We start from the raw sequence: 115343 nt of genomic DNA, 5'->3' as shown, positions 1-115343 counted from the left end.
TGATGCAAGCCATGCGTGCATCCGGTGTGGTGCCTATGGTCCGTGTGCCGTGGAGGGAACCCGGCATTATCATGAAAATGCTTGATGCTGGCGCGTATGGTGTCATTTGCCCGATGGTCAACACGGCAGAACAGGCCGCCGAATTTGTAAGTTACATGCGCTATCCTCCTCATGGGCAACGTAGCTTTGGTCCCACGCGGGTCTCGTTTGCTGCGGGCAGTAACTATGCCGGCGGAGCAAATGACGAAATTCTTGCCTTTGCCATGATCGAGACGCAGCAAGGCATGGATAATCTTGCCGAAATTGCTGCAACACCGGGCCTTGATGGCATTTATGTTGGCCCTGCAGATCTGACGTTCAGTCTGGCTGCCGGACGGCTACCTCCCGGTTTTGACCGTGAGGAGCCGGAGATTATTGAAAGTCTGCATGAAATCCTTGCTGCCTGTCAGGACAGTGGCATTCGCGCAGCCTTGCATTGCGGGACGCCCGAATATGCGGCTCGAGCCATAGGCTGGGGATTCAACATGACGACCGTGTCAGGGGATTCCCGGCTGCTTGCTGCTGCCGCAGGAGCCAGTGTCGCGCAGTTTCGCAAGCTGCTTAGCCGCGAGAGCGTGCGAGTTGTCGAGGGAGGCGTGTACTGATGCCACATATCCTTGTTGCGGGGCACCTCCATTCAGCCGGTCTGGCTCTGCTCGATCGTACTTCGGGTATAACTTATGATTATATCGAGGACATATCGGAAGACAGTTACGCTCCCTTCATCGCGAATGCCGACGCGCTGGTCCTGCGAACCCAGCCTCTTTCTGCCGCAACAGTGGCAAGGGCGTCGAAGCTGAAAATCGTTTCCCGGCACGGTGTTGGGTATGACGCCGTTGATCTGCCCGCGCTCGATGTCCGGGGTATTACCCTCTGTATTGCGGGCGACGTCAATTCTGTCTCCGTTGCTGAACATGCGATGACGCTCATTCTGGCCTGCGCCAAGTACCTTGTCCGTGCAGATCAGGCGGTGCGTGATGGGCAGTGGGAATGGCGCAACAAGCTTATGGCAGGGGAGGTGGGGGGCAGGCGGCTTCTGATACTCGGCTATGGCCGCACGGGACGTCATCTCGCCACCATGGCAGCCGGATTTGACATGGAGATCCGGGCCTATGACCCGTATCTTGCCGCTCAGGGGAAATGGCCGCCCGGTATGGTGGGCAACGTTGAAACGCTGCAGGACGGGCTTGAATGGGCGGATATCATTTCCGTCAACGTGCCCAAGGGGGACCATCCGCTTTTAGGGGCGGCAGAACTCCAGCGCGTCCGGCCGGGAGCCATTCTTGTCAACACCGCGCGCGGCGGTGTGGTGGATGAGGTTGCCCTGGCGGAAGCCTTGTCTACCGGCCGCATTGCTGCCGCCGGGCTGGATGTGTTCGACCCCGAACCTCCTTCCACCCATAACCCGTTGCTGGAGATGGAGCAGGTTATCCTGACTCCCCATATTGCGGGGCTGACCACGCAGGCGGCTGAACGCATGGCTGTCTATTCTGTCAAAAATGTTCTGGATTTTTTTACAGGGGCGCTTGATCCCGCTCTTATTGTGAACAGGGAGTTTGTGAAATGAGCAAACGTAAACTGCGCATTGGCCTGATTGGCAGTGGCTTTATGGGCCGCACTCACGCCTTTGGCTATTCAACCGCGTCCCGTGTGTTTGATCTTCCGTTTCAGCCGGAACTGACGTGTCTGGCTGATATTTCCGATGAAGCCGCTGCGAAGGCGGCAGATGCTCTGGGATTTGCCCGCTCTACCAGTGACTGGCGCACGCTTGTCAACGATCCTGAAATCGACGTGGTCAACATCACCGCTCCTAATGCGTTTCATAAGGAAATGGCGTTGGCAGCGATTGCCGCGGGCAAGCACGTCTATTGTGAAAAACCTCTCGCGCCACTTGCAGCAGATGCCCGTGAAATGGCCGAAGCGGCAGAGGCAAAGGGCGTAAAAACACAGGTCGGCTTTAACTACCTGTGCAACCCCATGCTCGCACTGGCACGAGACATGATTGCCGCAGGTGAACTGGGTGAAATCCGGGGATATCGCGGCCTGCATGCGGAAGATTATATGGCGGACGCATCGTCCCCCTTTACGTTCCGTCTTGACCCGGCGGGAGGAGGGGCTCTTGCTGATATTGGTAGTCACGCCCTTGCAACAGCTGAATTTCTTATGGGGCCAGCCGCAGGCGCGATTACGCAGGTAATGGGGGACTGCGTGACGGTTATCAAGACGCGGCCTGACGGCAAAGGCGGCACGCGTGCCGTGGAGGTGGATGATATTGGCCGCGCACTCCTGCGCTTTGAGAACGGAGCGACGGGATCGGTTGAAGGAAACTGGATTGCGACTGGCCGCACCATGCAGCATGACTTCGAGATATACGGCACGAAAGGCGCACTGGCCTTTACCCAGCAGCGATTCAATGAACTGCACTTCTTCTCTAGTGCCGATGCGCGGGGGCGCAAAGGATTCCGCCGTATTGAGGCGGGCCCAGAGCATGCACCCTATGGTCTGTTCTGCGTAGCACCGGGCCATCAGCTGGGTTTCAATGACCTCAAGGCGATAGAAGTTGCCCGGTATCTGGAAGCACTGGCCGGCCATCAGCCGGAACCGTTCAATTTCCGGGCGGGACTGCGCATCCAGATACTGGTGGAAGCCATTCATGCTTCAAGCAAATCTGCAGCCTGGCGGGACGTGCCGACGGACAAGGTGCAGCATCAGGCGAAATCCCGGCAGCACGAAAAGGCATAACGCCATCCATCCCATGACTTCATGGAGGAACGACCATGAACCAGCCTGTCTATGACAAAAAAATTCGCTATGCCGTGATCGGCTGCGGGCAAATCTCCCAGCAGTCCTTTATCCCCGGTATCGCGCGCGCTGCCAATTCCACTCTGGCGGCTCTGGTGACCGGTGATATGAAAAAGGCCGAAGCCCTTGAAGCCCGCTACGGTGTCCGCGTCTGGCATTATGATGATCTGCCCGAGCTTCTGACATCGGGGGAGATTGATGCCGTTTATCTGGCAACGCCGAACGGGCTGCACAGGCAATATGCCGTGCCAGTGCTGGAGGCCGGGTTGCATCTTCTGCTTGAAAAACCCATGGCAACCAGCCTGGAAGATTGTGAAGCCATTTTGCAGGCCCAGCGTAACGGCGGCGGCAAACTTATGATCGCCTACCGTCTGCATTGTGAACCTTCAACAGTGGAGCTGGTAACACGTTGCCGTAATGGGGATTTCGGAACTCTGCTCGGTTTCAGCTCAGTATTTGGGCAGGATGTGCCGCAATCAAACCATCGTGCCCGTGGCGGATACTGGTCCGGTCCGGTGCCGGACCTTGGTAATTATCCTATTAACGCGGTGCGTCATCTCTTTGGGGCTGAACCCGTGGAAGTCACGGCTGTTGGCACACGCACGCCGGGTCGGGACTTCAATTTTGATGATACGGTTTCAGTCGTGCTGCGGTTTGCTGATGGCCAGATTGCAGATTTCATGGTCAGCTATGCCTGCGCTACGGTTGAAGGTCTTACGCTGTTTGGCAGCAAGGGCAGCGTCAAGGTTGACCCTTGCTATACTTTCGGCCCATCCGTCGCCATTACGTACACCACGCTGATTGACGGGAAGAAGGACCGGCAGAGTTATGGTCCTGTTGAGCATTTTGGTGGAGAAACCTTCTATTTTTCTGAATGTATCCTGAATGATCGGGATCCCGAGCCCGATGGCGAGGACGGGGTGCGGGATGTGCGGGTTCTGGTTGCAGTAGAAGAAGCTCTGCGCACGGGGAAACCACAATCTCTGCCACCCCTTGCTGCGCGGGAGGGGATACAGCAGGACCAGATGGTCAGTCTGCCCCCGGTCGAGCAACCATTGGAAAGCGATCTGATTGGCGTCATGGCGCAGGCTGCTTCATGACCCGGAACCCTATGGCCTTACTCATGCAAGGGCAGAAATCATGACAGCCACCACCTGTCCCCGGCCGCTAAATCATATCGGTATCAGTGTGCCGGATATTGACCGTGCCATTGCATGGTATGGGGAAGTTCTGGGCTACCGGCTGTTCAGCGGACCATTTGATCTGGTCACCAGCCCGCCGGGAGTAGCTCAGTTTCAGGATGCGCTGGGTGAGCGCTGCAAGCATGTGCGTATCGCGCATCTTTCCACGGGTGGGGGAGTAGGCATTGAGCTGTTTCAGCCAGTCTTGCCAGCTGCGTTGCCCCACACGACCGATATCCGGTTTGATCAGCCCGGCCCGTTCCACATATGCGTAACGGACCCGGACATAGAAGGGCTGATCAGCAAGATTGTCGAAACCGGAGGGAGCCAGATTTCAGAGATATGGGATGACCGTCCCCCGTCAGGAATTTACCGGATGGTGTACTGTCGTGACCCGTTTGGCACCATTATCGAAATTCACACGCATTCTTATGAAATTGTTCAGGGATGGCGTGTGGTGGGTGAAACACAGTCCTCATAATACAGACCGTCGGTGTGATTTCCGGAAAAAAACCGGCATCGCGTAGCATATTCTACAGTTGCGTTCACTAAAAGGCGCAGGAGTTATTTCCGCGTCACTCTGCTGAAACAGAACAACAAGAACAAAGAGCTGCTGGAGTAGTGAAAAATGAAAAGATCCATAAAGGATATTATGTTTGTCCAATCGGACAAGCATGATGTAGGCTACGTGCTGCGGATATGTGCGATCGCAGCACTTGGTGGCATTCTGTTTGGTTATGATACCGCCGTTATTTCGGGGGCGGTTGGGTCGTTGCAGTCCTATTTCCACCTCTCACCAGCAGAAATTGGCTGGGCTGTTTCCAACGTGCTGCTTGGTTGTATTCTGGGTGCTGCGGTTTCGGGCTGGCTGGCAGATCGCTTTGGCCGCCGCCCGACATTGGCGGTCTCCGCTGTGCTGTTTACGGCATCAGCCGTTGGGGCGGCGCTGGCAACTGGTTTTGCATGGTTCGTGATCTATCGCTTTATTGGCGGGGTTGCGGTGGGTGTGGCTTCTTCAGTTTCTCCTATGTATATGTCGGAAGTTTCGCCAAAAGACATGCGTGGGAGAGCGCTTTATATGGAATCCTTTGCCATCGTCGGCGGCCAGCTGGCCGTCTTCATTGTCAATTATCTGATCGCTCGGAGTGCTACCGAGACATGGCTCACAAATGTGGGCTGGCGTTGGATGCTGGGCTCCGAAGTTATACCCTGCGTTGTATTCTGCATCGCAATTTTCTTCATGCCGGAATCTCCACGCTGGCACGTCCTGCGCGGACGGGATGATGATGCGATGCGGACCCTGACCCGTATTTCCAACGAAAACCATGCGCGATCTGTCCTGACAGAAATCAAGGACTCACTGGAGCATAAGATCGAGACGTCTGAGCTGGGCCGGGCTGTTGCCTCAAAGGGGGCGCGGTGGATTATCTTTGTAGGCGCAGCGGTTGCCATGTTGCAGCAGCTAACGGGCGTGAACAGCATGATGTACTATGCACCGCTGGTATTGGGTTCGGTGAGTGGCAGTGTGCAGAATGCCTTGTTCCAGACCATATGGATCGGGGTGGCATCCGTATCGGGTGCGGTGCTGGGCAGTTGGGTTATTGACCACAAAGGACGGTTGCCGCTGTTTCGGTTCGGCTCAATCGGCATGATTATTGGCCTTCTGGCAACGTCCTGGGCACTTTATACCCAGACGCAGGGGTATTCCGCTCTGGCGGGCATGCTGGTCTACATGCTGCTATTTGGTCTGTCCTGGGGGCCGCTCACATGGGTTCTGATTGCTGAAATTTTTCCAAACCGGATCCGCGGCGTGGGCATGAGTATTGCAGTATCGGCCAACTGGGTGATGAACTTCATCGTCAGCCAGCTTTTCCCGATGATTGCACAGAACGAGAGGCTTGATTCGCTTTTTCACGGTGCGCTGCCAATGTGGCTTTTCGCGCTCTTTACTCTTTTTTCATGGTGGTTTGTGGAACGGTATGTGCCGGAAACCAAAGGTATCGCGCTTGAGAAAATTGAAAGCGTTATGCTGGCCCCAAAGCGCCGACGTGGCGATAATACGCCGACGGTTGCGAAAGAGAAAGCCTGACTGATCTGCCAGGTCAGAAGTGAAACGGCTGGAGAAAAAGGCATGTGGCAAAAAGTGCCTCATGCCTGTTTAGGGGGCAGGGTGGGCGGTGAGGATGTCGCGCATAGTCCAGTGATTGGTAAGAAAGAATTGATACCAATTATTCGGTGTTGGTCATTGTGGCCTCGGATAGAACAAGAGCCGTCCAGAAAAATTTCGTAACCCTATGCCATAGATAACGAGTATATGGACCAGCAGCGGGGGCAGTAAAAATAGACGGCCAGTTGAAGAACCTGAAAGGCTGAAACTTCAGAATGGCAGAATTGGCCATGCAGTTTCAGCCGCATGGCCTGAACGTTGATGTTACCCGATTTCACTTACGTCCACGATACGTCCTTCCTGCAGAGATTTCAGCGCGGCTTCGGCAAGGACGAGTGCCTGCCTTCCGTCATTGTAGCTTACGGCAACAGGGGTGCTATTTTCCACGGCATCTACAAAAGCATCAATCTCCGCATCAAACGCCTCGCGATAGCGTTCTATGAAAAAATTCAGCAAAGGAGCCGCGTGGTCGGTAAACGTGCTGCCAGACAACACCATATGATGGGGGCGTCGGTTTTCAGAAATCGCCATTCCCAGGCTGCCAAAGGCTTCAACACGCTGGTCATAGCCATAGGTGGCTTCACGTGAATTAATAAGAATGGCCTGCTTGCCTGAGGAGGTTGTCATGACAACTGTGATCGTATCCTCATCATTCAGCGCATTCATAAGAACAGGGTCAGCAAGGCGCGACCCCACAGCAAATACGCGCGTAGGCTCTTCACCCAGAATGAAGCGAGCCATATCAAAATCGTGGATCGTCATATCGCGCAGGATCCCGCCAGATTTTTCCAGATAAGCTTCTGGTGGAAAGCCGGGGTCACGTGAGGTAACGATAAGCTGATGCAGCTCTCCTATGGTGCCGTTACGAACGGCTTCAAACACTGCCCTATGGCCGGGGTCAAAACGCCGCACGAACCCGATCTGGACAGGCAAGGTCGTGTGTGCGATGGCAGCAGCACAGCGGTCTACCCGCTCAAGGCTGAGGTCAATCGGTTTTTCGCACAGCACGGGCTTACCTGCCGCCAGTGCCTGCTCCAGCAAATCGGCGTGGGTATCGGTTGCTGTTGCTATCAGCACAGCATCGACATCGGGTGAGGCAAAGACTTCCTCCGCTGATGCCATCACAGGGGCGCCGGTTGCGTCAGATACAGCCTGTGCGGCCGCACGGTTGATGTCATACACTGCCGCTACACGCGCTCTGGTATGGGCAGCAATATTGGCGGCGTGCATGGCACCGATACGGCCACAGCCCAGAACTCCAATTCCAAGCATAAGAAATTTTCCTGTTTTGATAGATGATGGATAAAAGACAATGCTTATCCAGCTGTTTTTCAGCATAGGAAAGAACAGCCGAGACTATTTGTTGGTTCCCTTTTGTCCAGAGGAAGGTCACTGTCCAATAATCTGACAGAATCCCTGTAGGGAAGGAGTTGAAGAATGAAGAACATTCGATCAGGCCAACGGCCTGCTCTCTACCTGTTGCTGGCAGCAGCGTCCCTGCTTTGCAGTTCAGAAGCACGGGCTGCGCCACAGGATATTCCTGTTTACGGTTCTGAATTACAGGGTTTTTCCTATCCGTGGCCTGTATTGAAATTTTCCTTTCAGTCCCAGCGACAGACGTTGCATATGGCTTACATGGATATCCGGCCGGACCATCCTAACGGGCGGGTCGCTGTGCTTCTGCACGGAAAAAACTTCTGTGCTGCCACATGGGACAATACGATTCATGTTCTGGCTAACCGCGGCTACCGGGTGATAGCCCCAGACCAGATTGGCTTTTGCAAATCCAGCAAGCCGCAGGCCTATCAGTTCAGTTTCGGTCAGCTTGCCAGCAATACTCATGAGCTTCTAAAGCACCTGAATATCTCACGGGTCTCTTTGGTGGGGCACTCCACTGGCGGAATGCTGGCTATTCGTTATGCTCTTATGTTTCCAAAGGATATTTCCAGACTGGTTCTGGTTGACCCTGTGGGGCTGGAGGACTGGCAAGCTAAGGGTGTGCCATATCGGACAGTTGATGCATGGTATGCCCGTGAACGGGGCAAGACGGCTGAGCAGATCCGGGCTTACGAACAAAAAGTCTATTATGCAGATGAATGGCGACCGGACTACGAACCGTGGGTCCAGATGCTTGCAGGCATGTATCGGGGGCCAGATGCCGATAGTGTCGCATGGAATTCCGCCTTGCTATACGACATGATTGCCACACAGCCTGTGATCTATGACTTGCCACGGCTCACTCCTCCGACAACATTGATGATCGGGGATAAAGATGTGACCGCAATTGGCAGTGATGGCGCTCCCCCTGATGTGCGCGCAAAGTTGGGACACTACCCCGAACTCGGCAAAGCCGCAGCGGCAGCCATTCCCGGTGCAAAGCTGGTTGAATTTCCCAATGTGGGGCACACGCCGCAGTTACAGGCTCCAGAGGCTTTTCATAAAGCGTTGCTTCAGGCTCTGAATTAAAAACGAGATTGTCCGTCATGACGTCCCGTCCGCATGCGGGGTGACGGAGGTTTCTCTGTGAAACACCTGCGCAGAATGGCTCAGGCTCTCACAAACAATGGTGAGAGTATGACATGACCACCCCTGTAACGCAGGAGCATACAGAGGGTGGTCACGGAAATCAGATTGTTATGAGGCTAGGTAATCAGTTTTTAGAGGGCACCGACGTTCGGGATAATGTGCCGGCCATGGGCGGTGTCGGTGCGGCTGTTGTCAGATTCTCGTACTGTTCAGGATTGGGCGTAATATCAATACCACCAACGGGAGCAGGGTGATGCAATCCTTCATACTGAAAGCCTGTGAACGTCATGGTCTGATCAGGCGAGGGGAGGAGTTTGTCGTTCCAGCCACCACCCAAGGCACGAACCATGCCGACGGTGGCCTGAAGGGCACGGGCTTGCACCTGTGCCTGTTCAATACGGGCATCAAGCGTGTTGACCTGAGCAATCAAGGCATCCAGATAGCCGTCAGCGCCACCTTTATACAGTGTCATGGTTAAAGTCTGTGACTGCATTGCGGCCTCAACAGCCTGTTTCAGGCGGTTATTTTCTGCCCGAAGGCGTGCCGTCATGGACAGGCCGTTTTCGACATCTTTAAAGGCAGACAGAACCGCCATACGATAATGGTCGCGTGTTTCCCGGTAGTTTGACCATGTGCGTTGAAGCTGGGCTCTGCGCAGCCCCCCTTCAAACAGCGGCATAGTAACAGAGGCGCCGTAAGACCACATGCTGTTTGCCAGATTGGCCAGATCAAACCCGTTTGCGTCAAAGCCGCCATTCGCGTTGAAAGACACATGCGGGTAAAATGCGGCACGCGCAATCCCAATGGCCCGGTTGGCCTGCGCCATTTCACGCTCGGCGACGGCAATGTCCGGACGGCGCTGCAGCAGTTCGGACGGCATACCCAGCGGAAAAACAGGTTCCGCCGTATCCTGATCGGCAATTTCAGGGATATGAAAGGATGAAGGCGACGCATTGACCAGAACAGCCAGAGCATGTTCCAGCACTTCACGTTGTGCCTGCACATCCAGCTGGCGTGCCTGCGTCATGAAAAGCTGGTTTTTGGCGCGTGCTACATCAATGCCTGTTGCATCCTGATTATCAAGGCGTGTCTGCGTCACACGGAGTGCCTGCTGATAATAGCTGATGGATTGCTCATAAATAGCATTCTGTGCATCAAGCCCGCGGAGCGCAAAAAAATCGGTTGCCAGTTCGGCCTGAAGGCTAAGCCGGGCAGAGGCATACTGTGCTGCCTGTGCCTGTGCGTAATACTTCTGCGCCCGCACGCGGTTGCGAATAGAAGACCAGATGTCCGGCTCCCAACTGGCCATGCCTCCATAAAACTCATCCGTGGCGGTAATCGGCCCTTTGTAGCGGAACAGCCTGTCTGAAGAGCTTTTGTTGTTACTGGACCCAAATGCCAGTGCAAAGTGCGGTAGCAGGTCAGACCGGGCTTCCATAACAATGGATCTCGCCTGAACAAAACGTTCCGCTGCGGCTTGCAGGTCTGCATTGCCGTCCATCGCCTGAGCTTCAAGCGTATTCAGCGTTGGGTCATTGAACAGTGTCCACCAGTCAGACCGTATGACAGTATCCTGCGGCTGTGCCTCACGGAACAAGCCTTGCCCGTGCCAGGAGGCAGGCACAATGAAGTGAGGAGCCTGATAGGTTGGAGCCAAATCACACGCGCTAAGTGCCATCAGTGCCGCAAGAGTGGCACCTTTTGAAATCTGATGACGCAAGAAGGTTTTTCCGAGAAGAGATTTGGCTTTGTTAGCCACGAGCATATTCTTGTCGGGAGATGTCTGGGGGCCTGTAAGGATCATGCTCATTCGTCATCCTCCTCGTCACTGTTGCTGCTGGAAGCCAGATATCCTTTTTCTGGTACACTCAGGCGCACGGTCTGCCCCTCGAGAAGATCCGCCGGAGGGTTGTTGATAATATGGTCGCTCGGGCTCAATCCGGCATCCACTTCCGTATAGGCATCTGACATCCGGCCTACGGTTATATTTTTATAGTGGGCCTTGTTCTGCGGATCGACAGTGACAACCTGCATGCCTTTTTCCTGAAATACTAATGCTCCAGTTGGAATTGTATAAATTCCGCCTTCAGCAGGAGCGGAGAGCGAGACGCTGGCAAACGTGCCCGGCCACAATTTCTGGTCAGCATTATCGATTGTGAATTCTGTAACGGCAGTGCGGGTGTTCGGGTCATAGCCCTTGGCAATTGTCAGAAAATTGGCCGTAAAAACTTGGTTGGGATATTGGGGAACTATCACATGGGCTTTCAATCCCGGTTTCAGAACATAAGAGAAAACTTCTGGCACGGAGACGAAAAGACGCATCTCATGGGTATCAGCTACGGTAAACAGTTCACTGGCCGTGCCATTGGCGTTCAGATTGCCGCCCCCTGCGGCAACATAATCTCCCACACTGATGTTTCGGGCCGTTACAACGCCGTCAAACGGGGCTTCAATGGTTTTGAAGCGTTCAAGCGCGTCATAATGGTCCACATTGTGCTGGGCTGCCTCAAGCGCAGCACGGGCCGACTGTTCATTCGCATTCTGAACAGAAACAGACTGCCCCGATACCGCTTGTGATTTTCCCATTGAACGCCAACGGTTGGCCGTCACAGTGGCCAGTCCGTATTTCGCCTGCGCTACCTGAAGGTCAGCCTTGGCCTGTGCATATTGCGCGTCCAGCCCTGGCGCATTGATTTCCGCCAGGGTATCTCCTTTTTTTACTGGCGCGCCGTAATCCTTGTGCCACATTTTTACATAACCGGAGACCTGCGCATAAATGGGGGCTTCGTACCAGGCGTTAATATTTCCGGGCAGCGTCATTGCCAGTGTCGATGGCGCTGGTTTGGGTTGAACTACAGCAACATCGGGGACACTGGCATGGGTTGCATCAGCCTGGATCGTGACCTGATTACGGAGGTGCTGGAGTTCCAGATAAGCCACATATCCCACAAGCACACACAGCAGGGCGCCCATAAACAGACGGTTTTTTGTAAGTGCGGACATCAGACGGCCTCCTGCCCATTGTCATGGCCCGTTTCAGACGGACTGCGGTTTTTTGTATGAGAGGTATTGTGGAAAATTGCGTAAACACACGGCACAAACAGAAGCGTTGAAATCGTTGCGACAATAAGGCCGCCGATAACAGCCTTACCTAACGGTGCATTTTGCGAATTACTGGTCGCCATTGGCACCATACCGATCACCATGGCAGAGGCTGTCATAATAACCGGGCGGATACGTCCAAACCCGGCTTCTACAGCTGCAACAAGGGCGTTGCCGTGCAGGGAGAAACGCTCTTTCGCAAAAGAGACAACCAGAATGGAATTGGCCGTTGCTGTTCCCATGCACATAATGGCTCCCGTCAAGGCCGGAACAGAAAGGCGAGTTTGGGTCAGGAACAGGCTCCAGGCGATTCCGGCTAGTGCTCCCGGCAGTGCGGAAATAATGATGAAAGGATCAATCCATGACTGGAAGTTGATAACAATCAGCATGTAGATCAGCACAATAGAGACAACCAGCCCCGCAATGAGTTCTCCATACGCCCCATGCATTGTGACTGCCTGACCACGGATATCGACAGCGGCTGTTTGTGGAAGGTCTTTTTGCGTGCTGGCTACGGTTTGCTTCACTTTTGCCAGAACTGACCCCAAATCCGTGCCTTCAGCGGAAACATAGACATCAATTTCCGGCATGGAATTGTAGTGGGATACCTGGCCGGGTGTTCCGGTTGGCGTCACAGTGCTGATGCTGCCCAGAAGCTGCATATCTGTGCCTTTAGGGTCATTATCGCCTTTATCGACAGGGATAGTTAGCAAATCATTGTAATGGGTCAGCTGATCTTGTGAGACATAGACGTTAAGCGGAAACGTGATACCTGTTTTCGGGTCAAGCCAGTATTGGGGATCAACCGTCTGACTGCCAGAGAGTGTCATCAGTTCGTTATTGGCAATATCCGCTTCTGTCATGCCTGTGGCCTGACCAAATGTACGGTTGCCATGCACAAACAAGGTCGGTGTTTTCATGGTTTGCTGGATCACCACATCCGCCGTGCCGGGAATGGTGCGCAGTTTGTTCACCAAAAGGCGGGCATACTGATAATTGTCACGGATATCCGGACCAGAAACCTGAATATCAATAGGCGCGGGTGATCCGAAGTTGAGTATTTTTTCTGTCAGGTCAGCAGGTTGAAACGTAAAGACGCTGCCTGGGAACCTGGCCGATAAATCGCTTCGGAGCAGTTTACGATACGTCCAGACCGGAGATTCCTCATCCTTGAGCGAGATTGTCAGGTCACAATCCTGCGTGCCGATAGAAGGGGTTGGGATGAAAGCCTGATTATGAGGCCCTTCGGGCAAGCCACAGTTGTTGATGATGCCGGAGACTTTCCCCGGAAGGAGTTTCTGAATCCGGTCATCAACCAGAGAGACGATGCGGCCTGTTGTTTCAATACGCATACCCAGCGGCGTACGCATGTGCATCTGCATCATGCCTGATTTTACTTCCGGGAAAAAATCCTGGCCGGATATCAGGAACAATCCCATAGAAAGAACGGATAGTCCCAGAAAGCTCAAAGCGAAAATGCCACGTCGCGCAATGATACGTTCGAGCAATCGACCGTAGCCAGACCGAAAATTATGGAATGCGTGTTCAAACCGATTCTGAAAACGCCCCAGAAAACCTTTGGGGAGAGCAAGATGCTCATCACTGTGCAGACCCGGATGGACCTGCCCGGCCAGAAGATATTTGGCCATGGTCGGCACTAAGGTGCGTGACAGAATGAAGGATGCCAGCATGGCATAGACAATGGCTTCTGCCATAGGCATGAACAGCCAGCCGGCAACACCGCTTAACCGGAAGAGCGGTGTCCAGACAATGCAGATACACAAGGTTGATACCAGTGTCGGGACCACAATCTGGTTGGCTGCGTCAATAATCGCAGGCTCCAGCTCTTTGCCTTCTTCAAGGTGGGTATCAATGTTTTCAATCATGACGGTGGCGTCGTCCACCAGAATACCGACAGCCAGCGCCAACCCGCCCAGTGTCATGACATTGATAGTCTGACCGGACAGCAGAAGGCAGATAATAGCGGTGAGAATGGCCAGTGGAATGGATGTGGCGATAATAAGGGTGGAGCGCCATGACCCCAGAAATAGCAGAACCACAAGGCCTGTCAGAATGGCAGCCGTTACCATCTCACGCACAACATCCTTGATGGCATCTTTCACAAAAACTGATGCGTCACTAAGGAGAGAAATATGCACGTCAGGTGGAACAAGTTTCTGGAGGCGCGGGAGAAGTGCCTTGGTGCGTGCCACAACATCCAGTGTCGAAGCGTCACCACTTTTCATCACGACCACTTCAACGCCCTGACGGCCCTGAACCAGAACAAGGTTGGTCTGTGGGTGGCCGCCACGGTAAACCTGCGCCACGTCATGCACGTAAATAACGGCATTTCCAACGCGTTTGACCGGAATGTCGCCGAGTTCCTTCATGGAACGCGGGGTGGCGTTGGTCTGGACCATCCAGTCTGTTGTGGCGATTTTCTGATCGCCTGCCGGTAGCACAATGTTCTGTTTGCGCAGGGCATTCTGCACATCCATTGCTGAAAGATGATGTGCCTGTAACTGCTTCTGGTTCAGGGCAACCATAATAAAGCTGTCCATGCCCCCATAAGGATGAGGCAGAACTGCACCCGGAACTGTTACCAGAATGGGCCGAATACGCGTCATGGCGATTTTATATAGATCAGACGGGGTCTGTTTTTCAGAGGTGATCTGAAGGGCCAGAACGGGAACGGATGATGCTTCCAGCCGCATGACCATGGGGGCAGGGATATTGTCGGGTAACTGTTTGATAACAGTTTGAGAAATGGCCGTGACTTCAGCCTCAGCTTCCCCAATATCTGTGCCGGGCTGGAAATAGATGTTGACGATGCTCCTGCCATAATAGGAGCTGCTTTCCATATGTTCGATACCCTCTACCGTGGAGGTTACGGCCAGTTCGTAATTATAGGTGATACGGCCAGCAAATTCCTCAGGCAGCATGCCGCCGTATGTCCATACCACAGACACAACGGGAATCCGGATATTTGGAAACACATCGGTCGGAGCATTGAAAAGGGACAGCACACCAAAAGCGAGAATGAGCAGCGACAGGACAATAAATGTGTAAGGTCGCTTCAGCGCCGTCACAACGATGGCATTCATGCGTTTCCTTCCTTGCTGGGATCAGTGGAATTCACCGCACGATAGAATTGGAGTTATTCGAAAATCTTTTAAAAAAAATATTATTGAGATATATAAATTTTTAATAAATAAAATTTCAAAATGAATTTTCTTAGAGTTTTTACGATAGAAAATAATTTGGTGATTGTAGGTCTGTCGTCAGTCAATAATTCTCTAGTTTTGGGGCAAGACCGTTTTGGGGAATATTGCTGCGATAGCGATACCACACGACTGTGCTCAATAGAGGATATTGGCTGTCATGTTATAAATGGCGGCCTTATGGTCGGGCAGAAAATCCTTTATCGCCCCCCAACAGATCATCTTGTAATATCCCCTTTCTTCTCTGGTAAACAGGACGGCACACATTAGGGATAAGCAATGAGGGGAAAGCTAGTGACGCTACCGTAATTTAAATGAAAGGATCAATAATATTTCGATATAAGAAGAAAAACGTAAATTTTTATTTTAATCCTATGACATTTATTTATGAAATATTTGTAATTATCTTTTTGGTTTGGAACTTCATTTGCTCCACGGGGTTTGCCATGTGATGGCCAGACGAAGAAGGCCGTCTCTTCTCAGAAAAAAGGAATGGTAAAATGGCTAACCAAGGCGGTAACCATGACCAGCACAGCAAAGCTGGCGAGCAGAGCCACAAAAACACCGGTGGCACCCATACCGAAAAGAGCACAGGTGAGCATGGCTCCGGAACCCGGGGCGGCACGCATGAACAGCACGTTAAGGCTGGGGAGCAAAGCCATAAAAATACCACTGGGTCTCAGACTGAAAAGGGCACCGGTGAGCATAGCTCTGGCACCCGTGGCGGCACGCATGAGCAGCACGTCAAAGCTGGTCAGCAGAGCCACAAAAAAATCTGACGTTACGTCAGGTGCCGGGGGGAGCGGCAATGCTGCTGGTGCCCCCGGAGCCTCCATATTCCAAGCAGTCTGCCAAATGTTTTATATCCGCCAAACGGTAGATATATTTTTGGAAAGGAACTGAGAAAATGGGATTCTTTTCGAAACCTATAAACACTCTTGATGATTTGTTCGTGCATACTCTGCAGGATATTTACTATGCCGAAAACCAGATCGTTAAGAACTTGCCCATTATGGCCGAAGAGGCTTCCGACCCGGAGTTGAAGGCTGCCTTCCGACGTCATTTGACGGAAACAGAAGGGCAGGTGCGGAGATTGGAGCAGGTGTTTGAGCTCCACGGCCAGCCTGTTAAAGGTGTAACATGTCAGGCTATGGATGGTATCATCGCTGAGGCAAAGGATATCATTAGTGACTGTGATGATCCGGAAGTTCGTGATGCTGCTATGCTCTCGGCTGCTCAGGCCGTAGAGCATTATGAAATTACTCGTTATGGCAGCCTGATCGCCTATGCAACACAGCTTGGCCGCGCAGAGTGTGCAGCTCTTTTGCGACAGACGTTGGAAGAAGAAAAATCTGCCGATCAAAAACTGACCCGCATTGCTGAGAAAAGTGTGAATCAGCACGCTGTCTGACGGGGAAGTATTGTTTACAGCGGTTTGAGACGGAAAAAGTGGCGATATTGTTCTCTGTAAAATTTTCTGCCTAAATAAAGAAAATGAGTGAGGCAGATTAATGAAACGCGCCCAAAAGATCCTTCAACAAGGATGCTCAGAGACTATATCGCTACCTCACCGAGAAAAACAAAAAATCCTCTTCAATATGAAAAGGTTACTTGCTTTTCCGGGGTTTATCGCCTTTTTGTGTTGAAGCAGGAGGTCCCTCTGTCGGGCGATGAGCCGATGCATCGGCATTTTTCTTCCTGCTTTTTGGAGAGTGTTCAGGCGTCACGTCATGACCTCTGCCTGAACCGCTTTTTTTACCACCCCCTGTTTCCTTGTTAACGGTAGCCCATGCACGGCGCTCGGCCTCTTTTTCATTGACGCCTCGCTGCTCATAACTTTGTTCGATATGCTGTGCTTGTCTCTTCTGCTTGTCCGTATAGGAAGATTTGTCACCTCGAGGCATGATTTGTGCTCCTGTTGGTTTTTGTTAGATCATAAGAGACCATCCAGAGAAAAGTTTCCCAATAGAGACAATGAAAAATTCCCAGACCGTGCTAGATACTTAGTGCTGTCACTCTACGGGACGGTCGATCGTGAGGGATAGGAATGCCCCGCAATGTGGCTCTCAGGTTCCAAGAAGTTCAAAAACTAAAAGAGAGTATCCGGTTACGGTGAATAATGCTTTTTGCTGGAAAGTATTCTTCTCTATTTCTGCTCCATCATCCGGGCGATTAGTGTCGAGAAGCATCTTCCATGCGCCGCCTTCTGCTTCAGGAAGGGTAAATTCCACAACGTCATTCCAGCTGTTGAGGATGAGTAGGAGGGTGGCATCTGCACCGCGTTGGATGATACCGCTTGGCTGGGCGCGGCCATCCAGCATCAGGCCAAAACATTGCGCATGATCCCATTCTTCCTGCTGCATTTCCTGACCGCTGGCGCTAACCCACGTCAACTCCTTAACGTCGAGATCCTTATTGTAGGCTTCCGTCAGAAAACGACTGCGTCTTAAAATAGGAAAGCGTTTTCTGAGACTGATAACGCGTTGCGTAAAAGATTGAAGGCTCTTTCCTTCTTTTTCAATGGCCCAGTTCAACCAGGAAATCGCATTATCCTGACAGTAGGCATTGTTATTGCCATTTTGGGTGCGACCAAACTCATCGCCAGCCAGTAGCATGGGAGTGCCTTGGGAGAGCAGCAGGGTGGCCAGCATGTTGCGGCATTGTCTCCAACGCAGCGTGTTAATGGCGTCATCATCTGTAGGGCCTTCGGCGCCGTAGTTACAGGAGCGGTTGACGTTGGAACCGTCCTCACCATTTTCGCCGTTTTCCTGATTATGTTTATGCTCGTAAGAAACACAATCTTTAAGCGTGAAACCGTCATGCGCCGCAATGAAGTTGACACTAGACCATGCCTGACGTCCGCTATGGTTGAACAGGTCCGGACTGCCAAGAAGGCGTGTAGCTAAAGCGGAAGCACGCTCTTCAGTGCGCCAGAAATCTCTAACCGTATCACGAAATTTATCATTCCACTCTGCCCAGCTGGGAGGGAATTTCCCAACCTGATAGCCGCCAGGGCCGATATCCCACGGTTCTGCAATCAGCTTCAGGTGCGCTAAAGTCGGGTCTTGTCGGCAAACACGTAAAAAACCAGCTTCAGGATCGAAGCCCTCTTTTTCTCGTGCTAAAATGGTGCCTAGGTCGAACCGGAAACCATCCACCCCCATATCTTCGGCCCAGTAACGCAGGCTGTCTGCTACAAACTGTATGGCGCGCAAGTTCGTCAGGTTAAATGTGTTTCCCGTCCCGGTGTCATTAATATAATAGCGCAAATTATCAGGAATAAGGCGGTAGTATGAGGCATTGTCCAGGCCTTTAAAGGACAGCGTAGGGCCCAGCTCATTTCCTTCCGCTGTGTGATTATAGACAACATCCATAATGACTTCGAGACCCGCAGCATGGCAACTGGCCACCATATGCCTGAATTCTGTCGCCGGGTCCGCATGGTTGGCTGCGTAGCGTGTATCGGGGGAGAAAAAACCGATCGTATTATAGCCCCAGTAATTTGTGAGGCCCTTTTCTATAAGATACTGGTCATTGACAAAACTTTGAACGGGAAGAAGCTCAACGGAGGTTATCCCCAGCGACTTCAGGTAATCCAGCATTGAGCGATGGCAGAGACCGGCATAGGTGCCTCGCAGACGTTTAGGGACAAGCGGATTGGTTTGTGTGAAACCTTTGACGTGGGTCTCGTAAATAATGCTATCAGACCATCGTGTTTTCAGAGGTTTGTTTCTGCGGCGGGATGGTGTGGAAATAATACATTTTGGGATAAAGGGCGCGCTGTCCCGCTCATCAAAACTCAAATCAAGATCGGGATGACCTAACTGATAGCCAAACAGGGCAGGGTCCCATTGCAGACTGCCAGAATGTCCTTTGGCATAGGGGTCCAGCAGGAGTTTGTTGGGGTTGAAGCGGTGTCCGGCATCTGGCTCATAAGGGCCGTGGACGCGCAGACCATAAAGCTGACCCGGGTGCAGGTCCGGTATCCAGCCATGAAAGACCTGGTCTGTGTATTCAGGCAGGCGAATGCGGTCTGTTTCAGTTTTGCCATCCGTATCAAAGAGACAGATGTCGACGGCCTTAGCGTTCGCGGAAAACACTGCAAAATTGACGCCTGATCCATCATACGTGGCGCCTCGCTCCACGGGGTTCCCTTCACGTAAGCCTTGACGACGCGGAAAGCTCATGGGTGGCGGTCCAACTTAGCTCAGAATGCTCTGCCAGCTTCTCGCCCCATGGCGAAACCGTGGCATTCTTGAGGTGGTAACGCACTTTCAATGAAGAGATTTGATAACATAATCGTGTGCCGGGGACGTTCCGCCATAGCCAGCGTTTTTTGTTTGACCGTCTCTGACACCCAGCATCATGTCCGTCGGTGAACAGCGATACGACCAAGACACTCAAGAGGCATGAGCCATGACGCAGATCCCTGTTGCAATGCCGCCTGCTACTCTGAACGTCCTTTCCGTCGCTTCAGAAATGTATCCACTGATAAAAACCGGTGGGTTAGGGGACGTTGTCGGGTCTCTGCCGGCGGCGTTGATGCCTTATGGAATAAGAACCCATACCTTGCTGCCGGGCTATCCGTCCGTCATGAAAGGTCTGACAGAGCGGCGGATTGTAAAACAGTTTGAAAACGTCCTTGGGTATGCCGTGACCTTATGGGAAGGTGTCGCCAGAGGACGGTCACTTTTCGTAGTTGATGTTGCTGCGCTTTATGACCGGCCGGGGAACCCTTACGGAAGCCCGACGGGGCAGGACTGGCCCGACAATGGCATACGGTATGCCGTTCTGGCGCGCGTCGGCGCTTTTATTGCGCAGGGATGCCTGGAACATTGGCGGCCCGCTGTCGTGCAAACGCATGACTGGCAGGGAGCGCTCGTGGCGGCCTACCTGCATTATGATGGCGTAGAGGCTCCGCCTGTTTCCCACGTCATTCATAACCTCGCGTTTCAGGGCATTTTTCCGCGAGAGACTCTTGAAACATACGGCCTGCCATCAACGGCTTTTGCTCTGGAAGGTCTGGAATTTCATGGGCAGATCAGCTTTCTGAAAGCAGGACTTTTGTTTGCAAATAGTCTTACCGCGGTCTCTCCTACCTATGCGGAAGAAATTCAGACGCCCGAATATGGGATGGGGCTTGATGGTTTGTTGCGGACGCGCTCCGCTGCGTTGAGCGGTATTCTAAATGGTCTGGATCTCAAAGAGTGGGACCCTCTGACAGACCCGGCCGTGACCTTTCCTTATGCTGTGGGTGATACTGTTGGACGGCGTGCCAATAAAAGAGTTTTTCAGGCAGAGTTTGGTTTGCCGCAAAAGGCAGAGACCTTTTTACTAGGGCTTGTCAGCCGTCTGACAACCCAGAAAGGCGTCGATATTTTGGCTGAAATTGTGCCTCGCCTGTTTGAATGGGATGTGCAGCTTGCCATTGTCGGTGTGGGTGACCGAGAGATCATGCACTCTCTTGCGGAATTGCAAAGCCGATATCCGCATCAGTTAGCCTGCCACCTGAACTATAGTGAAATTTTGGGGCATAAACTGCATTCTGCGGTTGATGCGTCTCTTATTCCCTCTCGGTTTGAACCGTGTGGCCTGACCCAGATGCATGCTTTGCGCTATGGGTCTGTCCCGATTGCAGCGCGGGTCGGTGGTTTGTCCGACACGATTGTCGATGCCAACTCCGCAGCCATTTCTGAAGGTGTGGCAAACGGCATTTTGTTCGCACCGACCAATAGTGAAACACTTCTGGGCGCTGTGCGGCGGGCTTATACGCTGTTCCAGCAGAAGTCTGTTTGGGCACGCTTGCAGCGCAATGGGGCTCTTCACGATGTTTCGTGGGAAGGGAAGGCCGCTGACTATGCCAAACTCTTCAGAGAACTGGCTGGCTGCTCGTCCTCTTATAAAGCGCCACACGATGAAATTGCACCACGGCGCGGAGATGTTCTGAAACGCCCAGTGCGTACGCTGCGCAGAGTTCAGCCCGCGCGCATGCCGCCCGGTGGTTCGAGAAGTACAGGGCCCGAGAGCCTGAAGCGTACAGGCACCCACGCCTGACGTTACGATAAGCAGTCCTCTTATTGGCAGGATAAAGCGGTATGTATTGCAATGCTTTCTAATTCTACACCCAAAAACAGAAAAACAGCCGATATTGCTCTTCAGCAGCAGATTGAGGATCTGGCACACGGCGTTAGCTCCAATCCATTTGCCGTGCTGGGCCGCCATCCTGATGGGCGGGGCGATATTGTGCGCGTCTTTTTTCCGGATGCTCTTGAAGTCATGGTGGTCTCCACTCCGGCAAAAGGTCTCCCGCTTGAGCAGAAGATGTATCGTATTCATCCTCATGGTGTGTACAGCGCAACAATTCCCAAAAGGAGCCTGCGTTATTTTGTAAGGGTCAGATGGGCTGATGGCTGGCAGGATGTTGTTGATCCTTACAGTTTTGGAAAATTGCTGGGGGATCTGGATCTGCATCTGTTTTCAGAAGGGCGGCATCATTCACCCGATGAGATGATGGGCGCGCATTGTCTGGAAATAAACGGTGTGAAGGGTGTGCGTTTTACTGTCTGGGCCCCTAACGCACGCAGGGTTGCCGTTATTGGTGATTTCAACATATGGGATGGGCGACGTCACCCCATGCGCGTGCGGCATGGAGCAGGTGTCTGGGAGCTTTTTATTCCCGGCCTTAATGCAGGAGAGCGTTATAAATATGAAATTCTTTCTGCTGAAGGCAAGATTTTACCAGCAAAGGCGGACCCTTATGCGCGGTTTGCCGAAAAGCCGCCTGCAACAGCGTCACGGGTCGCAGGACCGCTGGCTTATGAATGGCATGATGCTGACTGGATGCAGAAAAGAGGTCAACGACAAGCGGTAAACTCTCCTATTTCTATTTACGAACTGCACGCGCCGTCCTGGAGGCTTCCGGATAGTGGAGAGCGGTTTATCTCATGGAGCAGTCTCGCAGATGCCCTTATTCCGTATATTCAGGAGCTTGGTTTTACACACATAGAATTGCTTCCGGTCACTGAATATCCTTTTGCGGGATCCTGGGGGTATCAGCCTGTCAGTTTATATGCCCCTACAGCCCGGCATGGTTCTCCGGATGACTTTGCAGCGTTTGTAGACCGATGCCATCAGGCAGGGATTGGGGTAATTATGGACTGGGTGCCTGCCCATTTCCCTTCTGACCCGCATGGACTGGCATGTTTTGATGGAACCCATCTGTATGAACATGCTGACCCGCAGGAGGGGTTTCATCAGGACTGGCACACTCTGATTTTCAATTTTGGCCGAAACGAAGTCCGCGGCTTCCTGCTGGGCAGCGCATTTTACTGGCTGCGACGTTTTCATATTGATGGCCTGCGGGTCGATGCCGTCGCATCCATGCTGTATCGCGATTACAGCCGTAAAGAAGGGGAGTGGAAGCCCAACATTTATGGGGGGCGTGAAAATCTGGAGGCCGTTTCCTTTTTTCATGAACTCTCAACGTTGATACGGGACCAGCATGAGGATGTGATGCTCATCGCGGAGGAATCGACAGCCTGGCCGGGAGTAACGGCACCGCCGGAAACAGGCGGGCTGGGGTTTCGGTTCAAGTGGAATATGGGCTGGATGCACGATACGCTCCGCTATATGCAAATGGACCCGCTCTGGCGCGGATATCATGCGCATGATCTGACGTTCGGCATGGTCTATGCCTATTCTGAACGATTTATTCTTCCTCTTTCTCACGATGAAGTTGTGCACGGCAAAGGCTCTCTTCTATCTCGTATGCCCGGAGATGAATGGCAGAAGCACGCTAATCTCAGATGTCTGTATGGGCTCATGTGGGCGTATCCCGGTAAGCAATTGCTTTTTATGGGCGGAGAGCTGGCGCAAAGAGAGGAATGGAACCATGACGGGCAGATTGCCTGGCACCGGCTGGAGGATGCCACTGGCAAAGGAATGCACGAGACTGTTGCAGCTCTTAATCGACTCTATCGTGCTTATCCCGCTTTATACGCAGGTGATTACAGCGATCACGGCTTTCAGTGGCTTATTACTGACGATACGCAGAACTGTGTTTTTGCCTGGGTGCGGCATGCGCCTGACGCTGCCCCTGTTCTGATTGTCTGCAATATGACGCCCGTGCCGCGCTATAATTACCGCATTGGCGTGCCACACACCGGATACTGGTACGAAATCCTCAATACTGATGCCTCGTGTTTTGGCGGTTCCAATGTTGGGAATGCCGGAGGGCTGCAAGCGCAGGATGTGCCTGCTCATGGAATGCCAGCCTGTGTCGTGGCAACGCTTCCGCCTCTTTCGGTTCTTTATTTTAGTCCGGTTGCCCCATAGGCATTTGCCCTCATTCAAAAGGCTTCTGACCATGCAGACATTTCGTTTTAGAAAAACGTTTGGTGCGGAACTGCTCGCAGATGAGCAGACAGTGTTCACGCTCTGGGCGCCGTCAAGTGACGAGGTGTTTTTGGAGATTGAAGGGATGGCCGCTCAGAAAATGAGGTCTGACGGGCAAGGGCACTTCAGTCTGAAGGCAGCGTGCGGAGCAGGGGCGCGTTATCTGTTTCGTGTTTCCGGAGGCCAGTCCGTTCCCGATCCCGCAAGCCGTAGTCAACCAGAGGGGGTGTTGGGACCCAGTGTTGTGACTGATCCTGATGCTTATCAGTGGCAATGCCCTGAATGGCAGGGAAGGCCGTGGAATGAAGCTGTAATTTACGAACTCCATGCAGGTTTGCTTGGGGGATACAGCGGCATCAGTCAGAGGCTGGATGAACTGGCATCACTGGGCATAACCGCTATTGAGTTGATGCCTATCAACAGTTTCGGAGGGACCAGAAACTGGGGGTATGATGGGGTGTTACCCTATACCCCGGCGGCTCCTTACGGTTCTCCGGACGAACTGAAAAGCCTGATTGACGCAGCGCATGCGCGCGGGCTTATGGTTATTTTGGACGTTGTCTATAATCATTTTGGTCCTGAAGGAAATTTTCTGCCCGTCTATGCCGACGCGTTTTTTGACCATGAAAAGAATTCGACCTGGGGCACAGGAATTGCCTTTGATAAACCGGAAGTCGCCAAGTTTTTTATTGAGAATGTGCTGTACTGGCTGATGGAATATCGGTTTGATGGTGTGCGGATTGATGCCGTATCGGCCATTTCAGACCATACATGGTTCGGTGCTTTACGAGAGAGAGTCAAGGCAACTGTTGAGCCGGGGCGCCATGTTCATTTGATTCTGGAAAACGAGAATAATGATGCCGGTTTGCTCCGGGACGGCTTTACAGCCCAATGGAATGATGATGGGCATAATGCCCTTCATGTTCTGCTAACCGGAGAACATGAAGGCTATTATAAAATGTTTTCTAAAGATCCCACGCAGGATCTGGCGCGGGTTTTGGCGGAAGGCTTTGTGTATCAAGGGCAGTTCAACCCTTATTCCGGTAAAAACCGGGGGATGGCGAGTGGAGATCTCCCTGCTACGAAATTTATTCTCTTTTTGCAAAATCATGACCAGACGGGAAACCGAGCGCTAGGAGAACGGTTGCTGGCTTTGGCAAAGCCAGAGGCGGTCAAAGCAGCTTACGCGCTGCTTCTTTTAAGCCCGATGATTCCTATGATTTTTATGGGAGAAGAATGGGGCTGCCTGACGCCCTTTTATTTTTTCTGTGATTTTCATGGTGAACTGGCCGAACAGGTCAGGGAAGGGCGGCGGAAAGAATTTTCCCAGTTTGCAGCTTTTCAGGATAAGAAAAATCGGAACCGTATTCCTGACCCGAATGCGCTGGAGACCTTTGAAGCCTCGCGGCCAGAGAGAGCTGCGCGAGAGACGGAGACTGGAACGACCTGGCTTGCCCTGACCCGGCAGCTTTTGACTTTGCGTAGGGAATGGATTGTCCCGTATTTGCACAATGTTCAGAGTGCTGGCGTCCACGTATTAGGTGTCGGTGCTCTTTATGCCCGATGGCGACTGGATGCCGGAAAAATTCTTACTATTTTTATGAATTTTTCTGAAAATCAGTACGATATCCTGGAGACGTATCATCTCATTTATGAATCTTCTGAAAACAGACGGGTAGGGCTATTACCGCCTTTCTCGCTGGTCGCTTGTATGGAGGATGTGGCATGACACTATCATTGCGGGCGACTTACCGGATTCAGTTCCATAAAGATTATACTTTGTATGATGCTATTCTGCTGGTCCCATATCTTAAAAAACTAGGTATTAGCCATATTTATGCGTCTCCGCTTTTGGCATCAGCCTCAGGTTCTCTCCATGGGTATGATACAATAAGCTGGGATTTTATTGACCGGGAGCGAGGCGGGGAAGAGGGGCTTCTGGCTCTGGTCGCAACGCTGCGCACGCACGATATGGGCCTTATTCTTGATATTGTGCCTAATCACATGACGACAAACCCGCAAAACGCCTGGTGGCAGGATGTTTTGCAATACGGTCGACAGAGTCACTATGCGCATTATTTCGATATCGACTGGAGTGTTTCCACTGAGCGGGAGACACATAAAGTTATTCTTCCGTTCCTCGAAAAACCATTGGAAGAAATTTTAGAAGACCAAAAAATCCGTGTCTCTTATCAGGAAGATACACGCTCTTTTGTCATCACTTACGAAGATAAAATTTTTCCTCTCGCACCGGAAAGTCTGTCCCACGCTCAAAAAGGGTGTTTTGCAGAGTTTTTCAATCCTGAGACCCTGGAGGGGAAATCCAATCTTCTGGCTCTTTTGCAAAAGCAACATTATCAACTTGTCTGGTGGCAGACTGCGGGTGATCTGATTAACTGGCGACGGTTTTTTGATGTGACGGCGCTTATTGCTCTGCGGATGGAACGACCTGACGTTTTTGCGCGTACGCATGCCTATGTGTTTGATCTTTACCGGCGAGGCCTGATTGATGGCCTGCGCATTGATCATGTGGATGGATTGCTTCAGCCTGCGCGGTATTGTCAGGAGTTAAAGCAGGCATTGAACGCTCTGACGCATGAGAGACCAGAAAACCTGCGCAATGAGCCCTTCATTTTTGTAGAGAAAATCCTCTCAACCGGCGAACTTCTGCCGGAAGAATGGTGCGTAAGCGGCACAACGGGTTACGATTTTCTGGAACAGGCCTCTCTGCTCCAGCATCATCCGGCGGGCGAAGAAAAGCTGAGTGCCCTATGGGCGCAGTTGGGGCCGCACCCTTATGAAAAAGTCGTGAGGGTCGCTCGAGATGAAAAACTGAACTCTTCATTCTATAAGATGTTTCAGGATTTAATCGTATCACTTGCCGAATTCTTCTCTCCGGAACAGGACGTTACGCCCCACGCCGTTGCCTGTGTATTAAAAGAGATACTGTTGGCTTTCCCTGTGTATCGTGTTTATTTTTCCGGGACGGGATTGAGTGAGCAGAGCCGTTCGTATTTATGCGCAGCCTGTGAACGTGCGAAGAAAAAGCTGCCAGCGCACGCCACGCCTTTGCTGATGACCTTGCAAAAGCTTTTAAGCCAGACGTCTTCTCAGAGTTTTGAGAGAAAAGACTTTCAGGATATGTTTGTACATTTGACGGCGCCTCTTGTTGCCAAGTCAGGTGAGGATACGGCTTTCTACCGTTATGCCCGACTACTCTCCCGAAATGAAGTCGGGACAGACCCGGCTCTTTTTTCCAAAAACAGAGAGGCGTTTCATCAGACAAATCTGGCGCGCCTTACGTCTCACCCTCAATCTTTGCTGTGCACCGCTACACACGATCACAAAAGAGGTGAAGACGGCAGGGCACGCCTTATGGTTCTCAGTGAACCTGAGGCGAACTGGGCGGAGGTGGTAGCTGTCTGGTTTGCAAACAATAAATTCTTACGCGATGTCGGAAACGCAGATACTTCTGTGAGTAAAGCCGATGAATTTTTTTTCTACCAGACCCTTATTTCGGCATGGCCACTCGATGCACGGGAGTTTTCTGATTTGCCCGACAGGCTGGAGTTGTATCTGACCAAAGCTATGCGTGAGAGAGGAATAAGAACAAGCTGGGCTGACCCGGATATGGGTTATGAAGACAATTGCCAGAATTTTGTAAGACAGCTTTTGCATACCTCGTTTGTCAAAGATCTCTCCGCATTTGTGGATCATATTTCTCCGGCTGCTGCTCTGAACAGCCTTACCCAGGTCATATTACGGTCTACAGTTCCCGGCGTGCCAGATTTATATCAGGGGCGGGAAGGGTGGGATTTTAGTCTTGTTGATCCGGATAACAGACGGGCTGTAGACTATTCCACGCTCAGAAAAAATCTTGAAGATGACGACAATCTGGCGACATTGGCGTCCAGTTGGCGGGATGGGCGGATCAAGCAGAACCTTATTTGTAAGCTTCTCAAGCTCCGAGAAGATTATCCCGAACTCTTTATAAACCCTCGATACCACGCTGTTTCAGTTCAAGGTGTGCTGTCTGATAATGTCGTGGCATTTCAATGTTTTTCGGAAGATATGAAAATGCTTGTTATTGTGACGCGCTTCGCTCTGTCTCTTTCCTTGGATGAAATTTTGCGAAGTCAGCAGAATGGATGGAAGACAACACAGCTCTCTCTAAACGAGGGGGAGAGGAGTGGGGAGTGGAAAAGCATTTTATGGGGACATTCTTTTAGAAATTCATCTACCTTTGATCTGAATAATTTTTATGGATCTGTGCCCTTGGATGTTCTTATTGCGTCCCGTTAGGCACGCTGTGCGTGCCGGGAAAAGAGGCTGGTTTTGCAAGTATTTGTGATGGGGAAATGAGCGGCGTGGTGGAGATGTAACGACTTTCGTTTTCGCACCCACCGGTAAGAAGGAGGTATTTTCAACATAAAGTGACCAGAAGTCACTCATCAATGCAGCATCCGGAAACACTGGCCATACGTTACAGAATGGACGGTAATGGGGATGGGTGCTGAAATATGCGGACTTCAGATGAAAAGACGTCCCTGAAGGATCTTTCTCGTTTCCGAGCAGATATAAAAACTTTTTTCGATAAATGGAAAGCAGCATCCTGCATCCCGGGAGAAAATGTTTTTCCCATAGAATTTCTTAAGGCCCTGCGTGAAGTTGGCGCGTTAGAAGCTCTTTTATCGCAGGACGAGGGTGGGCTTGATCTTTGTCGGTTACCTGAGGGAGGACTTGTTCTTTTAACCCTCTTGCGGCGAACGGGTTACGTAAGCTTGTCCTTGGGACGTTGTCTGGAAGGACACGTTAATGTTGTGCGTCTTGTAGAGCTTTACGGGACAGCAGAGCAGCGGTGTGCATTTGCTCTGCGTCTGCGTGGCGGAATATTGGCAGGGATATGGGTGACTGACGGCGTGCCCCCTGTCACGATCAGACAAGAGAATGGGGGGTACAGACTGGCTGGTAGTAAGGGGTTTGCCAGCGGCATCAGGCAGGTCAGTCTGGCTTTGATAACAGCGACGACTTCGCAAGGGCACTCCATCATGCTTCTGGTGCCCACAACTGAGGCTGATCGCAGGAGGCCGGGGCCGGGAGCCTTAATGGGAATGCAGGCGAGTGGCACGGGCGCCTATGATTTTACAGATGTTATGATCTCTCCAGATCATATTCTCGGATCATCAGGAGATTATTTGCGGCAGCCCGAATTCTCTGCAGGAGCCTGGAGAGGGTCCGCTGTTGCTCTGGGAGGAATGGACCGGTTGATTGATCTTTTCAGGCAAGAACTGGTGGAACGAGGGCGAGCGGAAAACCTACATCAACTCTGCCGGATTGGGGAGGCGCTCATCCTGCAAAAAACGGCTGCCATGTGGGTGGAGCAGGCTGCAAAAGCCGCTTATTCGACCCGGATGAGTTCGGAAGAGGTGGTCGCAACTGTTAATCTTGCTCGCCTTGCTGTTGAACGGGCCGCTTTGGAGCTGATAACGCTTGTTCAAAGAGGCCTGGGGTTGTCTGCGTTTGTGAAAGGCAAAGCGGTTGAGCTGGTCATGAGAGATTTGATGACCTACCTGCGACAGCCAGCCCCGGACGAGACCCTGACAGACGCCGCCAGATGGTTTGTCAATCATGACTGGCCGGAAGAAAGTCTATGAAGGTTCACGAAATACTTGAGCGTTTTAGCCGGTTTCCGGTCGCTTCTTTTGATGACATTGCGCCGGGAACGTCCCTGATACTGGCCCCCCACCCGGATGATGAAAGTCTGGGATGTGGGGGCTTTATCGCGAAGGCCGTCATGCAGGGGCGTCCACCTGTGGTGGTGTTTGTGTCAGACGGAGCAGCGTCACATCCCGGTTCGCGCCTCTGGCCACCTGAACGACTGGCTCTCCGCCGGCAGGAAGAGAGCAGGAATGCGGCCCATGCGCTGGGGCTTGTTTCCGATCGCCTTTTTTTCCTGGGGCTTCAGGATTCCGCTGTTCCACAGGCAGGAGGCATTTTCGAGAAGACTGTGGAGCATTTGCTCGATCTTGCGGAACGGTATCATTGCCAGAATATCCTTGTTCCGTGGCTTCATGATCCTCATTGCGATCATGAAGCAGTCTGGGTCATGGCGCAGAGATTAAGAGCTTTACGACCAGACCTCAGGCTCCTGGCTTATCCCGTCTGGGGGCTGACACTTCCTCCTGACAAAGAACTCAATGAGAGGCAGCCTACGGGGTGGCGTCTCAATGTCGAAGCTTTTCTACATACAAAACGGCGCGCCATTGAGGCTCATCGGAGCCAGATGGGTCTTGTTGTGGAAGATGATCCAAACGGTTTTGTTTTGCCTGAGCACTTACTGGAAAAAATGCTCCAGCCGTATGAGATTTTTATCGCGTCATGAGCAAGGAAACATGGAGACCAGACGTTTTTGAAAATCTCTTCCAGAAAAGGCATGACCCCTGGGATTTTGAAAACAGTCTTTACGAACAGAAGAAACTAGCCAGGGTTCTGGAATGTCTCCCCGCTCGTCCTGTGTCTTTCGCTCTGGAATTGGGATGTGCAATAGGGGTTAGTACTCTGGCTCTTGCTCAGTACTGCAAACGGATAGTGAGCGTGGATGCCTCAGAGACAGCTCTTCACAAAGCTAGGAACCGGTGTGAGGGGCTGGGACATGTTACTTTTATAAAGGCGTTCTTGCCGGAGGACTATCCTGTTCTGGCAGCATCTGGATGCGATTTCGTCCTGATTTCCGAAATTCTTTATTTTCTCAGTGCCTGTGATATTCAGCGCCTTGCAGTTAGGGTGACACAAAGCCTGACAGAAACGGGGTGCATTCTGATTGTAAACTGGACTGGTCCGACGGATACCCCATGCACGGGCGATCAGGCTTCTGAGTGTTTCATTCAGGCTTGTCGCGACTTGCAGTGGGAACCAGATCTTAGCGTGCGGGAGAGCAGCTATCGCATTGATCGGCTGTCTTACGTTCCAAACTCTCAGGAAGGAGAGAGCGAGCCTGGCGCAGAAAGCTAAGCACGCGTCGCGCGCGTTTTACGTGATTTTCCAAATCATCCCGACGGATACGTAAAGGAGGAAGTTCAGTAAGAACTGGTGTGGAGTGGTTTTTGTTTTTGTCTGCCAGCTCTTTGCGAACGCGGAGTAATCTGCTCGAGACTGTTTCAAAAATGTCGTCAATATAATCATCCTGCGCACGTATCCTGCGCGCCAGGGTTTCCGCCATGCCGCCTTGTGCACGGCCAGATAGGCGCGCAGAAACGTAAACGACCACGTCTGGTGCATGACGCACACGAATGCTGTGTTGTCTTAATGTTTTATAAAATTGCCGATCTTCTCCTGTTGCAACATCCGGAATTCCGCCCACCAGCGCCCACGCCTGACGTGTTACGGCGATGCTGGCTCCCGAATGTTCGATATGACGAGGCCAGGGGTCGTGGGGTTCCGGGCACAATTCCAGACTAATCTGTTCCAGGAGTGCGCCGTAGGCCTGCTCAGCTCTTTCATCCTGATGCAGGTGAAAGGGAATTTTCTCAGCTTCCGACGGTAAGAGAAGGGCCCGCCCAAAAATGGCGTCGACCGGGTAATGAGCAAACGCTTCAAGCGTGCGATATATCCAGTCTTTTGCGGCCTCTCCGTCTGCATCGGTCGTAAAGAGCAGCGCATTGGAGGGAGCATGTCTGGCGGCATGCGCCAGAGCGTCTCTGCGCGCTAGTCCGGCACTTGCCAGATGAGATGGATAAACCGTCTGGATAATCTCCAGCGTAAAGGGGAGCGTATCCTGGAGGGAGTGTGCCAGATCGTAAGTTTTGTCTGTGGTATTGTTGATCCACAGAATAACCTTATCCGGAAAAGTATATGATTGCTTTGCAAGTGCCATAAGGCAGGGAATAATGTGGTCTTCTTCATTACAGGCAGGAATAGCAACAATTCTTTGTTTTTTCCAAAAAGGGCTTCTTTTGAGAGCGAGAGCAGCCGTGTCACTAATCCTATTGTCCGGGTACCGAGAAGACATAATGACAAGCCTCATCGCAAGAAGAGATATTTTCTTCCTGAGACGCCTCAGCCTGTAAAAAAGTTCACTGTTGTAACCGTAAAGAATATTAATATTAGTTTATAATGATGCTGAGGGGGTTGGTTGTTTGTGGTAAAGTATAAGTGATGCAGAAATGATCTTTTTATGAATAAGCATATTCATTTTGTGTTTAGCAGAAAGAAAAAATACCAGTTCATGTGTGGTATGACGAGTTTCCATGAAACTTTCACTCAAGCCTCTCGCTAACACTAAATGTTTCCGCATGGAAAAGTTTTTAGGAGCAGGTTAATGACATTTACCATCCCCCCCCAAAGCCAGGACCATCAGCCGGGCGTTGAAAAACTCATGAAGCCTTTGGCGGTCCATATCCGTCCTGATTATAAAGGAAGCGGTAAGCTTGATGGGAAAAAGGCGCTGATTACCGGGGGTGATAGCGGCATTGGTCGTGCAGCAGCACTTCATTTTGCCCGGGAGGGAGCGGATGTCTCCATCCTCTATTTCGATGAACATGAAGATGCGCAGGAAACGGTGCGGCTCATTGAAGCTGAAGGACGCAAAGCTCTTGCGATTGCGGGTGATGTTGCGAGCAGTGCTTTCTGTAATGATGCTGTGGCCGAAACGGTGAAGATTCTGGGCGGTCTTGATATCATCGTGAACAATGCCGGGGTACAATACGTCAGTGAAGATCTGACAGACATTACCGATGAAGTCTGGCAGCATCATATGGATGTCAATATCAACGGGTATTTCTATATAACCCGCGCGGCTCTCCCCCATTTAAAAAAGGGTGCCGCAATCATATCGACGTCCTCCATTAACGCTTTTGCAGGCAATAAATCTCTGGTTGCGTATACGACCACCAAAGCTGCTGAGATGGGCTTTACGCGCGCCCTTGCGCTACAGCTTGCGGACAAAGGCATCCGTGTTAATGCTGTGGCACCGGGGCCGGTCTGGACACCCCTCCAGCCTGCCAGCTGGGGGCCGGTTGATCCTGAGGCTGTGGCTGATCTGGGAGCCGATACACCAATGGGCCGCTGTGGTGAGCCTGCGGAGCTGGGGCCGGCTTACGTGTATCTGGCTTCCGCAGATTCAAGCTTCGTGACAGGGCAGACCTTGCATGTAAATGGCGGGAAAATCGTCAATGGCTGAAATGCTGCCTTCCCTGATGGTGCCTGCGTCAAGCTGGCTACGCTCTACACCGCACCGCTACTGGCTGGAACATCAGGGGCTAAGGTTGCTTGATTTTTCCAAGGCCTCTCGCTTGAGCGTGGGCTTTGGACCTTTGGATAACAAAGGCGCCCTCGTGCCCAACGCGCAGCCGGACACGACGCTCACAGCGCGGATGACGCATTCTTATGCGATTGGCGGCCTGCGCGGTGTGCCGGGGTGTCTGGCTTTGGCGACGCACGGCGTGCGGTCTCTTCTGGGACCTTTGCGTGACGCAGAACATGAAGGATGGTTTGGCGGTCTGACTAATGGCTGCCCGACAAGCGAGCAGACCCGTAAGCAGAACTATTTGCACGCTTTTGTATGTCTCGTGGGGTCCACAGCAGTCGTGGCGCGTATTTCTGGCGCTGAGCAGCTTTTAGAGCTGGCAACATCAGTGTGGGAAAAGCATTTCTGGAGTGAAGAAGAAGGCGTTTTCCGCGAGAGTTTTTCTGCATGCTGGACTGATGAGGAAGATTATCGGGGCGCAAACTCCAACATGCACTCAGTAGAAGCCTGTATGGCTCTTGCTGATGTTACGGGTGATTCTGTCTGGCGACATCGCGCCTTGCGCATAGTCCAACGCTTTATTCATGATTTGGCTCGTAAGGCGAACTATGTGGTGCGTGAGCACTATGATCGCCAGTGGCAATACCTGTCACACTATCATGAGGATCAGCCCGCTGATGACTTGCGCCCCTATGGGTTAACACCGGGGCACTTTGTGGAATGGTCTCATTTGTTGCTTAAGCTGGAGGCTGCTTTCCTGCGTGAAGAAGGTGCTGCTCCGGAATGGTTGCTGACAGACAGCACTGCGCTGTTTGAAAGTGGCATGTCGGCTGGGTGGAGCAGGAACGGGAAGGGAGGCCTTCTTTACACGGTCGATAATGATCTGGTTCCCGTGATTGAAAATCGACCCACTGGGTTCAGGCCGAAGCGCTGACCGCAGCTGCGGCACTTTTAAAACGGACTGGCCATGCACGATATGAGACATGGTATCGGACAATCTGGGATTATATTGATCTTTGCATGATTGATCGCGAGCAGGGTGGCTGGATTCAGGAAGTTGATGCCGATAACCAGCCCTCTGAGGTTGTTTATCCCGGCAAGGCTGATCTTTATCACGCGTGGCAGTCTACGCTGACACCTCTTTTGCCGTTATCTCCCAGCTTTGCGACAGCGGCGCGTGATCTGTTTTGAGGGAAAGTTCTGGCAGCAGGTTATTTGCCAGATAACCTGCCAGCCAGACGATCAAATGCCGGCTGGTAAATCTGGGTGGGCATGCGCGTCTGCATGGCAGAAGCATGCTCGGGATCCGCTTCAAACTGTCCTTTCCAGCGGATAAAGGTGCGGTCGCCATTTGTTACGGGCAACAGCATGAGTGTCGAACGATAATTCCAGATGGGCAGTGCTGATTCAATAATCGAGAATGTCACCGCATGATCGGTGTCGGACAGGGCGAGAAGCTGTTCACGGATAAGACCGACGTCACCCATCTCAAGGCACCGAATAGCGCCGACGCGATCGCCCGGATCATTCCCTTCGATATGGCAGCTTTTAACACCCGGCAGCCATGTCCCGATGGCGCCAAAATCCCGGATAAGGGGCCAGACGGCGGCAAGAGGGGCATTGAGAACGCTGCTGGCCATAACGTCTATCATCGTATTTTCCTTAATCAATTCTGGCTCGTGTTACAGTGACTGGCCACCAGTGACTTCGATCCTCTGCCCATTAACCCACTGCATGTTGTCAGAGAGAAGAGCTGCCACGGCCGCGCCAATGTCATCCGGTTGCCCGACACGACCAAGAGGGGTGATTTCTGCCAGACTATTGTTCACCTCAGCGTTGTCACGCACCAGCCCACCACCAAAGTCAGACGCAATAGCCCCGGGTGCTACGGCATTGACGGTAATGCGACGTTCACCAAGTTCTTTTGCCATATAAAGCGAGATCACTTCGGTTGCCCCTTTCATGGCTGAATAAGGACCATGATCAGGCAGATAAAAACGTGTGGCCGCCGAGGTAATGTTCAGAATATGGCCGCCATTACAGAGGAACGGCAGAAGGGCTACGGTCAGCAGATACGGGCCCTTGAAGTGAATGGTGTACTGATTATCGAGCTGTTCGGGTGTCGCCATATCAAAACACGTGTGAATGATATTCCCTGCATTCTGGACAATGTATTTTAACGTAGTCTGGGTAAGGTCTTCCTCAAGGAGCTTTCTGACATGTGCTGTGAATGTCGGAAAAGTAGTGTGGTCTGAAATATCCAGAGGTAGCATACGTAATTTTGCGGCGTCAGTGCTGAGAGCTTCCTCCGCGGATTTCGCTTCAGCTTCATTCGTGTGATAGGTGCCAATCACATCAACACCTGCTGCAATAAGATGCTTTGCGATACTATAACCGATCCCGCGATTAGCGCCCGTGACAAGAGCTGCATACTTCTGGGTCATGACCAATTTCCTTTGAGGGTGTTTGTGAGGCGCAGGCTGTCGGGTTGAGATGACTTATTTAAAGACTGATCGATACATAAGTTGGGTGAGAGGGTCCGTCAATAAATTTAAGACTGATCGGTATAGATATTATGTTAACAGAATGACGGTCTATAGGACCGTCAGGAGAGCTTTAGGGCGGCAGACATGCCTTTTGGGTGCACGGCAAGGCTGTCCCAGACCTGCATAAGTGTTGTAATGGCTGCGTCCAGTTTCTTTGGCCTGTCGCCATCCCGAGCTTCACAGGCCATGCCGTGGAGAAAGGTTGAGAATAAAGTGGGCAGGGCTTCGGTGAGTGGTGTGTCGGGGAGTTCACCCTGTTCCACGGCCCGTGTCACACAGGCCTGAAATCCTTTTCGGCTCCGCTTCCTCTCGGCTGCCAGAAGGGTCTGCACAGGCTGGTTTTCAGGCGAGCAGTTGGACGCGCCCAGCACAATCAGGCAGCCGGTCGGGTGGGAACGGGTTGTCTGCATGCGGGCAGAGCGCCGGAGTGTTTGTTCGATGGCATCCCGCGGTGGGAGTGTTTCATCCCACAGTGGGGCCATCACCTGCCCGTAAGTTTCCACATAACGCTGCACGACTTCACGGAACAGAGCTTCCTTCGAACCAAACGCAGCATAAAAACTTGCTGGCGAAATATTGCCCATACAGGCTTTGAGCTGGTTCAGAGAGGTTGGTTCATAACCCTGCGTCCAGAACAGCGTGAGCGCGGCATCCAGCGCCTTGTCCCGGTCAAACTCGCGGGGCCGTCCTGTCCGGGCCATGTCTTGTCTCCGTCTGTGTGAAGAATTTTCTATACTAAGCGGTCCGGAACTGGATTTCCAGCGTTATGCGCTAAAGCCTCCATCAATGGTCTGCATTGCCCCGGTAATGCCGCGCGCCGCATGTCCGGCCAGAAACGACACATAAGCCGCAACATCCTCTGCCGAGCCATGTTCCTTGATGGCCATAACGCTGTGCATGAGGTCAGCCTCCGGACCATTTGCCGGGTTCATGTCCGTATCGGTTGGGCCGGGCTGGATGACGTTGACCGTGATGTGTCGCTCTCCAAAGTCTCGCGCCAGACCGCGCACCATGCTTTGCAGGGCAGATTTTGTCATGCTGTAAGCGGCCAGTCCCTTGAAGGGGACACGGTTGGCGTTTGTAGAGCCGATCAGGATAATTCGACCACCGTCCGGCATGGAACGGGCGGCTTCAATTGCACAATGATAGGCTGCTCGAATGTTGATATCGATCATGCGGTCAACGTCATCAGGGTTGAGCGTTAGCGGGTCTCCCGCAATGCAGATTCCGGCATTGAAGACGAAAATGTCGATGGGGCCTGCATCCCGTGTGGCGGTGACAATGGCTGAACGGTCAGTAGCATCCGCCTGAATGGCTTCTGTGCCGGTCTGGCGGGCGAGGTCCTCGGCTTTTGTGCGTGATCCGGCCCATGTGAAACGCACTGATGCACCTTCACTTGCCAGACGTCGCACGATAGCGGCACCAATCCCGCGGCTACCGCCAATGATGAAGGCTTTTTTGCCTGCAAAATCTTCCATGTCGTGTTTCCCTTATTCTGTACCGTTCAATACAGAATAAGGTTGGGGTGAAATGCAAGTTAATTTTGTATCGAATGATATAGAAATCGTGTTTTCTGCCTTTTCATAGAGAAAGCCGTTGCCTGCACGGTCGATATTCATATATCTGTATCGACCGATCTATTTATGTGAGTCCCAGATGGCCGAAAATCTCCTCTCAACGTCTGACAACCGCTTGCCGGTTGCTAGTCTTCTGGCACTCGCGATGACCGGGTTTCTTTGCATCATGACGGAAACGCTGCCTGCAGGCCTGTTGCCTGAGATTAGCTCCGGCCTGCATGTGTCTGCTGCCTATGCCGGTCAGATGGTTACGGCTTATGCAGTGGGTTCCCTGAGTGCGGCCATTCCACTTACCCTCGCTACTCAAAGATGGCGACGGCGCGCCGTGTTGCTTCTGGCGATTATCGGCTTTCTGATATTCAATTCTGTCACGGCGTTTTCATCCAATTACTGGCTGACACTTGTCGCCCGCTACTGTGCAGGAGCTGCTGCTGGTCTGGCATGGGCTCTACTGGCCGGTTATGCGCGGCGGATGGTAACGCGGGCCCAGCAGGGGCAGGCGCTGGCTATTGCCATGGTGGGTACACCTGTTGCGTTGTCTCTTGGGGTTCCAGCAGGCACATGGCTGGGTGCTGCGTTGGGATGGCGACTGGCATTTGGCGTGATGTCGGCCTTCACTTTGCTGCTGGTTGGCTGGGTGCTGGCCACGGTGCCGGATTTTCCGGGAACACCCCACACGGAGCGTCTTCCATTCCGGCATGTTCTGATGATGCCCGGGGTCAGATCAGTTTTGGCGGTGGTGCTGACGTGGATGTTCGCGCACAACATTCTCTACACCTACATCGTGCCTTTCCTTGTGCCATCAGGTCTGGCGGGGAAAGCGGATCTTGTGCTGCTGGTTTTCGGTGTTGCGGCCCTTGGGGGGATCGGTCTGACCGGACGACTGGTAGACCATGCGTTGCGTAAAGCGGTTTTGGTCAGTCTGGCTGTTTTCGCAATGGTCTGCGCTGCGTTTACTATTGGAGCGAACTCTCCGGTGGCAATCTGGGCAGGTGTCACGGTATGGGGACTCACCTTCGGTGGGGCGGCGACATTGCTGCAAACTGCGCTGGCTGATGCGGCAGGAGACGGAGCCGATGTGGCATTGTCCATGAATGTCGTTGCCTGGAACAGTGCTATTGCCGGAGGTGGTCTGTTGGGAGGGGCTCTGCTTGATCTGTGGGGAGCGTCCTCTTTCCCGTGGGCGATGCTAAGCCTTCTGGCCTGTGGTTTCGGGATCGCTTGGCAAGCGTGTTCTCATGGATTTCCGGCGGGTCACCGTCTCGCGTCCCGACACTCGGAAAATCCATAATATTCTGGTTTTGCTATGAAGCGGCTTATCTTAATTTTGTCTCCATCCACGCACTGATTTTGGTAATGACATCGTCTTCAATACCAAAGTAACCATGCGGACTAAGAGAGCCACACGTCTTTTTCGAGAGGGTTGATCCTCCAGTAACTCTTAATATCTGCACGTCTGAACTGCCTGTCATAGAAGCAGCAATAGGACTTGCTTCTTGTGGAGGAGCCACATTGCAGCGGTCAGTATGATTGGCAACTATGAGGACCGGGGCATGAATGTCCTGCGGGGTGGCACTAAAAACAGTTTCTTTGCTGCCGCCCATAACGGAGACTGCTTCACTCAGCACAACGCCAGCAAGAGCAGTAGGCGGTGCATGAGCTGCACCGTTGGCAGCAGCGATTGCACCCTGACTTGTGCCAAGAAGAAAAACAGGACCGGTTTTTTCTTGCTGCGCAAAGGTCAGGAGATCTTCAATAATACGCTCATAGGATGCGGAGCTGCGGTGTCCCCTCAGATTTAGAGAGTTAACTGTATCTGGAATAAGGATTGCGTAGTGGCGCTGGTTCCATAGTTCTCGCGTCCGGACAACAAAATTTTCCCCGTGCCGGATGCTGCCATCCAGCCCCAGACCAATGTCGCCAGAGCCACCGGGAAACATGATAATTGTCGCCTTTGGCTGTGTGGGGGCGGAAAAAAGAGCTCTTATAGAGCTACCGTCACTCAGGGGGATGTTAACAACTTTTTCGTTCCCCCCGGGATTTATAGAGCGGACAGGCAGTCCCGGTTCAGGGAGGCTGTGGGCATACGTGGTGATTGGTGAGAGTGCCAAAAAAGGAACCAGAGCAACCACGTTATATAAATATTTCCACATGGGCTTTACGGGTATGGGGTTTCGTTAGGACGAATGAAGCATGGTTCAGGTCGTCCTCACAAGGCGAGAGGCCCATGTAATGGTCAGCAGAGAGGGGGCTGCGTGTATTGTTTTCACAAATGAACAGAGTATTTCCAGTCACGCATTCAGGGATTGCGGACTGAAAATGCTCTGAGGTCTGACGATTGTGGTGGTCAGCGTGGGACGGCTGGCTGGGCGTTGATTGCGGCGCGTGCCTTGCTGACATCTGCTGCGGAAAGAGCCGGAGCGGCATTGCCCCAGCTATTGCGGATGTAAGTCAGAACGTTAGCAATCTGCTCATCCTGCAATTTCCAGCCGAAGCCAGGCATTGCGGCACCGGTGGGATTGGCGAGAGTGGCCGGCCCTTCTGTTCCTTTCAGCACGATATTAAGCAGGCTATCCGGGTTTTGAGCTTTGACGGCAGGGTTGTTCCGGAGGTCCGGGATCATGTTCGAGATACCCGCGCCACTGCTCCGATGGCAGGCGCTACATTCTACCATAAAGTCGCGCTGTCCCGCTGTGACCTGTGCATTGGAGGCTGGCAGGGGCTGGGGTGGGGAGACCGTTCGGGGCGGTAAGGATTTGAAATAGGCGGCAATAGCCTGCAAATCTGCGTCCGTCAGGTGCTGTGTGGAATTTACGATGGCTTCCGTCATGGGGCCGGAGGCTGCGGTATAGCGATTGGTACCGCTGCGCAGATACGTCACGATGTCGTCCGCAGTCCATTGTCCGAGGCCGGTATGGGCATTGTTGGTGAGGTCGGGCGCAAACCACCCCTGAAGGGATGCTCCCTGGAACGTATCCTTTGTATCCCCGCCAAGGGCATTCTTGGGGGTGTGGCATGTGCCACAATGTCCGAGGCTTTGGACCAGATAGGCGCCACGATTGATTTCGGCGCTCTTTGAATTATCGGGCACAAAAGCGGCATCCTTAAAGAACAAAAGGTTCCAGAACACGAGCAGCGTGCGGATATTGTAAGGGAAGGGGAGCTTATTACTCTCCACCTTGTGGTTTACTGGGGGAAGAGTGCGGATATATTCCCACAGATCGGCAATGTCGGCATCGGTAATCTGGCTGTAAGCCGTGTAGGGCATGGCAGGGTAAAGGTGCCCATTCGGTCCTTTGCCGTGGCGCACAGCATCATCAAACTGCTGGAATGTCCAGTTGCCAATGCCCGTCTCTTTGTCAGAGGTAATATTGCTGGTGGTGATGATGCCAAAAGGTGTTTTCAGATCAAGACCACCGGCAAAAGGCTTACCATCCGCAGCTGTATGGCAAGCAAGGCAGTCCCCCGCAACGGCGAGGTAACGGCCATGTTCCATGCGCGCATTGACTGGTGCATTTTGCGCGTGGACCACGTTGACCGGAAGAGCCGCAAGAGAGAGCATAAAGCCACTGTGAAAACTGATGCGCAGAGCACGCTGAAACAGATTTCGTGTCATGATTATAATCTCACCAGTGGGCCAGGGTTTTTGAGGTAAAGGTCCTTAATGGCCTTTGCCGTCCATAGGGTCGTTGCGCCCACAGCAACCGTAGGATTATATCCGGCATTGTTGGGGAAAGAGGATGCGCCGATGACGAACAGATTGGGCACGTCCCAGTTCTGCTGATAGCGGTTTTGCACACTGGTTCTCGGGTCTTCTCCCATGACCACACCGCCCTGAACATGAGAGGAATCCCATGGGGTGTAGCCTGAATAGGGATCGTCAGCCAGAGAAACGCCTTTGATTTCGCGCGCTCCCATTTCTTTGGCGATTTCCACACATTTATCGCGAATAAACCGGCCTGAGCGGCGGTCATTTTCATTATAGTCGTAGGTAATACGCAGGAGGGGCTGCCCAAACCGATCCTTGTAGGTTGGGTCCAGATCCATAAACTGCTCACGATGCGCAAAATTGGTGCCCTGACCCTGAATTTGCGCGTAATTCTGGTAGCTTTTCTGAAAAGCCTTTTTCCAGCCTTTACCCCATCGTGGACTGCCTTCCGGCACAAGGCCGGACATGCCAATGGGAAGCCCTTGATTACACAGGGACTGAATGCCAGCCCCGCCGATAAATCCCAGCCCGGTATGGTCAAAGTTATCGCCGTTGAAATCGTCAATCTGGGTTGCAAGCGCACCCGTGTTCATGAACGGATTGAGATATTCATTTTCAAAAAACATGAAGGCCCAGGAAAGGGTCTGAAACGTGAAGGCACGGCCCACAACGCCTTGCCCCGTATTGACATCGTAAGGCGTGCTGATCCCCGACAGGAGCAGGAGCCGCGTGTTATCAAGCGTGAAGGTCGCGGTAATGACAATATCGGCTGGCTGTTCCCCAATGTTGCCATCTGAATCCACAAACGTGACGCCGGTGGCCATTTTTTTATCAGCCGTCGTGTTAATCCGCACAACTTCGGACTCTGTGACCACTGTAAAATTGGGACGCTGCATGAGGACAGGCAGAATGCAGATGTTCGGGCTGGATTTGGACCAGTTGCCACATCCGTAAAGCTGGCAATAGCCACAGTAGGTGCAGGGAGCCAGATTGATGCCGAGTGCGTTGGTGTAGGGGCCGCCGATCATGGCGGAGGGAACGGGGAAAGGTGAGTAGCCCATCCGTGTTGTGGCTTCTGAAAACAGAATATTGGCGCGTGTGCGTTCCAGAGCGGGAGTGGGGTAGGGGCTTGTCCGGGAATCTTCAAAAGGATTGCCGCCGGGCTGCTTTACGCCATTGATGACGCCAGCTGTGCCGGATGTGCCCGCAATTTTCTCAAAGCGATCATAGAACGGTTCCAGATCATGATATGACGCCCCCCAATCCTGCAGGATCAGGCCGTCTACTAGTTGCTTGGCACCATAACGCTCCATAACACGGCTATAAGGCTGGTGGTCAAAGGACTGCCAGCGCCAGCTGGCACCCGCCCAGTGGGTTCCGGCCCCGCCAACGTTATTGCCCAGAGTGAGATTATGGTATTTGCGGAGCGGGAGCGCTGTCTCGCCCGGCCGGTTCCGGACCGTATAGGTTTCCGTGACAGGGGCCTGAAGAATGTCCTTGCGGATAGAGCCACTTAACTCATCCGGGTTACGCGTTGTAGGAAAACTTGTTGAAGTATCGCGCCATGCTCCGCGTTCAATGGCCACAACATTCAGGCCTGCGCGGGTCAGCTCTTCGGCCATGGTGGAACCAGCCCACCCCAGCCCGACAATAACAACATCGGCTTTTGGTCTTTTATAATGCATTGAACTGCACCTTGTTTTTATACTGTGTCCTGGAGCGTCAAATCGTCTTTTCCAGTGGTCAGACGGACGCGGCCTCTGTCAGGTCGTTCTCAGAAGGCTGACGGGTTGCACATCAATCTTTTTCCCGCGTTTGGAAACAATCCAGTCACGGTAATCATAAACAGCGCCGGGAAACCCGACGAGCTTCCACCCGACCATATCGCGGTTGCCCCCATACATTGGGTCCGCCAGATATCCTTCACGCACGTTCTGAAGCAGGAGGGTGAAGAAGTCTTTGGCTTTCACGGTTTCAAACTGGATTGTTCCGGCTTCCATGCCCTCAAGGAAGGCGACCTTCTGATCTTCGCTCAGATCCGGAAATGCTTTGTCGAATTTTTTCCGGGTGACAGTGTTTAGCTCAGCCAGCCCTTTGCGGTAAATTTCCGCAGGTGTTGCAATGCTTTGTGGACCCTGCTGTGGCGTTCCTTCCACCACCGGGCCCAGCTTGTAGTCTTTTGCTGCTGAGCCAAAGGGGCCGGCAAGCTGATGATCAAGGAAGGTTACGCATCCAGCTTCGGTCGCACCCATACCAAGTTCGTCGGCAGGAATGAGCACGTCAAAGACTGTGCCCACCAGTTTTGCCTCATCCTGTGTCAGATAAACCAGTCGACTGGAATCAACGACCGACAAAGGCGGTGGAGGCTGCGCTTTCCATGCGCCGCTTCCACCAACAAGTGTTTTTGAATAAGCAGGTTTATAAATGGAGGCCAGCGTGCTGGTTGCTAACAGAACCAGCCCTCCTTTTAAGGCGTCACGGCGTCTCATAAGTGTCGTCCTCTCGGGTTTCTGTGGAAAAAGAGCCAGAAATGCCAAGTATTTTGATGATTTTGAGATCGGCTTTCAGAGACTGCTGACAACGTTCCCCAGACGGTGGCCATGCAGGGTTTCCGGCAGCGGGAAAGAAAGACTGATGAATGGCGGTTTCAGGGCGTTTACACCGCCGTTGTTGGCTGGCAGGCGCTCTGTCTGCGGAATTGGCACCAGCATGTGGCGATCAGCCGTAATAAACAGCGCATCGCCATCAACCAGTCGCGGGTCTTCAAACAGAACGAGCTTCTTTTTCTCTGGTGTCAGCACCATAATCCGGCCGCGTTCTGCATCGGCAAAGTAGAAATTGTCCAGTGTATCAATCGCCGTTCCCATCATGGTGGGCATGTCTGTCACGGTTTCAATTTTCTCAGCAAGTTGGGCATCTGTCAGACTGTTGTCCAGCAGAGCAGAAGTGGGCAGGCGACGCAGCGGGCCGATGGGGGTGGAGAAATAAAACCATTTTCGGTCAGCCGTGATTTCCAGCATGTCCGAGTGGACAAGGGGGCGTTTGCCATCCTTATCCCGGAACGTGTGTCCGTCACGCCCGATCATGGGCTTGGCGTATGTGGCCCGTAGAAGCGGATGCTCGGAGAGGCGTCGCACAGTGTTCCCGCTGCGCATATTGTGAACAATAATGCCGCCCAGTCCGGAATCTGTGATGAACATGAGATCCCCGGCAATGCGCAGATCATTCATGGTCGCACCCGGGGGCAGGATATCGTCACCCCAGCGCAGAACTTGCAGAACCTTGCCGCTTTGCGGATCAAGCTGAACCAGCTTCTGGCCACCGGGGACAGCGGTATTTGTGGAGGGATCTATACCCTGATCCACAACCCATAAGGTATCATCACTGAAAATGTGCAGACCGTTGACCATTAGAAACGCCGTGGCAGGGTCTGCGCTGTGTGTCCACTGGTTCCACGTGCCACCGGGGAAGGGCTGAAGCGCGCCATCCGAAGAGACACGGAAAACGCCGGGAGTATCGTCCATGGTTTCCCAGCGGGGGGAGCCGAGAAAGAGCGTGCCATTCCGTGTTGCTGCAATGGCGTTACACAGGAAACGGGGAGAAGACGCAATGACCTTTGCCGGGAGATGCGGGAGCTGGTCCGCAGCCAGTGCGCGTGAGGTACCGGCTACACCAAGGGCACCCAGCGCAACACCACCAGCAAGGCCCTTGAGAGCGGAACGCCGTGAGAGAGCGTGACTTAACAGAGGGAGATTATTGAACATGGTCGTCTCTTCTTTTTTATTATTTTTACAATTTTATGAGAGAACAGCGCTTTAGGTCGGAAGGGAAAGTCTCCGTATTTTGCCGACAACAAAGAGATAGAGGGCAATCGCCACGATGCAGTGTGCGGCGACGAAAATGAGCGCTCCATCATAGGATTTTGTCAAGGCGACGATATAGCCAATGACGATGGGCGTGACGATCCCGGCAATATTCCCAACCCCGTTAAAAATGCCAGCCGCAAGGCCGGGTGTTTCTTTTGGGGCAATATCGGAAATGACAGCCCAGCCAATGGCCGCAATCCCTTTCCCGAAGAAGGCGAAGGACATGACAGCAACAATCAGCCATCCGGACTGGATGAAGTTGCACAGACAAATGGAGGACGCTACCGCCATGCCCAGCACGTAGGGCGTCTTACGGGCGATGTTTTCAGAACGACCGGCCCGCAGCAGCTTGTCCGACAGTGCCCCGCCAAAGATTGCCCCCGCAAGGCCGCACAAAGCCGGAATGCTGGCCGCAAACCCTGTTGCCGTGAGTGAAAACCCGCGTGACTGGTGGAGGTAAAGCGGAAACCAGGTCAGGAAGAAATACAGCAGCGCCGTAATGCAGTACTGGCCACCATACACACCAAGCAGAGTTCTGTTGGTCAGCATGAAGCGGATCTGTTTGCGAGTGAGCGTCTGTTTGACCTGCAAGGCACGGTCATCAATATCCACCAGCGCCCCGCCATCGCGCATATAGGCCAGCTCTGCGGCATTCACGCCGGGATGCCGGGCGGGGGGATACATTTTGGCCAGCCAGATAATGGCCAGCACCATGCCCAGCGCACCCATCAGGCTGAAAATGTATTTCCAGCCGAATGTCTGGGTGACCCAGCCCATCAGCGGGGCAAAGAAAGCGACCGCTACATACTGCGCAGAATTGAAAATGGACGTGGCCAGACCACGCTCTGATGTTGGAAACCAGCTTGAGACAATGCGGCTGTTAGCGGGGAAGGTTGGTGCTTCCACAAGCCCCAGAGCGGCCCAGAGCAGAAAGAGGGTCGAGAAAATCAGGGCATGAGGAACATGGGAAATGCCTGCAATGGCCAGTGTACAGACAGACCACGCAAAGAGACTGACGCCGTAAACGCGAATGGAGCCATACCGGTCCAGCAGCCAGCCGCCGGGCACCTGATTCAGTACATAGGCCCATCCGAAAGCGGAAAAGATGTAGCCCATGGAAATGGGGGTAAGGCCAAGATCTTGTGAGATGTTGGTGCCTGCAATCCCCAGTGTAGCGCGATCTCCGTAGTTGATAGCGGTGATCGTGAACAGCAACGCAAGGACACTATAGCGGACGGCGCTCCGCTGCCCCACGCGCGCGGGTTCGGACGTTCCTGTAGCATGTGTGACGGTGGAGCTTGTCGGCCCTCTTGTTCTGGTCACCCTGTTTTCTCCTTTGTGCGTGTTGTGCCGGAGCGTCACGCGATCTTTCAGAAAACAGGGAACGCATGCGATCTGATTACGTCAAAATTAAACTTCGTATGGATCGATGCAGGATGAGTATTGCTGGCGTGGAAAAGGCGAGGCGCGTTGCTGCGCTGTTATAACGGAAGGGCGGGAACAGGTGTGGTCTCTTTCGTAATCTGGCTGACAACAGCCATCACACTGCGCAGGAGGGGGCTGGTGTCCTGCGCGCGATGGGCCATGTAAAGCTCGGCCAGAATGTCATCCCCAAAGGCCAGCGGACGGCAGATAACATTTCCGATATCAAGCCGCGATGCGGATTCGGGAATCAGCGCCATGCCCACGCCGCTTCTAACGAGGGAGAGAAGGGCATGGATTTGCGTGAGGTGATGGATCAGCCGCGGCTGGATGTTTGCGCTGACGAGGAGCCGCTGCACAAGATCGTGAAAATAGCCGCCCCCCAGCACGGAATACATAATGAGATCCTGCCCTTCCAGATCCATAGGGGTGAGGGCTTCATGGCTTGCCAGCGGGTGATGGGATGGCAACGCCGCCACAATACGTTCGGACCGGACGGGCTGGAAAGTGACGTCTGTTGCGCCAAAGGGGGGCCGTACAAAGGCCAGATCAAGCCGGTTTGACGTGAGAGCGGTAATCTGATCCCGCGTGATCATCTCTTCCAGAATGAGTTCAATATCCGGATACTCGGTCTGAAGAGCGGAAATCAGCCGCGGCAGGAAGTCGTAGCTGCTGGAAGGGGTGAACCCGATGGCAATCTGCCCCAGAGCGCCGCGCCCGGCGCGACGAGCGGCCAGAACGGCATCCTCAGCGCCCCGGAGCAGGCGTCGGGCTTCCGGCAGGAAGACAATCCCGGCCTGTGTCAGGCGCACATGCCGACTGGTGCGTTCCAGCAGTGCGACGCCCAGCGCATGCTCAAGGAGCTGGATCTGCCGGCTGAGGGGCGGTTGCGTCATATTCAGGCGGGTAGCAGCGCGCCCAAAATGAAGTTCTTCTGCAACGGCGACAAAACAACGCACCTGGGTGAGCTGAAGCATCGATATCAATCCTATCTTGATCAATGCTGTATCTAAGTTGGACACCCTTCGTCTGTCACGTCCTAACTTGCCGCACAAACACCCGCCCCCTGTTTTGGAGAAGGCGGGGCAAGGAGAGTGAGAGCATGACGAAAGATGCCGGAGCTCAGCCAGGTGCGGCTGCGAATGCTCCCGAAAAGCGCAAGCTTCGGAGTGAGAGATGGTTTGGCCCGGCCGATTTACGTAGCTTCGGGCATCGTTCCCGCGCAATGCAGATGGGGTATGACCCGCAAGACTGGGCGGGGAAACCCGTTATTGCCATCCTTAATACCTGGTCGGACATCAACCCTTGCCACATGCATTTCAGGCAGCGGGCAGAAGATGTAAAACGCGGAATACTGGAGGCTGGCGGCTTTCCGCTGGAACTCCCGGCCATTTCACTTTCCGAAAACTTCATGAAACCCACAACCATGTTGTATCGCAACATGCTGGCAATGGAAGCTGAGGAACTGCTGCGGGCCTACCCGGTGGATGGGGCGGTGCTGATGGGCGGGTGTGACAAAACCACACCCGGCCTTCTGCTTGGCGCCACCAGCATGGACATTCCCGCAATCTACGTGCCCGCAGGGCCAATGCTGCGGGGCAACTGGCATGGAAAAACCCTCGGTTCTGGCGCCGATTCCTGGAAATACTGGGACGAACTGCGGGCAGGGAAAATCACGCAGGAAGACTGGGCAGGTGTGGAAGCGGGGATTGCCCGGAGTGCCGGCACCTGCATGACAATGGGCACGGCCAGCACCATGACGGCGATTGCTGAAGCAATTGGCCTCTCATTACCCGGCGCCAGCTCGATCCCCGCCGTTGATTCCAATCACATCCGGATGGCAAAAAGCTCAGGCCGGCGTATTGTTGAGATGGTTTGGGAAGATCTGAAGCCATCAAAAATTCAGACAAAACCAGCATTTTTTAATGCTATTGCTGTGGCCATGGCTATGGGCTGTTCAACAAACGCCATTATCCATGTGATTGCCATGGCGCGGCGTGCAGGGGTTGATATCGGTCTTGATGATTTCGACCGGGCCAGCAGGGTGGTGCCGGTTATCGCCAATGTGCGCCCCACCGGTCAGACCTACCTGATGGAAGATTTCTATTACGCGGGCGGCATTGCCGCGTTGATGAACCGGATTTCCGATTTCCTGAACCTGACCTGCCTGACGGTAACGGGCAAAACGGTTGGTGAAAATATCGGGAAGGCTGAGGTTTATAACGATGATGTGATCCGCCCGCTCGATAAACCGATGTTTACCGGAAAAGATGGCGGCGCGCTGACAGTACTGCGCGGAAACCTTGCGCCTGATGGCTGTGTGATGAAGCCCGCCTGTTGTGATCCAAAGTTTCATAAACATAGCGGACCTGCTCTGGTTTTTGATGACTATCCCAGCCTGAAGAAAGCGGTTGAGGACGAAACGCTGGATGTCACGCCTGATCACGTTCTCGTGCTGCGTAATGCAGGACCGTTGGGTGGCCCCGGCATGCCGGAGTGGGGCATGCTGCCGATCCCCAAAAAGCTGATCAAGCAAGGGGTGCGCGACATGCTGCGCCTTTCGGACGCCCGCATGAGCGGGACCAGTTATGGGGCCTGCGTGCTGCATGTGGCTCCGGAGAGTTATGTCGGCGGTCCATTGGCGCTTTTGAAAACAGGAGACATCATTTCCATTGATGTTGAAAATCGCTCCATTTCGATGGATGTTCCGCAGGACGAACTGGAACGGCGTCGTGCCGCGTGGGTACCCCCAAAACCCCGTTATGAGCGCGGTTATGGCTGGATGGCTGCCCACCATATGCGGCAGGCCAATGAAGGCTGCGATTTTGATTTTCTCCAGACAGATTTTGGCGCGCCTGTGCCGGAACCGGTCATTTATTAAGCCTCTCCGGCCGAACAGGCAGGCACAGGGTGACGACAATGCAGAGAAATCCGATACGTAAAATCTGGGCGGAGGGAAGAGGGGCCATCAACGGCTGGCTCTCTATCGCAAGCTCTTTTTCTGCCGAGATCATGGCGTCCTGCGGATATGATTCAGTGACGATTGACACGCAGCATGGCGCCGTTGGCTATGAGACCATGCTGCTCATGCTTCAGGCGCTGCGGGCTTCTGGCGTAGCCCCTATGGTGCGTGCCCCCTGGCTTGAGCCGGGCGCTATCATGAAGGCGCTTGATGCCGGGGCATGGGGCGTCATCTGCCCTATGGTTAATACCCGTGCCGATGCGGAGCGACTGGTGTCCTATGTTCGCTATCCCCCGCACGGTTGCCGAAGTTTCGGGCCCACGCGGGCAAATTTTGCACTTGGAAGCGATTATGCGGCTGTCGCTGATGATGAAGTGCTGTGCTTTGCGATGATCGAAACAGCCGAGGCGATGAGCAATCTGGAAGAGATTGTCCGCACACCCGGTCTGGATGGCGTTTATGTCGGCCCGGCAGATCTCACGCTGGGGCTGACAGGACGGCGCTACCGCACCGGTTTTGATCGTGAAGAACCTGAGATGCTTGAAGCAATCCATCATATCAGGACAACGGCGCACGCGGCTGGTCTCCGCATGGGATTGCATAACGGTTCGGCAGCTTATGCTGCCAAAGCGCTCTCATGGGGGTGTGATCTGGTTACGGTTTCCAATGATGTGCGTCTGCTTGCGCAGGCCGCTCAGGAAAGCGTTGCGGAGGTGCGGCGGCTGATCGGGCCAGGTGAGCGCACGCCGGAAAAAGAAGCAGCCATCCGGCACGAAGTCCCGGCCTCTTACTAACCTTCCTTTTCTATTCGATTTTTTTAGACAGCAGGAGCAAAAAAATGGTGACAATACCGCACGTTATTGGTGGACAGCATACGGAGGGTCACGGCACGCGGCGCTCTGATGTTTTTAACCCGGCAACGGGTGAGGTCGCGCATCAGGTGGCATTGGGCGATGCGAACGATCTGGAAGCAGCGATTGCAGCGGCAGAGAAGGCTTTTCCGGACTGGGCCGAGACACCCCCGCTAACGCGTGCACGTATCCTGTTTAAAGCGCGCGATTTGATCGAAGCGCATCGTGATGAACTGGCTGCCATTATTACCGCTGAACACGGTAAGGTGCTCTCAGATGCCAAAGGCGAAGTGACACGCGGTCTGGAAGTGGTGGAGTTCGCCACGGGAGCTCCGGAGCTTCTCAAAGGTGAATATACCGAGCAGGTTAGCCGTGGCATTGATGCGTGGACCATGCGCCAGCCGCTGGGCATTGCCGCAGGGATTACGCCCTTTAACTTCCCGGTTATGGTGCCCTTATGGATGGCCCCCATGGCTATTTCGACGGGGAACTGCTTCATTTTGAAGCCTTCTGAGCGTGACCCTTCAGCCTCTGTTCTGCTGGCGGATCTCTTCAGGGAAGCCGGGCTGCCGGACGGTGTGTTCCAGGTGGTGCATGGTGACAAGGATATGGTCAATGCCATCCTTGAGCATCCAGCCATCTCGGCCGTCAGCTTTGTTGGCTCAACCCCTATTGCAAAACATGTGTATGCAACAGGCACGGCAGCCGGCAAGCGTGTGCAGGCCCTTGGCGGGGCGAAAAACCATGCAATCGTTATGCCGGATTGCGACCTTGAAAAGACCGTCGATGCCCTGATTGGCGCAGCGTATGGATCCGCAGGGGAGCGCTGTATGGCCATTTCCGTTGCTGTAGCCGTCGGGCCGGTGGCGGACCCGCTTGTCGAGATGATTGCAGAGCGGGCCCGGGCGCTCCGGATTGGTGCTGGCACCGATGACAGCAGCGAGATGGGGCCGGTTGTCACTGCGCAGCACCGGGCAAAAATCAAGCAGCTGATTGATACCGGTGTGGAACAGGGAGCCACGTTGGTTGTCGATGGGCGTGAACTTGTGGTGACAGGGCATGAAAAGGGCTTTTTCCTCGGCGGTACGCTCTTTGATAATGTGACACCGGAAATGGAGATCTACCGGGAGGAGATTTTTGGCCCGGTTCTGTGTGTGATGCGTGCGCCGGATTTTGAAACGGCGCTCGAGCTTGTAAATGGCAGCCCATATGGAAATGGCACTGCGATCTTTACGCGGGATGGTGATAGTGCACGCACCTTTACGCACCGTGTCACGGCAGGAATGGTCGGGATTAACGTGCCGATCCCGGTACCGATGGCGTTTCATTCTTTTGGAGGATGGAAGGATTCTCTGTTTGGGGATCATCATATGCACGGCCCAGAGGGGATACGCTTCTTCACACGCATGAAGGCTGTTACGCAGCGCTGGCCGGCTGGTATTCGGACCGGGGCTGAGTTTTCTATGCCGACGCACGGCTAAATCGGCAGCAGGTTAAAAAGGAGCGCGTAAGCCATCAGCAAGATGGCAGCGTTCCGGCTCTTACAAAAACAACAAAGAAATCGAGAACAAAAAAAATAAAAGAGGTTTCAGAATGTTTTACTTCCGTTCATCTCTGTAGTGGCCGCGTGTCATGCGGTATTTTCCATTCATCGTGGCTTTGCTGGTTGCGATGCTGGTTCCTGCTGGCGAAGCCTGGGCACAGGCAACAGTGACGGGTCCGGGCGCCCGGCCAGAAATTCTTAACGCGATACCGCCTGATTCCGACTATCCTCCTCCACCGCCCGTCACGCACCTTCTTGAAGGCGAAGTTGGACGCTGGCGCTCATCGCTTTCAAAAAAAGGCATTGATATTCTGCTGGATGACTGGTCGGAATTTGCAGGCAATCTTACCGGAGGCACGCGCAAGGCACAGGTTTTTGCAGGGCAGGTTGCGATGGAGGTGGATCTGGATTGGGGGAAGATCTTCAATATTCCGGATTTCACAACCACAATTACCGTTGTTCAGCGTCATGGCAGACGGCTTTCGACGGATGCCCTGCAGGATGGGGTGGTCAACCCGGAGCAGATCTATGGCGGAGGCGGGAACGTGGTCATACATCTTGTGTATTTCTATGCACAAAAGAAATGGCTTCATGGCCGGATTATTCTGACGGCAGGACGGTATGCGCCGGGACCGGATTTTGATTCCAGCCCGCTGCAATGTCTGGTGATGGGGCAGGCGACCTGTAGCCAGCCTCGAGCAACGACATTGACAGATGGCTATTCGTCATGGCCCGGCACGGCCTGGTCCGCAGTTTTGCGTGTGCGGCCCACCAAGCCGACCTACATCACGTTTGGTGCGTATGAGACCAGTCCGCTCAAAGGCGGCACAGCCGGGACGGACTGGGGTGGTGACCATATAACGGGTGTCACGCTGGCTCTGGGTGGGGGGTATGAACCTGTTTTTGGGCGGCACAGACTTAATGGTCACTATAAAGCCGGTCTGTTGTGGGATTCTTCACCGCATGCCTACAACGATGCGACGACAGACAACCCAACACGGTGGCGACACGGGCAGATGATCAGTTACGTCGCATTCGATCAGATGCTGATGCGGAACGGGCATTATTCAGATAGCGGGCTTATTGTTCTGGGGGGCTATACGCATGTGACGTCCGGGATATCCATTATCTCGGATCAGGCTTATGTGGGGGTTGAAAATGTCGGGATGTTTGCAGGCCGCCCGCGTGATGCGCTGGGCCTGACGTGGTCCGTGTTGCGGTATGGCCCGAATGTGAAATCAATCTGGCAACCGGGACAGGGGACTATTCTGCTGGATCCACTCTCACCCAACAAACCTCTCCTGGCAAGCCGGGAGTCCATCTTTGATGCGACTTACAATGTCCATGTCAGCAACGGGATCGATATTGCTCCGGATTTTCAGTATTTCTGGCGTCCGGGCGGCTCTGGGCGCGTTAAAAATGCTGCGGTATTGGGGGTGAATGCCCATGTGACGTTATGAGAATGCAGCAGGAAGAATTAACGATAGGATCACGCATTTTGCATGACCAGAAACAGCTTGCCATTCATGGTCATGGGGTTTGGCATCTTTCACAAGAAGAAAAACAATGTTTATGAAGCCAAATGTTTTGGTTCCGTCTTTTGCAGCCTTGAGCCCGCGTTATGTGCCCTTCTGGCTCCTGTGGGTGGCTCTGGCTGTTTCTGTCAGCACAATGGTCTATTCGTCTTTTATCGTGCCGGTTATTCCCGATTTTGCACGTTTTTCCACCATCGGGCTGGATATCCTTGCGCTGATCATCGCAGTTTTTGTCATGCCAAAAAGCTTTGTGGTTGGGTTTTTGGGAGCACTTCTGCCTTTCATTATCAGTTGGCGGGTTGCGGCTATCCATGGTTCATTTCCTGGTATGGCAAGTTCCAGCCTCACATTTCTGATTTATCTCGCCCTTTATGCTGACTGCATGGTTCATGACTGGACGCATTTTCGGTCGTCTGGCTGGAATGGACATTTGCAGTGGCAGATGGCGACAATCCGTATCTACTTTGGATTTGATATGGTCGGGCATTTTGCAGAAAAACTTTTTGCAGGTGCGGACTCCTTCCATCATATGGCGCAGGTGTTTGTGGGTTTCGGGCTCTCATCCGGTGGTCCTGCCGTTATTGTCGCAGGCCTGTGTGAACTGGCAATCGCGATTGGTGTCGGTATGGGGTTTCTGACCCGGCTGGCTGGGGTTGGGGCAGCGCTTTATTATGTGATTGCCAATCAATATGGCCGTCATTTTGAGGATGGCTTTACGTGGAATAATGCCCCGGTCGGGGGGTGGGAATATCCGATGCTGATGATTGTGCTTTTCGCCAGTTTTGCCATTGCCGGTGCAGGAAAATTCTCACTGGATGGCTGGCTTATTGCGCATGGCTGGATGCCCCGCATCCTGTTGCCGGTCTGTGTTTCAACGCAACCCGATTATGTGAAGACGGAAGACTGAAGTGTTGATGTGTTCGTAGGGGCATGCTGAGTGAACAGACGGATGGCGGCCTTCTGTGTTGTGTATTGGAATTGAAATAAAAAGTTTATTTAGGAACAATTTAAAGAAATAATAATCACAGAAGCGTGATATTTAAAATATTGATTTGATTTATACTGTTCTGATTGTAAGTTGTTTTTCGATGCGGTGGTCGTTATATCGCATTTTCTACTGTGTGACGTTTACGATTTTGCAATCTTGGCGGAGGGAAAGAGTAAACGTCACGACTGGGTCAATAATAACATCTCCCATAAGGTACCCTTTGCAATGAAAAAAATACTTGCAGCGTTTGCGTCCACACTCTTGTGTGCGTCACCCGCGTTTGCGCAGTCTGCATCCACAGCACCTCAGCTCAACATTACGACAGAGGCGGCGATGGATATGGCGCATTATGCGGTTGGTCTGGCTGAAAGCCGCCACCTTAAGCTGTGCATTGCTGTTGAAGACACAGATGGAAATCTCGTTGCTTTCATCCGGATGCAGGGTGCTTACGCAGGGTGCGTAGAGGCTTCCATTGCCAAAGCCAAATCTGCAGCACGATTTGCCCGTAACACGATTGAGTTTTTTGACGCAGCGCGCGCGCAGAACCTTCCTATCGGCTTTGTGCCCGGTATCCTTCCGTCAGCAGGCGGCGCAGTTTTCAAGCAGGGTGAGACTGTCGTCGGGAGCATTGGCACCAGCGGGGACACGAACGAAGCGGAACAGGCGCTTGTTGTGGATACGGCAAAGCATTTCCACTGAACTCTCACGACAGGGAAAATGCTTTTCATAAAAGAGTTAGTAAAACCTCTTCAGGTCAGGACGTCACATGAAACTTAAATTTCTCGGGCCTTTGGCTCTTCTGGCGGGATTATCTACAATGACTGCGGCGCACGCTGATGATAGCAAGGTGTTAACGCGCACTGTGTTGAGCAGTGCTGGCGCAAAAAGTTTGCTGAATGCGGCAGAAGCCGCTGCAAAGCAGCGAAACATGAAAGTGAGCATCGCCATTGTGGATGGATCAGGCAGGTTGCTGGCATTTATCCGAATGGATGATTCTCAGACCGGAACTGATGAAACAGCTATCAAGAAGGCACGCACGGCGGCTCTCTATAGCTCGCGCGGGAAAGTTCTGGCTGAACGCGTTAGTCAGAATCAGGCATTTTTAACAACGCTTCCGGGTATTACCGCGGTGCCGGGTTCAGCCCCGGTCATGAACGGCCAGTATCTTATTGGCGCTGTGGGCGTGAGTGGTGCCACGGATGATCTGGATGATGCTGTGGCGACAGATACTGCGGGCGCTTTTCATCCATGAATGTTCAGAGGCGGGAAAAATGCCAAGTCATGGCTTTTCCTGCCTCGCAAAATATTTAGAGTAGATTTTCATAACCAGGCATTCTGATGAATGGCCTGGTTATGTTGTTTTTATTTATTATAGTAAATAAATGACTGTATGATTTTCACCATCATCTTTGAGCTCAAGTCTGTCTGTTTTCCCCATAGGGATATTATCTACGGTCAGGCTCGGTGATGTGCTGTAATTGACACCCTTGGGGTTTTTGATGATGCATTGATACCGACTGCTGCGCCAGCGGAGCAGAACTTCAAATTCCTTCCAGTCCTGTGGGATACAGGGCGTGATTAAAAGTGTTTCTCCCTGAATACGGATGCCGAGAAGGGATTCAATGCCTGTGCGCTGCATCCATCCGGCAGAACCGGTATACCAGGACCAGCCGCCTCGTCCGGTATGGGGCTCTACGGAATAAATATCCGCAGCAACCACATAAGGTTCCAGTTTGTAACGGTCCGCCTGTTCTTGTGTCCGGGCATGCTGGATCGGGTTAAGCATGCTGAACAAAGCATGGGCCTGATTGCCGTCTCCCTGTGCGGCAATTGCCATGACCGTCCAGAGGGCAGCATGGGTGTATTGCCCGCCATTTTCCCGGACACCGGGTGGGTAGCCTCGGATGTATCCCGGGTCAGGCTGCGCTTTATCAAATGGCGGTGTAAGAACAAGGATCAGTCCATCCTTCGGCCGAACAAGATGTTCAACGGCGGAATACATGGCGTGATGCGTGCGTTCAGGCGAGGCTGCGTTAGAGAGAACAGCCCAGGATTGGGAAATGGCATCAATCTGACATTCCGTGTTCCTGTGAGAGCCAAGAGGCGTGCCGTCGTCAAAGTAGGCGCGGAGATACCAGTCTCCATCCCACGCACGTTCCAGAGCGTTGGCAAGCTTTTCAGTATGGTTCTGCCAGAGTGTGGCACGAACAGTGTCATGCCGCTCAAGAGCCAGAGGAATGAACATCTTCAGCGTCGTGTAGAGGAACCAGCCAAGCCACACGCTTTCTCCTCGCCCTTGTTCTCCCACCCTGTTCATGCCGTCATTCCAGTCTCCTGTGCCCATAAGCGGCAGGCCATGGGATCCCACAGTCAGACTATGGTCGAGCGCCCGGGCGCAATGCTCAAAGAGGCTTGCTTTTTCAGAAGAAACGGCGGGAACCGCAAAATGGTCATGCTGTGTGATTGGCAGAGGAGGAGCCTCAAGAAAGCCTATGTTCTCGTCCAGAACTGTCTTGTCTCCGGTTGTCGTAATATAGTGTGTAACGGTGTAGGCCAGCCAGGTACAATCATCGGAAATATGGGTGCGGACACCTGAACCCGTTTGAGGAAGCCACCAGTGTTGCACATCGCCTTCAGGAAACTGGCGCGATGCTGCCCGTAAAATGTGCTCCCTGACACGCTCAGGAGAAGATGTTGCGAGTGCCATGCCATCCTGAAGCTGATCCCGGAAGCCAAAGGCACCGCTGGCCTGATAAAAGCCCGCTCTGGCCAGAACGCGGCTGGAGAGGGTCTGATACAAAAGCCAGCCATTGAGCATGATATCCATGCTCCTGTCCGGAGTTTTGACCTGAATGGCATGGCAGACAGCATTCCATCGTTCGGTAACGGCCTGCAGAACGGCATCAAGGTCAGTCGTGCGATATCGCAGAATGAGCTGTCTTGCTTCGGTTGCATCCGACGCTTCACCAAGCAGAAAGACAATTTCGACGCGACCGTTGGCCGGCAGTGTAATCAGGGTTTGCAGAATGCCGCAGGGGTCCAGTCCTGCTCCTGTTACGCTATTCAGGCCATCAGAATGGGTAAAGGCGGCAGGGTTGTCCAGTGACCCATTCCGCCCGATAAAACTCTTACGATCTCCGGAAACGGTCGTGACGTAGCTTCCGAGATCAGCAAAGGCGACACGGGAACCGTAAGTCCCATCCCATTGATTTCTGGCAAAGAGAGCCCCGGTTTTTGGGTCAGTTTCTGTGGTGATGAAAGGCGCGGTTTTCGTGCGGGATGTTCCCAGAACCCATTCTACATAGCTTGTAAGAGACAAGGTTCGAGACTGCCCCGAAAGATTATGAAGCTGAATGCGTGAGATCTTTATTGGGTCTGCTGGTGGAACATATTGCAGCAGGCTGCTGGCAATGCCGTGGGCGATCCGCTCGTAGCGCGTATATCCCCGTCCATGATGTGTGACGTAGGTTGCCGCGACGTCTCTGCGTGCTGCGGCGGTAAGGCTCCAGAGAGTATGAGTGTCTTCGTCGCGCAGATAGAAAATCTCTCCAGGAGGATTGCTGACCGGGTCATTAGACCAGGGAGTGATCTGATGTTCCCGGCTGTTCAGGGCCCATGTGTGCCCGCTTCCTTCCGCCGAGGCCAGAAAACCGAAGGTCTCGTTGGCGATGACGTTAATCCATGGGGCAGGCGTAGAGGTGCCCGGGGACAGCAGAACAACATAGGTTTCTCCATTGTCTGCAAACCCACCGTAACCATTGAAGAATTCCAGCTCTGGAAGAGGTGGAGTGCCAAATGCGCTGGGACCAGCAATGGGAAGCGGCTGAAAGGCGGCCGGTGTCTGCGCTGGCTGAGATTCTGCCAGATCAAGCTGTTCTGCAAGACTGTCTTTTGTGCCGAGAACGACGCGCGCGACGGAAAGCAGAAGTGTCAGGGTGCCGGGCGAGAGCAGGTCAGTTCGTAAAATACGAACGGAACCGGCGCCGGTTGCTGCTTTAGGAATAGAACGTACCAGATTCTCCAAAGAGATCTGGAGGTCTTGCAGATATGAAGAGGGATGGTCGTTCAGGATAACCAGATCGATCGGAAGCTGTTTGAGGCGGAAATATTCATGAGCCAACAAAACCTGACGCACGATCTCTGTCCCGGAATTTTCCTTGATTGTCAGAACAACGAGAGGAAGGTCACCTGAAATGCCAAGTTCCCACAAACCTGTTTGAGGGCCAGCGCCAACCCTGATGGCTTCGGACGATGCGCGCAGAGAGGAGCCAGCAAAGAGGATATGGCTTGCCAGACGCTGGAACAGGTCAGCTTCAGTCGGGTTAATATCAAGGTGGCGCAACTGGATCTGCGCCTGCGTCCAGGCCAGGGTGCGCACGCGGTCAAGGGCGGCAGCATCCTTGTGTGTATCAATCAGGTCCAGAAGTTTTTCCCGGGTCGATGCCGCCATCGTCCAGAAAGAAATGCGGGTAGTAGTCCCCGGTTTGAGAGCGATCCGGCAACGAAGAGAGAAAGAGGCGTCAAGAACGGTTCCTGTGCGACCTGATAACGTATTTTTTCTTGTCATGGCGGCCGGTGACCGCACTGTTGCATTGCGACCGATGAAGTCTGCCCGGTCTGTTCCCATGCTGACGGAAAGGGCAGAAACAGCGAGATGGGCAACCCAGAGTTCTGGCTCATCCGGGGTTCTGCGTCTGCGTGTGGCAATAAGGGCTTTAGCTTCCGGAAGATATTCGGTCTGAACGAACAGTTTCGTAAAGGCCGGATGAGCAAGGTCTGCGTCTTGTGTCAGAAGCGCAAGTTCAGCATAGGATGTGATATCAATTTCCTGCGTCTCATGGCCTGCGTTGGAGAGCGTGAGGTGGCGGACTTCAGCATCATCTTCCGCTGAAACCATGATGTCTACAGTTGTGGTGAGAGCACCATCCCGGCGGGAAAATTCTGCACGGTCTTCGTGAAAGCCCACCAGATAATCGTCAGGTATAGTGCCACAGGGCTGGATGCCAGAAGACCAGACAAAACCCGTTTTGACATTTTTCAGATAGAAATAAGACCCATACTGATCGAGTGTGGGGTCTTCCCGCCACCGTGTGAGCACATGCCCTGCCAGCTACTATAGCCAGAGCCTGCGGATGTGAGCATGACGGTATAACGACCGTTTGAAAGCAGGTGGGTGACAGGTTCCTGAGTGTAAGCGGTGCTATAGTAACGGCCTGCGCGTATTGTCGCTTCCGGCGCTGGTGCGGGAATAGCCTGTTCGGCAGGGAGCGGGCGGGCCACTGCGCTTTTGTCTGGAGCGCGCTCCTGTAGCAGAAGTTCAGCCGATGCCATGGTCGGGTCATTATGAAAACGTGTTCTCATAATACCGTTCAGAACCGTATCGGCGACCGCGAGAATGGACATGCCCTGATGGTGCGCCATGTAAGCACGGACAATGGCTACAGTCTGGTTCTCAGGGATGCGCTCGGGCGTATAATCCAGCGCTTCAAAAAAGCCATAGCGCCCTTGTGCGCCGGTTTTTTCCAGAACGGAGAGATTGGCAACAGCTTTTTGAGGATCAATCATTGCGGCCAGCAGGGTGGCGTAGGGGGCCACAACCATATCCTGCGCCAGACCACGCTTGAGCCCTAGTCCAGGAACGCCAAAATTTGAATACTGATAGGTATAATCAAGGTCGCGGACATTGTAAGCAGCCTCGGAAATACCCCACGGAATGTTGCGGCTTTGCCCATAGGCAATCTGGCGCTGCACAATCCGTGCATTTGTCTCCTGCAGCAGGCTCCCTACGGGCGCACGCATGACGAGGGATGGCATGAGATATTCGAACATGGAGCCGGACCAGGACACAAGAGCCGCGCCACTGCCGGAAGGGGTTATGGTCCGGCCAAGGCGGAACCAGTCCCGTGCTGGAATGTCCCCTTTGGCAATGGCAAAATACACAGCAAGTCGCGCCTCAGATGCCAGAAGGTCGTAACAGTTGCTATCCGCTGTATCGTCCTGAACAAGAAAGCCGATGGAAAGCAGTTTGCGTGATGTATCGCGGAGAAAACTGAAATCCATCTCATTGGCAAGCTGTTGGGATTCACGTTTCAGATTTTGGAGGCGTTCGGGTAAGCCTGATTTTCGGGATTGATCAAAATCGCGCAGGTGACTTTCCAGAGTGCGGAGAGGGGCGGAAGCCCAGAAGACCGGGTCTCTGGATGAGGTTATGGATGGATCTTCCGGGAACGGAAAAAGATGGACTGCATGATCGGCAATGATTTTAGCCTGCAGCAAGAAGTGCGTGAGGGTCAGGCTGGTTTTGTCTGCCGGTGCGGATAAAATGGCATTCTTTAATTTTCCAAGAGATCTGAGAAGGACGCGCTGCTGTTTGGTGAGTTGCAGCCGTACTCCGTTTTTAAACGTTATTTCCATAATGGCGATTGTGATGGCGTCGGAAAGGCCTGCCCGCCAGTCATGGAGGTCCGCTTCCTGCGTAAGCCATTCGCAGCAGGTGCTGGCAACGGTTATGAGATGCCCGGCGAAATTGCCGCTATCCACCGTAGAAACGTAGAGGGGATTCAGCGGCTCCAAAGTTTCAGTATTATACCAGTTGTATAAATGCCCCCGGTATTTCTCCATGTTTCGGACTGTTTTCAGGGTGGATTCCAGTCGTTCTACCGTATCCTGAAGGCCAGACCAGCCAAAGTCGCGTGCATTGATGGCGCAGAGAAGGTATAGGCCGATATTGGTTGGCGACGTGCGTCTGGCCAGAACAGGACTGGGGTCTTCCTGAAAATTGTCCGGCGGCAGCATATTGTCGGCAGGTGTGACGAATGTTTCAAAAAAGCGCCATGTCCTGCGCGCCGTAAGGCGTAAAGTCCTGATATCGGTTCTGGATGGGCGTGACTGGGACGGTATGATTGGAGAGCGGCTGGTCCATAAGGCGAGAGCGGGGGACAAAACCCACAGGCAGGCAAGCGGCGCGCATAAAAGCAGTGTCTCGGGATCTGTCCATGTCACATAGAGTGAAAGAACGACGGCAAAAATGGGTGCTGCCAGCATTTTCTGGTAATATTCTGCCATCCCTGACTGGAGCAGGTTTGCCGTATGGGCGGCCGGGACCCACTGCAAGAGCAGCCGCCGCGTTATGAAGACGCGCACGAAAGTGCGGCTGATTGCATCAAGCATGAGAAAGGCCTGATGGGCCAGAAAGGTAAGATTGAGTGCCGTCATGACGGCTGCGGTCACGAGGTGTGACGTGATAACGCTGAAATAGCTCCGAAAGGTGATCCATTCCCGCCGTGGGAAAAGAAAAGGCAGAACAGGCAGGAATGCAGGAAGAGCGACCATCACGAGAATAAAAAGCGTCCAGATGGCGGCATTCGCTGGCGTAAGAAGCCAGCAGGCGAGTAAGGTAAAGAGTGTGAACGGAGCACACAATGTCCGGCGCAGGTTATCAACCATTTTCCAGCGCGCTATGCCGGACAGTCGGTCATGCGGTAGCGGAGTTTTTGTTGTGCCGGAAATAATCCAGGGGAGGAGCTGCCAGTCACCGCGCGTCCAGCGATGCAGCCGTTGGGCAGACACCATGTAATCGGTCGGGAATTCCTCAACGACTTCTATATCAGAGGCCAGAGCGGCTCGGGCAAAAATGCCTTCAAACAGATCATGGCTTAGAAGAGTGCCTTCCGGGACACGATCAGCCAGAGCGGCTTCAAAAGCATCAATGTCATAAATGCCTTTTCCAGCGTAGGAGCCTTCTCCAAACATATCCTGATAAAGATCTGATATGGCTGCGGAATAGGCGTCAATCCCGCTCGATGTCGAATAGATTTTTTGAAAGACGGTGCTGTGATGCCCAACGGGGAGAGAAGGCGTCACGCGGGGTTGCAGGATGGCGTAGCCTTTTTCAATCCTTCGGGTCTCAGGATTGAACTGGGGGGCATTGAGAGGATGTGCGAGCTTGCCAACCAGCCGCCGAACCGTTTCCAGAGGCAGCCGTGTATCCGCATCAAGTGTCACAACATAGCGGACATTTTGCGGCAAACGACGGCCCTGATCCTCAAGAAATGTCGTGTTTGATGCGCCGCGCAGCAGGCGGTTCAGTTCATGGAGTTTGCCGCGTTTACGCTCCCATCCCATCCACACGCCCTCACTCTCGCTCCAGACCCGGCGGCGGTGCAACAGGAGAAATCTGTCTCCGTTTACGGAGGGGCCGAAGCGTTGATTGAGCAGGGCGATACCGGCAACGGCCTGATGTAACAGTGCGCCATCATGAGGATTGCTTTCGGTGTCACAATCCTTCCAGTCTGTGAGGAGGGCAAAATGGACGCTTCTGTCATGCGTGGCCAGATAGTGGATTTCCAGTCGGTCCAGAAGCTCTTTGACTGTTTTCGCATCAGTCAGCAGGGCGGGAATGACAACAAGAGTGCGCATATGGTCCGGAATGCCCTGCAATAACTCAAGACCCGGTAGCATGGTAACTTTGACAGCACGGAGGGCGAGCCTGTTTATGCAGGCAACAGCGGCCTCAGACGTTGGGACACAGGCGCAGATAACCACAAGGACCAGCCATAAGGTCGTGGGATATTCTTTTTCTGAAATCCAGATGGGAATGCTGAGAAATAAAATAGAAAAAATGAGAATAGCAAGACTATATCCTGTAATACCGCGATGGCAGAAGTCCCGTACGAATTTTCTGGAAAGGGGAGGTGTAAACCCCAATTCAGCCTCAAGCTCAAGGCGTCCGTCCATCAGAAGGTAGTAGCCAGGGTCGCTTTTGCGCGGGTCTGATGCGTGTGCGTCCTGTGCTTGTTGTGCGAGGCCAATGGCGCGATGAGCAATTTCGAGTTCTGAGGCTTTACTGCCAAGCGCCAAATCTTCAATGGCCTTGCGATACAGGTCCCGGCTTGAAAAATCAGCTTGTGTAAAGCTGGGATAATGCGTGAAGGCCTTATCAATCAGACAAACCTGCTCAAAAATCTCCGTCCAGTCCAGCCCGGTAATGAGCCGCAGGCTTGTGATGATATTGCGAACGGTTGCATTGAACGCCCCCTGATTCTGAAAATCATCCTGAACTGTTTTTTCAATACTGCTACTTTTGTCTGCCATGCGCTGCTCTAGCCAGACCAGAGCGGGATCCTTTTCCAGATCCAATCCTCTTGACCGATGGACAAGGCGGGCAACAAACGCCGGGGTCAGACTTTCTGGTTCAACGAGAGATAAAACTTTTTGGATAGAGAGTTCTTCGTCTTTACGGGTTTTTTCAAGGTTGTCGGCAAGCAGGTCGGCTGCGCGCCGACTGTTATTATTTTCGATAATGGCGTGAGCTGTGCGGCGCAGATTTTCAATCAGTACAATCCGCAAGGTAATGGGAACAGCCCAAAGTTCTCCGATTGTGAGGGGAGCCACGCTTTGATAGGCGAGCAGATAACGGCAAAGGATGTCCTGATGAAGGTGGCTGTCAGTATGTGCGACAAGAGCCCATGTTACACCAAATATCCGTGGTAATCCTTCAAACGGGCCGCTGGCCAGCTTAGGCAGCCGCGCATAGTAACCTGGAGAGAGATCAAGGCTTGTTTCCCTGATCTGCATATCAATAAGTGCATAATTGTCGGCAAGCCACTGAGCGGCGGGTGTCAGCAATTTCCCTGCCTGCAGTGCTTCGGTGATAGCCGTATCTGTCTTGCGAAGAAAAACGCCATTTTCGGCAAGTCGATGTTTTAACGGATAACTGCTTGTTTTGGATTTATAAGTAATTGTCTGAGCAACAGCCAGACTGCGTGCATGGGCCTCAAGACGCTCAATTCCGAAAATTTCACTTTTCACCGGTGTCCCGTCGTTCTGCCAGTAAAAGGATGTATCGGGCTTGAACAAGCTCCGCCAAAAAGAAAGGTGTGTGGACCCGACGCGTGCATTTTGAGAAAAATCCGTAGAGCCGTCCATGTTGTTGCTCCGTCATCCCACTTTGAAGAGGGAAAGGTTTTTGTTTTTTTGAAGGCTTCTGCGTAGTCGGACTGCTGGTCTTGGAATTTTGTCGTAGATGAGGTGCTCGTCCTGAGGTCTGTTTCTGAACTTTTCAAGGCATAACGAATAGGCGATCAGGAAAGCCGTTCAGCAGAGAGAGAGCTGATGAGGCATAGTTTTTTACCTCGGTCTCCAGGCAGCACAGAAGAGTTAAAACGCTTTGATTTATAGAGAAAAGTACCTGCCTCCCACTTTGTGAAAAGGGAAGGGGATCTGTAATATCAACGTGGGGAAGGGGGAATAGTTCCACACCCTTGGTGCTGTATTATTGTTCAGGATCGTAGGATTCGACTGAACCAGCCTCATCATCAGCATAGTTAGTTGCCAAGGGGCAGCTGAAGGGGAGGGGCGTGTGAGGCAGAGGACCGTAGCCCGTGAAGGGCCACGGATTTAAAAAGAGAGGGGAGCGTATGAGAGTAAGTTGCAGAGGGTTCAATAGAGCGCGTTAATTATACACCACTTCAAAATAGATGCTGCGACCGTAGTTTTCTTTTGCTTCGAGGCGGTTAAGGTTTTTGCCGTAATACATCCGTGTATGTGACCCCGCCAGATTATAAACCTCGTATTTAAAGCGTAAATTGTCCGTAATATCGTGCCATGCGCCGATGTCTAAACTTGGCTGAGAGCCATACCCATAAATTTGGGTCGGATCATCATTCAAGCCTTCGAGATATTTTGCTGAGTAAGAAAAGGACGCTTTCAGAGCGCCACGTATTTGCGGAATGTGCCAGGTCACGCTGCCGTTGAAAATATACTTTGGCTGCTCGGGCAGTTCATGAAGTTTATAGGAAACATTTGCTCCCTCATAAGTCATGCGGCCACGCATCCATGTGCCACTGGCATTGAGGTCAAAAGACTGATTCCATGGGCCTTTAAGATTGCGATTAACCACCGAGACTTCAACGCCCATAAGAGTAGAGGTGTTGGCATTACGCGGCTGTTTAACATACGTTAGTTCATCATTAATAAGCTCTGTCGCTCTCGTTGTGTAAATATCATGTTTTATGATTTTGTCGAAGTAAGCGACACTAAAGACACCGCGCCTATGGTTAAAGAATTTATCAATAGAAACATCAAAATTCTGTGCCTCACGGGGGCGGAGGTTAGGGTTGCCGCGCGTCAGTGAGCAATTCACACTGCCTGCCTGCGTATCATCACTATTACCGCAGCTATATTGCTCGGCCTGTGCAAGATCCGTCGGCTGCGGACGGCCAACGGATTGGCTGTAGACAGCGTGGAGAATCAAATCCCGAGGAAACTCATGCACAAAGGTTAAAGAAGGCAGCGGGTTGATATAACCGCCGTTCTTTTTATTGATATTGCCTGTTGCGTTTGCACCGTCTGTTTCAGGGATAAACGCATTAAATTTCACAGCGTCCGCCCGAACCCCGGCAATGAGCTGAGAATGCCGCCATTTGTAATGGAGCGACACATATCCATCAAAAAGTTGCTCTTTATAGCGGAAATAAGCAAGTTGCGTGTAACTGCGGGATTTATCAGCATCAAGAGTTTGCTTATCCCACGCAAAATGGGTCAGATCAAAAAACGGTCCATTAGGATTTTTCATGTCTGGGATAAACATACTGGAGGCAGCGCTTCCTCCCGGATTATACCAAAGCTGGTCCGAAGAATTGGTCGCATCAAGGCTGCGCCATTCAAAGCCACTGGCAAACCCAAATCCATGAGAATCAGGGTTAAGGTTGCGTGTATAATCCAGGCGTACATTTGCAACGCCTTCGTGGTCACGGTCATACTCTTGCTGAACCGTCTGGAATGTATAACCGCTGTTAAGCAGCTTATTCATATCGCTAATATCTGTAAGCGTTGCTACTTTTTCTTTATCAATAGTGTAATCGGCAAAAACGGCCTTATTGCCTTTTTCACTGGGGTAAACTCGCGCTGTGACATAAGGCTCATGATTGAAGTAATCTTCCCATGTATAGCCCGCGCGTAATTTAAGGGTGGAAATATTATCGTGCCAGTTTAAATTGCCCAAAACGCCATTGGTGTTCATTTTCCAGTTATCTTTGCGGCCAATAGTGCGCGCTCTGTAAATATATTCGCGCCCGCTGGTCGGTGTTTGATTCCATATCCCCGTATCATCAAGAAGATATTCGTTGTGCTCCATAAAGGAATTTTCCCACCTCTGGTAGGCGTATCCCATAACAGAAGCACTAAGCCCGGTATTTTTTGGACGCCATTCCAAACGGGCCGCGCCCCCTAACGTATTCAGATCGTTGGAGTAGCTACCGCCATCTACATAACGCGGTGCGGTCATGCCATTCCAGCCGGGCGTGGTGGATGCATTGGGTTTAAGAATTTTACCTTTCGTGTCGTAATAGTTGTAACTATCTTCCTGCCAGGTCTTACTCGTATTACGCGTCCGTTTTTGGTAACGGAATGAGGTCATAATCCCAAATTCCTTGTTTTTACCAAATCTGTCGGAAAAAACGGCTTTCGCGCCTTGTCCAAGGTGAGGGGACATGCCGGGGATCCTGTTCGCGCCAGCAGACCCTTTTTCGGTCGAATAGATGCCATAAGCATTGATGTATTTGTAGAGGCCTTTGTGGTCAAAGGCGCTGCGGGGGTTCATGTCAATCACCGCGCCGATGGCTCCACCGTCCTGTTCAGCGGTAAAAGTTTTATAAATACTATCTTCACCAGTCATTTCTGCCGGTATGTTCTGTAAGTTTACGCGGCGTCTGATGCTGCCGCCATCACTGATACTGGCAACCGTTATGCCATCTAATGTGGTTTGGTTCAGGTCGGAAGAAACACCACGCACACTGATATAGCGGGGTTCATCACCGTTACGAATACCCGTAACGCCCGGTAGCTGCGTAAGCATCTGGGCGATGGAGGTGGCACCGCCTAGGTTAGACAGGTCATCATAGGTAGCGGTGTCGACCACACCGGCAAAATTGCGTTTAGTGCGGAGTTCCCGTCTATGACCTTGGACGGTCAGGTTGTCCTCGGCAGTCTGTTCTGAGCTTTTAGTTTTTTTTGCTGTTTTTGTACGGAGTGTTATGAAATTTTTATTAGAGGCATCAATTTTGAAAGTATTTTTTCCGAGAAGTTTATGCAGTGCTAAGAAATTATCCATTTTTCCATAGAGAGGGGCAGAACGCAGGTTGTCTGCGATTTTGCCGTCAAACGCGATATGGAGCCCCGTCTGCCGACTAAAAGCCATGAGGGCACCGGTTAGTTTTTGTGCCGGAATTGCAAAAGTACTTTGTGTATCCTGCGCAATGGAAAGGGTTGGGATAAAGCACGCTACAGAAGTAGAAAGCGCGAGCAGGCGAGACCGACCAGAAAAAGACATTCTTGGAACCTTAGTGAGACAGACACATCATACTTTCAATGAGTCTTTTCCCCGGTTATTCCCGCCGCCTTTTTTTGTGACAGTTTCGAGACAGCCTTTATTCAAGGAAAATGTGGTGGGCATCTTCCGTGATGCGTCCACCGAGAATGGCTTTAACGGCCTGAGCAAAGACATCCGGTCGGTTCAGGTCAAACAGGCCAGAAAGGCGCATATCTGCGAGCCTGAAAGATGGTACAAGCTGTTTCTGGTTGTATCTGTTAAAAATATCTGTGGCTTCAGACAGTGTTTCTGTCGCCAGAGAGACCTGGCCTTGTGTCCATGCGGTCAGACGCGCAAGGGTGTCCTGATCGACCGTGCTAAAGTGCAGTCTGCCCTGCGGGGTGACAGTCACTTGTGCGCCTACGGAGAGGTGTTTGCGTTCTTTCAGTCTGTGGCCCTGCATGGTTGCAGTGCCATTCACCACGACGGCATTATCGTATGAAGAACCCTTTGCGAGCAAAAGGCCGCCATCAATCAGAAACCGTAAATTTTGCGTTCTAACACAGCGATGCTTATCGGTAATGAAACATTGCCCCATGAGTAAAGAGGTTTGTTCTGATTTCTCTTCAAGCTGAGTATAGCAATCCAGCACTATCTGGCGCTGTTTTGTGTTCTCGCAGTGCAGTATATTTTTTTGCGTCTTATAGCGGGTTCTGGCTTCCCCACTTTCTGCAGGGATGACACATGCGGCGACAGAAGCGGCCACGGCGGCGGACATAAACGCACGTCGGGAAGGCTTTTGTGTGCGCTGAAAGGGCGCGAGGGTTGGAGTATAAAGGGCTTTGGCTCGCTCTGTGGCATGCCATACGGCCTGACTGCGTAAGAAAGCGCCTTTATGCCGGATATCTGCCTGAAGCCAGGTTTCCAGTTCCTGCGTTTCTTGTTCTGTAAGGGGAGCGCGATCTATGTGGGCGACCCAGTGTGCAGCAACGTCATCAGGAGAGTCTTTTGTTGCCACGGGTCAGTCCTGTTGGTGTGTTATGTGGGGCTTTTTCACGTTGTCCATAAAATCTGGAGATCAGGACAAGCGCTCTGGCAAGCCGCTTTTCGACACTTCTTTCTGATATGCCTAGTCTCCTTGCGCAATCTTTTTGTGCGTAGCCATTTATTTTTCTGTCAATAAAGACATATCGACAGGTTTCGGGGAGTTGCTGAACAACGTCTTCCAGAAACCGGAGTTCTGCGCGAGCATTGGTAATGTCTTCCGCAGAAGGGGTTTGATCAATCAGGCTGTCATTTTGCAAATCAGCAATGGCAGTTACACTGACAATCTGTGCTTTTTTGTAGTGCCGTATAACAAGATTGCGGCAAATGGTATGGAAGTAGCCGACAGGATTGGTGACGTTGCTGATGTCGGCTTCCGAGAGAATGACATAGGCTTCCTGAATAATGTCATCGGCCTCAAAGTCCGGGAAGCGTGCAAGCCATGAGCGGACAATATGCTCATTTGGTACGATATAACGCGCCAGCCAATGGCTACGCTCTGTGTTCGGCAGCATAACCTTGTGTCACCTCTCAATGCAGAGGCTATTTAGCAGTTTGCCGTTGCTTGTTTGTGAAACTATTATGACACTCTGAGTATTATGAAATTTTTGTCATTGTATGCTTCGTTAGCGGCCTTTGTTTTCTTTCTCTAAAAAGGCATAGAGACGGGCGTGGCTGGAGTGTGTGACGTTAAACCGGAACCACTGTGACTCTGACCGTTCGGGGCGGAACAGGGAGCCAGGTGCCAGCAGGATATCGTTCTTAGCAGCACGTTCTGCAACAGCGTGTGCGGTGACGTCTTTCTTAAAACGTGCCCACACAAACAGGCCGCCCATAGGACGAAGGGGCAGCGTCATGCCGATAGTGAGTAAAGACTGGCAAACAGTTTTCTGGGCGTGAAACAGGCGTTCTCTCAGGTCAGTCAAATGATGGCCGTATTGACCGGTTTTTATAATATTCAGGACCATTGCTTCATTTAATCCGGGGCTGGTCAGGCTGGTGGCCATTTTGTAGCGCAGAATACGTTTGCCAATATCAGGAGCGCAGGCGAGATAGCCAACGCGCAGGCCCGGCGCAATAGTTTTTGAAAAACTGCCAATATGAATGATGTTCTGGAGTTTATCATAGCGTGCATGACATGGCTGGCTTTCGGGTGCCAAATCCAGAAAAATGTTATCTTCAACAAGGGTAACGCCATGTTTGACGGTCAGAGCATGGATGGTCGCGACATTATCCGTTGTGACACAGCTTCCTGTCGGGTTGTGAAGGATGGAGGTCGTTATAAATAGTTTGGGCTGATGCGCCTTGAGGGCACGCTCAAATAATTCCGGACAGGGGCCGGCAGGCGTTCGGGCTATGCCAACGGCTTTGAGGCCCAGACTTTGGAGAAGCGGATACAGGTTGCAGTAGCCGGGATCATCCACCAGCACAGTATCATCTGGTTGTGTTAAGGTCCGCAAGACCAGTTCCAGCGCCTGACTGGCACCATGTGTCAGAATGATGCCATCTTCAGCGCAGGGAATATCACGTTTTGCCAGCAACCGCCGAATGGATCGGCGCAGTTCACTCAGGCCGTAAGGGCTTCCGTAATCCAGCATGGAGGCCAGATTGGAGGATTGTTCAAGAGCTTTCAGCCCTTGCTTCACAGCATTTGTAAAAATATAGGGCTGCGCCAGCCAGCCGCATCCGGCTTTGATAATGGGCGCGTTGTCCTCATACGCATGTTGTAAAAGCCAGAGTGAGTCGATGGGGGGGCGTTGTGTCGCCTGAAGGGGTGAGGCCTTGACGGAATACCCACCCCGATCACGCACGTCGAGCAGGCCTGCGGAGACTAGCCGGGTGTAAGCGTTGGCGACTGTAACGGGGCTGACGTTGCAGAGCATCGCCATGCGGCGAATAGAGGGAAGCCGCTCCTGCACGACAAGGGTGCCATTGTGAATCTGTGCGGTAATGGCCTCGACAAGTTGGGCGACGAGGGGTGTTGGCAGATTTGGATCAAGCGCAAGGGGCGGGGAGGCTGTCTTAACCATTAGAGAGCAGTACAGTTTCTGAAAAATATGCGCAACTGTACATAGGCGTAAAACACGGAGACCGTTACTATTTGTTACCGAATGCGCCTGTGCGGTGTGCTGGCGGTAAGAAGGGGACAGCAGTCTATGTCAAATGTGACGGGAAATTTTGATCCAGTTGCCGCTGCGGAAAAAGGAACATACTGGCAGCCTTTTACGGTCAGCCGAATGCTGCAGGCCAATCCTGCGCCTCGCACGCTGGTGTCCGCTAAAGGGGCTTATTATCAAACACTTGATGGAAAAAAGGTGTTTGATACGCTGTCTGGCTTGTGGTGCACCCCTTTGGGGCACGGGCATCCTCTGATTGCGGAAGCTGTCAGGAAACAGGTTGAGACGCTTGATTTTGCCCCGTGTTTTCAGCTGACGCACGAAGGAGCGCTGTCTCTGGCGCAGCGTATCGCTGATATGGCTCCCGAAGGCATGAACCATGTGTTTTTTGCTAATTCCGGGTCTGAAGCCGTCGATACAGCCCTGAAAGTGGCTCTGGGTTACCATCGGCTGAAAGGGGCAGGCAATCGCTTCCGCATGCTCGGGCGGGAGCGTGGATATCATGGTGTCGGGTTTGGCGGTATGTCGGTGGGGGGAATTCTCTCTAATCGCAAGATGTTCGCTGCGGGTATGATGTCAGGGGTGGATCATCTGCGGCATACCTATGAGCCTCAGCACATGGCGTTCACCCGCGGCCAGCCGACATGGGGCGCGCATCGGGCAGAGGATCTGGAACGGCTGGTGGCATTGCACGATGCGTCAACCATTGCGGCGGTGATTGTGGAGCCTGTTCAGGGCTCAACTGGTGTGATTGTGCCTCCTCTCGGTTATTTGCAGCGGCTGCGTGAACTCTGCACACAATACGGTATTTTGCTGATTTTTGATGAAGTGATTACCGGTTTTGGGCGGATGGGCGCGCCTTTTGCAGCGCAGCGTTTTGGGGTTAAGCCGGATATCATCACGTTCGCCAAGGCCGTGACCAATGGTGTGGTGCCGATGGGTGGCGTGATTGTAACGGATGAGATTTACAAGACGTTCATGACGGGGCCCCAGAGTGCCATCGAATTTTGCCATGGCTACACCTATTCCGGTCACCCACTTGCAGCCGCTGTGGGGCATGTCGTGCTGGATGTGATGGAAGGTGAAGGGCTGTTTGAGCGTGTGCGTGCGCTGGAACCTGTGCTGGAAGATGCCGCCCATAACCTCAAAGGCGTCAAAAATATTGCAGATATTCGCAATATCGGCCTCACTGCTGCGGTTGAGTTGAAGCCTGCAGAAGCCGGGGCGGGGGTGCGCGGCACAGCCGTATTCGAGGAAGGACTGCGGCAGGGTCTTCTGCTGCGTGTGACGGGGGATATCATTTCCTTTGGGCCGCCTTTCATCTCCACAGAGCAGGAGTTGAAAAGCATGATGCGCACACTCCAAAACGTGATCGAAACCGTCGGCTAAGTTTCGAGTTTTTACTAATTCTTTCTAAAAAGGATTGTTTTTTATGCCTCTTCTGCATTTTCACATTGTCAAAGGTAGCCGGAGCGCGACCGAAATTCGTGAGCTTCTGGATTCCGCTCATGCTGCCATGCTGGACTCCTTCAAGGTGCCAGAGCGTGACCGGTATCAGCTCGTTTCCGAGCACGATAAAACCCACATGATTATTGAAGATACGGGGCTGGATATCCCCCGTACCGATAAAGTGGTTCTGCTTCAGGTGGTGTCTCGTCCACGCTCCAAAGAGCAGATTACCGAGTTTTATCGCCTTCTGGCGGAAAAGCTTGAGAAAGACTGTGGCCTGAAGCCAGCTGATCTCATGGTGTCCATTGTGCAGAATTCTGACGAGCATTGGAGCTTTGGTCTGGGGCGCGCTCAGTTTTTGACCGGCGACCTCTGAAGTCAGGCATCAGTCATTATATTTCTATAAATATAGTTGTGGTGACTGATGCGCTCTCGTCCTGATTTTAAGAAATTAAATTGGGTTTTTGGCGATATGTAAGGGGAAGATACACAATTAAGGCTGCTACCGTATGTGTGTATTGGGTCTCTATAATGGAAATATCTTCTGAAAAGATGGGTATGTGCATTTTTAGTGCGCTCTCTGGCCGAGAATGAGGTATCCTCTCAGGCAGATATCCACCACAATTGCAGTAAGGCCGGGCTCGCATGAGGTTTGATCTCAAAATCAATGGTGTGGTACGCGAGGTCGATGTGCCGCCAGATATGCCGGTGCTTTGGGTGCTGCGCGATATTCTTCGTCTGACAGGCACAAAATACGGGTGCGGGGTGGCGCAGTGCGGGGCATGTACTGTGCATCTGGATGGGCAGCCTGTCAGAGCTTGTCTGCTGACGGTCGCTGCTGCTGCCGAGCATGATATCCTGACCATTGAGGCGATTGAACACACAGAAACTGGGGCGAAGGTGCAGCAGGCCTGGCTGGATGAGGAAGTCATCCAGTGTGGCTATTGTCAGTCCGGGCAGATTATGGCCGCTACTGCCCTCTTGCAGCAGATTCCTCAGCCAACCGACGCAGATATTGATGAGGCCATGGCCGGTAATATCTGCCGTTGCGGGACATATGTGCGCATTCGCAAAGCTATTCATAAAGCTGCCTCCCATGAAGCTTAAAAACGTGTCGACATCCCGTCGGGCTTTGTTGGGAGCTGCCTTAAGCGGGGGCGGTGGTTTTCTGTTGTCCGCATTTCTGCCGGGCCTACCCCTTTTAAAAGCCTCTCAGGCGCAGGATACAGCGACGGGCGTTGTGTTCAGGCCGAATGCGTTCATTCGGATTACGCAGCAGGGCGCTGTGACACTCATTATGCGTTATGCAGAAATGGGGCAGGGAATTTACACTGGCATCTCCATGCTGCTGGCGGAAGAACTGGGCGTGACACTGGATCAGGTGTCTGTTGAGGCCGCCCCGGCTGACCCTGCCTATGTTGATAGCGTGGCCGGTGAAGAGGAAACCGGTGGGTCTTCTTCAACGAGGGACAGCTGGATCCCGTTGCGGGAAGCAGGTGCTGCGGCCCGTATGATGCTGGTCGCGGCAGCTGCGCAAATCTGGAAAGTGCCGGAAAGTGCGTGTCAGGCGCGGGACGGGCGGGTTTTTCATCCCGCTGATGAGCGGAGCTTGGCTTATGGCGAGCTTGCTGAGGCTGCAATGCATCAGCCTGTGCCGGCAAAAGTTGCTCTTAAACCGGCCTCTGATTTCACCCTGATTGGCACCAGCCCGCGCAGGCTGGATACAAAAGCCAAAACAAACGGAAGCGCGCAGTTCGGGATAGATGCCCAAATACCGGGTATGAAAATCGGCCGCATCATGGCCTGTCCGGTCAAGGGCGGTCATTTGACCGGCTATAATCGGGATGCAGCACTGGCAGTTCCGGGCGTGGTCGATGTGCTGACGCTCCCCGATGCCATTGCCATCATAGGTGAGCATATGTGGGCGGCGATCAAGGGGATGGAAGCGGCCTTTCCGCAGTGGGAATACGGTCCAAACGCGACAACGTCGATAGGCGATATTGTTGCACGGATGAAAAAGGCATCAGAACAGTCTGGTGTTGTGGCTGTCAAAAACGGCAATGCGTTAGAGGCTTTAAAGCAGGCGCATACGCGTATTGATGCCGTTTATGAACTCCCCTTTCTGGCGCATGCGCCGTTGGAGCCGATCAATACAACCGTGCATATCAGGCCAGACGGGGCGGATGTCTGGGTTGGTACGCAGGTGCCGGGCCGCGCGCGGCAGGAGGTTGCTGATGCAACGGGTTTACGTCCAGAGACTATTGCTGTGCATAATCACCTGATAGGCGGTGGGTTCGGCCGCAGGCTGGATTCCAATTCTATTGGTCAAGCATCGCATTTTGCAAAACAGGTGTCTTATCCTGTGAAGCTGATCTGGACGCGGGAAGAGGACATCACGCAGGATCAGTTCCGCCCGTATTATTATGATCGGATTTCTGCTGGGCTGACACAGGATGGAGCCCTAAGCGGGTGGCATCATCGCACGACCGGTTCATCTGTCACGGCGCGCTGGTATCCGGAGGGGATGCAGAACGGTCTTGACCCTGATGCGGTGGAAGGGGCGGCCCAAACACCGTATGCGATGCCGGATCAACTGGTTGAATTTGTCCGGGATGAACCCGATGCGGTGACGACGCTCTGGTGGCGGGGGGTCGGTCCAACCCATAATGTGTTTGTTGTTGAGAGCATGATTGATGAACTTGCGCATCAATCCGGGCAGGATCCGCTGGCGCTTCGTAAAAAGCTGGCGGCTCATCAGCCTCGGGCGCTGAAAGTTCTGGATGAAGTCGAGAAGCAGTCCGGTTGGGGTAAAGAGCTTCCGCCCGGGCATGGTATGGGGATCGCGCTCCATTATTCTTTTCAGACATGGGCTGCAACCGTCATGGAAGTCGCTGTAGAGAAAAATGGGCAGATCCGTCTTGTTCAGGCACACAGCGCTGTGGATTGCGGGCCGGTCGTCTTTCCCGATGGTATTGTCGCGCAAATTCAGGGTGGCCTCATTTTTGGACTAACCATGGCGCTCTATAATGAAATCACTTTGAAAGATGGTCGGGTTGAACAAACCAACTTTCATAATTATCGCATGATGCGGCTGAACGAAGCGCCAGATATTCAGGTGCATCTGGTCTCGGACCCTGATGCGGAAATTGGTGGTATTGGGGAAGTGGGCACCGTTGCAGCGGCTCCGGCGCTGGCAAATGCCCTGTTTGCGGCAACAGGAAAACGCCTGCGTCGCATTCCGTTTGCCAAACAGCTTGGCGGAGAAAAGGCATGATGTCGTTCCGCTATTTGAAAAATGTTATGCAAGGGACGGCAGTCTTCACGCTCTGCTTCCATGGTAGCATGGCTTTTGCTGAGAGCGCTCCTGAGTCTGGGCCCGATACGCGCCCGGAGATAATCAAACGTGGCGAGTATCTTTTCCGGGCAGCAGATTGTGCCGCCTGCCACGCTGCGCCGGATGGAAAAGGGCTTACGGGCGGACGTCCTTTTGCGCTGCCGTTTGGTACAATTTTTGCCGTTAATATTACGCCAGACAAGCAAACTGGCATTGGTGCTTACACGGATGCCGAGTGGCTTAAAATGTTGCGGGAAGGTGTGGGGCGCGGAGGAAAGCATCTTTATCCCGTTATGCCGTATACGGCGTATACGTTGCTGAATGATGCGGATGCGTTGGCGATCAAGGCGTATCTGTTTAGTCTGAAGCCAGAAAATGCACCGGCTCCGCAAAACTCCCTGTATTTTCCATTTAACCAGCGATGGAGCATGATGTTCTGGAACTGGCTGAATAATCCGAATGAGCGTTTCCAGCCCAATCCGGCTCAATCGGAACAATGGAACCGCGGGGCTTATCTGACGGAAGCGTTAGGGCATTGCAGCCAGTGCCATACCCCCCGAACCATAACGTATGGCCTGAGCAGTAAGGCCTATGCCGGAGCCGTACAGGTGGGCTGGCGCGCCTATAATCTGACATCAGACAAACAGCACGGTTTGGGCGGCTGGACAGACGAACAGCTGACTTCATACCTTTCGACCGGTAAAGCAAGCGGCAAAGGGGCGGCATCAGGCCCGATGGCAGAAGCTGTGGAGCATGGTCTGCGCTATATGACGCAAACTGATATTGCGGCCATGGTTACGTATTTGCGTAGTCTTCCTCCCATTGCCCAAGGGCCGGTAGCGCAGACTATGGCTACCGACCCAGACCATGCCTTAAGTGAAACGGCACGAAGGGGGCAGGGGCTTTTTGCGCAGGCCTGTGCCGGGTGCCATTTGCCGGATGGACGAGGCCGACAGTCTGAGTGGGCAGCGCTTGCTGGAGCGCATAGTGTGTCAGACCCGGCCGCAGATAACCTGGTGCAGGTTTTGAGCGACGGCACGGCGCTTGAAACCGGGCGGGGACGTGCTTTTATGCCCGGTTTTTCAAAGGCCTATACAGAGGAAGAGCTGGCGGCCATTGCCTCTTATGTGCTGGCCCATTTTGGCAATACGCAGACAGAGATCAAACCGTCTGCCTTTAAAAACTAGGGGGCGTTGCGGCGCTGACAATATGGCAGGGGTCCTTGCCAATATTGCGGAAGCGGTGCGGGAGATTGCTGTCAAAATAGTAGGCGTCTCCGGGGCCGAGAATGGCGCGCTGGTCTGCGACGGTGACTTCTATTTCCCCACTGATGACAACGCCTCCTTCCTCCCCCGTATGGTGCAGCATGGTTTTACCGGTATCTGTGCGGGGGGCGTAGACTTCATCCAGCATTTGTAAGGCGCGACCATTCAGGTTGGTGCCAATCTGGCGGTAAGAAATCCCTTTGCCGCCAATTTCCCGCAGTTCAGACGCACGGTAGAAAAGCTTACGCTCTTCCAGATGCTCGAATGCAAAAAATTCAGATAAATTCATAGGCAGAGCATGGACAATCTGGCGAAGCAGTCCGACGGAAGGATTGATGGCGTTGGATTCAATCAGTGAAATTGTGCCATTGGCAACGCCGCAGCGTCTTGCCAGTTCGCGCTGGGACAGTCCGCGTTGTGTGCGTAAAGCGTAAAGTGTGCCGCCAACATCCATAACGTCTGATTCTTTCGCTGCTCTATATTTTTTAATCGTAATGAAAAATTATAGGCTCTGGCAAGAGGGATGGGTGAGGCAAAAAAAGGGACCTGCGAGGGCGGCGTTGTGTTTGAAGTGTTTTTTATAATGAACGCATGCTGTGGAGAACGGTTGCAGTCCGCGGGGTTTTGAAAAACATACAAAACTGTTGCGATATGGCACTGTTCTCCATATCATCACATAAATGAAACGTTTCTTGTGGGACCTGTAAGGTGCTTCTGGCGCCTGATCTGTTTTGTATCTGTGCAAGAAAGTTCACATCCTGCGGCGAACTGCGCAGAGGCCTTGCCGGGTCACCTGAACGTAGCAAAGCGTTTTAATCCTTGCCCTGTCCGGCATTTTAAAGTGGAAGAAACAGACGTGAGCAGAAAAAAGAAACTTGCAGATGTGGTCACGTCTCGCCGCAAACTGCCTCTTCGATGTGCATTGTCATTCTCAGCTTTAACAATGCCGGTGCTGCTTGCACCAGATTCCGCAAAAGCGGCGACGGGTGAGGTTTCTGCGCCGGTATCTACGCAGGCACATCATACGCCCCGGGGTAAGCGGCCTGTGCGTGGCGTGTCTAAGGCCTCTCATGTGCCTGCGGGCCGTGCTGCCGGAGCAGCGGCACCTGTTGCACGGCATCGGGATCATGGGCCGGTGCAGGGTGGGAGTGAAGCGCTTGAGGTCAGCTCTCATCGTAGCGTTTCACGCGGTGCGGACAATGTGGTGTCCAAGGCTGTCATGGAGCAGTTCACGCCCGGTACGTCCGTGCTGAAAGCAGCGGACCGCCTGCCCGGGGTCAGTTTCAGCTCGACCGACCCTCTGGGGATCGACCTGTGGGGTGCCAGTATTTATGTGCGCGGGTTTTTTATGGATCAGCTTGGCGTGACGCTGGATGGTATTCCGCTGAATGACCAGACCTATGAGAGCAATAACGGGCTGAACATCATTCAGGCAGCAATTTCTGATGATATTGACCGTAGTATCATCTCGGAAGGGCCGGGTGGCGTTAATGTGCCCTCCACGTCCACATTGGGTGGGACAATGCAGTTTGAAACCGCAGACCCTAAAGACCAGCTAGGGGGCAAAGTTTCTCAGGGGTTTGGCAGCTATAGCTCTTTCCGGACGTACGCGCGGCTGGATAGTGGCAAGCTGAACAGCACAGGTACCAAGTTTATGACAGCCTATTCCCGCTCGGATGAAGGGATGTGGGCTGGAGGTGGCTCCCAGTTTCAACAACAGGTCGATGCCAAGCTGGTGCAGCCTATCGGGCATGAAAGCGTCATGAAGGCGTTCTTCAACTGGAGCGACCTGGCGGAGTGGAACTATTGGGATACGTCTCTGGCAATGCTGAAAGGACTTGGGTGGCGCACGCCGCATCTTTATCCTAATTACGCAAAAGCTTATAATTATGTTGCCGGAAATATCTCTCTTCCGACCACGGATGCCATTGAGGCCAATGGGGATGAGCCCTATCTGTATGACGGTGGCCAGCAGGAGACCAACTACACGGGCGGCCTGAATTTTGATCTGGCTCTGACGGAACGGCTGCGCTGGCGCACTAATCTTTATGGCACCAGCCAGACCGGGTATTATACGTATTCTGATACGTCGACGCCCTCTGCTGATACAGAAGCGCCATTTTCACAGGAAGTCTGGCAGAACCGGCAGGAGCGGTATGGTTTTACAAGCAGCTTCCTTTACAAAATTGCCAACCATAGTCTTGATACCGGCGTCTGGTATGAAAACAATAATCAGGAAGCCGGGCTGTTCTGGTATAATGAGCCAACGTTAGGAGAGGGTGCCCCTCTGAAAACGGTTGGCCCATACAATACCTATGGCAAAGCGTTCCAGCAGGGGTATGGGTTTAACTGGAGAACCAATAACTTTGCGTTCCATTTGCAGGATACCTGGCGTCCTGTTGAGAACCTGCGTGTGACCGCAGGCTTTAAATCCGTTCTGGCGACGACGGCTGGTGGTGCGACCTATAACAATTCAGATTATACCGGCGTTGATGCGCTGCCCAATGGGAGTATGACGGCGTCCAGCGCATTTCTGCCCCATGTTGGCGCGAGCTACCGCTTCCTGAAAAATCATGAATTCTATTTTGATCTTGCGGAGAATATGCGGACTTATCAGGTTCTGCCAAACGGGGTTGGGAATTCTCCTTGGTCTGTGCAGGATCAGGATGCTTTCAAAAAGCTCCAGCATGGTGTTTCGCCTGAAAAAGACTGGGTCTACGCAGTCGGGTATCGCTATACCGATAAATTGATACAGGCCAGTCTGGCCGGATATCATGCGGATGCCAGAAATCGCCTTCAGGCTGCAACGGAAGGCACTATTCTGGCTCCTGTTTCCACCGTTGTGCCAACCACGGTGCATACAAATGGGGTGGATGCCGCCGTTACGCTTACGCCCATCAAAGGGCTGGCAATCTATAATAGTGTCAGCTATAATCACTCGACATATGGCGGAAATATTACTACATCAGATGGTATTTATTACACCAAAGGTAAGAAGATCGTAAACTTTCCGCAGTTTATGTATAAGGCTAATCTGTCTTATCGCTGGAAAGGGCTCGAGACACATTTTGATGTGCACTATTATTCAAAGCGCTATTACAGCTATGTGAATGATACGTCTGTGCCGGGCTACTGGCTGGCCAGCACAGGGGCACGTTATAACTTTGGGAAAGTTGGTTTTGCCAAAAACCTCTCGGTGGATTTCAATGTCTACAACCTGTTCAACTCCAAATACATCTCCATGATGGGGCAGAACGGTAACCCTATGTCAGGAGATTATCAGTCTCTGGAACGTGGGGCGGTGCGCGAATTCTTCGGCACTGTCAGCGCGGAATTCTGACGCTGTGATGAAGGCCTTTCCCCAACCCAACAATGCTGAGGTCCGCATGGCATCACGCAGGATGAGTGGGGAAGGTGAGTGGGAGCTTTCAGGACATGGGCAGTATCGGGCTGAAGGGGAGCGTCCATGACTGCCCCGACGCCTAGCTCCCAACTGGCTCATAGCCTCAGGCCGCGCCATATCACCATGATTTCTCTTGGTGGCGTGATTGGCGCGGGGCTTTTTATTGGCTCTTCGGGTGCTATCCTGACGGCTGGGCCGAGTGTCCTGATTTCTTATGCTCTCTCCGGGCTGATCGTCTTTCTGGTCAATATCATGCTGCGGGACATTGCCTTGCACGCGCCGGGGCATGGGTCTTTTGTCAGCCAGATCCGGCATGCGCTGGGGCCGTTGCCCGGGTTTGTGGCCGGTTGGGTCTATTGGGCGGTATGGGTCACAACGCTTGGGGTGGAAGTTATCGCCTCAGCGTCTCTCATCGCGCCTTATGTGCCTGTGCCGTATGCAGTTATTGAAATTGTCATTCTTGCCGTCATGACCGCGATTAATCTGATGTCTGTCAGAAATTACGGTGAATGTGAGTATTGGTTTGCTCTCATAAAGGTTGCGGCACTCTGTGTGTTTGTTGTGATTGGTGTTGTGTTGCTGGGTGGACATTCTGTCCCTGTGACGGAGAACCTATTTGGGCATGGTGGCTTTATGCCGCTGGGGGCTTTTGCCTTTCTGGCGGCAGTGCCCACGGCTTTGTTTTCCATGACGGGGAGTGAGGTCGCGACCATTGCTGCTTTGGAATCAGACCACCCGGACCGCAATATTGCCCGTATTACGCGTACGGTCGCACTCCGGTTGCTGGTGTTTTACCTGAGTTCAATCACCTTGATTTTGTGCCTGATGCCATGGTCAGAGACTGTGCGTGGGGTCTCTCCTTTTCTCCTCACGCTTGAACGCTTTCATGTGCCGTATGCCAGTACGGTGATGACGCTGGTCATTTTGTCGGCAACCTTGTCCACGCTCAATTCCGGTTTATACGCCACATCCCGCGTGGTGTATGAAATGGCGTGCAGGGGAGACGTGCCGCGTGCCCTGCAGGTCATGGCTCCCCGGGCGCATTTGCCGCGTCGGGCTGTGCTGGCCAGTTCTGCCGTGGCGCTGCTGGTCTCTGCGACTGCCGTGCTCTCCCCGGGTGTTGTGTTTGCCTTTCTGGTAGCCACAACGGGCGCATTCATCATGGTCTATAATCTCCTCATTGTCTGTGCGCGGTTGCGGTTATATCGGTCGGGCGCGTGGAAGGGGTGGCTGGCTATTGTCATGCTCGTGGGCGTTTTGCTCTCCATGCTTGGCGCGCCGGAAACACGGCATGAACTGGCTGTGGGGGCGGTGGCCCTGTGCCTGATTACGCTGGGTGGTTGGATAAAACTTCGTTGCGGGAGCGTTGCGTCCGATGCCAGAGAATGACACTCTTCTTCTCCCTGCGCAGTGTTGCTGCGTATTCATCTGCTTTATCAGCCAAGGGGTTTGATTTTATGCGCTATTCCACAGCTCTCCGGTCTGGCACGGCGGCTCTCGTGCTGGGTCTTGTGGCACTGGGAGCGTCTTCCGTGGCGTCCCTTAAAGCGTGGGCAGATGAGCCGGTTGTGCAGGAAGAAGAAAGCGACATTATTAAGCTTTCTCCGGTCACGCCGCATCGTATTCTGGTGCAGGATACTGCGGGCACGCACGCTAAGGATGGCCGTATTTACGTGGTGGATGCAGACAAGGGCAAGCTGCTGGGCATGGTGCAGGCGGCCTATAACGGCAACGTGGTGCAGGACCCCAGGGGCCGGGCGTTTTATGTCGCGGAGACGGTCTGGTCACGCGGTAATCGCGGCGATCGTCTTGACCTTTTGCCCGCGTATGACCCGCAAACGCTGACCATTACCAATGACGAAGTGCTGCCGGGCCGGGCGTTGGTCACCCCCAAGAAAAACGATCTTGCTATCAGTCAGGATGGCGGGCGGGTCTATGTGTTTTCCATGGTGCCGACTAATGCCGTGCATGTTGTGGATACAGCTACGCATAAGGTCAGCCAGACGGTTGATTTGCCGGGGTGTGCACTGGCCTATCCGTGGGGGAATGACGGGTTTACGTCCATCTGTGCGGACGGTGGTCTTGCCAATGTCAGCCTGAAGAATGGCAAAGCGGAGGTTGTACATACCAAGCCGTTTTTTGATCCGGAGAAGGATGCTGTTTTTGAACACAGCCCCACCCGGCGGCCTGATGGCAAAACGTGGTTTATTTCCTACAGCGGGCTTGTCTATCCCACGGCACTTTCAGCCGATAGCAAGGTGGAGGCCCCCTGGTCTATCCAGGAAGCAGCCGGCATGAAAAAAGCGCCTGCGGCTGAAGCGCCTTTTGCCAAAACATGGCGTCCGGGTGGTTGGCAGTTATCCGCACTGCATTATGCCAGCGGACACCTGTTTGTGCTGATGCATGAAGGGACGTTCTGGACCCATAAAAAGGCAGGCACGGAAATCTGGGAGCTGGATACTTCAACGCATAAACTTGTGCGCCGTATTCCTCTGCCTGTGCCCGCCACGATGGTGGGGGTCACGCAGGATGACAAGCCGCTCCTGTTTACCAACGACAATGCGGGTGATCTGTTTATCTGGGACATGAAAAGCGGGAAGCAACTGCACAAGATGCCGCATCTTGGTGATGACCTCTACTTCACCATCGCGCTGGGTGAATGAGCGTGCATAGTCTTTTACTTCACATGCTGGGGGCGTTAGGGAGCGGGGCGTTTGGTGCGCTGTTCCTGTTCACGGGGATTGGGAAGGCTACAGACAGCGCCCGGTTTGCCTCAGATATTGCAGCCTATCGTCTGTTGCCGCTGGATGCGGCGTTCCCCGCTGCCTACGCCATTATCGTGACGGAAACCCTTTTGGGGATATGGTTGTTTTCCGGTGCAGCCACACTGGCGGCTGGACTGGTCTCGGCCGTACTGCTGCTGGTGTTTGCAGGGGCGATGGGGATCAATGTGGCACGGGGCCGCACTCATCTGTCCTGCGGATGCATTCCGGGTGTGGATGCGCGTCTGTCATGGGCTTCTGTGTTCCGTAATGTGGCGCTGGCGGTGCTGGTTTTTCTGGTAGGGCTGTGTGGTCAGCCGGAGTTTGGTCTGCTGTGTGTTGAAGGGTTGCTTATGGGCGTTTCCCTTTTGCTGCTCTGCGTGGCAACGGCGTCTCTTACAGGGTCGGAGGCGCTGAGCTGATGCTGATTATTCTCACAGTTTCTACATTATTGCTGACAGTTTTTACACTTGGGCTGGCGCTGGGTGTGTTTGTGCTGGCCCGCCAGATTGGTGTGCTGCATGAGAGACTGGCCCCTATTGGCGTGCAGCCGGTTCTGTCTGGCTTGCAGGCCGGACAGGCGCTGCCGCAGGTTACAGCCCGCACGCTGGCCGATGCGCCAGTTGCCATTGGGGGGACCAGTGCAACTGGCCGCGCCGTGATGCTGATGTTTGTCTCTGCGGATTGCCCCGTTTGTAAGCGGGCGCTGCCTGTGGCGCGTGGGGTAGCGCAGGAGCATGGCGTTGATCTGGTTCTGATAGGAGAGGGCGATGTCACCGCTCTTTCCGCCATGGCGCAGCGGACGCCGCTTGAGGGTGTGCCGTTGCTTGTGAGTATGGAACTGCTTTTGCTGGTGCAGATTGGCCGTTTGCCGACTTTGGTGGTGCTTGACCCCCGTGGTGTCATTACGGCGCGGGACGTTGCCAGCAGCCGCCGCGAAATTGAAGCTTTGGTTGCCACGTTGCCGCAGGCACGTCCGGCCCAAATGAAGGAGACCTCTCATGTTGCAGTCTGATGTGTCCGCACGGTCTGGAGCGCGCGCTGAAAAAGAGGGCACAGCACACAGCCTGCTGGACCGCACGATTGAGCGTTTCACCCGTCATGTGGCGGGTCACAGCTCCCGCCGTGGCTTGCTGGGGCGTGTGGGCGCGTGGGTGACGTTTGGGGCGTTGATCCCGACCTTGCCGGTTGAGCGGGCTTCCGCCGCGCAGACGGCTAAACCCAAATTCAAGGCCCCCACGCCCTTTGCTGCTGATGCGCAGACGACGGACGCTACGGCCTGTAATTACTGGCGTTATTGCGCGATTGACGGGTTCCTGTGTGCGTCCTGCGGCGGTGGTGTTCATAGCTGCCCACCGGGGACCAGCCCGTCCCCGACCTCATGGATTGGCACCTGCTTTAACCCCGGAGATGGGCAGTCCTACCTTGTTGCGTATCGGGACTGTTGCGGACAAGATGCGTGTAGCCAGCCCATGTGCGTTGGCACGGAGGGTGACCAGCCAAGCTACCGGCCTCAGGCCAATAATGATATCATCTGGTGCTTTGGTACAGGCGCACTGATCTATAATTGTTCGACTTCTGTTATTGTTGGGAATGCATCATGATTAAACACGGTTTACGTCTTCTGGCTGGTGTTCTTGCCGCGGCTCCGGTTCTGGCGGGTTCTGCCCACGCCGCATCCGATGGGCTGACGGTCTACAACACCAACTGCTCCGTGTGCCATCAGGCTGGTGGGGCAGGGATGCCGGGCCAGTTTCCTGTTCTGAAAAACCGGATTGATAAAATTGCAGCCACGCCTGAAGGCAAGAAATACCTGATGGATGTTGTGCTGAATGGCTTGCATGGGCCCATTCAGGCCGGGGGCGCTGCCTATGCCGGGTTTATGCCGTCTCTGAAAGCGCTTTCTGATGACGATATTGCGGCCGTGCTGACCTACATTGCGTCTTTGGGGGATACCTCAACGGCCCCGACCATTACGGCTGATGATGTAAAGGCCGCTCGCGCGACCCCTAAAAAGGGACCGGAAATGCAGGCTGAACGGAATGCGCTGAATGCTGCACACCCTATTCCGTAATGTTGTAGGGGGACGCACGCTGCGGCCTGCCAGACGTATCCTTTGTCTGGTAGGGGCGGTGTCCGCGTTTCTGTTCTGTGCTGATATGTCTCCCGGAGCGCAGGCCGCGCTACTGGACCATGCCACCACAAACTATCTGACCCATTGTGGTGGGTGCCACGGGATTGAGGGTGTTTCAGCCCGCACGTTTGTGCCGATTTTGCGAGACCATGTCGGCACATTTGCCTGCTCTGCGGAGGGGCGGGCCTACATCGGGCGGGTGCCCGGTGTTTCCATGTCCCTGATCCGGGATGATCAGGAGCTGGCGGATGTCATGAATTTTGTGCTGTTTCGCATGGGCGGTGCCAGCACGCCAATGGGCACCAAGCCTTTTACGGCTGCGGAAATTCATACCTTACGTGCACAGGCCATTGCCTCAACTGATCTTCTGGCCTTACGGGCCGAGGTGCTGGCCCGCGCTGCGGCGCAGTGCCCCCGTTAAGAGGGCGAAAGAGCATGCGGGTTGGCTTCCAGAAAAGACTGAATGGAGCTGTGGCCCGTTTCCATGACGCTCAGCAGACTTTCCAGATGTTCCCGATTGTTGACCAGTCCGCGGGCTTCCACGGTGCCATCCGCAGCCAGAAGTACGGCAAAGGGAACACGGTCCACCCCCAGCAGGCGGCCGATTGTGGCGGAGTTGACCATGTCACGCGGGGTGATGCCGAGAGTGGATATCGCCTCTTCCTGCGCCTGCGGCGTATCATCCCCCACAAACAGCAGGTCGAGTTTTTCCCGGACGCAGAAATCACGCGTGATGGAAACCATTTTTTGCGAAATGGGGCAGGTGCCGGAGACAAACAGCAACAGCAATTTTCTGCCACTGGGCCGCTGACCACCGATAATAACATCCTGCCCGTTCAGCGTTGTCTCGGGATGGGCGTCCAGCCGGGAGGCTGTGGGGGCGACCGGAGCCAGAGCGCCAAGGGGCGCAATTTTGCGGTAAAGCGCTTTAACCTGTTTGAGCAGCAGCAGGGCGACAGCGGCAGTCAGCACCATGATGATCCACAGTGTGCCCTGCGCCAGTATCAGAGCCTTCATATCCATCAGTTCCCGGTTGTTTGTATGACTATTGCAACAAATGCCCTGATGGTCGATCAAAATATCATCCTTTAAGGAACGAGCACGCCATGTCTCATGCTTTGCAATTTTATTATGACGGCCAGTGGGTTAACCCGGTTGGTAGCCGCACGCTGGATGTTATCAACCCAGCAACGGAAGAAGTGTGCAGCACGATCGCCCTTGGGGAAGCCGAAGACGTAAACCGGGCTGTGGCGGCGGCACGCAAGGCTTTTCCGGCATGGTCCGTCACCACGCGGGAAGAGCGGCTGGCTGTGCTGGAGCGTATTCTTGTTATTTATAAAAAACGCTCTGAAGATATGGCGCAGGCAATTTCTCAGGAAATGGGCTCTCCCATTGCCCGGGCGCGGGACAGCCAGACATGGGCCGGTCTGGCGCATCTGGAAGAAATGATTTCAGCCCTGAAAACCTACGTGTTTGAGGAAATGCGGGATGATATTCTGATCACCCGGGAAGCCGTTGGGGTTGCGGGGCTGATTACGCCCTGGAACTGGCCGATGAACCAGATTATGTGCAAGGTCGCCCCCGCGCTGGCCGCAGGGTGCACGGTAGTGATGAAACCCAGCGAGGTCGCACCGCTCAGCGCATTGGTCTTTACAGAAATTCTGGATGAAGCAGGCCTGCCGCCAGGTGTTTATAATATGGTCAATGGTGACGGGCCCGGAGTGGGGGAGGCCATTGCCAGCCATCCTGATGTGGATATGGTTTCTATTACCGGCTCGACCCGTGCCGGTATTGCTGTTGCAAAACTGGCTGCGGAAACGGTCAAGCGTGTGCATCAGGAACTTGGCGGGAAATCACCAAACATCATTCTGCCTGATGCTGACTTTGAAGATGCCGTAACGCGTGGCGTTAAAGGCTGCTTTAGTAATTCAGGCCAGTCCTGTGACGCGCCAACGCGTATGCTGGTGCCGCGTGCGCAGATGGAACAGGCTATGCAGATTGCCAAAAAGACTGCTGAGTCCTTCAAAATGGGCTCTCCGGCGGATGAAAGCACGCAGCTTGGCCCGGTTGTGAGTGCTGTGCAGTATGACCGGATTCAGAAGCTGATTGCCAAAGGCATTGAAGAAGGAGCGACCCTTGTAACGGGCGGGCTTGGGAAACCGGAGGGGCTGGAAACAGGGTATTACGTCAAGCCCACCGTGTTTGGGAATGTTGCGCCGGATATGACTATCTCGCGTGAGGAAATCTTCGGGCCGGTTCTGTCCATTCTGGCTTACGATGATGAAGAGCAGGCCATTCAGATTGCCAATGATACCCCTTATGGTTTGGGGGCCTATGTTCAGTCTGGTGACCTGAAGCACGCCAGAGCCGTGGCGCGCCGCTTGCGGGCCGGGAACGTGAATATCAACGGGGCCGCATGGACTGTGGCAGCCCCGTTTGGCGGCTATGGTCAGTCTGGGAACGGGCGCGAATGTAGTTCCTTCGGATTGACAGACTTTCTGGAAATCAAAGCCATTATTGGATACGGCGAGGACGCATGAACACTGTAGCCAGCCTTTATGCAGCAGACGGCGGGGGTGGTCTGGTTTATCCGCCCCTTGATGGCAGCACGCGTGCCGATATCGCCATTATAGGGGCTGGTGTCACCGGGCTTTCGACCGCACTTCACCTTGCTGAAAAAGGTGTGCAGGTGGTTGTGCTGGAGGCCGAACAGCCCGGCTGGGGGGCGTCCGGTCGCAATGGCGGGCAGGTGAACCCTGGCCTCAAGCCTCTACCCTCGCAGGTTGAGCAGGATTTTGGCCCTGCTTACGGGCCAGCTCTGGTGGAAGCCGCCTGGAACGCGCCCAATCTGGTTTTTAATCTGATTGAGCGGCACGGCATTGCGTGTGCGGCCCTGCGAGGTGGCACACTCAGAGCCGCCACAGCGCCCGCGCAACTCGCACCTTTGCGGGCCCTGACAGACGAGTGCCTGACGCGCGGCTGGCCGGTGCAATGGCTGGAACCTGCGGACATGGAGGCACGGTCCGGTAACGCTTCGTATTGCGGTGGAATGCTGGATGCTCGCGGGGGGCAGATTGATCCTCTGGCTTATACACGGGGCCTTGCACGGGCTGCGGTCAAAGCCGGGGCGAACCTTTATGGAGGAACGCGGGTCACCTCTTTTAGTCGTCAGGGGGATGCATGGCAGGTGCAGACGGCACAGGGTTTTGTGCGTGCTGATAAGCTGCTGTTTGCAACGAATGGCTATACAGACAAAGCGTGGGATGCGCTGCGGCGGTCTGTGGTGCCGGTCCATAGCGGCATTGTAGCCAGTACGCCTTTGCCGGATGACTATGTGGCCCGGATTTTGGCGCAGCATGAAGTTTTGTATGAACTGGGTCAGATTACCACGTACTACCGGGTGGATGCGCAGCGACGTTTGCTGATGGGCGGACGGTCCTATTCTCATCATTTACAGGGGGCTTCGGCTTTTCCGTATCTGATGCAGCGGGCTTTGACGCTTTGGCCAGAGTTGCGTGATATCAGCTGGACCCATGGCTGGAACGGGCAACTGGGTATCACGCTGGACCATTATCCGCACTGGCATGAGCCAGAACCGGGCTTGCTGGCCTGTGTGGGCTATAACGGGCGGGGCGTGGCCATGGCGACGGTCATGGGGCAGAACATTGCGCACTCTGTGACGGGGGAGGGGACGCCGCTGTTTCCGCCAACTCCGGTTAAACCGATTATGGGGCATTTTGCCTGGAAAATGGGTGTAGCAGGCCGCATTGTGTGGGGGCGGCTGGCGGATCGGCTCGGGCGCGTTTGAGGTAAGGTGAGGGGGCAGCGTCTCTTCAACGCCTTGAAAAAGTCTGACTGGTTCCATACAGGCAAAGGGGTACGTTCCCATGCTGTCTGAAGATAGACGTCAGGGAGCGGCAGCCGCAGCCCGCTGGATTCAGGATGACAATGCCCGGTTCACTTCTTGCCTGCATGATTGCCAGTGCCAGCCACTATCATATTCCGCCGCGGGTTTTGCCCGTGATCCAGAAGGTCGAAGGCGGTGTGACGGGGATGGTGCACCCTAATGGGGATGGCAGTGCGGATCTGGGTCTGATGCAGATCAATACGCGCTGGGTGCAGCCGTTGGCGGATATGCATCATCTTTCTGTGCCTGTGACAGCAACGCGCCTGATTTCTGACCCTTGCTTTAATGTAGCGGCCTCGGCGCTCATTATGCGGACCTATATTGATGAGGCGCATGGCGATGTGATGCGGGCGATTGGCTACTATCATTCCCACACGCCAATGCTGAGTGCGGCTTACAGGCGGAAGGTGCTGAACATGGCCACAACCATGTTTGCCGCCAATAAGTGACGGGGCGTGTTTTGGTTCGTGCCAGCCATTAACCCTGGCTTTAAGGGGTGCACTTTTCAAACACTTTGCGCGAGACCCTGAAAAGCGTTTCCCGCAGCCAGCGATGGACCGGGTCTGTATCCCGCCTTGGGTGCCAGGCCTGAAAGGCTTCAACGCTTGGCAGAGAAAGCGGGAATTCAAAAGACGCCAGCCCCAGAGCCTTGAGAGAAATATGGTTGATGACGAGACCGGGGAGGGGAAGAATGAGGTCCGTCTCTTTCATGCTTTCCACCATGCAATGGTAGGTGGGAACCACCATGGCGATCCGGCGTGTCAGGCCGTACTGGTTTTGCAGCATCCAGTCTATGGGGCCGCGTGCCCGGCCACGGCGGGAGACGCTGATATAATCATACAGCACCATGCTCTGAGGCGTGATGGGGCCGGCCAGAATGGGGTGGTCCTTCCGCACAAGCCCCTGCATGTGGTCGCGCAGGACAGTCTGGCGGCGGATTTCGGGCTTCATCAGCTCAGTTGCGCCCAGATAGAGGTCAATGCCGCCATCCCGTAACGGGTCAGAAGCGGCGGCATCCAGTTCCGGGGCCCACACCACCTCGCAGCGCGGGCAATCCTGCTTGAGCGCTTCCAGAAGGGGCAGGGCGAGGGCCGCGACGACCAGATCATTCGCGCGGATGGTGAAGGTTGGGGCCATGTTGGCCAGATTGGCGAGGGCGCGCGTTTCCAGCAGGCTATCAGCGTTGCGGACCAGATCCTGCACCTGATTGAGAACGCCGGTCGCAAAGGCCGAAGGGATCATGCGCCGACCGGCCTGCACCAGAATGGGGTCCGCAAAAGCTGTGCGGAGCTTGGCCAGCTGGCGGCTCATGGCGGGTTCACTGACCTTCATGCGGCGGGCCGCACGGGATACGCTCTCTTCTTCAGTCAGTACCTGAAGGTAGCGCAGCAGATCGAGATCGTAGCCTTTCATCCCTCCAGAAATAGATTTTGTCTGGCGGATTGACCAGAAAATATTCTTCCGAAAATCGAAGTCGTCGCTTTCCACAAATGAGGGTTGTCGGTAGCGGCCTCTCAGGATCATGTGCGGCTATGAACAACGTCGCCCCTCCACAGGCGGTCGGTGAGCCAGTCGTTCACGCCTCGCCGCCGCGGCCCTCCTATATTCCGCCTTTTGGTCTGCGGACCGTCATCGGCTGCCTTGGCATGCTGCTGGCAGTGCATATTGCGGGCTTTAATGAACATGTGACCGAAATCGGCCTGTCCGACATTCGTGGCGCGATGCATATCGGCCACGATGAGGGGACGTGGGTCATCTCCATTTACGAGGCGTTCAATATTGCCGCCATGGCCTTCACGCCGTGGTTCTATATGACGTTCTCGATCTACCGCTTTTCCATTTTCATGACGGCGGTTATGGCGCTGCTGTCTATTCCGGCCCCCTTTATGCCGGACGTGACATCCCTTTGTATTTTGCGGGCTTTTCAAGGGCTGGCAGGGGGCTGCCTGCCGCCTGTGCTTATGACCGTGATGCTCAAATATTTGCCACCACAGATCCGGGTGTTCGGCATTGGTGGCTATGCCATGAGTGCGACGTTCGGCCCTAATCTTGGTCTGCCGCTGGAAGCGTTCTGGTTTGAGCATGTGGGCTGGCACTGGCTGTATTGGGAGATTATTCCGCTTGCCGTGATTGCAGTGGGCATGATGGCGTATGGCCTGCCACGTGACCCCATGCATTTTGAGCGGTTCGAGAAGTTCAACTGGTTCGGGCTGATTGTGGGCGTGCCTGCCATCTGCTCGCTGGTGACGGTGCTGTATCAGGGGGACCGGCTCGACTGGTTTCGCTCGCCCGTCATCACCAATCTGACGTTCTGGGGTATGGCGGCCTTTATCGTGTTCGTCATCAACGAGGCCTATCACCCCAGTCCCTATTTCCGCATCCAGTACTGGCGGTCCCGCAATATTCAGGCGTCGTTGCTCTCGCTGGTCGGTATTCTGGCGATCTGCTCCATTATGGGGGAAATCCCCGCTTTGTATCTGGAGGCTGTGCGTGGCTACCGGCCCATTCAGGCGGCTCCTGTCTCACTGGTGGTCGCACTCCCGCAGCTGATTATGCTGCCGCTGATTGCGGCAATTTGTAACCGTCGCAAGGTGGACTGCCGCTTTGTGCTGGCTGGCGGCATGCTGTGCCTTGCGGCTTCTGCCTGGATGGGCACGTGGCTGACAGTGGACTGGGTGCGGGACAATTTCTACCCGCTCCAGATCCTGCAGGTCTTCGGTCAGCCGATGACGGTCATCCCGACCCTGATGCTGGCGACCATGGCGATGGGGCCTGCAGACGGGCCGTTCATCTCCGGGATGGTGAACATGCTCAAAGGGCTGGCCAATGCGGTGGCCTACGCGCTGTTTGCCGCGCTCAGCCGCCGGCGTGAGCAGTATCATTCCACCATGTTGCTGGACCATCACGGCACGCATGCTCTGGCTTTACAGGGGATGGGGAACCCCATTACGCAGCAGCTTTCCGGCACATCGCCCGATAGCGGGCATGTGGCCCGGAACGCCCTGCAGGTCTTCCATACCTATGTGCATGAGCAGTCTCTCGTGCTCGCGCTCAACGATATCTACATGCTGCTGATTTTTGTCTGCCTTGGCTATGCGGCGATGAACCTGCTGCTGCCGCATCGCGTCTATCCGCCTCGTGCGCCGTCTCCCAATACTCCCGCTCGTTAATCCGGAACTCTGAACATGATTTACAAAAAACCTCTGCTTTATGCAGGCTGTGCCGCAGGTGTTCTTGCCCTTATTGCGTGGGGCGGAGCGCATTGGGTCAACGGGGATGGTGTGAACCAGTACACCAATGATGCGTATGTGACGGCGGATTTTCCCACGGTTGCGCCCAAGGTGTCCGGGCGTATTGATCGCGTCATTGCGCAGGATAACGAGCAGGTGCATGCGGGCGAGGAGCTTGCCCATATTGAGGATGATGATTACCGCGCGGCACTGGACGTGGCGAAGGGTAACCGGATGGCTGCGCAGGGCGATGTGACGAACCTGGAGGCTGAACTGGCCCGGCAGGATTCCGTCATTGCGGAAGCACGGGCGGCTGTTCTGGCGGATCAGGCCAATCTGATGTTTGCCCGGCAGAATGCGGTGCGGTACCGCAACCTGTCTTCGGGCGGGGCGGGAACCATTGAGCAGAAGCAGTCCTCCGAAGCGCATGAGAAAGAAGCCGAAGCCGCCATTGCGCGTGATCAGGCCGGAGTAGATGCCGCCATCCGGCAGGTAGCTGTGCTGAAAGGCCAGCTTGAGCGGGCACGCGGTGTGCTGGTGCGCGCGCAGGGGGATGAAAAGCAGGCCGAACTGAACCTGTCCTACTGCACCATTCCGGCCCCCATGGATGGCGTGGTGGGTGAACGTGGCGTGCGCGTGGGGAATTATGTGCATCCGGGCACGGGTATTCTGGCTGTTGTGCCGACCCATGCGGCCTATGTGCTGGCCAACTTTCAGGAAACCCAGCTGACCAGGGTTCAGGCCGGGCAGCGGGCGACCATCTGGGTGGATACGTTCCCCGGGCATCCGCTCAAGGCGCATGTGGATTCACTGGCTCCGGCAACTGGCGTGGCGTTTGCCCCCATCCAGCCGGACAATGCCACCGGTAACTTTACCAAGGTGGTGCAGCGTATTCCGGTCAAGCTGACGTTTGACGCGGACCAGCCGCTGGCGGCCAGAGTGCGCGTTGGGATGTCGGTCGAAGCCAATATCGATACGTCTTCAAAGCCGGAAGGGCCACATGCCAATGACACCCGCTATGTCTGGCAGTAACGCCATGAAGCGCTTTCTTCTTGCCGGGTTTTCCATGGTGGCCCTTGCGGGCTGCACGGTCGGGCCGACGTATCACAAGCCGCAGGTGAAGGCACCTGCCGCATGGCGGGATACGCAGCCGCCAGCGGAAAGCCGCATCACCACGGCCTCCACAGATCCGCAATGGTGGAAACTGTTCAACGATCCCGCTTTGACGAAGCTGGAAAATGAGGTTGCGTCCTCCAATCTGGACCTGAAAGCGGCCAGCCTGCGCCTGATGCAAAGTCAGGCGGAACGGCGCATTGCCAGTGCCGCGCAGATGCCGCATGTGGAAGCCAATGCCTCCTATGGGCGGGAGCGGGCCAGCACGAATGGCGTGCTGGGGCTGCTGGGCACCATGGAGCGGGAGCAGGCGGGCACTATTGCCTCCGGCTCACAGGGGTTTGGGCCGACGGCGTTGCCGGGGAGCGTGGGCAATCCCTCCTTTAACCTGCCGCAATACGGTATGAATGCCTCATGGGAAGTGGATTTCTGGGGGCATGTCCGGCGTCAGGTGGAAGCAGCCACAGCCGCCACGCAGGAAACCGAGGAAATGCGCCGCGATACGCTGGTCTCCCTGATGGCGGAGACGGCGCAGGATTATATCGATCTGCGGGCCACGCAAACGCAGGTTGGTATTCTTGAGCATAATATCGAGGTAGCCAGCAACAGCGTCCGGCTGACGAGCCTGCGGTTCCAGCAGGGGGCCGCAACGCGCCTTGATGTGGCAGAGGCGACAGGCCAGTTGCATACCTTCACCTCGCGTCTGGCGCCCCTTAAGGCGCAGGAAACACATATGCTGAATGCACTGAGTTTCCTCGTGGCGCGGGAGCCGGGGGCGCTGGATGCCGAGCTGGGTAAGCCTTCCGGCATTCCGTCTGTGCCCGCGGTTGTGCCGGTTGGGCTGCCGTCTGAACTGGCGGAGCGGCGGCCCGATATCCGCATGGCCGCAGACCATCTGCATGCGGCCACAGCGGCCATTGGTGTGGCAATTGCCGACTTTTTCCCACGTGTGACGCTCTCGGGCAGTCTGGATATTCAGGCGCTTCAGTTTAGTGGACTCGGGTCATGGGCCTCGCGCCAGTATGGCTTTGGTCCGACAGCGACCCTGCCGCTTTTTGAGGGTGGCCGTCTGACGGGCCAGCTGCATCTGCGCAAGGCTCAGCAGAAAGAAGCCGCCACATTATTTCAGCGCACGGTGCTGAAAGCCTGGCAGGAAATTGATGACGCTATGGCCGATTTCACCGCCGCCCAGAGACGGCGCGATGAACTGGCGGAAGCCGTGCATGAGAACGAGATTGCTGTGGAAACGGCCAAGACCCAGTATGTGCAGGGGGCATCGGATTTCCTGAATGTGCTGACTTTGCAGAATGCGCTGCTGTCCTCACAGAGTGCTTTGGCAACAGCTACAGCGCAGGTGGCGGGGGCTGTTACCCATCTCTATCGTGCTGTTGGCGGAGGGTGGCAGGATATCTATCCTGAAAAGACGCCTGCCAGAACGCCGGCTTGAGGGATACGCCATGATAACAGTGAGACGGGCCGCAACCCTTGGGTCTGCAAAGTCGGATACGCTAACGCTCCGGTGCCATTTTGCTTTTGCGGACTATCAGGACCCTGCGCATCAGCACGATGGGCGGTTGCGGGTTCTCAATCAGGGCGCGTTGCGTCCGTCCGAGGCGTATCATCTGGGGCCAGAATCATCGGTCGATCTGGTGACATGGGTGCGGGCCGGGAGTCTGACGGCGCAGATTGATGACTTTGCGTCGGAGGACATTCAGGCTGACGGACTGCATCTCATCAGCACCGGCTCAGGCTGCCAGAAACTGGCATGGCAGGCGGGGCCGGAGGGTGCATCTTTTCTCCAGTTCTGGTTTCTGCCGGATACGGATGAAGGGATGCCCCGGCAGGAAAGCCGCCTCAGTTTTCCGCAAGGGGAAGATGGGGGCTTTAGAATTCTGGCGTCTGGTTTCCCTGAAGACGATCCTGAGGAAAGTGAGATCATCACAGACGGCGCGCCGGTAGCTCTGAGTGCGGGGGCGCGCCTGCTGCATGCGGCTATTCCGGCTGGTGAGGGCGCAGCGTACAGCACCAGTGCAAGCCGTGACCTGTATCTGCTGGTGGTCTCGGGTGTTGTCAGTGTGGAAGATGCCGTGTTGCAGGCAGGGGATGCGGCTGCTGTAACGGATGTCAGAGATCTGACCGTGATGGCGCAGGAGGAGGCTGTTGTCTTGCTGACGGATGTGGCCTCCGCCTGACCGGGCGAGGAGGCTGGCCTCGTCTCGCCGGTGGTCAGGTATCTGGTTGTTACGGTGCTTTCCCGAAACAGGCTTTGCTCTGTGCAATTTTGCCGGAGCCGATAACGCTGATGATCAGAAACAGCGTCGTTTCGCAGAACGCCAGCATCCATAAGGGAAGCGACTGCCCGGCAAACCCGACCAGAAGCAGCAGAGCTACGCCGACCATCTGGCTGGAGGCCAGCCGGCGAGTGGCCACCCAGCGGTACGCGGTGCTGGCCAGCAGGTAGAGGGCGGGCCCGAGCGTCATGACCAGAGCAGGGGCACCTTTGGCTTCTTCGACCGGGTTTTCCAGCAGCATGTCCATAGCGACGGCGGTGACGATAATCCCGCCAATCAGAATGACGTGCAGATAATGGAAATAGGCTCCCATCCGGCCTGGATCGGAGGAACTGGTGATGGCGTGCTCGGCTTCCTCGCTGGAGGTTTCAAAATAGAGCCACCACATGGCCAGGGTGCAGAGAAAACTTGCGCCAAATCCGCCAAACTCAATCCATGACCAGTGCTCACTTTCCGCAAGGGAGAGACCGGAGGCCATGATGGTTTCCCCAAGGGCGACAATCACAAACAACTGGCAGCGTTCCACAATGTGGCTGCCTGAAATGGTCCAGTCTGACGTATGGGAGCGGCCCAGCCCCGGCAGCCAGAAGCCGAACATGGGAGAAAAATATTCGCACGCAACCCCGGCGGCCCACAGCGGCACGCGGGCTTCCGGTGAGGCAAGGCCACCCGCAATCCAGAAACAGGCCGCAATGATGCCCCAGCCCAGAATGCGGCGGTAATTGGGGGAGAGGGGGTGAGAGGCCGGGAGGCTGAACACAATAAACGCGGAGCGCCCCACCTGCATGAGGGTGTAACACAGCGCAAAGGCCAGCCCGCGCTCCCCAAAAGCCTCTGGTGCCGCAGCACCGCACACAAGGGCCAGTGCCATGGTGAGGAAGAGCACCCCGCGCAGGGCTGGCACTCGTGGGTCAAACCAGTTTGTCACCCAGCCGGTATATTGCCACCCAAGCCATGCCGCGAACCACAGGATGAGGGTTTGCAGGCCACCGAGCGGTGTCAGATGATGCAGCAGGCCATGACTGATCTGGGTGACAAGAAATACATAGACCAGATCAAAAAACAGTTCCTCATTCATCACGCGGGTATTGTCTGCTCCCGGCTGGCGCATGAGGGGATGAGATGAGGCATCCTGTGCAGTCATGAAGAACTCCGTTGAGAAGGGGGCGCCTTGAACGCTTCTGCGGCAAACCCGCGTTGCGTAGCACATTCCTGTGCCAGAAAATCAAGCAGGGCGCGCACGGCGGGCACAAGCCCGCGTCGGGACGGGAACACTGCGTGGATAATGCCTGCGCGGGGTTGCCAGCCGGGCAGAACCTGCACAAGCCGTCCGGCTTCAATATCCTGCCAGATCATCATGGTGGGGAGCTGCACAATCCCGCTGCCAATAAGGGCGGCCTCCCGCAGCACGGCCATGTCATCCGTGGCAAGGCGGGGTTCATGAAAGACGGTGGCAGTCTGCCCCTGCTGATTTTCCAGCAGCCAGGAATGGGTGCCGGGATGGGTTTTGAAGTCCAGACTGGGCAGGCCGTTCAGATCAGCTGGGGACGTGAGGGGCTTGGGCACCAGAGAGGGCGCGGCAATGAGGCATTGCGTGCTGGTGTCGAGCGTCCGCATGACGAGGTCAGACGGAGCAAGGGGCGGGAAGCGCACCCGGATGGCAAGGTCAAACCCTTCCTTCAGCACATCCACTTGCCGGTTGGTGCTTTCAAGCTGAAGGGTGACAGCGGGGTAGCGCAGCATGAAGCGCGCCAGTAATGCGCCGAATTGAAACGTCAGGAGAGCGACCGGACAGCTCAGCCGGATTTGCCCGCAGGGTTCGGCCTGAAGCTGGGCGACAGATTGTTCGGCAGTATCGGCGGCCGCCAGCATTGTCAGGCAGTGCTCGTAAAACCGATGCCCGGTTTCCGTCACGCTGAAATGGCGGGACGAGCGCTGGATGAGGCGCGTATGCAGGCGGTCTTCCAGCAGGCGCACCCGTCGGCTGAGCAGCGATTTCTGGTGGCCGGTAGCCCGTGCTGCCGCAGAAAAGCCGCCGTGTTTGACGACCTGCGCAAAATATTCAAAGTCGTTGAGGTCTCTCATCGTCCTGCCTGTGGAACGCATTGTTCGATTATACGCTCTTCCTGAGACAATAGGAGGAACGCATATTTCTTATCAAGCAAAGAGGCTGAAGCCTCCCGCAATCAGACAGGATGATGACAATGCAAAAGAAAATTCTTGGCACTTATGGGAATGACCGGGGGCACTGGGTGGGGGATGGTTTTCCTGTCCGCTCGCTGTTTTCCTACAATCAGTTTGGCACGCATCTCAGCCCGTTTCTGCTGCTTGATTATGCCGGGCCGCATGAATTCAAACCCACCGACGCACGGCGGGGCGTAGGCGAGCATCCGCACAAGGGGTTCGAGACCGTGACCATCGTTTATGATGGGGAGGTTGAACACCGGGATTCCTCTGGTGGCGGTGGTATTATCGGGCCGGGGGACGTGCAGTGGATGACGGCAGGCAATGGCGTCCAGCATGAGGAATTCCATTCTCCGGCCTATGCCAAAACTGGCGGCAGCTTCCACATGGTGCAGCTGTGGGTGAACCTGCCCGCAAAGGATAAAGCTGTGCCTGCGGCGTATCAGACCATCCTTGCGGGGGATATCCCGACTGTGCCTCTGGCCAGCAAGGCCGGGGCGCTGCGGATTATTGCTGGCGACTATGAGGGAACCCGCGGACCGGCCCGCATCTTTTCCCCACTGAACGTGTGGGACGGTGTGCTGCATGAAGGCGCGCAGGTTACGCTGAACCTGCCTAAAGGGCACAACGCGGCCGTTGTTTTGCTGGAAGGGCATCTGATTCTGAACGGAACGCAGGAACTCGGCGCAGCGCAGTTTGCGTTGTTGGAGCATGCGGGCGCTGAGGTGACGTTGCAGGCCTCCAGAGAGTCCAGCTTTCTGGTGTTGACGGGGGAACCGCTAAATGAGCCGATTGCAGGGTACGGACCCTTCGTTATGAACACGCAGGAGGAAATCCGGCAGGCGATTGAGGATTTCAATGCCGGGCGGTTTGGCGGCATTCACGCCTGATAAATTAAGAAAAATCATAAAAGGGAAAAAACTCATGACGCAGACTGTACCACTTCATTTCGTCACGCTTCTGGGGAGCCTGCGTAAAGGGTCCTTGAACGGCATTGTGGCTCGGACACTGCCTGAACTGGCTCCGGAAGGTGTGACCATTACGTCTCTGGAGTCAGTCGGGGAGTTTCCGCATTACGATCAGGATGTGCAGGAGCAGGGGTTTCCTGCTCCCGTTCTGGACATGGCAGAACAGATCCGTGCGGCGGATGGCCTGATTATTGTGACGCCGGAATATAATTATTCCATGCCGGGTGTTTTGAAAAACGCGCTGGACTGGCTATCCCGCGTGACGCCACACCCTTTGGCGCGCAAGCCTGTGGCGTTGCAGACGGTCTCTCCCGGGGCTATCGGCGGGGCGCGGGCGCAATATCATCTGCGGCAAAGTCTGGTCTTTCTGGATGCCTTTGTTCTGAACAGGCCCGAAGTGATGATCGGGCAGGCGATGAGCAAATTTGATACGGACCGGATGGCGCTGACCGACCAGCCAACCCGAGCTTATCTGACACGCCAGATTGCCGCTCTTGCTGATTTGGCGCGTCAGGTTGCTCCACGGAAGCCAGAAGACGTGTGAAAGCGGCCGGTTTGTAAAAATGTTTTTTAATGAGTGCTTAGGCAGACTTGGGGAGAGTGTGCGCTAAGTTTACCTGAGGAGTGGAAGCGTTGGGTTGTAGGCGGTGGTCGTATCCAGCCTATGCTATCGCTTAGTGCTCTGAGGTTACTGTGTCTTCCTGCTGCTGCACGCGGCATTGGCCAGCGGGTTGGTGCTGCGCGAACCATGATCGGTTACCAAAAGCCTGGGGTGTTCGCGCAGTAAGTAATGGATTGTTTTCAAAAGAAATTTTTGTAGCCGTCCATATTTTTCGGGAGAGGGTGCGTCATCACCTGAAAGGTTCGCGCAAAACACCTGATTTTGCCCGTTTCGATCTGGTGATATAGTCGCGGCGTCGCTCCCCGTGCAGAAGTGTAGAGAGGCACTCTCCTGCATGGGCGCTTTATGTCGTGATAGCTGTCTGTTTTTAATAGGAAAATCTCATGCTGGATGCTGTGTTGCATCCAGCATGAGACGCAGAAAAACTTTACTTGGAAGCTGACTGAGGAAGCGGCGTTCCTGTTTCAGGATCAAGCAGGAGAGGGGTAAGGCGCGGGGGCGCGTTGAAGTCGAACAGGTCGTTGAGGTCGTGGGCTACGGCATCAAAAGAGCCGCCACCAAGGCGCTGACCGTTCAGCCAGTTGTCCTCGATAAAGCGAGGAATGGAACTTTGGGTGATCTGGACGTGGCTGACTGCATTGCTGCGGGCCCACGGCGAGATGAGGATAAACGGGATGCGCGTGCCCGGCCCGCAACGTCCATTGACAGGCTTTCCTTCAACGCCGGCAAAAGGCGTCCCGGTCCCACAGCGTCCCGGACCATTGAGCTGGTCAGCTTCTGCATCAAACGAGCCGTGCTGAGGTTTGATAAAGGCATGGTCATACCAGCCGTCTGAGTCATCATAGGCAATAAGGATGGCGGTATCGCGCCATTCCGGCTGCTGTTGCAGCATGTTGACCAGCGGTACGATGCCTTGCTGTTCATCCAGCGGGTCAGAATAGCCTGCATGACCATCCTGAAACGCCGGCAGTTTGATGAAAGAGACAGCCGGAAGACGATGGGCCGCGACAACAGCTTTGAAGTCTTCCAGATCATATTCATGGTTGGCAGGGTCGGGTGTTTTACCATCTGCACTCAGGGTATGGCCAATGGCGGCGAGTGAGCTGGGGCGTGCGTGTGTGGGGTTTGCCGTGCTGGCGTAATACTGGAACCAGTTGTGGTGTGAAATGTAGTCTGTAATCATTTCATGCACGACGGGGGAGTACGTCGCGCGCTGGCAGCCTGTTGTGCCGTCACTATTCTTGGTCTGAAGGTTGAAGCCGCCCATAAAACCGCCCCAGGAGACATTCCCGGCTGTCAGCAGATCACCGATATTTTTACCGGTCATCATCACCTGATTGCCTTTGACGGAGCAGACATCCCCGGCCGGATCAATATCATTGATCATGGTCCAGCCGCCCTGACCATCCGCGATATACGGAGAGACAGCGTCTTTGGTGGAGGGCTTTTGGGTGGTGGCAATAATTTTCATGCCATTAGTCTGGCCAGATACGGCCTCCAGAGCGCCGGGAGTGGAGGGGCCGTAGGTGTCCGTATAGGCCGCATCGCTCATGGCAAAACGCTGGGCATAATTCCACAGCGCGGTGACGGTATTGCCGTCAAAATAGCCCATGACCTGCCCTCGGGTGGCAAATGCTCCCGTGCCGCCTGACGTGCCGCGGCCAGTATAGCGGGGGAACAGGTCGGCATGGCCGTCATGATAGGCCATCTGTTCAGCTGTATAGAGATGGTTCTGGTCTGCGGTGCTGGCCTGTGTGCGGTCTAGCCGAAACGGAAGCGCCGCATTTTTTCCGTTCTCCGGGTTTGTATTCGGGTTTGTTTCCAGCAAATGCGCACTGAGCAGGGTATTGGCGTGCGGCGTTTGGGGAGAGGCCGTGAAAGCGGGTTCTCCTGCCGGATTGGCCGCCACGGGATAAGTGCCGAAGTAATGATCGAACGCGACGTTTTCCTGATAGATTACGACCAGATGTTTGATTGGCGTTTTGGTCGTCGTGTCAGGCTCGGCTGCCCATGCGGAAGAGGCGAGTGTCAGCAGTGATGTGCTCAGGCACAAAATGCTGCAAAAAGTTTTGAACATGGACATCCCTGCAAAATAGGCTTCAACGCGGCGCTTATAGCATAAGGTCTCCTCTCTGATGAAGAACGGAATAAAGGACGATTTCTATAAAAATTCAGGCATCTTTACAGGGGGATGAAGGTTCTTTGAGAAAATAAGCGATAAAAAGGTGAGTGTGAAATTTCAAAAAACGTTAACATTACTTGCATGTAAGGAAAAATGCGCGGCCAGTTATACACACCCCTTCTGGGGAAGGGGTGAAGGTGAGCAGGCCTTTATAAGAATGTTCAGGATGTAAAGAACTGGCTCAGGCCAATGTTGCGTAACGCCCGGCGGTAGGCGATGGAGCTACGGTCTGCCATGACGTGCACTTCCAGCGATGTATCCAGCGGCAGGTTTTCCGGTTTCTGTGCTTCGACCAGTGCGCGGTCTTCTTCAAAAACCTTACGGTTAAAATCGTAAACATCCTGCACAGGGAGTGTTGTATCAAAGTTACGGCAGATAGGGGCGAACATGCGAGTTTTGCGGGCAGAAACAGGCGAGGCGGCGTTCATAATTACCAGCCGTTTCTCCTCTGGGAAATGAATTTCCAGCGTTGCCGTAAAAGGCACATGCACCCGGAAGTGGCGCAGCCATTCAAACCCGCTCCCTTTATGGTCCTTATGCCCCACCGGATAGTTGCTCACATCGCTACGATATTCGGCCTCAAAGCCATAAGGGGTGATTTTGGGCATGTAAGAAGGCACAACCGCGTTGTCCGGGTCTGCAAATGTTTCTGTATGCACAAAGGCAAAATGGGCGACGTCAATAAACCCCTCTACCTGTCGTCCTGCAAAGCCGCCAATATCTATCCACGGACAGGTAATTTGCTGAAATCCTGCGTCGTCCCAATGGGGCATGGTGGGAAGGCTGAGGTCTCCCCGCGGCCGCAGGCAGGTCCAGATCACGCCGTACCGTTCGACTGCGGGATAAGTGTGCAGTGTCAGGCGTTTCGGGATGGCATTGTCTGGTTGCGCAGGCACCTTCACACACCGCCCCTGCGCACCAAACTGGAAGCCGTGATAGGCACAGGCGACGGTCTGCCCGTTCCCTTTACCCATGCTGAGAGGCACGCCGCGATGGGGACAAAGATCATCCGCAATAACAATCTCATCCCCGGCCCGATACAGGACAAGCGGGGCGTCAAGTAGTGTTACACCCAGCGGTTTCTCTTCAAGCTCGCGCACAAGAGCGACCGGATACCAGTAAGACGCCAGAATAAGCCAGTCATCTTCATCAAAACTCAGATCACGGGGTAGTCTGGCGTGAGTCTTACTGGTGCTGGCGGATGTCGTCACGTCAAGGCTCCTGATGGGGCGAAGGCGAGGCGCTTTCGCTGGATCAGGTCAACTATGTCATTGATTATATTCTTATGGATATACTCGTTTTACGTTGTGGCCATTCTGGAAATGAGAGCAGGCGAAGAAGGCGCTCAATACCGTGTCTAACGGGGTTATTTTTGCACCTGCAACAGTTCTTTGCCCGCCAGATAGATGGCGGAAAATCCGCAAACAAGCCCTTCAAAGCCAGCAATGGTGGTGAAAATAGCCTGACCCGTAAATTCTCCGGCTGCAAGCAGCAGGAAGAGAATGACCAGTGTGGCAAAAATAACCTGCAATTCCCGCGATGCTCTGAGTGTGGCGATAAAGAGGATTGCAGTAAAAAAGCCCCATATAAGCAGATAACTACCAATGAGGGCGGGGGAGGACGCTGCGATCACCCCAAAATGGGGCAGAACAATAAGCAGGACAAAGGAAATCCAGAACGCGCCAAAGGAGGTAAAGGCCGTCAGCCCAAACGTGTTGCCGTTGAAAAATTCCAGTATCCCGGCAAAAATCTGCGCGGCACCACCAAAAATGAGGCCCATGGCCAGAATAGCTGACCCCATGGAAACCAGCCCGGCATTATGAAGGTTGAGGAGAACCGTCGTCATGCCAAATCCCATCAGACCCAGCGGGCCGGGATTGGCGTAGAGTTTTTCGTTATTCACCGGATTTATTCCTGTTTCTTATTATTGTTATTCCTCATTCTATGGGCGCGTGATGGTGAAAGATATTAAAATTCGATTTTGTGCCGATCACATTCTGGATTGCTCACAAACCTGTCAGGATACGGGTTCGTCTGGGGGCTGAGTGCTTAATCCAGACGCACGGGCGGCCGGATGATGGTTTCCACCCAGTCGGCAAAAATGGAAGCCATACCGCGGAAGACCCCGAACAGTTCCATCTGGTGCCTGCGATACAACATGATGTGGCCCATCCGGGCGGAAAGCCCGTGCAGGAGACCGCCTCCTACGACGCGGCCTCCCGGAAAAGCGGCCCAGCCATTGTAATTGCCAAGAGCGACAATAGCCCCTTTGTTATGGAAGATACAGGAGGGAACGGGCTTCCCCTGTTCCAGCCAGGCGGGCAGATGTGTGGCCAGATGGCAGGCCTGCTGCCGCGCCACCTGGGCCGTGGCAGGCAAAGGCTCCTCGGCAATAAAGGAGCAGTCACCCATGGCAAAAATCCTGTCATCATCCACAGAGCTCAGATTGGGGTTCACCACAATCTGTCCGGAACGGCTGAGGGAAAGACCGCCATAGGCCTTGGTGACTTCGGGGGCTTTGACGCCTGCCGCCCAGACCCGCAGAGTGGCGGAAACGTGAGAGCCGTCCTTGAGGGTAAAGCCGGTCGCATCTGCCGCGGCAACGCGGGCCGAGGTGCGGACATTCACGCCTAGCCGTTCAAGTTCCTGCTGTGCTGCGGCTGAGACGGATTCAGGAAAGGCGGGGAGGATGCGCGGGCCGGACTGGAGCAGCGTGACGCTGAGTTTTGGCGGGGCTTTGCCAAAGGCATGCAGGCTGACCGGGTCCACAATTTCCAGAGACTTGTGGAGTTCCGCAGCAAGCTGTGTGCCGGTGGCCCCGCCGCCTACAATGGCAATATCCAGCTTGGAACTATTGGCAAAGGACTTGAGAATTTCCATTCTGAACTTCTCATTGAAAGCATTGGCTTCAACAAGATTATCAATAAACAGGCAATGCTCTGTTACGCCGGGGGTACCAAAATCATTGGCGCAACTGCCGACAGCCAGAACAATGGCATCATACGTCATGGTGCGGCTTTCCAGCACTTTAGTGCCGTCAGACGCATGGAAAGGGCTTAAAACAACCTCGCGTTTGGCGCGATCAACCGAAATGACCTCACCGGGCCAGAATTCAAAATGATGCTGACTGGCCTGAGAGATAAAGCTGATCCGATCATTTTCATTCAGCACCGTGCCGGCTGCAAAGCAGTGCAGCATGGGTTTCCAGACGTGCGAGAAGCTTTTATCAATCAGCGTAATGCGTGCTTTACCTTGCCTGCCAAGCGTTTTTCCTAAACGTGTTGCAAGAGCCAGCCCCGCCACGCCGCCACCAACAATCAGAATTTCAGACCTGGGTGCCATGAGTTTTACGTGCCTCTTTTGAGAAAGTCAGCCGAAGGATGGTTTTTGGGAAAAGGCTTTGCGCGCAAAGGATCGGTTCATGAAACGCGAGGTCTCATGAATAAAAAGACTGTTTAATTTTTATGGAGAGCGACTGTGTAGAAAGGCAGGCCCCGTAAAGGGACCTGCCGGTAAGCGTGATCAGGCCGGAGCGTCGATGTCGACGATGTTAATCAGCTTGTGGTTGACGAATTCCTTGATGCCAAGGCCAACCAGCTCGCGCCCGAAACCGGAGCGTTTGATCCCGCCAAAGGGCAGATCTGCCTTGGGGATCAGCGGGTGGTTGATGTTGACCATGCCGGTGCGGATCTTGGCTGCAACGCGGGCGCCACGGGCTTCATCTTTGGTGAAGACAGAGCCGCCGAGGCCATACGGGGAGTCATTGGCGATGCGGATGGCGTCTGCCTCATCCTTGGCGTGGTAAAGCTGCGTCACGGGGCCGAAGAATTCCCAGTGGCGGGCTTCATTCTCACCGTCCAGACCGGTCATAAGCAGCGGACGGAAGAAGGTGCCTTTTTCCGGCACTTCCGGACCAATGGCTTCAACCTTGGCACCATGCTTGATGGCTTCTTCAACCTGACGGTGCAGGTCTTCAACCGCAGCGCGGGAGCAGAGCGGAGCCAGCGTGGTGGACGCGTCCATCGGGTCACCAGCTTTCAGCTCGGCAACGCCTTTTTTGTAGAGGTCCAGGAAGCGGTCATAAATCGCATCAGCCACAATCAGGCGCTTGGCGGACACACAGACCTGGCCAGCGTTCCAGTGGCGACCCATGACAGCCCATTTAGCAGCTTTTTCAACGTCTGCGTCATCCAGAACGACGAAGGCGTCTGCGCCACCGAGTTCCATCATGGATTTTTTCAGGGCTTTACCGGCAACGCCAGCAATGATGGAGCCAGCACCTTCAGACCCTGTCAGCGCCACACCGCAAACGCGGGGATCTTCCAGGATCATGGCCGTGTGAGAACGGGCCGTGTAGAGGTTGCGGAACAGCCCTTTGGGCAGCCCGGCTTCAAGCATCAGCGCTTCACACGCGGCAGCGCACTGCGGCAGGTTGGACGCATGCTTGAGGATGACTGCGTTACCGGCTGAAAGCTGCGGCGCGATGATGCGGACGACCTGATAGAACGGGAAGTTCCACGGCTCAATGGCGAACACAATGCCGAGCGGCTCATGCACAAGCACGGCTTTGCCGGTTGCCGGATCGGCTACGGGCAGAGCTTCCGGCTTCAGAAGTTCTTCGGAATATTTTGCGTAATATTCAAAAATTTCGGCTGAAAGGATGACTTCTGCTTTGGATTCAGCAAACGTCTTGCCCATTTCAAGCGTGCCGAGGGCGGCATATTTATCAACATCACGCCGCAGAATGGCGGCGGCGGCGTTTATAATACGTGCACGTTCAGCAAAAGATGTGTCACGCCATTTTTCAAAGGCAGCGTGGGCTTCAGAAAGGGCAGTCTGAACTTCCTGATCTGTTGCTTCAGGAAAAGTGGCAACCACTTCCTCTGTATAAGGGTTCGTTGTCGCGTAAGCCATTAGTACCTCATAAAAACTCAAAAACAGGAAAAGGAGAGCGATCCCGCTGCTGCGGTATCCGATCAGGACGAGCAGAGTGAGACACGCTGCATCATCGCCAACCCTTAGGCCTGAGAAAAATATAGACCGGTCACTTTCAGGCAGAAAGGGGGTGCGCTTCTGCAATACCCGTGGAGGGGGAGCAAAAGGGGGCCTCGCTCACTGCTGCTGCAAACCGTTCCGTTGCTGTTTGTCTATATATGAGTGGATACAGACATGGTCAATCTATAAATAATATGGGATTTTTGATAACACTTAATCTGAATCAGTATGGAAATAACGTCCTTATTCGCATAATATCATAAATTCGTGATAACAATGACATTATTTTAACGCGTCTGATGTGTATGAATTTTTAGTATTTCTATGTCCCACAATTTCGTGATCATTTATTTACAGGGTATTTAATATTTTATTCTGTTGTTTTATCTTCTGTGAAGTTTTTGTGGAAGAACGAAGTTCGATGCTTTGAAGGGCGCAGTAGAATAAAAAGAAATCGATCCATTCGTTTTTTTTATCTAACGAGTGCGGCAGATCGTGTCGATTTTTCTCTGATCCGGGACAGAAATGCCAAGATCAGCAGAGTGAAAGAGATGTTCTCTGTCTTCCCTGAGGGCTTAATGCGGTAAAATATGCACGTTTTCTGTATATAAATAAATATAGACAAAGCTGCACTTCAGAACGGCCGTTTTGTAGATTGGCGCTATTTCAACAGCGGTAACGGGCAGATGGCTTTGTTTAGTCCGTGGACTGTTTATCAGAGAGAAATGCGGTTGCCCCCCGGACATTCCCTGCTGCCATGCAGCCGGAGATGCGGGCTGTCTCATCAATATCCAGCAGCGGGTTGCGCGCCATATAGAGCAGGGATTCAAGGCCCATTGTCAGGAGGGTGGCCGCAATAAAGCTCAACCGGTCTGGTGAGATGGTTTTAATCGGCATCAGGCGCAGAATATTCTGCTTGAGGTCCTCCAGCATGTCCCGCGTTTCCTTCATGGTGAACAGGCGGGCGCGGATATGATGCTGGTTGAGTTCAAAAAAGCGCGGTGCGCCGTTAATGCTGATCAGCTCGCGCAGAACGGCCTCGTGGCTTCTGGTGAGCATCTTTTCCAGATCATCCGTGGGGCAACGCGATTGCTGGACAATGTGCCTGACGCGATCCGCAACTTTGATCAGCAGAATGTCAAAGATTTTTTCTTTGGTTTTGTAATAATTATAGAAGCTGCCGGGGGAAACATTGCTCAGAGAGACAATGTCTCGCACCGTAGCCGCATCCAGCCCGATGGTTGAAAACACATTCCACGCCGCACGCTCAAAAGCCTCCTCTTTGAAGGCTCTCGTCATTTCTCTCTTCTTGGAGGTCCGGTAGGCCTTCCGTTTGGCAGGCGCTTCTGCTGGGGCGTCCTGGGGAGAGGGCTGCTGGTTGGTGCTCAACTCTTTTTAGGCTCCTTCAGGCCTTATCAGGCTGCGTGACGGGTTGGATCTTATTCAATCCCTGAATAATCTTTGTGTTCCAATGTCATACGGAAAGCAAGCGGGATGCTGTTTGGATTATGACGGGAACTGACTACTCCATCCGCCCCCCAGAGCACGGGCCAGCTGAATGGTGCTCAGAGCCTGCCGCGTCTGCGCGCTCACCAGATCATCCTGCGCGGTAATCTTCTTGATGCGCGTTGTCAGTACGTCCTGCATGGTAAACTGGCCACCTTCATACAATCCACGGGCCTGAGAGCTTGCCTGCGTGAGTGCCGTGACTTCTGCCATCAGGCTGGCGATGTTCTGGTCTGCGCTGCTCCGGCTTTCATACGCATCTTCCACCTCCGCCAGAGCCGTCAGAACAGTCTGGTCATAAGTGGCGAGAGCCTGATGGAGCTGAGCATCGGAGGCACGGATTTTGGCCTGTATCCGCCCGGCGGTGAAAATGGGCAAATAGGCATTCACTGCCATCAGGCCACCAGTGCTGGAAACGCCGGGAATGCCGTCAAACCGCAGGCGACCATCCCCGCCAAAAAATTCCAGGCCGAAGCGGGGCAGGAGGTCGGTCTTGGTGCTGATGAGCCGTTGCAGATTGGCTTCCAGAACATGCTTTTCCAGCCGGACATCCGGTCTGCGCTCCAGAACGGTGGAGGGGAGTTCGGTCGCCGGCGGGGCAGGGACGCGGTACTGAGCCGGCGTGGAAAGATCAGGCGCCTGTTCTGGCGGCTGGCCGGAGAGAATGGCCAGTCGATGGCGGCATGCATCCAGAGAGGAGACCAGCATGGGGCGCTGCGCCTGCACCTGCGCAATCTGGCCACGGATAGTTTCCAGGTCAGCCTGCGTGGTCTGGCCAGCATCAAAGCGCCCTGAGGCGTAGCGCAGGAGAGACTGAAGCGTGCTGACAGACTGGTCCAGCAATACAATCCGCTGTTGCAGGCCCCGCGCCGTGACGTAATTGGCCGCAACGTCCGCAGCAATCGCCATGTGGGTGCCGTGCAGCATCTCTTCCGAGGCCAGCGCCATCTGTTTTGCGCCGCGCTTTTTGGCCAGATTACCACCCCAGATATCCGGCTCCCACGCCATGGTGATGCCTGCAAGGTGACCATCCGTTGCGGGGTCCTGAATATTCGGGGCCGCCATTTTCATCAGCGGCGGAACGGGGTGCCGCCAGTCCACCCCACCGCCCATCATGCCAGCCGTGGCGCCAATGGTTGGATATAGGGCGGATTTGGCCATCTGGGTATAAGCGCGGGATTCTTGCACGCGGGCCTGCGCGACACGAATATCCGGGTTGGCGGCCAGAGCCTGCTGCACAAGCTGGTTCAGAAGCGGGTCCTGCCAGGCTGTCCACCATGCTGTGAGATCCGTAGCCTGAGTGGAGGCCGGAGCCTCTGTAAACTGGGCTGGCACAGAGACCGTGGACGCGGGCATCTCGGTCTTGAAGGGTGAGCAGGCCACAACGCCCGAGCACAGGAGCGTGGTGAGCAGCAGGCGGGCGGAAGGTGCTGAAAAAGACATCGGCATTCAGTCCTGACGGGCAAGCATGGAGCGGAAGCGGAGCAGCGCCATGGCAAGAAAAAGAGTGGAGGAGAACACAATGGCCAGCAACGAGGGCCAGATACTCTCAAGGCCAGCACCGCGATACAGGATGGATTGTGAGATTTTCACGAACTGGGTCGTGGGGAAGAAGCGCACGAGGGACTGCACAAGGTCCGGCATGCTTTCCACCGGTGTGGCCGCCCCGGAGAGCAGATAAGCCACGGCATAAACAGGCACCACCAGCAGCCCGAACTGCGGCATGTTGGGGGCAATGGTAGCCAGCATCATGCCCAGAGAGGTGACGGAGAAAAGATACAGAATGAGGCAGGCAGCAAACAGAAGCTGGCTGCCCGCAATGGGCACGCCAAGCCACAGATGCACCGTCAGCCAGAGGGAGAGCAGGCTGGCAACAAGGATGACTGCGCCATTGGCCAGAATTTTACCCACGGCAATCTGACTGGCGGAGACGGGCAGCACCAGCAGATGCTCAATGGTGCCGTGTTCCCGCTCACGGATAACGGCCGCGCCAACCAGAACAATAGAGAGAACCGTCGCGTTAGTGACAACCTGCATGACGGAGGTGAACCATGCGGACTCACTATTGGGGTTAAAGCGGATGCGGCTTTCCCCGTGGAAGGGCATCAGCCTGGTCAGGTCTGGCGAATGCAGCTGAGCCTGTATTTCGCCCATAAAGATCTGCTGAAGATAGACGGCACCAAGCCCGGCCTGCGTCATAGCCGTGGCATCAATCAGTTCCTGTATGTCCGGGGTGCGGCCTGCCAGCGTGTCCGCCTCAAAACGGGGCGGGATATCAATCACGAAGTTATAGGTGCCGTTATCCATCCCCGCCTTGCTGTGGGCGCGGTCTGTCAGGGTTGGTGGCTTGAAGTATGGCGGCAGCACTACGGAGCGGAGCTGGCGGGAGAGGGCGGAGTGGTCCTCATCAATAAACGCCACCGTGGCGTTGGAGACGTCAATCTTCACGCCGTGTGCGACCAGCACAATGGCGACGGAGAACGAGAAGACAATTAGCCCCATCAGGACAAAGTCCCGCATCAGGCTGTAGAATTCCTTGCGGCACAGCAGGCCGACATTCATGACCCAGCGCAGCATTATGAATCCTGCTTCTTGAGGAAAAGGCGTGCGCCCAGCATGTAAACCGCCGCAAAAGTGCCAAGAGCAGCATACATGGAGAGGAAAGAGGTAACCCCCAGCCCCTTTGTGAAGCTGCCCAGACAAATGAGCTGGAACCATGAGGCCGGGAACGTCTCGGCAAGGTAGTACGTCACGCCCGTAAGGGTGGAGATGGGGTAAAGCAGCCCGGAGAAGTTGGCGGACATAATCAGGCAGATAATGGCTGTGCCGAAAATGGCCGCGACCTGAGAGCTGACGAAGGTTGAAATCAGCAGTCCCAGCCCGGTGCAGGCCTGAATATAGAGCAGTGCCCCGATCGTCAGGCCAATGAACGAGCCTTTGAGCGGCACGCCCAGTACAGTGACGGACAGCACGACAAGCACCAGATAGGCGATGATAGCCAGCGCCACGTAAGGCAACTGCTTACCCACCAGATATTGCCCGGAACTGGCCGGGGAGGCGTAGAGGTTCATGATGGAGCCAATCTCCTTCTCCCGCACCACGCCAAGGGCTGTCAGCATGGTGGGGATCAGGATCAGGGCCAGCATGATGGTGCCCGGCGTCATGGCGTAAATGCTGCGGAATTCCTGATTATAGACAAAGCGCGGGATAATATGGACGGGTGTCAGATGTGCCGTGGCGGAGGGTGGCAGGGTTTTCTGCATACTGGCCGCGTAGGTCAGCAACACGGCATCCACATAGGCGCGGACGTTGGCGCTGAGGAACGGCATTGCGCCGTCAATCACCACGCCGACTGTCGGGTTGCGGCCTGCGGCCAGATCTCGCCCGAAGCCATCCGGAATATCCAGCCCGAGGGCGACTTTCCCTTGCCGAATACGTGTTTCCACCGTTTCGCGGTCTGGAGAATAGGCGGTCTCATGGAAATAGTGCGACCCGCGAAACTGCTCGACAAGCTCCCGGCTGGCATGGGTGTGATCATAATCCGCCACGGTGTAGCGAATGGTATTGATGTCAAACGAGACGCTATAGGCCGAGATAAGCAGCAGGATGGTCGGGCCAAGGATGGCGAACATCAGGCGCAGGCGGTCACGCGTCAGTTCCACGGCCTCTCGGCGGGCAAAAGCCCAGCAGCGTGAGAACCAGCGAATATAGGAGGGGATTTTTCGCCCCGGAGCGGTGCTGGCCGGAGCCTGTTGCTGTGGCGTGCTGGCGGCGTTGACGCTGTTGCCGGCATGCTCAAGGAACGTGATGAACGCATCTTCCAGCGTAGCAGCATGGGCTTCCTGAATGATCTCAGCCGGGGTGCCCATAGCCAGCACTTTCCCTTTGTCCATCAGGGAAATGCGGTCACAGCGTGCTGCTTCATTCATGAAGTGGGTGGAGACAAAAATGGTCACATGCTGATCGCGCGAGAGGGCGACAAGATGCTTCCAGAACATGTCTCGCGCAGCCGGGTCCACGCCGGAGGTGGGTTCATCCAGAATAAGAATGTCGGGGGAGTTGATGCAGGCTGCGGCAAGTTGCAGGCGTTGCCGGATACCGAGTGGCAGACCCGTCGGGCGGCTGTCGGCGTGCTCATCCAGCTTGAAGCTTGAGAGCATTTCTGCGACGCGCTTTTTTGCCTCCGCAACCGGCAGGCGGAACAGTTCCGCCTGAAGCATCAGGTTCTGCCGGACGGTCAGTTCCTCATACAGAGAGAACCCCTGCGACATGTAGCCAATGCGCATGCGCGTAGACATGTCTCCCGGTGTCACCTTGCGGCCAAACAGGGTGGCCGTGCCGCTGGTAATGTCCAGCAGTCCGGTGAGCATCTTCATGGTGGTGGACTTGCCGCAGCCATTGGAGCCAAGAAAGCCGAAAATCTCACCGCGCTTGATCCGGAAGCTGACGTTATCGACCGCCTTGAAGGAGCCGAACTGACGGGTCAGATTTTCCGCATCAATAACGGGCGGGCTGCCATCATCCTGATACGGGGGGATGGTGAAGTCGGAAATTTCCTTCTGGTCGGCTTCCGGCAGCATGGAGGTATAGGCGGCCTCCACAGTGGTGGTGCCGGTCTGTTTCTTGACGTCCGCTGTGGGGGCGGAGGCCAGAATACGTCCGTCATTCATGGCCACCAGCCAGGAAAACCGCTCGGCCTCATCCATATAGGCCGTGGAGACAATCACGGTCATGGAGGGCCGTTCTGCGCGCATCTGGTCCACAAGCGCCCAGAACTGGCGGCGGGAGAGCGGGTCCACGCCGGTGGTGGGTTCATCCAGAATCAGCAGGTCTGGATTATGGACCAGAGAGCAGCACAGGCTGACCTTCTGCTTCATGCCGCCCGAGAGCTGACCCGCCGGGCGGTTGGGGAAGGGCGCAAGGCCGGTTGAGTCCAGCAGATGCGTAATACGGTTGGCGCGGGTGGTGGCATCCAGCGCAAACAGACGACCAAAGAAGTCGATGTTTTCCCGCACGGACAATGTTGGGTAAAGGTTTTTCCCCAGGCCCTGCGGCATGAAGGCGAGGCGGCTTAGAAAGGCTTCACGCTCGGCCTTGTTGCTCACATCCACGCCCAGCGTGTGAATACTGCCGGTTTGCAGGTGTCGCACACCGGCAATCAGCCCCAGCAGGGTGGATTTCCCAACGCCATCCGGCCCGACAAAGACGATGGTCTGTCCGGCAGGGAGGGTGAGAGAAACATCGTGCAGAACGTCGCGGCCATTATAGGCATGGCGCACGCCCTCTACACGGATTTCAGACGGAGGGGCGCTCATTACTCAGCGCTGCTCCGCTGGGCTGCGTTGGGCCATGCCGCATCCGGGCGCTGCCTGATATAGCCTTCCCCCGTCATGCCCGCTTTCAGAAGAGCGCCAAGATGCTGCTGCTCTTCCGGTGTGACGCGCAGTTTGACGCGATAGACAAGCTGCTCCCGCTCGGTCGCCGTTTCCACATATTTGGGGGTGAACTGGGCCTGACTATCAATGAAGGAGACGGTGGCCAGCACGGGAGAGGCGACACCATCAAACTTGATGCGGGCTTCATCCCCCACCTTAAGCGTGCTCATGGCGGCGGTCGGGAAGAAGAGGGTCATATACGGGTCAACCGGGTCCAGCATGGAATACACACGGCCGCCGGGTGCCAGCACGCTGCCGGGCTCCACAATGCGATATTCAATGCGGCCTGCGACAGGGGCGCGGATTGTCATATCATCCAGAACGGTCTGGATCTGCCGGACCTGTGCTGCGGCTCCCTCCTTTGCATGAAGGGCTTCCTGCACGCCCTGCGTTGCAGCGCGGACGGCAGCCTGAGCAGATGCAAACTGGGTGCGGCGCTGCGTGACTTCCATGTCAGAAACAAGGTTTTGCCGCCGCATGGTTTGCGCATGACGGAGCTCATCCTCCGCAAGGTGCAGAGAGGCCTGATGTGCGGACAGTTCCGCTGTGGCGCGGTCTGCCGCGCTGCTGGCGCGGCTTTGCTGGGCGGCAGCCTGATCATACTGGGCCTGCACGGAGGCGCTGTCTTCCTGCGCCAGAACCTGATTGGCGGCGACGGTATCGCCCTCATGCACCAGAAGTTTTGTGACCCGGCCGGGATATTTTACGGCTACATCCACGCGGGTAAATTCCAGCCGTCCGTTCCCGTAGAGGATGCCGTCAGGAACGCTTTCAGCCAGCTGGTGATGGTGCCATGCAAAGGCTCCTCCTGCGATTACAAGAAGGGAGGCGGCAATAATCGTGATTTTTACAGGAGCTTTCACAACAAACCTTGTATGGCAAAAAAGCGAATGGGTGATGAAAAGGTGTCATTTATGGAGGCGGCACTATGCTTAATTTATGACGGAAACGTCAAGTTATTATTCAGAACCTGATTGAACGCCATACGGAACCATTTAAGTCTGGATTGATAGCGGTTTCTCGCGGAAATATCGTTTTTTCTATGCCGCAATAATCCAGATCAATAAATCCATAAAAATTCTTCATTTTTCATAAAGTTGTAAAGTTGACAGAGTGTTCGTGTTTTATATGGTGGCACCCTGAATGACGTGTCGGGCGTGCCTGCTGCTGTTTTGCTCAGTGCCTTAAATTTTGTGCCGCACGCGACGGGGGAATGACAATGCCTATGAAGCTCCACGATATGACCCAGATTATGCAGGACACTGCGCGGCGGGGTGTGGGAAGCCGACGGTGGCAGCGGCCGGTTTACGAACATTTTCTGCCGCCTTGTAATCAGGCCTGTCCGGCGGGTGAGGATATTCAGGGCTGGCTTTCCCACGCGCAGGCTGGAGCGTATGAGGAGGCGTGGCGTGCGCTGGTGGCGAACAACCCCATGCCTGCTGTGCATGGGCGTGCCTGTTACCATCCGTGTGAGAGTGGGTGTAACCGTGGGTCTCTGGATGAGTCGGTCTCCATCCATGCGGTAGAGCGGTTTCTGGGCGATGAAGCACTCAAAAATGGCTGGACGTTTGAGTCTGCGCCTTCAACCGGCAAGAAGGTTCTGATTGTCGGCGCTGGCCCGGCCGGTTTGTCCTGTGCCTATCATCTGGCGCGGCAGGGCCACACGGTGGAAGTGCGGGATGCCGCAGCGGAACCGGGCGGCATGATGATGCACGGTATTCCGGCTTATCGTCTGCCCCGCACAGAACTCCAGCAGGAAATTGCCCGGATTACCGCCATGCCGGGCGTGACGCTGACATGCGGCGTGAAAGTGGAGGATCTGGCTAAAGCAAAGGTTGAGGGCGGGTTTGATGCCGTTTTTGTGGCTGTGGGCGCCCAACTGGCCAATCACCTGAACGTGCCAACCGGTGACGGTAAGCGTCTGGTTGATGCCGTCAGTCTGCTGGATGATGTCAGCGAACAGAAAAAGCCGCAGCTTGGCCGCGTGGTGGCCGTTGTGGGCGGTGGCAACGTGGCAATGGATGCCGCGCGCACGGCTGAACGCCTTGGCGCGAAAGATGTTGTGATCGTCTTCCGTTACGATAAAGACCATATGGAAGCTCTGCCCGGTGAGGCTGCGGAAGCCTTTGCCGAGGGTGTAAAAATTCGCTGGCTGAATGTGGTGGATCACTTCGGCGCGGACGGAATTACCGTTGAAAACGTGACCATGAATGCGGACGGCAGCGTCACGCCCACCGGCGAGACCACTATGCTGGCTGCGGACTCTGTCGTGATGGCGGTGGGGCAGCATAGTGATTTGTCCCTGCTGGCGACGATGCCCAAAATCACCGTGCAGAAAAACGACACGGTTGCGGTGGACGCCACCACGCTGATGACCGGTGAGGCCGGGATTTTTGCAGGCGGTGACTGCATTGGCGG

85 protein-coding genes and 2 pseudogenes (1 of these 87 running past the window's edge) are annotated in these 115343 nt (G+C 54.3%); 49 read left to right on the top strand and 38 right to left on the bottom strand.

What is annotated here, in order from left to right; all coding sequences use genetic code 11:
• The 6 genes from HK23_RS11405 to HK23_RS11380 form a co-directional block, all read left to right on the top strand.
• On the top strand, window positions 1-644 hold the 3' portion of the coding sequence (locus HK23_RS11405) for an HpcH/HpaI aldolase family protein (protein WP_086654051.1). 169 nt of this gene lie to the left of the window's left edge; 644 of the gene's 813 nt are visible here — the last part of the coding sequence; its start codon lies beyond the left edge, outside the window; its stop codon occupies window positions 642-644.
• Window positions 644-1606 carry a hydroxyacid dehydrogenase gene (locus HK23_RS11400; protein ID WP_086654050.1) on the top strand — a complete coding sequence of 321 codons (963 nt, stop codon included), beginning with the start codon at window positions 644-646 and terminating at the stop codon, window positions 1604-1606. Before HK23_RS11405 ends, HK23_RS11400 begins: the two co-directional genes overlap by 1 nt.
• Complete coding sequence (locus tag HK23_RS11395) at window positions 1603-2781, top strand: Gfo/Idh/MocA family protein (RefSeq protein WP_086654049.1); 1179 nt, start codon at window positions 1603-1605, stop codon at window positions 2779-2781. The genes HK23_RS11400 and HK23_RS11395 overlap by 4 nt, the downstream gene beginning before the upstream one ends.
• Window positions 2782-2816: 35 nt before the next feature.
• Window positions 2817-3941 carry a Gfo/Idh/MocA family protein gene (locus HK23_RS11390; protein WP_086654048.1) on the top strand — a complete coding sequence of 375 codons (1125 nt, stop codon included), beginning with the start codon at window positions 2817-2819 and terminating at the stop codon, window positions 3939-3941.
• A gap of 40 nt (window positions 3942-3981) precedes the next feature.
• Entirely contained in the window at window positions 3982-4503 is a 522-nt protein-coding gene (locus HK23_RS11385; RefSeq protein WP_086654047.1) for a VOC family protein, read from the top strand.
• 147 nt (window positions 4504-4650) lie between these two features.
• Entirely contained in the window at window positions 4651-6111 is a 1461-nt protein-coding gene (locus tag HK23_RS11380) for a sugar porter family MFS transporter (protein ID WP_256940168.1), read from the top strand.
• A 342-nt stretch (window positions 6112-6453) separates the two neighbouring features.
• On the opposite strand, the gene iolG is transcribed toward HK23_RS11380, so the two are convergent.
• Window positions 6454-7461 (bottom strand): inositol 2-dehydrogenase, encoded by a 1008-nt coding sequence (gene iolG, locus HK23_RS11375; protein ID WP_086654067.1) that lies wholly within the window; start codon window positions 7459-7461, stop codon window positions 6454-6456.
• 165 nt (window positions 7462-7626) lie between these two features.
• On the opposite strand from iolG, the gene HK23_RS11370 reads away from it, so the two are divergent.
• Complete coding sequence (locus tag HK23_RS11370; RefSeq protein WP_086654046.1) at window positions 7627-8655, top strand: alpha/beta fold hydrolase; 1029 nt, start codon at window positions 7627-7629, stop codon at window positions 8653-8655.
• A 184-nt stretch (window positions 8656-8839) separates the two neighbouring features.
• On the opposite strand, the gene HK23_RS11365 is transcribed toward HK23_RS11370, so the two are convergent.
• From HK23_RS11365 to HK23_RS11355, 3 genes are read right to left on the bottom strand one after another with little or no spacing between them, the layout of a single operon-like run.
• Entirely contained in the window at window positions 8840-10480 is a 1641-nt protein-coding gene (locus tag HK23_RS11365) for an efflux transporter outer membrane subunit (RefSeq protein ID WP_086654066.1), read from the bottom strand.
• A 41-nt stretch (window positions 10481-10521) separates the two neighbouring features.
• Window positions 10522-11718 (bottom strand): efflux RND transporter periplasmic adaptor subunit, encoded by a 1197-nt coding sequence (locus HK23_RS11360; protein ID WP_086654045.1) that lies wholly within the window; start codon window positions 11716-11718, stop codon window positions 10522-10524.
• Window positions 11718-14921, bottom strand: a complete 3204-nt coding sequence (locus HK23_RS11355; protein ID WP_086654044.1) for an efflux RND transporter permease subunit — start codon at window positions 14919-14921, stop codon at window positions 11718-11720. Before HK23_RS11355 ends, HK23_RS11360 begins: the two co-directional genes overlap by 1 nt.
• A gap of 617 nt (window positions 14922-15538) precedes the next feature.
• Between HK23_RS11355 and HK23_RS11350 the strand changes: the two genes are divergently transcribed.
• Entirely contained in the window at window positions 15539-15817 is a 279-nt protein-coding gene (locus tag HK23_RS11350; RefSeq protein ID WP_086654043.1) for a hypothetical protein, read from the top strand.
• A gap of 128 nt (window positions 15818-15945) precedes the next feature.
• A complete protein-coding gene (locus tag HK23_RS11345) occupies window positions 15946-16449 on the top strand; it encodes a YciE/YciF ferroxidase family protein (RefSeq protein WP_086654042.1) in 504 nt (167 codons plus the stop codon).
• 196 nt (window positions 16450-16645) lie between these two features.
• On the opposite strand, the gene HK23_RS11340 is transcribed toward HK23_RS11345, so the two are convergent.
• Window positions 16646-16942, bottom strand: coding sequence for a plasmid stabilization protein (locus HK23_RS11340; protein ID WP_086654041.1), 297 nt, complete (start codon window positions 16940-16942; stop codon window positions 16646-16648).
• 162 nt (window positions 16943-17104) lie between these two features.
• Entirely contained in the window at window positions 17105-19225 is a 2121-nt protein-coding gene (gene glgX / locus HK23_RS11335; RefSeq protein WP_086654040.1) for a glycogen debranching protein GlgX, read from the bottom strand.
• A 229-nt stretch (window positions 19226-19454) separates the two neighbouring features.
• Between glgX and glgA the strand changes: the two genes are divergently transcribed.
• From glgA to HK23_RS11300, 7 genes are all read left to right on the top strand, one after another.
• Entirely contained in the window at window positions 19455-21092 is a 1638-nt protein-coding gene (gene glgA / locus HK23_RS11330; RefSeq protein WP_086654039.1) for a glycogen synthase GlgA, read from the top strand.
• Between the two features lie 51 nt (window positions 21093-21143).
• Window positions 21144-23372, top strand: a complete 2229-nt coding sequence (gene glgB / locus HK23_RS11325) for a 1,4-alpha-glucan branching protein GlgB (RefSeq protein ID WP_086654038.1) — start codon at window positions 21144-21146, stop codon at window positions 23370-23372.
• Window positions 23373-23403: 31 nt separating this feature from the next.
• Window positions 23404-25161, top strand: coding sequence for a malto-oligosyltrehalose trehalohydrolase (treZ, locus tag HK23_RS11320; protein WP_086654037.1), 1758 nt, complete (start codon window positions 23404-23406; stop codon window positions 25159-25161).
• Window positions 25158-27734: a malto-oligosyltrehalose synthase gene (gene treY, locus HK23_RS11315; RefSeq protein WP_086654036.1), complete on the top strand. Its 2577-nt coding sequence runs from the start codon at window positions 25158-25160 to the stop codon at window positions 27732-27734. The genes treZ and treY overlap by 4 nt, the downstream gene beginning before the upstream one ends.
• A gap of 218 nt (window positions 27735-27952) precedes the next feature.
• Window positions 27953-29086, top strand: a complete 1134-nt coding sequence (locus HK23_RS11310; protein ID WP_086654035.1) for an acyl-CoA dehydrogenase family protein — start codon at window positions 27953-27955, stop codon at window positions 29084-29086.
• Window positions 29083-29814: a PIG-L deacetylase family protein gene (locus tag HK23_RS11305; protein ID WP_086654034.1), complete on the top strand. Its 732-nt coding sequence runs from the start codon at window positions 29083-29085 to the stop codon at window positions 29812-29814. Before HK23_RS11310 ends, HK23_RS11305 begins: the two co-directional genes overlap by 4 nt.
• Window positions 29811-30443, top strand: coding sequence for a class I SAM-dependent DNA methyltransferase (locus HK23_RS11300; protein ID WP_086654033.1), 633 nt, complete (start codon window positions 29811-29813; stop codon window positions 30441-30443). The genes HK23_RS11305 and HK23_RS11300 overlap by 4 nt, the downstream gene beginning before the upstream one ends.
• Here HK23_RS11300 and HK23_RS11295 read toward each other — a convergent pair.
• Window positions 30352-31440, bottom strand: a complete 1089-nt coding sequence (locus HK23_RS11295; protein WP_086654065.1) for a glycosyltransferase family 2 protein — start codon at window positions 31438-31440, stop codon at window positions 30352-30354. The two genes, HK23_RS11300 and HK23_RS11295, sit on opposite strands and share 92 nt — an antisense overlap.
• 309 nt (window positions 31441-31749) lie before the next feature.
• Between HK23_RS11295 and HK23_RS11290 the strand changes: the two genes are divergently transcribed.
• Both HK23_RS11290 and HK23_RS11285 read left to right on the top strand, forming a co-directional pair.
• Window positions 31750-32610 (top strand): glucose 1-dehydrogenase, encoded by an 861-nt coding sequence (locus tag HK23_RS11290; protein ID WP_063907575.1) that lies wholly within the window; start codon window positions 31750-31752, stop codon window positions 32608-32610.
• A pseudogene (locus HK23_RS11285) lies at window positions 32603-33867 on the top strand (AGE family epimerase/isomerase). Before HK23_RS11290 ends, HK23_RS11285 begins: the two are co-directional and overlap by 8 nt.
• 20 nt (window positions 33868-33887) lie before the next feature.
• On the opposite strand, the gene HK23_RS11280 reads toward HK23_RS11285, so the two are convergent.
• The 4 genes from HK23_RS11280 to bdcA all read right to left on the bottom strand — a co-directional run bounded on the left by HK23_RS11280 (window position 33888) and on the right by bdcA (window position 36700).
• On the bottom strand, window positions 33888-34328 hold the full coding sequence (locus tag HK23_RS11280) for an SRPBCC family protein (protein WP_086654032.1): 441 nt from the start codon (window positions 34326-34328) through the stop codon (window positions 33888-33890).
• A 30-nt stretch (window positions 34329-34358) separates the two neighbouring features.
• Window positions 34359-35120 carry an SDR family NAD(P)-dependent oxidoreductase gene (locus tag HK23_RS11275; RefSeq protein WP_086654031.1) on the bottom strand — a complete coding sequence of 254 codons (762 nt, stop codon included), beginning with the start codon at window positions 35118-35120 and terminating at the stop codon, window positions 34359-34361.
• A gap of 161 nt (window positions 35121-35281) precedes the next feature.
• Window positions 35282-35923 (bottom strand): TetR/AcrR family transcriptional regulator, encoded by a 642-nt coding sequence (locus HK23_RS11270; RefSeq protein WP_086654030.1) that lies wholly within the window; start codon window positions 35921-35923, stop codon window positions 35282-35284.
• A gap of 63 nt (window positions 35924-35986) precedes the next feature.
• Window positions 35987-36700 carry an SDR family oxidoreductase gene (gene bdcA / locus HK23_RS11265; RefSeq protein WP_086654029.1) on the bottom strand — a complete coding sequence of 238 codons (714 nt, stop codon included), beginning with the start codon at window positions 36698-36700 and terminating at the stop codon, window positions 35987-35989.
• Window positions 36701-36878: 178 nt separating this feature from the next.
• Here bdcA and HK23_RS11260 point away from each other — a divergent pair, with 178 nt between their 5' ends.
• Window positions 36879-38090, top strand: a complete 1212-nt coding sequence (locus HK23_RS11260) for an MFS transporter (RefSeq protein WP_086654028.1) — start codon at window positions 36879-36881, stop codon at window positions 38088-38090.
• 25 nt (window positions 38091-38115) lie between these two features.
• Here the strand turns inward: HK23_RS11260 and HK23_RS11255 are convergent, their stop codons facing one another.
• The 7 genes from HK23_RS11255 to HK23_RS11225 all read right to left on the bottom strand — a co-directional run bounded on the left by HK23_RS11255 (window position 38116) and on the right by HK23_RS11225 (window position 46773).
• Entirely contained in the window at window positions 38116-38739 is a 624-nt protein-coding gene (locus HK23_RS11255) for an alpha/beta fold hydrolase (protein ID WP_086654027.1), read from the bottom strand.
• A gap of 407 nt (window positions 38740-39146) precedes the next feature.
• Window positions 39147-40415, bottom strand: coding sequence for a c-type cytochrome (locus tag HK23_RS11250; protein ID WP_086654026.1), 1269 nt, complete (start codon window positions 40413-40415; stop codon window positions 39147-39149).
• Window positions 40416-40417: 2 nt separating this feature from the next.
• The gene (locus tag HK23_RS11245) at window positions 40418-42193 is read right to left on the bottom strand and encodes a GMC family oxidoreductase (protein WP_086654025.1); all 1776 of its coding nucleotides are present in this window, start codon (window positions 42191-42193) and stop codon (window positions 40418-40420) included.
• A 78-nt stretch (window positions 42194-42271) separates the two neighbouring features.
• Window positions 42272-42997: a gluconate 2-dehydrogenase subunit 3 family protein gene (locus HK23_RS11240; protein WP_063908583.1), complete on the bottom strand. Its 726-nt coding sequence runs from the start codon at window positions 42995-42997 to the stop codon at window positions 42272-42274.
• A 75-nt stretch (window positions 42998-43072) separates the two neighbouring features.
• Window positions 43073-44272, bottom strand: a complete 1200-nt coding sequence (locus HK23_RS11235) for an SMP-30/gluconolactonase/LRE family protein (RefSeq protein WP_086654024.1) — start codon at window positions 44270-44272, stop codon at window positions 43073-43075.
• A 51-nt stretch (window positions 44273-44323) separates the two neighbouring features.
• Entirely contained in the window at window positions 44324-45697 is a 1374-nt protein-coding gene (locus HK23_RS11230) for an MFS transporter (RefSeq protein ID WP_086654023.1), read from the bottom strand.
• Window positions 45698-45855: 158 nt separating this feature from the next.
• Window positions 45856-46773 carry a LysR family transcriptional regulator gene (locus HK23_RS11225; protein ID WP_086654022.1) on the bottom strand — a complete coding sequence of 306 codons (918 nt, stop codon included), beginning with the start codon at window positions 46771-46773 and terminating at the stop codon, window positions 45856-45858.
• Between the two features lie 125 nt (window positions 46774-46898).
• On the opposite strand from HK23_RS11225, the gene araD reads away from it, so the two are divergent.
• The 7 genes from araD (at window position 46899) to HK23_RS11190 (ending at window position 54927) form a co-directional block, all read left to right on the top strand.
• Window positions 46899-48677 (top strand): L-arabinonate dehydratase, encoded by a 1779-nt coding sequence (araD, locus tag HK23_RS11220; RefSeq protein ID WP_063908579.1) that lies wholly within the window; start codon window positions 46899-46901, stop codon window positions 48675-48677.
• 38 nt (window positions 48678-48715) lie between these two features.
• Window positions 48716-49552: an HpcH/HpaI aldolase family protein gene (locus HK23_RS11215; protein WP_086654021.1), complete on the top strand. Its 837-nt coding sequence runs from the start codon at window positions 48716-48718 to the stop codon at window positions 49550-49552.
• Between the two features lie 44 nt (window positions 49553-49596).
• Window positions 49597-51090, top strand: coding sequence for a CoA-acylating methylmalonate-semialdehyde dehydrogenase (locus tag HK23_RS11210; protein ID WP_086654020.1), 1494 nt, complete (start codon window positions 49597-49599; stop codon window positions 51088-51090).
• 151 nt (window positions 51091-51241) lie between these two features.
• On the top strand, window positions 51242-52612 hold the full coding sequence (locus HK23_RS11205) for a carbohydrate porin (protein WP_086654019.1): 1371 nt from the start codon (window positions 51242-51244) through the stop codon (window positions 52610-52612).
• Between the two features lie 112 nt (window positions 52613-52724).
• Complete coding sequence (locus tag HK23_RS11200) at window positions 52725-53594, top strand: DoxX family protein (protein WP_256940167.1); 870 nt, start codon at window positions 52725-52727, stop codon at window positions 53592-53594.
• 306 nt (window positions 53595-53900) lie between these two features.
• Window positions 53901-54374 (top strand): GlcG/HbpS family heme-binding protein, encoded by a 474-nt coding sequence (locus HK23_RS11195; protein WP_086654017.1) that lies wholly within the window; start codon window positions 53901-53903, stop codon window positions 54372-54374.
• Between the two features lie 67 nt (window positions 54375-54441).
• Entirely contained in the window at window positions 54442-54927 is a 486-nt protein-coding gene (locus tag HK23_RS11190) for a GlcG/HbpS family heme-binding protein (protein ID WP_063908574.1), read from the top strand.
• A 117-nt stretch (window positions 54928-55044) separates the two neighbouring features.
• On the opposite strand, the pseudogene HK23_RS11185 reads toward HK23_RS11190, so the two are convergent.
• The 5 genes and pseudogenes from HK23_RS11185 to HK23_RS11165 form a co-directional block, all read right to left on the bottom strand.
• Window positions 55045-63602: pseudogene (locus HK23_RS11185) on the bottom strand (GH36-type glycosyl hydrolase domain-containing protein).
• 526 nt (window positions 63603-64128) lie between these two features.
• Complete coding sequence (locus HK23_RS11180) at window positions 64129-67005, bottom strand: TonB-dependent receptor (protein WP_086654016.1); 2877 nt, start codon at window positions 67003-67005, stop codon at window positions 64129-64131.
• A 97-nt stretch (window positions 67006-67102) separates the two neighbouring features.
• Complete coding sequence (locus tag HK23_RS11175; protein WP_086654015.1) at window positions 67103-68002, bottom strand: FecR family protein; 900 nt, start codon at window positions 68000-68002, stop codon at window positions 67103-67105.
• Window positions 67980-68543 carry an RNA polymerase sigma factor gene (locus HK23_RS11170; protein ID WP_086654014.1) on the bottom strand — a complete coding sequence of 188 codons (564 nt, stop codon included), beginning with the start codon at window positions 68541-68543 and terminating at the stop codon, window positions 67980-67982. The genes HK23_RS11175 and HK23_RS11170 overlap by 23 nt, the downstream gene beginning before the upstream one ends.
• 111 nt (window positions 68544-68654) lie before the next feature.
• Window positions 68655-70058 carry an aminotransferase-like domain-containing protein gene (locus HK23_RS11165; RefSeq protein WP_086654013.1) on the bottom strand — a complete coding sequence of 468 codons (1404 nt, stop codon included), beginning with the start codon at window positions 70056-70058 and terminating at the stop codon, window positions 68655-68657.
• Window positions 70059-70184: 126 nt separating this feature from the next.
• Between HK23_RS11165 and aptA the strand changes: the two genes are divergently transcribed.
• The 5 genes from aptA (at window position 70185) to HK23_RS11140 (ending at window position 76115) form a co-directional block, all read left to right on the top strand.
• A complete protein-coding gene (gene aptA / locus HK23_RS11160) occupies window positions 70185-71534 on the top strand; it encodes an omega-aminotransferase AptA (RefSeq protein ID WP_086654012.1) in 1350 nt (449 codons plus the stop codon).
• Window positions 71535-71577: 43 nt separating this feature from the next.
• Complete coding sequence (locus HK23_RS11155; protein WP_063907571.1) at window positions 71578-71970, top strand: tautomerase family protein; 393 nt, start codon at window positions 71578-71580, stop codon at window positions 71968-71970.
• Window positions 71971-72239: 269 nt separating this feature from the next.
• Window positions 72240-72701 carry a (2Fe-2S)-binding protein gene (locus HK23_RS11150; protein WP_086654011.1) on the top strand — a complete coding sequence of 154 codons (462 nt, stop codon included), beginning with the start codon at window positions 72240-72242 and terminating at the stop codon, window positions 72699-72701.
• Window positions 72691-74868, top strand: coding sequence for a xanthine dehydrogenase family protein molybdopterin-binding subunit (locus HK23_RS11145; protein WP_086654010.1), 2178 nt, complete (start codon window positions 72691-72693; stop codon window positions 74866-74868). The genes HK23_RS11150 and HK23_RS11145 overlap by 11 nt, the downstream gene beginning before the upstream one ends.
• A complete protein-coding gene (locus HK23_RS11140; protein ID WP_256940166.1) occupies window positions 74865-76115 on the top strand; it encodes a cytochrome c in 1251 nt (416 codons plus the stop codon). The genes HK23_RS11145 and HK23_RS11140 overlap by 4 nt, the downstream gene beginning before the upstream one ends.
• Here HK23_RS11140 and HK23_RS11135 read toward each other — a convergent pair.
• Entirely contained in the window at window positions 76105-76647 is a 543-nt protein-coding gene (locus tag HK23_RS11135) for a cupin domain-containing protein (protein ID WP_063907567.1), read from the bottom strand. The genes HK23_RS11140 and HK23_RS11135 overlap by 11 nt on opposite strands.
• Window positions 76648-77136: 489 nt before the next feature.
• On the opposite strand from HK23_RS11135, the gene HK23_RS11130 reads away from it, so the two are divergent.
• The 8 genes from HK23_RS11130 to HK23_RS14790 all read left to right on the top strand — a co-directional run bounded on the left by HK23_RS11130 (window position 77137) and on the right by HK23_RS14790 (window position 84913).
• Window positions 77137-79533: a TonB-dependent receptor gene (locus HK23_RS11130; protein WP_373270329.1), complete on the top strand. Its 2397-nt coding sequence runs from the start codon at window positions 77137-77139 to the stop codon at window positions 79531-79533.
• Window positions 79534-79659: 126 nt separating this feature from the next.
• Window positions 79660-80985: an amino acid permease gene (locus tag HK23_RS11125; RefSeq protein WP_086654008.1), complete on the top strand. Its 1326-nt coding sequence runs from the start codon at window positions 79660-79662 to the stop codon at window positions 80983-80985.
• A 68-nt stretch (window positions 80986-81053) separates the two neighbouring features.
• On the top strand, window positions 81054-82259 hold the full coding sequence (locus tag HK23_RS11120) for an amine dehydrogenase large subunit (RefSeq protein ID WP_086654063.1): 1206 nt from the start codon (window positions 81054-81056) through the stop codon (window positions 82257-82259).
• Window positions 82260-82261: 2 nt separating this feature from the next.
• Window positions 82262-82780, top strand: coding sequence for a MauE/DoxX family redox-associated membrane protein (locus HK23_RS11115; RefSeq protein WP_086654062.1), 519 nt, complete (start codon window positions 82262-82264; stop codon window positions 82778-82780).
• Window positions 82780-83373 carry a redoxin family protein gene (locus tag HK23_RS11110; protein ID WP_086654007.1) on the top strand — a complete coding sequence of 198 codons (594 nt, stop codon included), beginning with the start codon at window positions 82780-82782 and terminating at the stop codon, window positions 83371-83373. Before HK23_RS11115 ends, HK23_RS11110 begins: the two co-directional genes overlap by 1 nt.
• On the top strand, window positions 83360-83962 hold the full coding sequence (mauA, locus tag HK23_RS11105) for a methylamine dehydrogenase (amicyanin) small subunit (RefSeq protein WP_082881663.1): 603 nt from the start codon (window positions 83360-83362) through the stop codon (window positions 83960-83962). Before HK23_RS11110 ends, mauA begins: the two co-directional genes overlap by 14 nt.
• A complete protein-coding gene (locus tag HK23_RS11100) occupies window positions 83959-84432 on the top strand; it encodes a c-type cytochrome (RefSeq protein WP_086654006.1) in 474 nt (157 codons plus the stop codon). The genes mauA and HK23_RS11100 overlap by 4 nt, the downstream gene beginning before the upstream one ends.
• The gene (locus tag HK23_RS14790) at window positions 84410-84913 is read left to right on the top strand and encodes a c-type cytochrome (protein ID WP_256940164.1); all 504 of its coding nucleotides are present in this window, start codon (window positions 84410-84412) and stop codon (window positions 84911-84913) included. Before HK23_RS11100 ends, HK23_RS14790 begins: the two co-directional genes overlap by 23 nt.
• On the opposite strand, the gene HK23_RS11090 is transcribed toward HK23_RS14790, so the two are convergent.
• The gene (locus HK23_RS11090) at window positions 84910-85569 is read right to left on the bottom strand and encodes a thioredoxin domain-containing protein (RefSeq protein WP_256940163.1); all 660 of its coding nucleotides are present in this window, start codon (window positions 85567-85569) and stop codon (window positions 84910-84912) included. The two genes, HK23_RS14790 and HK23_RS11090, sit on opposite strands and share 4 nt — an antisense overlap.
• Before the next feature lie 29 nt (window positions 85570-85598).
• On the opposite strand from HK23_RS11090, the gene HK23_RS11085 reads away from it, so the two are divergent.
• From HK23_RS11085 to HK23_RS11075, 3 genes are all read left to right on the top strand, one after another.
• Window positions 85599-87032 (top strand): aldehyde dehydrogenase family protein, encoded by a 1434-nt coding sequence (locus HK23_RS11085; RefSeq protein WP_086654005.1) that lies wholly within the window; start codon window positions 85599-85601, stop codon window positions 87030-87032.
• Window positions 87029-88300: an NAD(P)/FAD-dependent oxidoreductase gene (locus HK23_RS11080; protein ID WP_086654004.1), complete on the top strand. Its 1272-nt coding sequence runs from the start codon at window positions 87029-87031 to the stop codon at window positions 88298-88300. The genes HK23_RS11085 and HK23_RS11080 overlap by 4 nt, the downstream gene beginning before the upstream one ends.
• 140 nt (window positions 88301-88440) lie before the next feature.
• Window positions 88441-88848 (top strand): lytic transglycosylase domain-containing protein, encoded by a 408-nt coding sequence (locus HK23_RS11075; protein WP_179193885.1) that lies wholly within the window; start codon window positions 88441-88443, stop codon window positions 88846-88848.
• 40 nt (window positions 88849-88888) lie between these two features.
• Here HK23_RS11075 and HK23_RS11070 read toward each other — a convergent pair whose 3' ends face one another.
• The gene (locus HK23_RS11070; RefSeq protein ID WP_086654003.1) at window positions 88889-89812 is read right to left on the bottom strand and encodes a LysR family transcriptional regulator; all 924 of its coding nucleotides are present in this window, start codon (window positions 89810-89812) and stop codon (window positions 88889-88891) included.
• Between the two features lie 119 nt (window positions 89813-89931).
• On the opposite strand from HK23_RS11070, the gene HK23_RS11065 reads away from it, so the two are divergent.
• Genes HK23_RS11065 through HK23_RS11050 form a run of 4 tightly spaced genes read left to right on the top strand, consistent with a single transcriptional unit; the run spans window position 89932 to window position 94934 of the window.
• On the top strand, window positions 89932-91569 hold the full coding sequence (locus tag HK23_RS11065) for an MFS transporter (RefSeq protein WP_063907555.1): 1638 nt from the start codon (window positions 89932-89934) through the stop codon (window positions 91567-91569).
• 15 nt (window positions 91570-91584) lie between these two features.
• On the top strand, window positions 91585-92661 hold the full coding sequence (locus HK23_RS11060; RefSeq protein WP_086654002.1) for an HlyD family secretion protein: 1077 nt from the start codon (window positions 91585-91587) through the stop codon (window positions 92659-92661).
• Window positions 92662-92665: 4 nt separating this feature from the next.
• Complete coding sequence (locus tag HK23_RS11055; protein ID WP_086654059.1) at window positions 92666-94189, top strand: efflux transporter outer membrane subunit; 1524 nt, start codon at window positions 92666-92668, stop codon at window positions 94187-94189.
• A gap of 10 nt (window positions 94190-94199) precedes the next feature.
• The gene (locus HK23_RS11050; RefSeq protein ID WP_086654001.1) at window positions 94200-94934 is read left to right on the top strand and encodes a pirin family protein; all 735 of its coding nucleotides are present in this window, start codon (window positions 94200-94202) and stop codon (window positions 94932-94934) included.
• Between the two features lie 49 nt (window positions 94935-94983).
• Here HK23_RS11050 and HK23_RS11045 read toward each other — a convergent pair whose 3' ends face one another.
• Both HK23_RS11045 and HK23_RS11040 read right to left on the bottom strand, forming a co-directional pair.
• Complete coding sequence (locus HK23_RS11045) at window positions 94984-96177, bottom strand: low temperature requirement protein A (protein ID WP_218777707.1); 1194 nt, start codon at window positions 96175-96177, stop codon at window positions 94984-94986.
• Window positions 96174-97118, bottom strand: coding sequence for a LysR substrate-binding domain-containing protein (locus HK23_RS11040; RefSeq protein WP_063907551.1), 945 nt, complete (start codon window positions 97116-97118; stop codon window positions 96174-96176). Before HK23_RS11040 ends, HK23_RS11045 begins: the two co-directional genes overlap by 4 nt.
• A 119-nt stretch (window positions 97119-97237) precedes the next feature.
• Between HK23_RS11040 and HK23_RS11035 the strand changes: the two genes are divergently transcribed.
• Complete coding sequence (locus HK23_RS11035; protein ID WP_086653999.1) at window positions 97238-98107, top strand: pirin family protein; 870 nt, start codon at window positions 97238-97240, stop codon at window positions 98105-98107.
• A 34-nt stretch (window positions 98108-98141) separates the two neighbouring features.
• Window positions 98142-98729: an NADPH-dependent FMN reductase gene (locus HK23_RS11030; protein ID WP_086654058.1), complete on the top strand. Its 588-nt coding sequence runs from the start codon at window positions 98142-98144 to the stop codon at window positions 98727-98729.
• Between the two features lie 505 nt (window positions 98730-99234).
• Here the strand turns inward: HK23_RS11030 and HK23_RS11025 are convergent.
• From HK23_RS11025 to HK23_RS10980, 10 genes are all read right to left on the bottom strand, one after another.
• Window positions 99235-100884, bottom strand: a complete 1650-nt coding sequence (locus HK23_RS11025; protein WP_179193883.1) for a phospholipase C — start codon at window positions 100882-100884, stop codon at window positions 99235-99237.
• Window positions 100885-101150: 266 nt separating this feature from the next.
• Entirely contained in the window at window positions 101151-102200 is a 1050-nt protein-coding gene (locus HK23_RS11020) for an aromatic ring-hydroxylating oxygenase subunit alpha (protein ID WP_086653997.1), read from the bottom strand.
• A 155-nt stretch (window positions 102201-102355) separates the two neighbouring features.
• Window positions 102356-102892, bottom strand: a complete 537-nt coding sequence (locus HK23_RS11015; RefSeq protein WP_086653996.1) for an acetate uptake transporter — start codon at window positions 102890-102892, stop codon at window positions 102356-102358.
• 146 nt (window positions 102893-103038) lie between these two features.
• Entirely contained in the window at window positions 103039-104331 is a 1293-nt protein-coding gene (locus HK23_RS11010; protein WP_086653995.1) for an NAD(P)/FAD-dependent oxidoreductase, read from the bottom strand.
• A gap of 180 nt (window positions 104332-104511) precedes the next feature.
• The gene (locus HK23_RS11005; protein ID WP_086653994.1) at window positions 104512-105903 is read right to left on the bottom strand and encodes an NAD-dependent succinate-semialdehyde dehydrogenase; all 1392 of its coding nucleotides are present in this window, start codon (window positions 105901-105903) and stop codon (window positions 104512-104514) included.
• Between the two features lie 777 nt (window positions 105904-106680).
• Window positions 106681-107373 carry a TetR/AcrR family transcriptional regulator gene (locus HK23_RS11000; RefSeq protein ID WP_256940162.1) on the bottom strand — a complete coding sequence of 231 codons (693 nt, stop codon included), beginning with the start codon at window positions 107371-107373 and terminating at the stop codon, window positions 106681-106683.
• A gap of 117 nt (window positions 107374-107490) precedes the next feature.
• Complete coding sequence (locus tag HK23_RS10995) at window positions 107491-108939, bottom strand: TolC family protein (protein WP_086653993.1); 1449 nt, start codon at window positions 108937-108939, stop codon at window positions 107491-107493.
• Window positions 108940-110067, bottom strand: coding sequence for an ABC transporter permease (locus HK23_RS10990; RefSeq protein WP_086653992.1), 1128 nt, complete (start codon window positions 110065-110067; stop codon window positions 108940-108942).
• Window positions 110067-112805 (bottom strand): ribosome-associated ATPase/putative transporter RbbA, encoded by a 2739-nt coding sequence (gene rbbA, locus HK23_RS10985; RefSeq protein WP_086653991.1) that lies wholly within the window; start codon window positions 112803-112805, stop codon window positions 110067-110069. The genes HK23_RS10990 and rbbA overlap by 1 nt, the downstream gene beginning before the upstream one ends.
• Window positions 112805-113788 carry an HlyD family secretion protein gene (locus HK23_RS10980; RefSeq protein ID WP_086653990.1) on the bottom strand — a complete coding sequence of 328 codons (984 nt, stop codon included), beginning with the start codon at window positions 113786-113788 and terminating at the stop codon, window positions 112805-112807. The genes rbbA and HK23_RS10980 overlap by 1 nt, the downstream gene beginning before the upstream one ends.
• Window positions 113789-114150: 362 nt before the next feature.
• Between HK23_RS10980 and HK23_RS10975 the strand changes: the two genes are divergently transcribed.
• A partial coding sequence (locus HK23_RS10975) for an NAD(P)-binding protein (RefSeq protein WP_256940161.1) occupies window positions 114151-115343 on the top strand: 1193 nt, incomplete at its 3' end.

It is taken from the genome of Acetobacter malorum (genome assembly GCF_002153605.1).
Taxonomy (GTDB): domain Bacteria; phylum Pseudomonadota; class Alphaproteobacteria; order Acetobacterales; family Acetobacteraceae; genus Acetobacter; species Acetobacter malorum_A.
Note: the sequence above shows the minus strand (reverse complement) of the source record. Positions and strands in the feature narration are given on the sequence as shown.

Coding starts and splice junctions, on each gene's coding strand:
- HK23_RS10995 (WP_086653993.1), bottom strand. CDS start 108,939: ATGCCGATGTCTTTTTCAGCACCTTCCGCCCGCCTGCTGCTCACCACG.
- mauA (WP_082881663.1), top strand. CDS start 83,360: ATGTTGCAGTCTGATGTGTCCGCACGGTCTGGAGCGCGCGCTGAAAAA.
- HK23_RS11130 (WP_373270329.1), top strand. CDS start 77,137: ATGCCGGTGCTGCTTGCACCAGATTCCGCAAAAGCGGCGACGGGTGAG.
- HK23_RS11350 (WP_086654043.1), top strand. CDS start 15,539: ATGGCTAACCAAGGCGGTAACCATGACCAGCACAGCAAAGCTGGCGAG.
- HK23_RS11380 (WP_256940168.1), top strand. CDS start 4,651: ATGAAAAGATCCATAAAGGATATTATGTTTGTCCAATCGGACAAGCAT.
- HK23_RS11040 (WP_063907551.1), bottom strand. CDS start 97,118: ATGAGAGACCTCAACGACTTTGAATATTTTGCGCAGGTCGTCAAACAC.
- HK23_RS11050 (WP_086654001.1), top strand. CDS start 94,200: ATGATAACAGTGAGACGGGCCGCAACCCTTGGGTCTGCAAAGTCGGAT.
- rbbA (WP_086653991.1), bottom strand. CDS start 112,805: ATGAGCGCCCCTCCGTCTGAAATCCGTGTAGAGGGCGTGCGCCATGCC.
- aptA (WP_086654012.1), top strand. CDS start 70,185: ATGTCAAATGTGACGGGAAATTTTGATCCAGTTGCCGCTGCGGAAAAA.
- HK23_RS11170 (WP_086654014.1), bottom strand. CDS start 68,543: ATGCTGCCGAACACAGAGCGTAGCCATTGGCTGGCGCGTTATATCGTA.
- treY (WP_086654036.1), top strand. CDS start 25,158: ATGACACTATCATTGCGGGCGACTTACCGGATTCAGTTCCATAAAGAT.
- glgX (WP_086654040.1), bottom strand. CDS start 19,225: ATGAGCTTTCCGCGTCGTCAAGGCTTACGTGAAGGGAACCCCGTGGAG.
- HK23_RS11150 (WP_086654011.1), top strand. CDS start 72,240: ATGAGGTTTGATCTCAAAATCAATGGTGTGGTACGCGAGGTCGATGTG.
- HK23_RS11210 (WP_086654020.1), top strand. CDS start 49,597: ATGGTGACAATACCGCACGTTATTGGTGGACAGCATACGGAGGGTCAC.
- HK23_RS11065 (WP_063907555.1), top strand. CDS start 89,932: ATGAACAACGTCGCCCCTCCACAGGCGGTCGGTGAGCCAGTCGTTCAC.
- HK23_RS11360 (WP_086654045.1), bottom strand. CDS start 11,718: ATGTCCGCACTTACAAAAAACCGTCTGTTTATGGGCGCCCTGCTGTGT.
- HK23_RS11275 (WP_086654031.1), bottom strand. CDS start 35,120: ATGACCCAGAAGTATGCAGCTCTTGTCACGGGCGCTAATCGCGGGATC.
- HK23_RS11290 (WP_063907575.1), top strand. CDS start 31,750: ATGACATTTACCATCCCCCCCCAAAGCCAGGACCATCAGCCGGGCGTT.
- HK23_RS11395 (WP_086654049.1), top strand. CDS start 1,603: ATGAGCAAACGTAAACTGCGCATTGGCCTGATTGGCAGTGGCTTTATG.
- HK23_RS11205 (WP_086654019.1), top strand. CDS start 51,242: ATGCGGTATTTTCCATTCATCGTGGCTTTGCTGGTTGCGATGCTGGTT.
- HK23_RS11365 (WP_086654066.1), bottom strand. CDS start 10,480: ATGCTCGTGGCTAACAAAGCCAAATCTCTTCTCGGAAAAACCTTCTTG.
- iolG (WP_086654067.1), bottom strand. CDS start 7,461: ATGCTTGGAATTGGAGTTCTGGGCTGTGGCCGTATCGGTGCCATGCAC.
- HK23_RS11060 (WP_086654002.1), top strand. CDS start 91,585: ATGATTTACAAAAAACCTCTGCTTTATGCAGGCTGTGCCGCAGGTGTT.
- HK23_RS11250 (WP_086654026.1), bottom strand. CDS start 40,415: ATGACACGAAATCTGTTTCAGCGTGCTCTGCGCATCAGTTTTCACAGT.
- glgA (WP_086654039.1), top strand. CDS start 19,455: ATGACGCAGATCCCTGTTGCAATGCCGCCTGCTACTCTGAACGTCCTT.
- HK23_RS11075 (WP_179193885.1), top strand. CDS start 88,441: ATGCCCGGTTCACTTCTTGCCTGCATGATTGCCAGTGCCAGCCACTAT.
- HK23_RS11235 (WP_086654024.1), bottom strand. CDS start 44,272: ATGTTCAATAATCTCCCTCTGTTAAGTCACGCTCTCTCACGGCGTTCC.
- HK23_RS11345 (WP_086654042.1), top strand. CDS start 15,946: ATGGGATTCTTTTCGAAACCTATAAACACTCTTGATGATTTGTTCGTG.
- HK23_RS11010 (WP_086653995.1), bottom strand. CDS start 104,331: ATGGCACCCAGGTCTGAAATTCTGATTGTTGGTGGCGGCGTGGCGGGG.
- HK23_RS11135 (WP_063907567.1), bottom strand. CDS start 76,647: ATGGATGTTGGCGGCACACTTTACGCTTTACGCACACAACGCGGACTG.
- HK23_RS11340 (WP_086654041.1), bottom strand. CDS start 16,942: ATGCCTCGAGGTGACAAATCTTCCTATACGGACAAGCAGAAGAGACAA.
- HK23_RS11385 (WP_086654047.1), top strand. CDS start 3,982: ATGACAGCCACCACCTGTCCCCGGCCGCTAAATCATATCGGTATCAGT.
- HK23_RS11400 (WP_086654050.1), top strand. CDS start 644: ATGCCACATATCCTTGTTGCGGGGCACCTCCATTCAGCCGGTCTGGCT.
- HK23_RS11120 (WP_086654063.1), top strand. CDS start 81,054: ATGCGCTATTCCACAGCTCTCCGGTCTGGCACGGCGGCTCTCGTGCTG.
- HK23_RS11225 (WP_086654022.1), bottom strand. CDS start 46,773: ATGCTTCAGCTCACCCAGGTGCGTTGTTTTGTCGCCGTTGCAGAAGAA.
- HK23_RS11215 (WP_086654021.1), top strand. CDS start 48,716: ATGCAGAGAAATCCGATACGTAAAATCTGGGCGGAGGGAAGAGGGGCC.
- HK23_RS11260 (WP_086654028.1), top strand. CDS start 36,879: ATGGCCGAAAATCTCCTCTCAACGTCTGACAACCGCTTGCCGGTTGCT.
- HK23_RS11240 (WP_063908583.1), bottom strand. CDS start 42,997: ATGAGACGCCGTGACGCCTTAAAAGGAGGGCTGGTTCTGTTAGCAACC.
- araD (WP_063908579.1), top strand. CDS start 46,899: ATGACGAAAGATGCCGGAGCTCAGCCAGGTGCGGCTGCGAATGCTCCC.
- HK23_RS11035 (WP_086653999.1), top strand. CDS start 97,238: ATGCAAAAGAAAATTCTTGGCACTTATGGGAATGACCGGGGGCACTGG.
- HK23_RS11300 (WP_086654033.1), top strand. CDS start 29,811: ATGAGCAAGGAAACATGGAGACCAGACGTTTTTGAAAATCTCTTCCAG.
- HK23_RS11195 (WP_086654017.1), top strand. CDS start 53,901: ATGAAAAAAATACTTGCAGCGTTTGCGTCCACACTCTTGTGTGCGTCA.
- HK23_RS11145 (WP_086654010.1), top strand. CDS start 72,691: ATGAAGCTTAAAAACGTGTCGACATCCCGTCGGGCTTTGTTGGGAGCT.
- HK23_RS11025 (WP_179193883.1), bottom strand. CDS start 100,884: ATGTTCAAAACTTTTTGCAGCATTTTGTGCCTGAGCACATCACTGCTG.
- HK23_RS11390 (WP_086654048.1), top strand. CDS start 2,817: ATGAACCAGCCTGTCTATGACAAAAAAATTCGCTATGCCGTGATCGGC.
- HK23_RS11155 (WP_063907571.1), top strand. CDS start 71,578: ATGCCTCTTCTGCATTTTCACATTGTCAAAGGTAGCCGGAGCGCGACC.
- glgB (WP_086654038.1), top strand. CDS start 21,144: ATGCTTTCTAATTCTACACCCAAAAACAGAAAAACAGCCGATATTGCT.
- HK23_RS11245 (WP_086654025.1), bottom strand. CDS start 42,193: ATGCATTATAAAAGACCAAAAGCCGATGTTGTTATTGTCGGGCTGGGG.
- HK23_RS11200 (WP_256940167.1), top strand. CDS start 52,725: ATGAAGCCAAATGTTTTGGTTCCGTCTTTTGCAGCCTTGAGCCCGCGT.
- HK23_RS11305 (WP_086654034.1), top strand. CDS start 29,083: ATGAAGGTTCACGAAATACTTGAGCGTTTTAGCCGGTTTCCGGTCGCT.
- HK23_RS11180 (WP_086654016.1), bottom strand. CDS start 67,005: ATGTCTTTTTCTGGTCGGTCTCGCCTGCTCGCGCTTTCTACTTCTGTA.
- HK23_RS14790 (WP_256940164.1), top strand. CDS start 84,410: ATGCTGCACACCCTATTCCGTAATGTTGTAGGGGGACGCACGCTGCGG.
- HK23_RS11045 (WP_218777707.1), bottom strand. CDS start 96,177: ATGACTGCACAGGATGCCTCATCTCATCCCCTCATGCGCCAGCCGGGA.
- HK23_RS11190 (WP_063908574.1), top strand. CDS start 54,442: ATGAAACTTAAATTTCTCGGGCCTTTGGCTCTTCTGGCGGGATTATCT.
- treZ (WP_086654037.1), top strand. CDS start 23,404: ATGCAGACATTTCGTTTTAGAAAAACGTTTGGTGCGGAACTGCTCGCA.
- bdcA (WP_086654029.1), bottom strand. CDS start 36,700: ATGGAAGATTTTGCAGGCAAAAAAGCCTTCATCATTGGCGGTAGCCGC.
- HK23_RS11055 (WP_086654059.1), top strand. CDS start 92,666: ATGAAGCGCTTTCTTCTTGCCGGGTTTTCCATGGTGGCCCTTGCGGGC.
- HK23_RS11355 (WP_086654044.1), bottom strand. CDS start 14,921: ATGAATGCCATCGTTGTGACGGCGCTGAAGCGACCTTACACATTTATT.
- HK23_RS11110 (WP_086654007.1), top strand. CDS start 82,780: ATGCTGATTATTCTCACAGTTTCTACATTATTGCTGACAGTTTTTACA.
- HK23_RS11270 (WP_086654030.1), bottom strand. CDS start 35,923: ATGGCCCGGACAGGACGGCCCCGCGAGTTTGACCGGGACAAGGCGCTG.
- HK23_RS11070 (WP_086654003.1), bottom strand. CDS start 89,812: ATGAAAGGCTACGATCTCGATCTGCTGCGCTACCTTCAGGTACTGACT.
- HK23_RS11255 (WP_086654027.1), bottom strand. CDS start 38,739: ATGTTTCCCGGTGGCTCTGGCGACATTGGTCTGGGGCTGGATGGCAGC.
- HK23_RS11370 (WP_086654046.1), top strand. CDS start 7,627: ATGAAGAACATTCGATCAGGCCAACGGCCTGCTCTCTACCTGTTGCTG.
- HK23_RS11165 (WP_086654013.1), bottom strand. CDS start 70,058: ATGGTTAAGACAGCCTCCCCGCCCCTTGCGCTTGATCCAAATCTGCCA.
- HK23_RS11295 (WP_086654065.1), bottom strand. CDS start 31,440: ATGTCTTCTCGGTACCCGGACAATAGGATTAGTGACACGGCTGCTCTC.
- HK23_RS11280 (WP_086654032.1), bottom strand. CDS start 34,328: ATGATAGACGTTATGGCCAGCAGCGTTCTCAATGCCCCTCTTGCCGCC.
- HK23_RS11100 (WP_086654006.1), top strand. CDS start 83,959: ATGATTAAACACGGTTTACGTCTTCTGGCTGGTGTTCTTGCCGCGGCT.
- HK23_RS11030 (WP_086654058.1), top strand. CDS start 98,142: ATGACGCAGACTGTACCACTTCATTTCGTCACGCTTCTGGGGAGCCTG.
- HK23_RS10990 (WP_086653992.1), bottom strand. CDS start 110,067: ATGCTGCGCTGGGTCATGAATGTCGGCCTGCTGTGCCGCAAGGAATTC.
- HK23_RS11140 (WP_256940166.1), top strand. CDS start 74,865: ATGATGTCGTTCCGCTATTTGAAAAATGTTATGCAAGGGACGGCAGTC.
- HK23_RS11085 (WP_086654005.1), top strand. CDS start 85,599: ATGTCTCATGCTTTGCAATTTTATTATGACGGCCAGTGGGTTAACCCG.
- HK23_RS11125 (WP_086654008.1), top strand. CDS start 79,660: ATGACTGCCCCGACGCCTAGCTCCCAACTGGCTCATAGCCTCAGGCCG.
- HK23_RS11005 (WP_086653994.1), bottom strand. CDS start 105,903: ATGGCTTACGCGACAACGAACCCTTATACAGAGGAAGTGGTTGCCACT.
- HK23_RS11310 (WP_086654035.1), top strand. CDS start 27,953: ATGCGGACTTCAGATGAAAAGACGTCCCTGAAGGATCTTTCTCGTTTC.
- HK23_RS11080 (WP_086654004.1), top strand. CDS start 87,029: ATGAACACTGTAGCCAGCCTTTATGCAGCAGACGGCGGGGGTGGTCTG.